We start from the raw sequence: 115,343 nt of genomic DNA on the forward strand, positions 1-115,343 counted from the left end.
AAAAGTTATCCTTGTTGGAAACCAAGAAGTTGTAATGGAAAGTGCAAGGGCTTACGAAGTTTCACTAAGTGGTGCAAAAATTGTTGATCCATATAATTTTGAAAGAATGGAAGATTATATTAGTAAACTTGTGGAATTAAGATCTAAAAAAGGTATGACTCGTGAAGAAGCTAAAAAATTATTACAAAATGATCCTAACTTCTTTGGAGCAATGTTAGTAAGAATGGGAGATGCTGATGGTATGGTATCAGGTTCTGCATCACCTACTGCAAATGTTTTAAGAGCAGGAATACAAGTTATAGGAACTCAACCAGGTGTAAAAACAGTTTCATCTGTATTCATAATGGAATTATCTCAATTTAAAGATTTATTTGGAAGTATATTAGTGTTTGGAGATTGTTCAGTAATACCAGTTCCAACTTCTGAGCAATTAGCTGATATAGCAACTTCAGCTGCTGAAACTGCAACAAAAATAGCTGGAATTAATCCAAGGGTTGCTTTAATGACATTCTCAACAAAAGGTTCTGCAAAACATGAATGTGTTGATAGAGTTATAGAAGCTGGACAAATTTTAAGAGATAGAAAAGTAACATTTAGATTTGATGCTGAGTTACAAGCAGATGCTTCTTTAGTAAAATCTGTTGGAGAAATAAAAGCACCTTTATCAGATGTTTCTGGAAATGCAAACGTATTAATATTCCCTACATTATCTGCAGGAAATATTGGTTATAAATTAGTTCAAAGACTTGCAGGAGCAAATGCTTATGGTCCAATAATTCAAGGATTAAACTCACCTGTAAACGATTTATCAAGAGGATGTTCAGTTGAAGATATAGTTGTTTTAACTGCTATTACTTCAGCACAAGCTTGTGTAGATTGCTAATTTATAATAAAAAAAGGGTAGATACTAAAGACTTAATACTAAAAAATATATAATACTTGGAGGAATAAATGAAAATATTAGTAATAAACTGTGGAAGTTCTTCACTTAAATATCAATTAATAAATCCGGAAACTGAAGAAGTTTTTGCAAAAGGATTATGTGAAAGAATTGGAATAGATGGATCAAAAATGGAATACGAAGTCGTTGCAAAAGACTTTGAAAAAAAATTAGAAGTTCCTATGCCAACTCACAAAGAAGCATTAGAACTTGTTATATCTCATCTTACAGATAAAGAAATAGGAGTAATAAAATCAGTTGATGAAGTTGATGCATTAGGACACAGAGTAGTACATGGTGGAGAAGAGTTTGCTCAATCTGTTTTAATAACTGAAGAAGTTTTAAAAGCTATTGAAGCAAATAATGATTTAGCACCATTACATAATCCAGCTAACTTAATGGGAATAAGAACTTGTATGCAACTTATGCCTGGAAAGAAAAATGTAGCTGTGTTTGATACAGCTTTCCATCAAACAATGAAACCAGAAGCATTTATGTATGCATTACCTTATGAAGATTACACAGAATTAAAAGTTAGAAAATATGGTTTCCATGGAACATCTCACTTATATGTATCAGGAATAATGAGAGAAATAATGGGAAATCCAGAACATTCAAAAATAATAGTATGTCACTTAGGAAACGGAGCATCAATAACTGCTGTTAAAGATGGAAAATCAGTTGACACATCTATGGGATTAACTCCATTACAAGGTTTAATGATGGGAACAAGATGTGGGGATATAGATCCAGCAGCTGTTTTATTTGTTAAAAATAAAAGAGGTTTAACTGATGCACAAATGGATGATAGAATGAATAAAAAATCTGGAATTTTAGGTTTATTCGGAAAATCTTCTGATTGTAGAGACATGGAAAATGGAGTTGTTGCAGGAGATGAAAGAGCAATACTTGCAGAAAGTGTATCAATGCATAAATTAAGATCATATATAGGAGCTTATGCTGCTATTATGGGCGGAGTTGATGCAATTTGCTTTACTGGAGGTATTGGAGAAAACTCTTCAATGACAAGAGAAAAAGCATTAGAAGGATTAGAATTCTTAGGAGTAGAATTAGATAAAGAAGTTAATTCAGTTAGAAAAAAGGGAAATGTAAAATTATCTAAAGAAACTTCAAGAGTTTTAGTATATAAAATACCTACTAATGAAGAATTAGTGATAGCTAGAGATACATTTAGACTAGCAAAATAGTTTTAAGGAAGATACGAAAAGGAAGATACAAATTAATTATATTTAGTTATATAAGGAAATAGTGAATTAGAAATTAAACAATTAAATAAGGAGGAAACAATATGGCAAAAAGAATGCAAACTATGGATGGAAACCAAGCTGCTGCATATGCATCATATGCTTTTACTGAAGTTGCTGGGATTTATCCAATAACACCATCATCACCTATGGCAGAATATACTGATGAATGGGCTTCAAGAGGAATGAAAAATATATTTGGAGTGCCTGTAAAATTAGTGGAAATGCAATCTGAAGGAGGAGCAGCTGGAACGGTTCATGGATCTTTACAAGCTGGAGCATTAACTACAACATACACAGCTTCTCAAGGATTACTTTTAAAGATACCTAATATGTATAAAATAGCTGGAGAATTATTACCAGGAGTTATACATGTGTCTGCAAGATCTTTATCAGCTCAAGCGTTATCTATTTTTGGAGACCATCAAGATATTTATGCAGCTAGACAAACTGGTTTTGCAATGCTTGCAACAAATTCTGTTCAAGAAGTTATGGATTTAGCTGGAGTAGCTCACTTAGCAGCATTAAAGTCAAGAGTTCCATTTTTACATTTCTTCGATGGTTTTAGAACTTCTCATGAAATTCAAAAAGTTGAAGTAATGGAATATGATGATTTAAAGAAATTAATAGACTGGAAAGCTTTAGAAGAATTTAGAAAAAGAGCTTTAAATCCAGAACATCCAGTAACAAGAGGTACTGCACAAAATGATGATATTTACTTCCAAGCAAGAGAAGTACAAAACAAATTTTATGATGCAGTTCCGGATATAGTTAATAACTATATGAAAGAAATTTCAAAAATAACTGGTAGAGATTATAAACCATTTAATTATTATGGTGCTCCAGATGCAGAAAGAATTATAATCGCAATGGGATCAGTTTGTGAAGCAGCACAAGAAGTTATAGATTACTTACTAGAAAAAGGAGAAAAAGTAGGTTTAATATCTGTACACTTATTTAGACCTTTCTCTGCTAAATACTTCTTTGATGTTTTACCAAAAACTGTAAAAAGAATTTCAGTTTTAGATAGAACAAAAGAACCAGGTTCATTAGGAGAACCATTATTACTTGATATTAAAGCATTGTTCTATAATAAAGAAAATGCACCACTTATAGTTGGTGGAAGATATGGATTATCTTCAAAAGATACAACTCCAGCTCAAATTTTAGCTGTATTTGAAAATTTAAAGAAAGATGAACCAAAAGATGCTTTTACAGTTGGTATAGTAGATGATGTTACTCATACATCACTTGAAGTAGGATCAGCAATAGCACTTGCTGACCCATCAACAAAAGCTTGTCTATTCTATGGATTAGGAGCAGATGGAACAGTTGGAGCTAATAAAAACTCTATTAAAATTATAGGGGATAAAACAGACTTATATGCACAAGGATACTTTGCATATGACTCTAAAAAATCAGGAGGAGTTACTAGATCTCACCTAAGATTTGGTAAAAAACCTATTAGATCAACTTATTTAGTTTCAAAACCAACATTTGTTGCTTGTTCAGTACCAGCATATCTACATCAATATGATATGACTTCTGGACTTAAAGAAGGAGGAAAATTCTTACTTAACTGTGTATGGTCTAAAGAGGAAGCGATAGAAAATATTCCTAATAATGTAAAAAGAGATTTAGCAAAAAATAAAGCAAGATTATTTATTATAAATGCTACTGCTCTTGCTCATGAAATCGGACTAGGACAAAGAACAAATACAATAATGCAAGCTGCGTTCTTTAAATTGGCAGAAATTATTCCATTTGAAGAAGCTCAACAATATATGAAAGATTATGCTAAAAAATCTTATGCTAAAAAAGGTGATGAAATAGTTCAACTTAACTATAATGCAATAGATAGAGGAGCTAATGATATAGTTGAAATAGAAGTAGATCCAGCATGGGCAAATCTTGAAGTAACACCTTTAAACGAACCAAAAGAAACTGCTGGTTGTGGTGGATGTTGTGCTACTCCAACTGATTTCGTTAAAAATATAGCAAAACCTATAAATGCAATAAAAGGATATGACTTACCTGTATCAGCATTTTTAGGTTATGAAGATGGTACTTTTGAAAATGGTACTTCTGCTTTTGAAAAAAGAGGAGTTGCTGTTGATGTACCTATATGGAATATAGATAAATGTATACAATGTAACCAATGTTCATATGTATGTCCACATGCAGTCATTAGACCTTTCTTAATAAATGAAGAAGAATTAAAAGCTGCTCCAGTTGAAATAGCAACTAAAAAACCTACTGGAAAAGGACTAGATGGATTAGGATACAGAATACAAGTTTCAACACTTGATTGTGTTGGATGTGGTTCTTGTGCTCATGTATGTCCAGCAAAAGCACTAGATATGATGCCAATAGCAGATTCTTTAAATGACAAAGAAGATGTAAAAGCTGATTATCTATTCAATAAAGTAGAATATAGAAGTGACTTAATGCCACTTGATACTGTAAAAGGTTCACAATTTTCTAAACCATTATTTGAATTCCATGGAGCATGTCCTGGATGTGGAGAAACACCTTATATTAAATTAATAACTCAATTATATGGAGATAGAATGATGGTTGCCAATGCTACTGGATGTTCATCAATTTATTCAGGTTCTGCACCTTCAACTCCATATACAACTAATAAAAATGGCGAAGGACCTTCTTGGGCATCTTCATTATTTGAAGACAATGCTGAATATGGATTTGGTATGCATGTGGGAGTTGAAGCTTTAAGATCTAGAATTCAACATACTATGGAAGAAAATATGGATAAAGTAGATGAAGATATAGCTACTCTATTTAAAGATTGGATAGCAAATAGACAATTCTCTGTAAGAACAAGAGAAATTAGAGATATTCTTGTTCCAAAACTAGAAGCATTAAATACAGATTTTGCAAAAGAAATATTAGATTTGAAACAATATCTAATTAAGAAATCTCAATGGATAATTGGTGGAGACGGTTGGGCATATGATATTGGTTATGGTGGACTTGACCATGTTCTTGCATCTAATGAAGATGTAAATATATTAGTAGTGGATACAGAAGTTTACTCTAATACAGGAGGACAAGCATCAAAATCTACACCAACTGGAGCTGTTGCAAAATTTGCTGCAGCAGGAAAACCAGTTAAGAAAAAAGACTTAGCAGCAATAGCAATGTCTTATGGACATATTTATGTTGCACAAGTTTCAATGGGGGCTAACCAACAACAAGCTTTAAAAGCTATTAAAGAAGCTGAAGCACATCAAGGACCTTCAATTATAATTGCATATTCTCCTTGTATCAACCATGGTATTAAGAAAGGTATGTCACAATCTCAAACTGAAATGAAGCTTGCAACTGAATGTGGATATTGGCCAATATTCAGATATAATCCATCAGTTGAAAAATTAGGTAAAAACCCATTACAAATAGATTGTAAAGAACCTAAATGGGAAAAATATGAAGAATATCTAACAGGAGAAGTTAGATATCAAACTCTAACTAAATCTAATCCAGAACAAGCTAAAATTTTATTTGAAGCAAATAAAAAAGAAGCTCAAAAGAGATGGAGACAATATAAGAGAATGGCTGCACTAGATTATAGTGAAGAAAAAGAAGAAGAATAAAAAATGAAATTGAAAGGGAGCTATAATTATAGCGGCTATTTGTCAAATAGTGTTGATGAAAAAGTTTAGACTATGACTTAGCATAATTAAGAGAATTTTTGAGAATAAAAACTTGAAAATTCTCTTTTTTTATTGTTACTAAAATTCATTATTGCATAAAAAAATTAGGCATTAATTGAAACAATTCCTTCTTGAATTAATATACGCTTTTTAAAATTGCTAAATTTTGAATATCCAAATGCAGTTCTTTTTATTGATTTAATTTTATTATTTAAACCTTCTATTACTCCATTAGTAATATTAGTTTCAAACATATTTTTAATATATTCCATATATTTTTTAAGAGTTTTTAAAGCAACTCTCATTTTCTCAGAAATTTTTTCTTTACTTCCAAGATATTTTTCTACTATTCCTTCAAATTTTTTAAAATTATTATGTTTAATTGCTTGGATAATATCTTGATATATATTAAAATTAATTTCTAATTCAGGTATTTTATCAAGAATATAATCTACTTTATCTTTACTACTTAATTTGTACTTAAAACTTTGACAGTAGTATTTTATTTCGCAAAGGTCAGGGTAATATTTTAATAATAACTTCCAAAATCTCTTTAATTTTCTTTTTAAAGAAGGATCTTGAATAGAGTTCATAATATATATTCTAGTTTGATTAAATGCTCTGTTAATAAGGTTAACAATATGAAATTTATCTAAAACTATTTCTCCATTAGGAAAGATAGATTTAACTAAGCTAATATATGGAGCATACATATCCATACAAATATATTTCACATTATTTTTAGATTTTAAAGAAAATCTAGAAAAATATTCTGTAAGAGAAGGAAGTCTTCTATCTTCCACTATATCGATAATGCTCTTACTTTGAAAGTCAGCAAAAACAAAAGACATAGCGCCATCAATATTTTTAACAGATTTAAATTCATCAATACAAATAGTTTCTGGTAAATGTTCTCTATTAACTTTAAAATTAGAATAGCAGGTATCCATAATTCTTTGCACAGAAGAGACGGAAATATTATATCTCTTAGCAATAGATGTAAGAGAAATATTTTTTTGAAGTTCAAGCGCGATAGTATATTTAAGATTATTAGATATACTAGAATTATTACTAACAACATTAGTGGAAGGTGAAAAAGTTTTTTTACAATCCTTACAAATATACCTTTGTATAGTAAGCTCAAGTTCAATATTGTAATTCTGGTAAGGAATATACCTAACTTTACGAATTCTTGAACCATTTTTAACAATATTTTTAGAGTTACAATGTGGACAAGCACAGTGATTAGATTTAAGAAATCCTTTAAAAACTTTAATAAAGAAATCGTTTTTTTTAATAATTTGAAAATAGTTTTCTTCTGGAAAAGAAATATTATTATCTTGAATATTTAAGATATTTTTGATAAAATCAGATGGAGACAATGAAATCACTTCCTTTATGGTTATTTTGAGCGATTTAATTTTAACAGGAAAATTTCATTGTCTCAATTTTTTTTTTATTAAAAAATGGCATTAATAGAAATTTTTTCTATCAACACCATTTAGTATACAACCCTTATTTATAAGGAAAGTATAAATTTAAAGAGATATAAATAATATATGTGGTATATATATATATACTAAATAAAAAATAGTGTTTTTTTGAAAAAAATCTTTAAAATAATTAAAAATTTGCATCACAAAAAGCTCTAATGAAAAATACTCATTAGAGAATTATTAGAAATATACCTTATGTATGGTCCGTCCATACCAATCTGAGCTAACATATATTTCTTGTATATCCATCATAATTTTACAATAAGGACACATAAATGGATGTACACCAAATGTATCAATAGATTGTTTTACATAAAAAGAATATTCAGATTTAGAAAAACTTTTTTTGTATTTCTTAACTATATTTCTTAATTTTGCTGTAATATTGTGCCCATAAAATCCAAATCTATTAATCATTTTAAAATTTTTTGGAGGTAAATGGATAAGAATTTGTTGAACAAATTTATCTATATCCATAGTTACATATTTTTTCTTTTTCTCATCAGCTAAATCATTAAAGAAGAAAGTAACTTTTTCATTATCATAATAAGTGATTTTGTATTCAGCAATGGGAGCACGAGCGAGATATCTACCTAAATATTTTACAATTCCTTTAGGTGAATTAACATCACCAGAGCCTACATTAAAGAATAATCTTTTATCTTCTTTATATAATTTAGAAACAGCTTTTTGAGCAAGATTTTTAATTTTAAGATTAGGATAATTACTATTTTGAACAATATTAAGGACAAGATACTTTCATTGCCCAGCAATAGAAGGAACATGAAAGTAGTCTAACTTTTTAAAAGTAAAATTTTTGGTAAAGCCACCAAGAGAAACAAGAGCATGTATATGTGGATTCCATTTTAGATCTCTGCCAAAAGTATGAATAACAGTGATAAGTCCATAATGAACAATATCAGAATTAGTAAAATAATTAGGAGAAGATTTAGGAACTTTAAATTTTCGAGCGATTTTTTTGTGCATATTATGAAATTGATATTTCATAACTTCATTAATAGTCTTAGCAAGTTTAGAGAGTAAAGTTCTATCATAACAAAAAAATGCTCTTAATTCTTCAGGAATAGTAAAAAGAATATGCCTATGAGGAATATTAAGAATATCATTAGTCATCTTTTGAGTCCAAGTAGCAGAGTATTTAAAACCACAAGAAGGACAAAGTCTAGATTTACAAGTAATAGGAATGGTATGGTAATGTCCACACTCAGTACAAGTATATTTAATGAAACCAGTTTTAATATCACGACAAAGTAAGAATTTGTTGATAGAAGCCTTAATATATTCAAAATGTTGTTGAGTTAAAAAAGGGTTGATAAAATTAAGAATATGTGATAAATTAACTAGGGATAGTATTTCTTTAATCATGAGATATTACTCCTTTCTGTATGTTTTAGTGCAAATAAATTTTACAGAAAAAGAGAGCCAATTGCAAAAGATTTTTTTAAAATCTGCAATTGGCTTTTTTTTTTAAAGTATATTTCTTTTTAATAAATATTTGATTTACTAATATTATAGGTATATAATATTAATGTAAAAATATAGTAAAGGAGGTTAGATTTATGAAACAAAAGAGTAATTTTACTTTTCTTCTTTCTTATGCAAAAAATGAAAAATATAAATTATATTTTTCAGCTTTTTTAAGTGTATGTAGTTCAATACTTATGGTTGTACCTTATATACTTATATATAATATTATTTTAGAGCTATTAAAAACAGATTTAGATTATAATAGAGTTAAGAAACTAGCTATCTATACTGCAATTTTAATAATTCTAAGATTAGTATTATTTATATTATCAGGAGTATTTTCACATGTGGCAGCATTTAATATACTTTATAATATTAGAATGCAGGCAGTGAAGCATTTAGGAAATATTAATTTAGGATATTTTAGAGAGAAAAATATTGGTGAAATAAAAAAAGCTATAAATGAAGATGTTGAAAAACTAGAAAATTTTTTAGCACACCAAATTCCAGATTTAGCAGCAGCAATAACAACTCCAATAGTTATATTAGTATTTTTATTTTTCTTAGAGTGGAGAATAACAATATTTTTAATTATTCCTATAATACTTGCTATTTTAACTCAATTTGCTATGTTTAAAGGTTATGGTAAGCGTTTAGATAACTATAATTCTCTACTTCAAAGATTAACTTCAACAATAACTCAGTATATAAAGGGAATGAATGTGTTTAAAGCCTTTAACTTAACAGCACATTCTTTTAAAAAATATATTGATATAAATAATGAATATACAGAAAATTGGCATGAAATGACAGATGATTACAGAGCACCTTATGGAATATTTTTAGCAGTTGTAGATTCAGCATTAATTTTTGTTATTCCAAGTGGAGGCTATTTGTATTTAACTGACAAAATTAATATTTCTACATTTTTAATATTTTTACTTTTAAGTTATACATTCCTGAGTTCATTCAAAATATTAATGCAATTTGCTGGAACTTTTTCTTTTGTTTTAGCAGGAGCAAATAATGTTAGAAGTATAATTGAATTTCCTATTCAAAATGATGGAAAAAATTTAAAAAATATTAATTTTAAAGAAAATATTTCATTTAATGATGTAACTTTTTCTTATGATAAAAATGATGTTTTAAAGAATATTAACTTAATTTTAAAAGCTAATACAATAACTGCACTTGTTGGACCATCAGGCTCTGGAAAGACAACTATTGCTTATTTATTGGGTAGATTTTGGGATATTCAAAAAGGAAGTATAAAAATTGGAGATATTGATATAAAGGATATAGATATAAATTATTTGTTATCCAATATTTCCTATGTATTTCAAGATATTTTTATATTGACAGATACAATTTTTGAAAATATCAAAATGGGACTTGATAAAACAAAAGAAGAGGTGTATAAGGCTGCAAAAGATGCTGAAATTCATGAATTTATTATGAGCTTGCCAAATGGCTATGATACTATTATTGGAGATGGATATATAAAATTAAGTGGTGGAGAAAAACAAAGAATTTCAATAGCAAGGTGTCTACTTAAAAATAGTCCAATAGTTGTTTTAGATGAAATAACAGCTTATTCTGATATAGAAAATGAAGCTAAAATACAAAGTGCTATTAGAAATTTATTAAAAGATAAAACAGCTATTATAATAGCTCACAGATTGTATACTATAAAAGATGTTGATAATATTATTGTACTAAATGAAGGAGAAATTGTAGAAAGTGGAAAACACCAAGATTTAATTATAAAAGAAAATGGCTTATATAAACATCTTTGGGAGGTGAAATAAATAATGTTAAATAATTTAAAAATATTATTAGATAAAGATTACACTCCTGTAAAAAAAGCTACTTGTTATCAGTTATTAGATATTTTATTTAATATGATAATTTATACTATTTTATTTTTAACAATATATTCACTGATAGAAAAATCTTTTACTATGAATAAAATCTATTGCTATTCTGGACTTTTGCTTATAGCTCTTATTTTTAAAAGTTATTTTGGTGGTTGGGCTATGGTTAAAATGCAAAAAACAGGAAGTACAGCTTCAAAAGATTTAAGAATAGCAATGGGAGACCATGTTAAAAAATTAAATTTAGGTTATTTTAATAGCCATAATTTAGGATATTTAATTAATATATTAACTATGGATATAACAGATTTTGAACAAGCTGTAACTCATAATATTCCTGATTTATTAAAGGTTTTAGTTTTGAGTATTTATTTGTTACTTATAACTTTCTTTATAAATTTTAAACTTGCTATAATTCAAATTATTGTTGTGTTATTGACTATACCTATTCTTAAAATTGGTGGAGAAAAATTGGAAAAGATTGGGGTAGAAAAGAAAAGTGTTTCTGCTAAATTAATTTCAACTATTATAGAATATATAAGTGGTATAGAAGTTTTTAAAAGTTTTGGGGTTATAGGAGATAAATTTGAAAGATTAGAAAAGGGATTTAGAGATTTAAAGAAATATTCTATAAAATTAGAGCTTACTGCTGTTCCTTATGTTTTACTTTTTCAAGTGATTATTGATTTGTTATTCCCTATTCTTTTATTATTAGCAGTTAGGTTTTTTATGAATGGAGAATTGGAAGCTAAAATGTTAGTAGGCTTTATAGTTTTAAGTTTAACACTTACTAATGTTATAAGAAATTTTTCAGCTAGTTATTCTGTAACAAGATATTTATTTGTTTCAGTTGCTAAAATCTCAGATACTTTAAATTACCCAACTATTTCATATAAAGATGAAGATTTTAATTTTTCAAGCTATGATATAAGTTTTGAAAATGTTGACTTCTCTTATACAAAAGATAGAAAAGTTTTAAAAGATATTAATTTTATAGCAAAGAATAATGAAATTACTGCCTTAGTTGGAAAGTCTGGTTCTGGAAAATCAACTGTTATGAGTTTGATAGCAAGATTTTGGGATACAACAAAGGGAAGTATAAAAATTGGAGGAAAAGATATAAAAGAAGTTAGTCCTGATTCACTTTTAAAAAATATAGGTATGGTGTTTCAAGATGTTTATTTAATTAATGATACTATCTATGAAAATATTAGAATAGGTAATTTAAATGCTAGTGAGGAAGAAATTATGAATGCTGCAAAAATAGCAAATTGCCATTATTTTATTTCTAAATTACCTAAGGGTTATGATACTTATATAGGTGAAGAAGGAAGTACATTATCAGGTGGAGAAAAACAAAGAATTTCAATAGCAAGAGCATTATTAAAGAATTATCCAATTATATTATTAGATGAAGCTACTGCTTCTCTTGATGCTGATAGTGAACATGAAATAAAAATGGCTATAAATGAATTAATAAAAGATAAGACTGTTATAATTATTGCTCATAGATTGAATACTATAAAAGATGCAAATAAAATAATAGTTATGGATGATGGAAAAATTATTGAAAGTGGTAATCATGAAAAATTAATGAATGATAAAGGAACTTATTATTCAATGTTTACTGCTATGGAAAAAGCAAAAGAATTTTGTATATAATATTGTAAATTAAAAGAGGGATATAAATAGAAAAAATTATTTTAACAATATCTAGCAATTCATCTCCCACTTTTATAAGTAGGAGATAAATTGCTTTTTTCTTGTTCTATAGGAAAGTATAAATTTAATATGAAAATAGTCTCCGACGTCCGTATTACTCTGGAAAGCATTTCGGTGAGCTCGGAAGAGTCATACGGCTGTCAGGTGACTTATAGGAAATGATAAAATTGAATAGCTAATATTTATATTTTATTTAAATAGAGAGGATTTATAGGGCTGTTAAACTATTTGGTTCATAAAAATATAACTGCTTGACTTTTTTAATTATAAGTTATAAGCTATTGCTATAATTTTACTTTAATGAGGAATTTTATGAAAAAAATTAAATTTTTATTGACATTTATTCCATTGAGTTTAGGAATATTAATTTATTTGTTATATAGAAGTAGAAAATTATTTTATTATAATTTTATTCATCTTTTTAATATAAATGGGTATATTGTGTTAGCTAGGGAGTCGGCACACATATATAGACCTTTATTTCCAACCTGGGTCATTTATTCTCTTCCTGATGGATTATGGCTTTTTTCTGTTGGCTCTTTAATTTTACTTTGTAGAAATAGATATTTTTTACATTTAATTTGGTTTTTATTTATATATTTATTAACTATTTTACAGGAATATCTACAAAAGTTTTTTGGAGGACATGGTACAGCTGTTGGAACATTTGACAAAACGGATATTGTTGCATTTACTTATGCTTTTGTTACAATTGTTTTAATTTCTTTAGTTTTTAGAAAAATTGATAATAAATTTAGGTATAAGGAAAATTTATATATGGAGTTATCCGAAAATATTTTGTATAGTTTAATATTTTTTATTATAGGAATTTTACCGAATATGTTATAGACTTCTCAGATATAATGTAAATAAAAATCCCTGATTTCTACGTGGCTTATAGTATACTTATAAGTCATATCAATATCAGGGTTTTTATTTTATAGGAAAGTATAAATTTAAATGCTTATTAGTCTCTTGATAGCCGTATGAGTTCTACGAGCTCAATGAACACAGGCTCTTCGAACTAATACGGAGGTCAGAGACTATTTTATATAAATAAGGCAACGGCTCCTTTAATACCAGCTTCATTACCTAAAGTTCCTATTTTTAATTCAACATCTTTTAAAGCAGTTGGAAGAGCATATTTTTCCAATTTTTCTTTTATAGGATTTAAAATTTCATCACTAGCTAAAGATATCCCACCACTTATAACAATACATTCAGGATTAATTATGTTAAGTAAATTAGCAATACCTAGAGCAAGATATTCACTTTCGTAATCAATTAACTCAATAGAAAGATGATCACCTAGTTTAGCCATATCAAAGATGTTTTTAGCTTCTAATTTATCCAAATCGTTATCGATACTTTTTAAAAGTAAACTGTTAGGAAAATCTTTTAATCTTTCTTTTGCAACACGAACAAGAGAACTAGCAGAGGCATAGGCTTCTAAACAACCATTTTGTCCACAACCACATTTTCTACCATCTCTAGCAATTTTCATATGTCCAACTTCTCCACCTACACCATTTATTCCAGATAGAAGAGTCCCATTAATATAAATTCCTGCTCCGATACCAGTTCCTATAGCAAAAGTAATAGATGATTTTTTACCTATTGCTGCACCAAAAAGAGCTTCTCCTTGAGCAATAACATTTACATCATTTTCAACTCTAGTCTCAATACCTGAAATTTTTTCCATCTTTTCTTTTAGATTCATATTCTTTTCCCAATTAAAATTAGCAAAAAAACCAACTATACTTTGTTCTTTAACAGGTCCAGGAATTCCGATACCAATACCAACAACAGAAAACAAAGGAATTTTCTTTTCTAATACCAATCTCTTTGCTTCTTCCCAAATTCTTGTTAAGGTATTATCTGCATTTTCATGAGAATTAGTTTTTATGATACTTGAATTTATAATATTTCCTTCAATATCAACTATACCTATTTTAGTGTTAGTCCCACCTAAATCAATACCAATGTAATGTTTCATAAAAAAGTGCTCCTTTTAATAAAAAATTATTTTGTAGAATTTTCTTTTTTTGATTTTAATATTTCTTTTAAAATAATTGTTGTAGCTATCACACCATCATTAGTTGCTGTTGCAATTTGTCTAACTTCTTTTTCTCTGATGTCTCCTATTGCATACATTTTATCAGTTCTAGTTTTCATTGACTCATCTGTCAAAATATAGCCACTAGGACTTAAGTTCACAAATTCTCCATATAATTCAAGATTATTTTTAGTTCCTAAATATAAAAATACAAAATCTGTAGGGAAAACTTCCTTATTTCCAGAAACTTCAAGATGAAGTTCAGTAACAAACTCTTCACCAGTAATTTCTAACAATTTTATATTTTTAGTTATTTTTACATTTTCTTTAGAAAGAATAGCTTCTTTTAACTCATCGTTACAATCTAAATTTTCAGATGTTAGGAAAATATTAACTTCTTTTGCATATCTAGTTAAAAATAATGCTTCTTCAATAATTTCATCTCCTTTTCCAACTAAAGATACAACTCTTCCTTTTGTAAAGGCTCCATCACAAGTTGCACAGTAAGATACACCAGCACCTAAGAATTTATTTTCACCTTTAACTTTTTTTGCACCTATTTTTCCAAGACCAGTTGCTATAATAATATATCTAGTTTTGAAATTTCCTGCATCTGTTTTTACAATTTTTATCTCATCATAAGGGTCAAATCCTAAAACAGTAGCTGCCTTAATTTCACAACCAAATTCAATAGCTTGTTTTTTCATTGAGGCATAAATTTCTTTTCCACTTGTTCCTGATGGGAAACCAGGGTAATTATCAACTTGATGTGTCATTATCATACTTCCAATACCTTCTTTTTCAAGTATAAGAGTATCAAGATTACCTCTACCTGCATAAATTCCAGCTGATAGTCCAGCAGGACCAGCTCCAACAATTACAATATCATAAATTTTATTTGTGTCCATAAATACATCTCCTATCTTAATTTTAAAGAATACCAATTCTTTTTAAAAACATTTTTTCATCAGCTATAGTTGTAACTTCTGTATGTCCACTATATACAAGAGTTTGATCTGGAAGTTTAATTAATTTTTCAAGACTTTTAGCTAACATATCAAAATCACCGGTAGGCAAGTCATATCTTCCATAACTTCTTCTAAACAGAGTATCACCAGATATTAAAATATTGCTTTCTTCATTATAGAAACATTTAGAACCAATAGTATGTCCCGGAGTATCTAAAACTAAGAAATCTCCAATTAAATCTCCTTCTTTTACAGTTGTATATGTACCATTAAATTTAAAATTTTCTCCAAATATCCTATCAGAAAGGCTATATTCTGAATTAAATAAGAAATCTTTTTCTTCTTCACCAATAAAGACTTTCGCATTTGGAAAATGATTAGCCAGCTCATTTAAACCTTGAATATGATCACCATGACCATGAGTTAGTATTATATATTTTAAATTTAATTTATTTTCTTCAATAAAATTATACAAACTTGATAAATTTAATCCGCCACAGTCAAAAAAGTAAGCCTCTTTATTGTTATTATATGTTAAATAACAATTTGTTCCCATGGCACCTAAATGAAAACATTTTATTTGCATAGTTAGTTTAGTACAATAAATACAAAAAGTATTTATTTATACAATCTCCTTTCATAATATACTGTCTTTAATGTCAATAAATTAATTATATCAAAATATACTAAAATAGTCTATCTTTAATCTAAAGATAAAAAGTCATATTCTATGGATTGATAAAATATATAAATATATATAATAAAAATATTTTTATAAAAAATAAAGTCTCTTGACAGCCGTATGAGTTCTACCAACTCAATGAACACAGGCTCTTCGAACTAATACGGACGTCAGAGACTAATTTTATTATTTAATTTTATACTTTCCTAATATAATCAAAAAAGTCTTTATAAATAATAAAAAACGTATGTTATTTATATTCTCTATATATGTGTATATCTATTTTTATTAAATAAAAGTATTGAACTTTTTTAAAAATTGATGATATAATAGGAGCCAATCAAAATATTGTATAATAAAAAAACAAAATATAGACTTATAAAATTCTTAATAACTATAATAATTCGTAAAAAAAAATCATATAATTCTTCTAGTTTTAAATTATACGATATTAAATTATGATATTTTTGGAGGTAATAAAAAAAATGAAGGAAAACTCTAAGAAAAGAGAAATTTCTAAACAAATTAATAAAGAGGTTATAGTAACATTAGTTCTTTATCTAATCTATTTTTTGTGGTGGTATTACTTTGCTTATGAATTTTCTACAGATAATGTTGAAGACTATAAGTATATTTTAGGACTTCCTGAATGGTTTTTTTATTCTTGTGTTGTAGGTTTAGTCCTTATCAATTTTTTAGTTTTTCTTGCTATAAAATTCTTTTTTAAAGAAATAGATCTTGATGAATTTGAAAAAAATGAAGAAACAAATCAAAATAATAAGGAGAACAAATAAAAATGAATAACTTTTTAATATTAGTACCAATAGTAATTTATTTGTTGGCTATGTTGTATATTGCATATAAAGTAAGCGAGATAAAAAATAATGCTAAAAGTTTTACGGCAGAATATTTTATTGGAAATAGATCTTTAGGTGGTTTTGTTTTAGCAATGACAATAGTTGCAACCTATATAGGAGCTAGTTCATTTATCGGAGGTCCTGGAATTGCATATAAATTAGGACTTGGTTGGGTATTACTTGCCTGCATACAAGTACCAACAGCTTTTTTTACTTTAGGAATATTAGGAAAAAAGATGTCTATCATATCTAGAAAAATAAATGCTATAACGGTTTTTGATATTTTAAAAGCTAGATATAATAGTAATTTTTTAAATATACTCTCATCAATAATACTTGTTATGTTTTTTATAGGAGCTATGGTTGCACAATTTATTGGTGGAGCAAGACTATTTGAAACAGTTACAGGGTTACCATATATTACAGGTCTTATAATTTTTTCAACAGTTGTAATAATTTATACAACATTTGGTGGATTTAGAGCAGTTACAATAACAGATGCAATTCAAGCTGTTGTAATGTTTTTAGCAACATTAGTTTTATTCATAGTAATTTTAAAAAATGGACATGGTATGCAAAATATAATGCTAAAAATAAAAGAAATTGACCCTAATTTATTAAGACCTGATTCTGGTGGAAATATAGCTAAACCTTTTATAATGTCATTTTGGGTTCTAGTAGGTATAGCTATTTTAGGTTTACCAGTTACAACCGTTAGATGCATGGCTTTTAAAGATAGTAAAGCAATGCATAATGCTATGATAATAGGTACTTCATTAGTTGGAATATTAATTTTAGGTATGCATTTGGTTGGAGTAATGGGAAGAGCAGTTATAACAGATTTAACAGATGCAGATAAAATTATACCAATATTAGCTCTAAAAAATTTACACCCATTATTAGCAGGAGTTTTTATTGGAGGTCCTTTAGCAGCAATAATGTCATCAGTTGATTCTGTTCTTATACTATCATCTTCAACTTTAATCAAGGATATGTATATAGGATATTTTGATAAAACAGCAAGTGAAAAGAAAATAAAGAAAATATCTATGATTACATCATTAGTAATAGGAATTTTAGTATTTATTTTATCAGCTAAACCACTTAGTTTAATTGTTTGGATCAATTTATTTTCATTATCTGGACAAGAAATAGTATTTTTACTTCCTTTGATATTTGGGTTATACTGGAAAAGAGCTAACTCAACAGGAGCTATAATTTCTATATTAGGAGGAATTCCAGCTTATTTATTTTTAGAAATAACAAAGATAAAAGTTTTTGGACTTCATAATATAGTTCCATCTTTAGTAGTTGCTTTTGTATTATTTGTTATAGGTTCATATCTTGGAAAAAAAGATGATGAAAAAACATTAGAAATATTTTTTGAATAATAAAAACTAATAAAAAAAATTAAAAAAAATTATTGACAAAAAAACTAGAATATTATATACTTACACAAACAATCAAAATTGATGTGTGAATAACCATCCAGAGAAACTGAGGGACTGGCCCTGTGATGTTTCAGCAACCTACTTTATGTGTGGTGCTAATTCCAGAGAGATGGAGAGGCTATATATTTTTAAATACCAATCCATACTCTCAAAAGGGTATGGATTTTTTATTTATTTATTTATAGGAAAGTATAAAATTAAATAAAGAAAATTAGTCTCTGACGTCCGTATTAGTTCGAAGAGCCTATGTTCATTGAGCTCGTAGAACTCATACGGCTGTCAAGAGACTTTAATTTATAGCAGAGGGAGGAAAAATGATAGTACTTGAAAATGTGAACAAGGTCTATCCAAATGGCTTACATGCTGTTAAAGATGTAAGTTTAAAAGTTAAAGAAGGAGATATTTTTGGAATAATCGGTCTGAGTGGTGCTGGTAAATCTTCTCTTATAAGACTTATAAACAGATTGGAAGAACCTACAAGTGGAAAAATAATTATTAATGATCAAGATATTTTGAGCCTTAATAAAAGCCAACTTTTAGAAAGAAGAAAAAAAATAGGAATGATATTTCAACATTTCAACCTTTTATCTTCAAGAACAGTTGAAGAAAATGTAGCTTTTTCTCTTGAAATTGCTAATTGGAATAAAAAAGAAATAAAAAGTAGAGTAGCAGAGTTATTAGAAATTGTTGGTTTGAGTGATAAGGCAAAATACTATCCTAGTCAATTAAGTGGAGGACAAAAACAAAGAGTTTCCATAGCAAGAGCTTTGGCAAATAATCCAGATATACTATTATCTGATGAAGCAACTTCAGCATTAGATCCAAAGACAACAAAATCTATATTGGAGCTTATAAAAGAAATACAACAAAAATTTTCTTTAACAGTGCTTATGATAACACATCAAATGGAAGTTGTTAAGGAAGTTTGTAATAAGGTAGCTATAATGTCAGATGGAAGGATTATTGAAGAAGGTAATGTTCATCATATATTTACTGAGCCAAAAACAGATGTAGCTAAAGAATTAATTTCATATGTACATCAACAATCAGATACAGAAATTAATTATATGCATAATAAGGGTAGAAATATAGTTAAAGTTAAATTTATTGGAAGTACAGCAAATGAACCTATAATTTCTAAAGTTATAAAAGAATGCGGAATAGATGTAAGTATTTTAGGAGGCTCTATAGATAAGCTTTCAACAATGAATATAGGACATTTATATCTTGAGTTAAATGGAGAACTAGAGGCACAAGAAAAAGCTATAGAGCTTATGAGAAATATGGATACAATAGTAGAGGTGATATATAATGGAGATTAGTGCTATACTTGAACCCTTGTTTGAAAATGTAGAGAATCCAATAATAAGTATGTTGGTTATATCTACTGTAGAAACATTGTATATGGTTTTATTTTCAACATTATTTTCATTGATATTAGGGTTTCCTTTAGGAGTTTTACTTTTGGTAACTAAACCTGGAAATATTTATGAAATGAAAAAATTTAATGCAATTTTAGAAGTTGTAATAAATGCTTTAAGATCTTTTCCATTTATTATCTTGATGATATTGTTATTTCCTTTATCAAGATTTGTAGTGGGAACAACTATCGGATCTACAGCAGCAATAGTGCCACTATCTATTGGAGCAGCTCCATTTGTTGCTAGAATTGTTGAAGGGGCATTATTAGAAGTTGATCCAGGTCTTGTAGAAGCAAGTCAAAGTATGGGAGCAAATAATAAAACAATAATATTTAAAGTTATGCTTCCAGAATGTTATCCTACTCTTATTCATGGAATAACAGTTACAATAATTAGCTTAATAGGTTATTCAGCTATGGCAGGAACTATAGGAGCAGGAGGACTTGGAGACTTAGCTATAAGATTTGGATATTTAAGATTTAAATTAGATATTATGGTATATTCAATAATTATTATCATAATACTTGTTCAAATCATACAATCAGTTGGTAATTTTATTGTACATAGAAGACAGAAAAAACTAGGAAAATAAAATAGGAGGTAAAAATATGTCTAAAAAATTTGTAAAATTATTCGGAAACATTGGTGCATTTTTATTATTATCTGTGGGAGCATTTGCTGGAACTTTAAAAGTTGGAGCAACACCAGTTCCACATGCAGAACTTTTAAATTTAGTGAAAGCTGATTTAAAGAAAGAAGGAGTAGATTTAAAAATAGTTGAATTTACAGATTATGTAACTCCAAACTTAGCATTATCAGATAAAGAAATTGATGTTAACTTCTTCCAACACAAACCTTATTTAGATAAGTTTGTTGAAGAAAGAAAATTAAATTTAGTTTCATTAGGTAATGTTCATGTTGAACCAATTGGGTTATATTCTAAAAAAGTTAAATCAGTTAATGAATTAAAAAATGGATCTACTATTGCTATACCAAGTGACCCATCAAATGGAGGAAGAGCTTTAATATTATTACATAATAAAGGTATTATTACTTTAAAAGATCCTAAAAATCTATTTGCAACAGAATTTGATATAGTTAAAAATCCTAAAAAATTAAAATTTAAACCAACAGAAGTTGCTCAATTACCAAGAGTTTTACCTGATGTAACTGCTGCTGTTATAAATGGAAACTATGCATTAGAAGCTGGATTAAACCCAACAAAAGATTCTATATTACTAGAAGGAAAAGAATCACCTTATGCAAATATAGTTGTTGTTAGAAAAGGTAGTGAAAAGAATCAAGATATCCAAAAATTATTTAAAGCATTACGTAGTGAAAAAGTTAAAAACTTTATAAACAAAAAATACAATGGAGCTGTTGTAGCTGCATTCTAAAGATAGTTTAATATTTTAAAAGAAAAACTACTATAATTTGATAAAATTTATCAATTATAGTAGTTTTTTAATTTGCAGGAATATATTTTGTCTCTGACGTCCGTATTAGTGCGAAGAACCTATGTTTATTGAGCTCGTAGAACTCATACGGCTGTCAAGAGACTAATCTTTGCTATTTAATTTTATACTTTTCTATAGAGTGAAAAAACTGTACACTTAATTTTAAAAATTAATATAAGTGTACAGTTTTTATTTAGAGTTATTGATTATAGTATAAATTTTCAGTTGGGAAAACTTGATCTGATGTGACATCAATTCCTAATTTTCTAAGTGATTGTTCATCATTTCTACCTAAAATGTGTGTTGAATGAGCTTGAACTCCTTCAAGTTTAGATAATTTTGATAATGCAACTTCAGCCATAGAGTTAGTTGCAGCAGTAATACTTAATGCAATTAAAATTTCTTCACAATCTAAAGGTATATTTTTATTTTTTAAAGTTGTTTCTTTTAATTTTATAATTGGTTCCAATATTGTTGGAGATATTAAAAGTAATTCATCATCAAAATTAGATAAATATTTTAATGAATTTAATATAGCAGCTGAAGGAGCATCCATAAGTGAACTTTTCTTTCCGGTAATTATTTTTCCATCTGGCATTTCAAAGGCAATCACAGATGATGTAAATTTTTTATTTTCTTCGTGTTCTTTATGAATAGATTCTAATTTTTTTCTAGCATAATCAACAACTTTTCTATCTTCTTCTCTTAAGCCAAGACTATGCATTATAAACTCTGCTCTTTTAAAAGTTTCTAAATCGGCATTTCCTTTTTTATAATCACAACCTGTTTTAAAATATCTTCTTATAATTTCTTGTTCAGAAGCTTTTCTAACTATTTCATCGTTAATAATACCAAATCCTACCCTATTAACTCCCATATCAGTTGGAGATTGATAAATTGATTTTTTTCCAGTAATCTTTTCTATAATTCTTTTTAGTAAAGGAAAAGCTTCTATATCTCTATTATAATTAATTGCAATTTCGTTATATTCTTCTAAATGAAAAGGATCAATCATATTAACATCGTTAAGGTCTACTGTTGCAGCTTCATATGCAATATTTAGAGGATGTTTTAAAGGAACATTCCATACTGGGAAAGTTTCAAACTTAGAGTAACCTACATTTCTTCCTCTTTTATATTCATGGTAAAGTTGACTTAAACAAGTAGCTAATTTACCACTTCCAGGACCCGGAGCAGTAACAACAACTATAGGTTTAGTTGTTTCAATATAAGCATTTTTTCCATATCCTTCATCACTAACAATAGTATCTACATCACTAGGGTATCCTTTTGTAGCAAAATGTTTGTATACTTTTATATTTCTTCTTTCAAGTCTAGTAATAAAAAGGTCAGTAGAAGGTCTATCTTCATATCTAGTTATAACTACACTATTAACTTTTAGATCATTTTCTCTTAAATCATCAATAAGTCTAAAAACATCCATATCATAAGTGATGCCGAAATCTCCTCTTATTTTGTTTCTTTCAATATCTCCAGCATAGACACAGATAATAACTTCTATCTTATCTTTTAATTTATTTAAGACTTTAATCTTTGCATTCTCATCAAAACCAGGTAAAACCCTTTTTGCATGAAAATCTCCTAAAAGTTTTCCCCCAAACTCAATATACAACTTATCATAGTTATTAACTCTTTCTAGTATATACTTAGTTTGTTCTTCTAAATATTTGTTGTGATCAAATCCTACTTTCATATAACCTCCAAAAAGTAAAAATAAAATAATAAATAAAGCCAAGCTGTCTGCCATTAATATTATTTAAACTTAAGTTATGGTCATCACGACAGTTAAAGTTTTTATAATTATATAATTATAAAAAACTGACTTTATATTTTAGCATGAAAAATATATTTTGTGAATAGTATTAACTTAATTTTTTGTCTTATTAAAAATGAACATACCTAGAATAATTAAAAAACCTCCGATAAAAGTAGAAAGTTTTGGAATATCATTAAGAAATAAAATTCCCATTATTGTTGCAAGTACAGGAGTAACGAACATAAATGTAGTAACTTCAGCTGTATTTTTTGCAAGTTGAAATGCTTTAGTCCATAAAAAATAAGAAACTATACTTGGGAATATTGACATATATATTATTAAAAGCAATGAAAATTTGCTAATAACAAAAATATTCTTAATTGAGCTTGGAGAGTAAAAAATTAACATTAATGAACCAAAAAGCATAGAGTACATACTTACATCAAAAGCAGAATATTTTTTTGTAAGATATCTTTGGCTTATGTTATAAAGTGAAAGCAAAAGGGCAGCTATAAGCATATAGATAACTCCTATATTTATAGTAAGGCTTCCACCAGATAAAGTTAAAAATAAAATTCCTATAAATGAAATTAAAAAAGAAAACCAACCTAACAATTTTATTTTTTCATTAAATAAAATAGAAGCAAAAGTAGCAGTAATAGCCGGACATAATGAGTTGATAACACTCAATGTAGCAGGACTTGTGTAGACTGTTGCAATATTAAATAAAACAACATAAGCTCCATAACCTGAAAAACCAGCAAATAAAAAAGTTGGTAAATCCTTAAGGGCTGGAAATTTTATTTTTTTCTTAAATAGTATAATTAAAACAATGATAGTAGCAAAAAAATATCTGAGTACACCTAAGGTATAAGGATCAATTTCTTTTAAAAGAAATTTTGTGCTAATAAAAGCTGTTGCCCAAAAAAATATTGCAATAAAAGCCGTAAACTTAGCACTTTGTTTTAAGTGGCAAAAATTCATATCTATTCCTCCATAATTTGTTTTCATAAATACATTATAATTTCTTTTGAAATAAATAGCTAGTATCAGAAAAAATAAAATTAATTTTAAGTAGATAAAGATATTCGTTTTTTTATTTTTATGATAAAATATAATAAAAATTGAAAGAGAGAAATCAAATGGAATTTATTGAAAGTAAAGATAATAAAACTATAAAATATATAAAAAAATTAAAGCAAAAGAAATATAGAGATATTGAAAATAAATTTATTGCTGAAGGCTGGAAATTTTTAGTCTATGATTATATTCCAGAATTAATTATAGTAAAGTTAGATAAAGCAGAAGACAAAAAAATAAAAGAGCTATTAGAAAAATTTCAGTGTAAAAAAATAATAGTTTTAGACAAAATTTTTGCTGATATAAGTTCTCAAGAAAATTCACAAGGAATTATAGTTATTTACAATAAGAAAGAGCAACATATAGATAGCATTAAAGGAGATGTTATTGTATTAGATGATGTGTCTGATCCAGGAAATTTAGGAACTATCATAAGAATATGTGATGCAACAAATTTTAAAAATATAATTGTAACTGAAAATACAGTAGATGCCTATAATGAAAAAGTTGTCAGAGCAACTATGGGTTCTATATTTAATGTAAATTTATATGTTTTAAAAAAAGAAAATATTATACAATTCTTAAAAGAGAAAAATTATTCAATTATTTCTACTTGTTTGAGTGAAGATTCTCAAATGTATAATAAAATAAAGTTAGAAAATAAAAACGCAATTGTTTTTGGTAATGAAGGAAATGGTATAAGTGATGATTTGATTAAAATTAGTAATAAGAAAATAATTATTCCATTATTAGGAAAAGCTGAATCCTTAAATGTTGCTGTTGCAACAGGTATAGTTCTATATAAAATGAGAGAAATAGAGGGAGTTATTTAGATGAAATTTACACATATATCCAAAAAAGAAGTATTTAAAAATGATGTTATAACAGTATATGAAGAAAAGTTAGCTTTGCCAAATAATAATATTGTTACATGGACTTTTACAGGGAAAAAGGAAGCTGTAGCTGTGGTTGCCGAGAAAGATAATAAAGTAATTTTTGTGAAACAATATAGACCAGCTATAAAAAAAGAATTATTAGAAATTCCAGCAGGTTTAGTTGAAAAAGGTGAAGATGTGGAACTGGCAGCAAAAAGAGAGTTTGAAGAAGAAACTGGTTATAAAGCAAATAAATTAGAGAAAATTGTTAGTTATTATGGTTCAGCTGGAATAAATGCAGGACAATATCATTTGTTTTATGCAAGTGAGTTAGAAAAAACAAGTCAACATTTAGATGAAAATGAATTTTTAGACATCGTTGAAATACCTTTAGATGAAATAAATCCATACTTATTTGAAGATGCTAAAACTATAATTGCTTTGACATATTTGACATATATAAAAAACAAAAAAGGTAAAAAATAAAAAATTTGCTTTATTTTAAATAATATGTTATAATTATCTTATAATAATAGAAATGAAAGGAGTGGTAAAAAAGCCACTCCTTATTTCATAAAAAGGAGGAAAAATTGTATGGAGGACAGTAGTCAAATAATACAAAAAATAGAAAAAATTGTTAATCCATTTATAAATGAAATGAATTTATCTCTTGTAGATGTTGAATATTTACAAGAAAGTGGATATTGGTATGTAAGAATTTTTATTGAAAATTTAAATGGAGATTTAACTTTGGAAGATTGTAGTAAACTGAGTTCTTTGATTGATGATAAGATCGAAGAGTTAATAGAACACAAATTTTTTCTTGAAGTTTCCTCACCAGGAATAGAAAGACCATTGAAAAAAATAGAAGATTATATAAGATTTAAAGGTCAAAAGATTTTATTGAATTTAAAAAATAAATTAAATGATAAAAAACAGATGAAAGCAACTATTTTAGATGTAAAAGAAAATAAAATATTGTTTTTAATTGACAAGAAAGAAGAAGAAATAGATTTTGATGAAATAGGAAAAGCTAATATATTGTTTGAATTTAATGATTTTTAATATAAAAATGGAGGTAGAAAAGAGTAATGAAAGCGAAAGACTCAAAAAATTTCCTTGAAGCTTTAACAGAGCTAGAAAAGGAAAAGGGAGTAAGCAAAGAAAGTGTGTTAGAAGCGATTGAAATGGCAATGCTAGCAGCATATAAGAAAAATTATGGTGAAGATGAAAATGTGGAAGTAATAATTGATAGAGAGAGTGGGGATATCAAAGTTTTTGAAACAAAAACTGTAGTTGAATCTGAAGACTTTGTAGACCCAAATATGCAAATACTACTTGAAGATGCTAAAATAATTAAGAAAAAATCTAAAGTTGGAGATGTGTTAAAGTTTGAAGTTGATTGTGAAAATTTTAGAAGAAATGCTATTCAAAATGGAAAACAAATAGTAATTCAAAAAGTTAGAGAAGCTGAGAGAGAATATATTTATGAAAGATTCAAAGAAAAAGAAGGAAATATAATAAGTGGTATCATAAGAAGAATTGACACTAAAAGAAATATATTTGTTGAAATAGATGGAATAGAATTAATTTTACCTCCAACTGAACAATCTCATTCAGATATTTATAGAGTTGGTGAAAGACTAAAAGTATATTTGATTTCTGTTGAAAAAACAAGTAAATTTCCTAAAATATTAATTTCAAGAAAGAGTGAAGGACTTTTAAGAAAACTTTTTGAAATAGAAATCCCAGAAATATCATCAGGGTTAATTGAAATAAAATCTGTTGCAAGAGAAGCTGGTTCTAGAGCAAAAGTTGCAGTACATTCTAAAGATGTAAACATGGATACAGTAGGGGCATGTATAGGGCAAAAAGGAGCAAGAATCAAAAATATAATAGATGAGTTAAATGGAGAAAAAATAGATATAGTTATTTGGAAAGAAACTCCTGAAGAATTTGTTTCAGCTGCATTAAGTCCTGCTATTGTTGAAAGTGTTGAAATGCAAGAAGATGGGACAGCAAGGGTGATGGTAGAGCAATCTCAATTATCATTGGCAATAGGAAAAAATGGACAAAATGCAAGACTTGTTGCAAGATTAACAGGAATGAGAGTAGACATAAAAGTTGTTGAAAAGACTCAAAAATGTGAAACTGAAGAAGTTGAAAATATAAATGAGTAGTCAACACATTCCTGAGAGAACATGTGCCTTATGTAGAAGTAAGAATGAAAAAAAAGAGTTATTTAGGTTGGCTAAAATAGATGAAACTCATTATACTTTTGATAAGGAACAAAAAAAGCAGTCGAGAGCTATTTATATATGTAAAAATTTAGCTTGTCTTGGAAAATTGTCAAAACATAATAAATTAAAAATAGAACCTCAAGAAATGTTGACAATGTTAAATATCGTTAACAAAGCTAATAAGAATTATTTAAATATATTAAGTACCATGAAAAATTCGGGAGAATTAGTTTTTGGAATTAATTTACTTTTTGAAAATATAAATAAAATACATTTTATCATATTAGCAGAAGATATTAGTAAAAAAAATGAAGAGAAATTATTGAAAAAAATTGAAGAGTTGGATATTCCATTCAAGAGAATTGGAACTATGGAAGACTTAGGTAAAATTTTCAATAAAATGGAAGTTAATGTAATAGGTGTAACTGATAAAAAAATGGCGAGAGGTCTTATAAATATAGTATAACTAAAGGAGGAGGTACAAAATGAAAACAAGAGTTCATGAATTAGCAAAAAAACATGGAATAAAAAATAAAGAATTCTTAGAGATATTAAAAAAAGATGTAGGGATAAACATTACATCTCACCTATCTAATTTAGAAGATGACCAAGTTAAAAAAATAGATGATTATTTTGCAAAAATGAATATGTTAAAAGTTGATACAGTAGAACCTGTAAAAAATTACAAGGAAAAGAAAGAGGAAAAAGCAATTAGAAAGATAATAGATGAGGATGAAACTGATGAAAATGAGGGGCATTCTCAAAAAAATAATAAAAAAAATAAATTTCAACAGCCTAAAAATAAAAAGGGAAATAATGTAGGTTTTGATGAGGAAAGTAGATCAGAACATAAAAATAAGAATAAAAAGAAAAAAGGGAGAAGAACAGACTTTGTAATGAAGGTTGCTGAACAAACTCCAGATGTAATAGAAGAAGATGGAATAAAAATAATAAAATTCAGAGGAGAAATAACTCTAGGAAATTTTGCTGAAAAATTAGGAGTTAATAGTGGAGAAATTATAAAAAAATTATTTTTAAAAGGACAAATGCTAACTATAAATAGCCCAATCACATTAGAAATGGCAGAAGAATTAGCAGGTGAATACGATGCTTTGGTTGAAGAGGAAGAAGAAGTAGAATTAGAATTTGGAGAAAAATTTGCTTTAGAAATTCAAGATAAAGAAACAGATTTAATCGAAAGACCAGCTGTTATAACAATAATGGGACATGTTGACCATGGAAAAACATCGTTATTAGATGCAATTAGAACAACAAATGTAGTAAGTGGAGAAGCTGGAGGAATAACTCAAAAAATAGGAGCTTACCAAATAGAAAAAGATGGAAGAAAAATAACTTTCGTAGATACACCAGGTCACGAAGCATTCACAGACATGAGAGCTAGAGGAGCTCAAGTTACAGACATAGCTATCCTAGTTGTTGCAGCAGATGATGGGGTAATGCCTCAAACAATAGAAGCTATATCACATGCAAAAGTTGCAAAAGTTCCAGTAATTGTAGCTGTAAATAAAATAGATAAGCCTGAAGCTAATCCTATGAAAGTAAAACAAGAACTTATGGAACATGGACTAGTCTCTGTTGAATGGGGTGGAGATGTTGAGTTTGTAGAAGTTTCTGCGAAACAAAAAATGAACTTAGATGTCTTATTGGATACAATCTTAATAACAGCAGATATTTTGGAGTTGAAAGCTAACTCTAAAAAAAGAGCAAAAGGTGTTGTATTAGAATCAAGACTAGACCCTAAAATAGGACCAATAGCAGATATTTTAGTACAAGAAGGAACTTTAAAAATAGGAGATGTTATTGTTGCAGGAGAAGTTCAAGGTAAAGTAAAAGCTCTTTTAGATGATAAAGGAGAAAGAGTTGAAAGTGCAACATTATCTCAACCAGTAGAAGTAATAGGATTCAATAATGTTCCAAATGCTGGAGATACAATGTATGTTATTCAAAATGAGCAACATGCTAAAAGAATAGTTGAAGAAGTTAGAAAAGAAAGAAAAATTCTTGAAACAACTAAGAAAACAATTTCACTTGAAAGTTTATCTGATCAACTAAAACATGAAAACTTGAAAGAATTAAACTTGATCTTAAGAGCTGACTCAAAGGGTTCAGTTGATGCATTGAGAGATTCTTTATTGAAATTATCAAATGATGAAGTTGCAGTAAATATAATCCAAGCTGCTTCTGGAGCAATAACAGAAAGTGATATTAAACTTGCTGAAACAGCTGGTGCAATTATAATAGGATACAATGTAAGACCTACAACGAAAGCAATAAAAGAAGCTGAAATAAGTAAAGTAGAAATAAGAACATCAAGTATCATTTATCATATAACAGAAGATATAGAAAAAGCACTTGCTGGTATGTTGGAACCTGAATTTAAAGAAAATTATTTAGGAAGAATTGAAATAAAGAAAGTATTTAAAGTTTCTAAAGTTGGAAATGTAGCAGGTTGTGTAGTTGTCGATGGAAAAGTTAGAAATGATGCTAATATAAGAATACTTAGAGATAACGTTGTTTTATATGAAGGAAAATTATCTTCGTTAAAGAGATTTAAAGACGATGCAAAAGAAGTTGTTGTTGGACAAGAATGTGGACTTGGAGTTGAAAACTTCAATGACATAAAAGAGGGAGATGTTGTAGAAGCATTTGAAATGGTAGAAGTAAAAAGAACACTAAAATAAAGTGAGGTGATTTATTTTGAAAAGACAAAGGCTTGAAGGTATTGGGAAAGAAATGATGAAAGTAATATCAAAAGTATTACTAGAAGAAATAAAAAATCCAAAAATAACAGGAATAGTTTCAGTAACTAAAGTTCATGTTACCGAAGATTTAAAATTTGCTGATACATATTTTAGTATACTACCTCCGTTGGAAGGAGAAAAGAAATATTCTGAAGAAGAAATAGTAGAAGCATTAAATCAAATAAAAGGATTTTTAAGAAGAAAAATAGCAGAAGAAATTGATATAAGATACACTCCAGAAATAAGAGTTAAAATAGATAACTCTATTGAAAATGCAATAAAAATCACTAAACTTTTAAATGATTTGAAAGTTTAGTGGTTTGTATGACGAAAGAAAAAAATACAGAAGAGTTAATAAAAGAGTTACTTGAAAAAAGAAATCATATTGATAAAGAGGATATAAAGAAATTTATCAATCCAAGTTTTTCAGATTTTAGAAATCCTTTTGATTTTGAAAATATGGAAGTCATAGTTACAAAAATACTAGAAGTGAAAAAAAGAAAGCAAAAAATATATATTTATGGTGATTATGATGTTGATGGAATCAGTGGGACTTCATTTTTAGTAAGGTTTTTTAACGAAATAGGGATAGACACAAAATATTATATTCCTAGTAGAGAAGAAACAGAGTATGGAGTATCTAAAAAGAATATAGATTTTTTCAATAAAAAAGGTGCTAAGTTAATAATAACTGTTGATACTGGATATAATACAATAGAAGATGTAAGATATGCTAAAAGTTTAGGCATTGATGTGATAGTAACAGACCATCATAAAACAGTAAAAGAAAAGTTTGACGATGAAGTTTTATATTTAAATCCTAAATTAAGTAAAAACTATAAATTTGAGTATTTATCTGGGGCAGGAGTGGCATTTAAATTAGCACAAGGAATATGTCAAGCTCTTGATATGAATATGGAGATTATCTATAAATATCTTGATATAGTGATGATAGGAACAATAGCAGATGTTGTACCTATGATAGATGAGAATAGACTTATTATAAAAAAAGGTTTAAAAATAATAAAAAATTCAAAAGTTAAGGGATTGTCTTATTTATTGAACTATTTAAGGTTAAATAAGAAAAAATTGACAACAACAGATGTTAGTTATTATATATCACCTCTTATCAATTCTTTGGGAAGAGTTGGAGTTTCAAAAATGGGAGCAGACTTTTTCGTGAAAGATGATGAATTTGATTTATATAACATAATAGAGGAAATGAAGGAACAAAATAAAAATAGAAGAAGTTTAGAAAAAATTATATATGATGATGCTATGAAAAAAATAGAAAAATTAAATCAAACAATAGGGGAATTACCTTTGATAATTTTATCCTCTTCTAGATGGCATGCAGGTGTAATTGGTGTAGTTTCTTCTAGACTATCATTAAAGTTTAATGTTCCTGTAATATTAATAGCATTTGATGGAGATGAAGGAAAAGCTTCGTGTAGAAGTGTTGGAAATATAAGTATTTTTAATTATTTAACAGAAATAAAAGACTTATTGGTTAGATATGGAGGCCATGACTTAGCTGCAGGTTTTGTTATAAAAAGAGAAAATTTAGGAAGAGTAAGAGAATTTTTATTAAATAAAATTTCTTCTAATAATATTGAAAATGAGACAACAAAAATTAAAAGAACTAACAAAACTCATGATTATGAATTAGATTTAACAAAAATAGATACTAAAGTTTTTGAATTTATGGAAAAAATGGCACCTTTTGGAATATCTAATCCTCATCCATTATTTTATGATAATGATATTCAGTTAAAAGATATAAAAAGATTTGGTGTAGATTCTAGACATTTTAATGGATATGTTTATAAAAATAATATTAAATATAATGTTGTAGGGTTCGACTTAGCCAATGAAATTAAAGAGAAGTATTTTTTGAAAAAATATAGTATAATATATTATCCAGAAAAGATATTTTTAAATGATGAAGAGGTTATTCAAATCATTTTAAAAGATATAAAAGAGAAAGAATAATAAATTTTTAGGAGGAAAATTAATGAAATACGAAGTAAAAAAATTAGAAAAATCAGCTGTTGAGGTAAAATTATTTTTAACTAAAGATGAAACTACTCCCCTAGTTGATAAGGTTGTAAAAAATGCAGGAGAAAATGCAGAAATACCTGGATTTAGAAAAGGACATGCTCCAAAAGAAGCTATACTTGCTGCATACAAAGAACAAATAACAGAAGAAGTTGGAACTGCTGCAATCAATGCAAACTTCCCAGAAGTTGTTGAAAAAGAAAAATTAGAACCAGTTAGCTATGTAAGAGTAAAAAATATTGAATTAAAAGATGATTTAGAAATAGTATTTGATATAGATGTATATCCTGAATTTGATTTACCTAACTATAAAGGTTTAGAAGTTGAAAAGAAAACATTTGAAATGACAGATGAAAGATTAAACGAAGAATTAGATAGAATGGTACAAGGAGGAGCTAAATTAGAAGAAGTTGCAGATGAAGCATATGCAGCAGCTTTAAATGATACTGTTGACTTAGCTTTTGAAGGATTTATGGATGGAGTTCCATTTGATGGAGGAAAATCAGAGTCTCATTTATTACAATTAGGAAGTAAAAGTTTTATAGATAATTTTGAAGAACAATTAGTAGGGTATAAAAAAGGGCAAGAAGGAGAAATTACTGTAAAGTTCCCTGAAGAATACCATGCAAAAGAATTAGCTGGAAAACCTGCTGTATTTAAAGTAAAAATTAATGCTATAAAGAAATTAAGTAAACCTGAATTGAATGATGAATTTGCAAAAGGATTAGGATATGAATCAGTAGCAGATTTAAAAGAAAAAACAAAAGAAGATATTATTAAAAGAGAAAACGATAGAATAGAAAATGAATATGTTTCTGCATTAGTTGACAAAGTATTAGAAAATGCAAAAATAGATGTACCAGTTTCTCTTGTAAATGCTGAAATTGAAAATAGAATGAGAGATTTAGAATATCAACTTTCTATGCAAGGTTTCAAAATGGATGACTATTTAAAAATGATGGGTGGAAGCAGAGAAGCTTTTGCAGCTCAATTAGCTCCAACTGCTGAAAAGAAAGTAAAAACAGATTTAATACTTGATAAAATAGCTAAAACTGAAAAATTTGAAGCAACAGAAGAAGAGTTGAATGAAAGAATGGCTGAAGTTGCAAAAATGTATGGAATGGACGTTCCAAAAATGGAAGAAGAACTTAAAAAACATAATAATTTAGAAAACTTTAAAGCTTCTGTAAAATATGATATAGTTATGAAAAAAGCTATTGATGAAATAGTAAAAAATGCAAAATAAAAATTTTTTATTTGAATAAATAAAGCTCTTTGATGTTTGTATAAGTTCTATAATTTTAATGAACTGTTAATACAGACGTCAGGGAGTAATTTTAAATTTTATCCGAATAAGTATTCGGATAAGCATTAAAATACTTAATTTTTTTTAAGTATTTTAATGCTTAGTATATAGGAGTAAGAATAAAAAATTGTAATATACAAAGAATATTTAATTAGATTTTTATACAACAAGGAGGTTTTTATGTATAATCCAACTGTAATTGATAACAATGGAAAATCAGAAAGAGCATACGATATATATTCAAGATTATTAAAAGATAGAATAATATTTTTAGGGAGTGCTATAGATGAGAATGTAGCTAATTCAATTGTAGCACAATTATTATATTTAGAATCGGAAGACCCTGAAAAAGATATAATAATGTATATTAATAGTCCTGGTGGAAGTGTAACAGATGGTATGGCAATATATGATACAATGAACTATATAAAACCGGATGTACAAACTATATGTGTTGGACAAGCTGCAAGTATGGGAGCTTTCTTATTGGCGGCAGGAGCAAAAGGTAAAAGATATGCATTAGAAAATGCTAGAGTAATGATTCATCAACCGCTAATATCTGGAGGTTTAAAAGGACAAGCAACAGATATATCTATACATGCTAATGAGCTTTTAAAAATAAAAGATAAGTTAGCTAGCCTATTAGCAAAGAATACAGGAAAAACTAAAGAAGAAATATTGAAGGATACGGAAAGAGATAATTATCTAAGTTCAGAAGAAGCAAAAGAATACGGACTGATAGATAATATTTTTAAAAGATAGATAAGGGGGCAATAGATAAGATGTCAAAAAAAATTGATAAATGCTCGTTTTGTGGAAGAGATGAAAGACTAGTATCACAGTTGTTTCAAGGGCCAGAAGAAGGAATTTTTATATGTGATAACTGCGTAGAAAGTTGTCACGATCTTTTAAGTGAGACAACTGGATCACATATTCATAATCACCAAATATCAAAAAATAATGGTTTAGAAGCTGATGGAAAACTTTTAACACCAGTTGAAATAAAAAATAAATTAGATGAGTATGTAGTTGGCCAAGATGAAGCGAAAAAAGTTTTAGCAGTGGCCGTATATAATCACTACAAAAGAATACTTAGCAAAAAAGATATAAATGATGAAGTTGAACTACAAAAATCTAATGTCTTATTAATAGGTCCTACAGGATCAGGGAAAACCTTATTAGCTCAAACATTAGCTAAAATATTAAAAGTACCATTTGCAATTGCAGATGCAACAACATTAACTGAAGCAGGGTATGTTGGAGATGACGTTGAGAATGTGCTAGTCAGACTTATTCAAGCTTGTGATTATGATGTTGAAAGTGCTGAAAAAGGAATTATTTACATAGATGAGTTTGATAAGATTGCAAGAAAATCTGAAAATGTATCAATAACTAGAGATGTTTCTGGAGAAGGGGTACAACAAGCTTTACTAAAAATAATAGAAGGAACAAAATCACAAGTTCCTCCAAAAGGTGGAAGAAAACACCCAAATCAAGAATTAATTGAAATAGATACTAAGAATATACTATTTATAGTTGGAGGAGCATTTGAAGGACTTGAAAAAGTAATTAAAGCAAGAACTAATAAAAAAGTTATTGGTTTTGGAGCAGAAGTTCAAAAGAAAGATAATGCTGGAAATGAAGGAGAATTTTTTAAGAAAGTTTTACCAGAAGACTTAGTTAAACAAGGAATTATTCCAGAGCTTGTAGGAAGATTACCAATAATTTCTGCTTTAGATAATCTAGATGAAAAAGCTTTAATAAACATTTTAACAGAGCCAAAAAATGCAATTATTAAACAATATAAAAAACTTTGTAAGATGGAAGGTGTGGACTTAGAATTTACACAAGAAGCTTTAAATGAAATCGCTGGAAGAGCTTTAAAAAGAAAAATGGGAGCAAGAGGACTTAGAGCAATTATAGAACACACTATGCTTGATCTAATGTTTGAAATGCCTTCGAATAAAAATATTAAAAAAATAACTATTACAAAAGAAACAATTGATAACTATAAAGAGGCAATTATAGAGTATAAGAATTAGTGAGAAAAAGAAAGGAATAGGGAATAAATATGTCAAAAACACCATTTCTAGCAATAAGAGATTTGGTAATTTTTCCAAATGTATTGACACCGATATATGTTGGAAGACCGAGTAGTGTGGCTACTCTTGAAAAAGCAATAAAAGAAGAAAATAAACTTGTGTTAGGAATACAAAAAGATCCACTTCAAGAAGAACCATCTGTGAAAGAAGATTTTTATGAAATTGGAGTTATTGCAGATGTAGTTCAAGTAATTAGAATGCCTAATAATAATATAAAAATATTGGTTGAAGGTTCTAATAGAGTAAGAATAAAAACTGTTGAAAAAGATGGTAAGGAAATGTATTCGACATTTACAACAGTTAGAGAAAATATGAAAGATGCTAAAGAAACTGAAGCAATTTATAGAAAAGTTTTTTCAAAGTTTGAAAAATATGTAAATTTAGTAGGAAAATTTTCTTCTGAGTTGATTTTAAATTTAAAAAATTCTGAAGACTATTCTAAAGCTTTTGATTTAATGGCAACTAATCTAGGAATTAGTTCTGAAAAAAAATATGAAATATTTGAAATAACAAATGTAAGAGATAGAGGATATAAGATTTTAGAAACTATCGTAAATGAAATGGAACTTGCATCTCTAGAAAAAAATATTGATGATAAAGTTAAAAAGAAAATGAGCGAAGCACAAAGATCATATTATTTAAGAGAAAAAATATCGGCTTTAAAGGAAGAATTAGGAGATTTTTCTCAGAATGATGATGTTGCAGAAATAGTTGAGAAATTAGAAAAAGCTACTATACCTACTGAAGTTAGAACTAAGCTAGAAACAGAAGTAAAAAGATTGAGTAAATTACAACCATATTCTCCAGAATCAGCAGTTATTAGAAACTATATAGAGACTGTTCTAGATTTACCATGGGAAAATTCAACTGAAGATATAGTAGATTTAAAAAAGGCTAATGAAATATTAGAAAGAGATCATTATGCATTGAAAGATGCTAAAGAAAAAGTATTAGATTTTTTAGCTGTTAAAAAATTAAAACCTACAATGAATGGACAAATATTATGTTTAGCAGGACCTCCTGGGATAGGTAAAACTTCACTTGTGAAATCTATAGCTGAATCTATGGGAAGAAAATTTGTTAGAGTATCTTTAGGTGGAGTTAGAGATGAAGCAGAAATTAGAGGTCATAGAAGAACATATATAGGTTCTATGCCTGGTAAAATTATGAAAGCTATGAAAGAAGCAGGGACAAATAATCCAGTTATTCTTTTAGATGAGATAGATAAAATGTCTAACGATTTCAAAGGAGATCCAGCTTCTGCAATGTTAGAAGTATTAGATCCAGAACAAAACAAAACTTTTGAAGATCATTTTATTGATATGCCTTTTGATTTATCTAAGGTATTCTTTGTTGCAACTGCTAATGATTTAAGAACTGTAAGTGCTCCATTGAGAGATAGAATGGATATTTTAACTCTTTCTTCTTATACAGAATATGAGAAATTGCATATAGCACAAAAATATTTATTAAAACAAGCTCAAAAAGAAAATGGGCTTGAAAATATAGAAATTAAAATTTCTGATAAGGTTATGTTTAAATTAATAGACGAATATACAAGAGAAGCAGGAGTAAGAAACTTAAAAAGAGAAATTATTGCAATTTGTAGAAAAATTGCAAGAGAAGTAGTAGAAAATAATGTAAAAAAAGTTAACTTAAAAGCAAGTGATTTAGAAAAATATTTAGGGAAAGCTAAATTTAGACCTGAAAAATCTAAGAAGGCAATAGGTAAAATAGGAGTTGTTAATGGTCTTGCTTGGACAGCTGTAGGAGGAGTAACTCTTGATGTACAGGCTGTTGATACTTCAGGAAAAGGGGAAGTTACAATGACTGGAACTCTAGGAAATGTTATGAAAGAATCAGTCTCTGTTGCCACTACTTATGTAAAAGCTAACCTACAAAAGTATAAACCAAAAGAAAAAGATTTTTTTAAAGAAAGAGCTATACATTTACATTTTCCAGAGGGAGCTACTCCAAAAGATGGACCATCTGCTGGAATTACAATTACAACTGCTTTGATATCTGTCTTGACTAATAGACCAGTTAGACAAGATATAGCAATGACAGGAGAAATTACAATAACTGGAGATGTTCTAGCAATAGGTGGAGTTAGAGAAAAAGTTATAGGGGCTCATAGAGCAGGAATTAAAGAGGTAATCTTACCTGATGATAATAGAGTGGATACTGATGAAATTCCAGATGAACTAAAAGATATAATGAAAATACACTTTGCTAAGACATATGATGATGTAAGCAAATTGGTTTTTGTTAAATAAAAGAGGTTAAATATGAAAATAAAAAAAGCAGATTTTGTTAAATCAGCAGTATATGAAAAAGATTATCCAGAACAACTAGATAAAATGGAATTTGCATTTGTTGGGAGATCAAATGTTGGAAAATCTTCTTTAATAAATAGTTTAACATCAAGATTAAAATTGGCAAGAACGAGTAAAACTCCAGGAAGAACACAATTAATAAATTATTTTTTAATAAATGATGACTTTTATATTGTGGACTTACCAGGTTATGGCTTTGCTAAAGTTCCTAAAGAAATGAAAAAACAATGGGGACAAACTATGGAAAGATATATTGCAAGTAAAAGGAAAAAATTAGTTTTTGTTTTACTTGATATTAGAAGAATTCCTAGTGATGAAGATATAGAAATGCTTGAATGGCTTGAATATAATGATATGGACTATAAAATTATATTTACAAAGATAGATAAGTTATCAAATAACGAAAGAGCTAAACAATTAAAAGCAATTAAAACTAGACTTGTTTTTGATAATGAAGATGTATTTTTTCATTCATCTTTAACAAGTAAAGGGAAAGAAGAAATTCTTAATTTTATTGAAGAAAAATTAAATAATTAAAATAAAAGTAAAAATTAATAAATCAAGAGATAAAATTCAAAATTTAAAATATAGGAACTATAGTTAAAGATTTTGAAAGGAGAGATATAAATGACTGAATTAGACAAAAATTATTCACCTAATGAGATAGAAGAAAAGTGGTATAAAATATGGGAAGACTCAAAGTATTTTGCAGCAAGCCTTTCATCAGAAAAGGAAAACTATTCAATAGTTATACCACCTCCAAATGTAACAGGAATTTTACATATGGGGCATGTTCTTAATAACTCAATTCAAGACACTTTAATAAGATACAATAGAATGACAGGAAAGAATACTCTTTGGATGCCAGGTTGTGATCATGCAGGAATAGCAACTCAAAATAAGGTTGAAAGAAAGTTAGCAGAAGATGGATTGAAAAAAGAAGATATAGGTAGAGAAAAATTTCTTGAAATGACTTGGGATTGGAAAGAAAAATATGGGGGAATAATAACTAAACAATTAAGAAAGTTAGGAGCATCATTAGATTGGGATAGAGAAAGATTTACTATGGATGAAGGACTTTCTTATGCAGTTAGAAAAATATTCAATGATTTATATCATGATGGTTTAATCTATCAAGGTGAATATATGGTAAACTGGTGTCCTTCTTGTGGAACTGCACTTGCAGATGATGAAGTTGATCACGAAGAAAAAGATGGACATTTATGGCAAATAAAATATCCAGTAAAAGATTCTAATGAATATATAATAATAGCTACATCAAGACCTGAAACTATGCTTGCTGATGTGGCAGTTGCAGTAAATCCAGATGATGAAAGATATAAGCATTTAGTAGGAAAAACTTTGATTTTACCATTAATTAATAGAGAAATTCCAATTATTGCTGATGAATATGTCGATAAAGAGTTTGGAACAGGGGGATTAAAAGTAACTCCTGCACATGATCCTAATGACTATAACTTAGGAAAAAAATATAATTTACCAATTATAAATATGTTGACTCCTGATGGTAAAATAGTTGAAGATTATCCTAAATATGCTGGATTAGATAGATTTGAAGCTAGAAAAAAAATAGTTGAAGATTTAAAAGAACAAGGTTTCTTTATAAAAACTGAACATTTACATCATGCAGTAGGTCAATGTTATAGATGTCAAACTGTTATAGAGCCAAGAGTGTCTCCACAATGGTTTGTAAAAATGCAACCTCTTGCAGAAAAAGCACTTGAAGTTGTAAGAAATGGAGAAATAAAAGTTCTTCCAAAAAGAATGGAAAAAATTTATTACAATTGGCTAGAAAATATAAGAGACTGGTGTATATCAAGACAAATTTGGTGGGGACACAGAATACCTGCTTGGTATGGACCAGATAGACATGTTTTTGTTGCTATGGACGAAGCAGAAGCAAAAGAACAAGCTAAAAAACATTATGGACACGATGTTGAATTATCTCAAGAAGAAGATGTTTTAGATACTTGGTTCTCATCTGCACTTTGGCCATTTTCAACAATGGGTTGGCCAGAAAAAACTAAGGAATTAGATTTGTTCTATCCTACAAATACATTAGTAACAGGAGCAGATATAATATTCTTCTGGGTTGCAAGAATGATAATGTTTGGTATGTATGAGCTTAAAAAGATACCATTTAAAAATGTATTCTTCCATGGAATTGTAAGAGATGAAATTGGTAGAAAAATGTCAAAATCTCTTGGAAATTCTCCTGACCCTCTTGATTTAATAAAAGAATTTGGAGTAGATGCTATAAGATTTTCTATGATATATAATACATCTCAAGGTCAAGATGTACATTTTTCAACTGACTTACTAGGAATGGGAAGAAACTTTGCTAATAAAATTTGGAATGCTGCAAGATTTGTTATTATGAACTTAGAAGGTTTTGATGTAAAATCTGTAGACAAGACAAAATTAGATTATGAACTTGTTGATAAGTGGATAATTTCAAGATTAAATGAAACTGCAAAAGAAGTAGAGGATTGTTTAGAAAAATTTGAACTTGATAATGCAGCAAAAGCAGTTTATGAATTTTTAAGAGGAGATTTCTGTGATTGGTATGTTGAAATTGCAAAAATCAGACTTTATAATAATGATGAAGATAAGAAAAATTCTAAATTAACAGCACAATATATGTTATGGACTGTCTTAGAACAAGGATTGAGATTACTTCATCCATTTATGCCATTTATCACAGAAGAAATTTGGCAAAAAATAAAAGTAGATGGAAATACTATAATGCTCCAACAATATCCAGTAGCAGATGATAGCTTAATAGATGTTAAAATTGAAAAATCTTTTGAATACATAAAAGAAATTATTTCTTCACTTAGAAATATAAGAGCAGAAAAAGGAATTTCTCCTGCTAAACCTGCAAAGGTAGTTGTGTCAACTTCTATTTCAGAAGAATTAGAAACTCTTGAAAAAAATGAGTTATTCATTAAAAAATTAGCTAACTTAGAAGAATTAACTTGTGGAACAAACATAGAAGCGCCTGCTCAAAGCTCTTTAAGAGTAGCAGGAAATTCATCAGTATATATGATATTAACAGGACTTTTAAATAATGAGGCAGAAATTAAGAAGATTAATGAACAACTTGCTAAATTAGAAAAAGAATTAGAACCTGTAAATAGAAAACTATCTGATGAAAAATTTACTTCAAAAGCTCCTCAACATATAATTGATAGAGAACTTAGAATACAAAAAGAATATTTAGATAAAATAGAAAAGTTAAAAGAAAGTTTGAAAAGTTTACAATAGACAATAAGACTTAAGTGATATTTAGAACTCTCATTTACTTTTAATGAAATAATAAGTAATTGTAGTTTTATTAAGGAGGTATTCTATGAAGAAAAATGTGGCTGTTTACTGTGGAGCAGCATTTGGAAATGATGAAACCTATAAAGATATTACAAAAAAATTAGGAAAATGGATAGGGAAAAATAATTATAATCTAGTATATGGTGGTGGAAGAGCAGGACTTATGGGCTTAATTGCTGATTCTTGCTTAGAAGCTGGAGCAGAAGTAACGGGAGTTATAACTTATTTTTTAGCTGAACGAGAATTAGCTCACGATAAAATAAATAAAGTTATAAAAGTTGATACAATGTCTGAAAGAAAAAAGAAAATGGCAGAACTTGCAGATATTTTTATAGCATTACCTGGAGGACCTGGAACTTTAGAAGAAATATCAGAAGTTGTATCTTGGGCTGTTTTATCTTTACATAAATCTCCATGTATATTTTTTAATCATGATAATTATTACAATCATATAAGAGATTTCTATGACCTTATGGTAGAAAAAGGATATTTAGAAAAAGAAACAAGAGAAAAATTATTGTTTAGTAATTCTTTTGAAGAAATAAAGGAGTTTATAAAGAATTATAAAGCTCCAGATATAAGAGAATATCATAATAAATAATAAAAAGAGCTATTGCAATTTTTTTAAAATGCAATAGCTCTTTTTTTGTTTTATAGGAAAGTATAAATTTAATATGAAAATTACTCTCCGACGTCCGTATTACTCTGGAGAGCATTTCGGTGAGCTTGGAAGAGTCATACGGCTGTCAGGAGACTTTATTTATTTTAAAAAATAATAAAATTTTATTTAAAAATTATAAAAAAAGATACAAAATTTGTGATATAATAAATAATCAAAAAAAATAGAGGTAATAGATGTCTAAAATAATTGTAAAAAAAGAGAAAGAACAAAAAATTATAAATTTTTATCCAAATATATTTAAAGATGAAATAAAAGAAATAATTGGAAATATTGAAACTGGAGATATTGTAGATGTTATAACAAGTGATATGAGATTTTTAGCAAGAGGGTATGTTACAGAAGGAACATCTGCTTTAGTCAGAGTTTTAACAACAAAAGATGAAAAGATTGATAAAAATTTTATTTTTGAAAGAATAAAAAGAGCAGTAGAAAAAAGAAAACATTTAAGAGATGAAACAAATAGTATAAGATATTTTTATTCAGAAGCAGATTATATTCCTGGCTTAGTAATAGATAAGTTTGATAAATATGTAACAGTTCAATTTAGAAATTCAGGTGTTGAAAAATTTAAATCTGATATAGTAGATGCAATTAAAAAATATTTAAAACCAAAAGGAATATATGAGAGAAGTGATGTCGAAAATAGAGTTCATGAAGGTGTTGAAACTAAAACGGGAGTTATTTATGGAGAAATACCTGATAGAATTATTATGGAAGATAATGGAATTAAATATAATATAGACATTATTGAAGGGCAAAAAACAGGATTTTTCTTAGATCAAAGAGAGTCAAGAAAATTTATAAATAAATATATTAATTCACAAACAAGATTTTTAGATGTCTTTTCAAGTAGTGGCGGTTTTTCAATGAGAGCCTTAAAAAGTGGAGCAAGAGAAGTTGTAGCTATAGATAAAGATACGCATGCTTTGGAGTTATGCCATGAAAATTATAAGTTAAATGAATTTAGTGGAGAGTTTTCAACAATAGAAGGAGATGCTTTTTTAATGCTTGAAAGCTTAGCAACTAGAAATAAAAAATTTGATATAATAAGTCTTGACCCACCATCACTAATAAAAAAGAAAACTGAAATTTATAGAGGAAGAGATTTCTTCTTAGATCTATGTGATAAAAGTTTTAAGTTGTTAGAAAATAATGGTATTCTTGGGATAATAACTTGTGCTTATCATATTAGTTTACAAGATTTAATAGAAGTAACAAGAATGGCGGCTTCAAAAAATAATAAGCTTCTTAGTGTCATAGGTATAAATTATCAGCCTGAAGATCACCCTTGGATTTTACATATTCCAGAAACATTGTATTTAAAGGCTTTATGGGTAAGAGTGGAAGAGAGGTAATGAGGTGCAGGTAGATATTTTAATTTTTATAATTCTATTAATAGGAATTTTAAGTGGAATGAAAAATGGAATATTTGTAGAAATTATATCAGTTTTTGGATTTGCAATAAATATAATGATGACAAAAATTTATACTCCTGTAGTTCTAAGATTTTTGAAAAGATCGGAGATAACTTTTACAAATAACTATGTAATAACTTATGTTGTAACATTTATAACAGTTTATTTGGTAATGTCTATGGTTTTATTATTTGTAAAAAAGGCATTTAAAGGATTAAATGCAGGTCTTTTTAGTAGACTTATGGGTGCCGTTGCAGGTTTTGTAAAGGGATTGATTATATCCTTAGTAATATTGTTAGTTTATACTTATGCAATAAAATTAGTACCTTCATTTGAAAAATATTCTCGTAATAGTATAGCAATAACTATCTTTTATGAAATATTACCTAATTTTGAAAATTTTATTCCAGATATTTTATTAGAAGATTTTAATAGAAATGCAACAACAAAAATTATTGAAAAGAATATAAATACTTTGTTATAAGATAAGGTGAATTATGAAAATATTAAATAAATATATATTAGAAGAATTAAAAGGACCAATAATTTTATCAATTTTTATTTTTACTTTTATTTTTTTATTGGATATTATAGTAACAATGATGGAACATATTATTGTAAAAGGAATATCGATTTTAAATGTATTAAGACTTTTATCATTTTATGTACCTCCTATACTAACTCAAACAATTCCAATAGGAATATTTTTAGGGATAATGATATGTTTTACAAAATTTAGTAGAAATAGTGAATCAGTAGCTATGGTTTCTATTGGGACATCGATAAGAAGTATATTAAAGCCAATACTAGCTATTGCATTAGTTTCATCAATTTTTATTTTATTTTTACAAGAGAGTATAATCCCAAGATCATTTATAAAGTTAAAATACGTCGGTGCAAAAATAGCTTATGAAAATCCGGTTTTTCAACTGAAAGAAAAAACTTTTATAGACAATTTAGATCAGTACAGTTTATATGTTGATGAAGTAAAATCTGATGGGAAAGCTAAAAATATAATAGCATTTGAAAAAGCAGAAAAAGGGAAATTTCCAATGTTATTAGTAGGAAAAGAAGCTTTTTGGAAAGATAATGCTATTGTTTTAAAAGATTCAGAGTTTATAAGTTTTGATGAAACTGGGAAGAAAAATTTATTTGGAACATTTGATGAGAAAAGAGTTGTTTTAGCTGCATACTTTCAAGATATAAATTTAAAAATAAAAGATGTTGAAGCTTTAAGTATAACTCAGTTAATAAAAGATTTAAAAGATGTGAGTGAAGAAGATAAATTACAGTATAGAATAGAGATTTTTAGAAAATTAGCTCTAATTTTTTCAACAATTCCTTTAGCTGTTATAGGGTTTTCTCTTTCATTAGGACATCATAGAATATCAAAAAAATATTCATTTTTAATAGCAATGTTAATAATTTTTACATATATTATATTTTTAAATGTAGGAATAGTTATGGCAAGTTCTGGTAGAATAGCACCTTTTATTGCAACATGGACACCAAATATACTTTTATATATACTAGCTTATATATTATATAGAGTAAAGGAAAAGAGAGGTATATAATGAAAAAATTAGATATATATATAAGTAAATATTTTATAAAATATTTTTTAATGAATATAGTTGCATTTATGGGAATTTTTTTACTAGCCCAGATGTTTAGAATAATAAAGTATATAAATCAAGGTAAATTGGTAGGAATTTCACAAATATTTGACTATGTAGTTAATTTATTACCAAAAATGTTTGTTGAAACAACTCCTTTAGCAATTTTACTTGCTGGTCTTATTACCATAAGTATAATGGCAAGTAACTTAGAAATAGTATCTTTAAAAACAGCAGGGATAAAATTTTCAAGAATAGTTAGAGCCCCCTTAATAATAGCTTTTGTTATATCTTTGTTTGTATTTTTTGTAAACAATTCTATATATACAAAGTCTTTAGCTAAAATTAATTTTTATAGAAAAGGAGAAGAAGGAGTTTCTTTAAAATTGCCTGTGACTAAAGATAATGCATTTTTAATTAATTCAACAGATAAACATATTTATTTAATGCAAAATATAAATAGAGAAAGTGGTATAGCAACAGATGTTGAAGTAATAACTTATGAAACAGAGATATCTGAACCAACTGAAGTTATAACTGCAAAAGAAGCAAAATATGATAATGAAAAAAAATCTTGGCTATTTAAAGATGTAAATATTTACAATGTATCAACAAAAGAAACGGTTACAAAAAAAGAATATCAATCTGAAAGGTATAGTGATGCCCCTGATAATTTTATAAGAATGTCAGCAGAAGACCCGAGAATGCTTACTATTAAAGAGCTAAAGAAAACTATAAAAGAGCAGGCTAATATAGGAGAAGATACAAGAATTTATCTAGCAGAGCTAGCTAAAAGATATGCTTTTCCCTTTGCAAGTTTTATAGTAGCTTTTATAGGACTTTCAGTTAGTAGTAGATATGTTAGAGGAGGAAGAACAACTCTAAATTTAGTAATATGTGTTGTTGCAGGTTATGGATATTATATTGTATCAGGAGCTTTTGAAGCTATGAGCTTAAATGGAATATTGAATCCTTTTATAGCAACATGGATACCTAATATAATATACCTTATAATAGGCTTGTATTTTATGAATAAAGCTGAATACTGATGCATAGTTAAAAAACTCTCTGATGTCCGTATTAGTTCGAAGAACCTATGTTCATTGAGTTCGTAGAACTCATACGGCTGTCAAGAGACTAATAACTATTTTAAATTATACTTTCCTATAGAATAAATGAAAGAAGAAAGGAATAAAATGGAAGAGATAAAATTAAGAAAACTTGAGAATGGAATCACATTAATAACTGAAAATATATCAGCTTTAAATACTTTTAGTATGGGTTTTTTTATAAAGACTGGTGCAATAAACGAAGATAAAAATTTAAATGAAACAGGTATATCTCATTTTATTGAACATCTAATGTTTAAGGGGACAAAAAAAAGAACGGCAAAAGAAATTTCAGAATATGTTGATTTTGAAGGTGGAGCAATAAATGCTTATACTGCAAGAGATAAAACTTGCTACTATATAAAAATGATGTCATCAAAGATTGATATAGCTATAGATGTTTTAACAGATATGTTGCTAAACTCAACTTTTGAAGAAGAAAATATCGAAAAAGAAAGAAATGTAATTATAGAAGAAATAAAAATGTATGATGATATTCCTGAGGAAGTTGTGCATGATAAAGCTATGGAGTTTGCAATAAAAGGAATTTTTTCAAACTCAATTTCAGGAACTGCTGAAGATTTAAAAAAGATAACAAGAGAAGATATTATAAGATATTTAGAAAAAAATTATGTAGCAGAAAAAATGGTAATTGTTGTTTCTGGAAATATTGATGAAGAATATTTATACAACGAACTAAATGAAAAATTAAAGGATTTTAGAAGAATAAACGAGGACAGGGACTTAGATTTAAGTTATGAAATAATGTCAGGAGAAAATATTGTAAAAAATCCATCAAATCAAATACATTTATGTCTTACAACAAGAGGAGTTTCAGTAGATTCTGAGATGAGATATCCTGCTGCAATTATTTCAAATATTTTAGGTCAAGGAATGAGCTCTAGATTATTTCAAAATATTAGAGAAGAAAGAGGCCTAGCTTATTCAGTATACACATATTTGAGCAGATTTATAAATTGTGGTTTAATGACAGTTTATGTTGGAACTACAAAAGAAGATTATAAAGAAGTTATTGAGCTAATAAAAAAAGAATTTTCTGAAATCAAAGAACATGGAATTTCAGAAAGAGAATTGGAAAAAGCTAAGAACAAATATGAAAGTGCTTTTACTTTTAGTTTAGAAAGTACAACTTCAAGAATGAATAGCATAGCAAGTTCATATTTAACTTATGGGAAAATTATAACTATTGATGAAGTAAAAGAAGAAATAAAAGCCGTAACACTTGAAGATGTGAAAAAGGCAGCTCAATTCTTATTTGATGAAAATTATTATTCAACAACAATAGTTGGGAATTTATAGAATAGGAGAATTTAAAAATGAAAAAAATTCAAGTAAAAGTTGTTAGAGAAGAAGGAGTAACTTTACCTAAGTATGAAACAGAAGGTTCAGCCGGTTTAGATGTTAGAGCTAATATAAAAGAACCAATAGTCTTAAAAAGTTTAGAAAAAGTCTTAATTCCCACAGGATTAAAAGTTGCAATTCCTGAAGGATATGAAATACAAGTTAGACCTAGAAGTGGATTAGCAATAAAACATGGAATAACTATGCTTAATTCTCCAGGTACTGTTGACAGTGATTATAGAGGAGAATTAAAAGTGATTGCTGTGAATTTAAGTAATGAAAGCTATACAATAGAACCTAACGAAAGAATAGCACAATTAGTTTTGAATAAGGTTGAACAAATTGATTTTATTGAAGTTGCTGAGTTGGACGAAACAGAAAGAGGAGAAGGTGGCTTCGGACATACTGGAAAATAAAATAATAGTGGAGAACAAATAATGTTTAATAATAACACGCATTTAGAAAAAATTTTAAAATTTAATATATTTTTTATACTAAATATAATTTTAATATTTATAATGAGCTTATCAACTATTTATAGTGCTACTTTAGAAAAAACAGGAAATTTTTTCTTCAAAGAATTATTATGGTTTGTCATAGCAAGTTTAGTATTTATAATGGTTTCATTGGTAGATTATAGAAAATATATGAAGTATTCTAATCAAATTTATATTTTTAATTTACTTATTTTAGCTTCTGTCTTAGTAATAGGAACTAAAAAATTAGGAGCAAGAAGATGGATAGATTTAGGAGGTATAGCTCTCCAACCATCTGAATTTGCAAAAATATTATTAATTTTTACATTTTCAAGTTTTTTGGTAAAAAATTATTCGGATAGATATACAGGTTTTAGAGCTATGTTCTACAGTTTTTTACATATATTTCCAATATTTTTTTTGATAGCAGTAGAGCCTGATTTAGGTACATCTCTTGTTATTATATTAATCTATGGAGTTTTACTTTTTGTAAATAGATTGGAATGGAAATGTATAGCAACGGTTTTTTTATCAATATTATTTATAGTGCCATTAGCCTATAAATTTTTATTGAAAGATTACCAAAAAGATAGAATAGATACATTTTTATCTCCAGAAGCAGACGCATTAGGAACTGGTTGGAATATAAGCCAATCTAAAATTGCAATAGGTTCAGGAGAGATATTTGGAAAAGGATTTTTAAACAATACTCAAGGAAAACTAAGATTTTTACCGGAATCACATACAGACTTTATAGGTTCAGTATTTTTAGAAGAAAGAGGATTTATTGGAGGAACTATATTAATATTACTTTATATAGCTCTAATAGGACAAATACTATATATTGCAGATAAAACTGATGATAAATTTGGGAAGTATGTTTGTTATGGAATTGCAACAATTTTCTTTTTTCATATTTTTGTAAATATGGGAATGATAATGGGAATTATGCCAGTAACTGGGTTGCCTTTGTTACTTATGAGTTATGGAGGAAGCTCCTTAGTATTTTCCTTTTTTATGTTAGGAATAGTTCAGAGTATAAAAATATACAGAAATAATGGTGGAAGCAGATGATAGAATTCATTATTGATGAAGAGTATGAGAATGTTAGAATAGATAGATTTTTAAGAAAAAATTTGAATATTTCACTTTCAGAAGTATATAAGTTGTTAAGAAAAGCTAAAATAAAAGTTAATAATAAAAAGGTTTCTCAAGATTATAGAATACAGTTAAATGATATAATAGCAATTTATCTTCCTAATTCTTGTATTCAAACTAAAGAGATTAATTTTGTAGACTTAACATTAGATAGAAAAAATAGTTTAGAAAAAATGATTGTATATGAAGATGAAAATTTATTTATTGTAAATAAGCCATTTGGAGAAATAGTTCATAGGGGTAGTGGACATGATATTTCCTTATTAGAAGAATATAGAGCATATTTTCAAAATATAAATGTAAATTTTGTAAACAGAATAGATAAATTAACTTCCGGACTTGTTATAGCAACAAAAAATATTAGAACAGCTAGAGAAATAGCAACTGAAATTCAAAATGGGAATATTATAAAAAAATATTATATTTTAGTTCACGGAGATATAACAGAGGAAGAATTTACAATTACTAATTTTTTAAAAAAAGAAGATGAAAAAGTCGTTGTATCAGATGTTGAATTAGAGGGTTACAAAATAGCAATAACTTATTATAAAAAAATAGAAAACATAAAAAATAAATATAGTTTATTGGAAGCTACTTTAGAAACTGGAAGAACTCATCAGTTGAGAGTGCAGTTGTCAAACAAAGGACATTCAATAGTTGGTGATACTAAGTATGGAATAAATGATAATGAAGAAAAAATGTATTTATTTTCATACTATTTAAAAATAAATATTTATAATATTGAAATAAACTTAGAAATACCAAAATTTTTCATGGATAAATAAAATTAAATGAAGGAGGGAAAAATGGAATTTTTGGCAAAATTTTTTAAAGTATCTGAAAGAAACAGTACAATTTCTCGTGAGGTGATGGGAGGAATTACAACATTTTTAGCAATGTCGTATATTATAATTGTTAACCCTTCGATACTTGCACTTTCTGGAATGGAAAAGGGAGCTTTGATAACAATAACTTGTTTAGCATCATTTTTAGGAACATTTATAGCTGGAGTATGGGCTAATTCACCTATAGCTCTTGCACCTGGAATGGGGCTTAATGCTTTCTTTACTTATACGCTTGTAATGGAAAGAGGAGTACCTTGGGAGACAGGTTTAGGAATTGTATTTTTATCAGGAGTTTTCTTTTTGATTTTATCTATAGGTGGAATAAGAGAAAGAATAGCTAATTCAATTCCAGTACCATTAAGACTAGCAGTTGGTGGAGGAATTGGTCTATTTATAGCTTTTATAGGTTTAAAATCTATGGGTATTATAGTTGCAAACCAAGCAACATTTGTTGGTATAGGAGAATTTACTAAAACAACTTGTATTTCACTTATAGGTTTATTTATTATAGCTGTAATGGAAATAAAACAAATGAAAGGTGGAATATTGATAGGAATAATAGTAACCACTGTTTTAGCAGTAGTTATAGGAGATGTAACTTTACCTACTCAAATGATATCATTACCTCCAAGTCCATTACCAATAATGTTTAAATTAGATATTTTATCAGCTATGAAATTAACATTAGTTGGACCTATATTTTCATTTATGTTTGTTGATTTATTTGACTCACTAGGAACTTTAATTAGTTGCTCAAAAGAAATGGGACTTGTAAATGAAAAAGGAGAAGTTAAAAATTTGGGAAGAATGCTATATGTCGATGCAACTTCAACAATTTTTGGTTCTGTAATGGGAACATCAACTGTAACAGCTTTTGTTGAATCAGCAGCTGGAATTATGGTTGGAGCTAGAACAGGTCTTGCAGCACTAATAACTTCTTTAGGTTTCTTGCTTGCATTATTTTTCACTCCTTTAATAAGTATAGTTCCTGGGTATGCAACAGCTCCAGCACTTATCATTGTAGGAATTTTTATGTTTAGACAAATGGCTTCTTTAGATTTTAAAGACTTTAGAATATTATTGCCAGCGTTCATTACAACATTTACTATGCCACTAACTTATAGTATTAGTACAGGTTTAGCTTTAGGATTCCTATCATATATAATTATACATTTTTTAATAGGAGATTTTAAAAAGTTAAATATTCCTTTATTATTTATTGGATTAGTGTCATTATTACATCTACTTGTTTAATTTTAGATTAAAATAATATAAAAAGTTTAAAAAAAATTATTTTTGCTTGACTTTAATAGATATTTATAGTAAAATTCGAAAGAAAACTAAGGTTATCATAGTTTTAAAAACATTTAATAACTAATTAATATAATGGAGGGATTTTAAATGACAAAAAAAGAATTTATCAATGTATTTGCTGAAAAAGGTGGATTGAAAAAAAATGAAGCTGAAAGATTAGTAGGAGCTTTCTTAGAAACTGTTGAAGAAGCTCTAGTAAAAGGAGAATTAGTAAGATTCATAGGATTTGGTTCTTGGGAAGTAAAAGAAAGAGCTGCAAGAGAAGTAATGAATCCACAAACTCAAAAGAAAATTAAAGTAGGAGCTAAAAAAGTAGTTAAATTTAAAGTTGGACAAACTTTAGCTGATAAAGTTGCTGCAAATGCAACTGCTAAAAAAGCAACTAAGAAAAAATAATAACTTAAAATAAAAAAAGCACTGTGTTTCACAGTGCTTTTTTTATTCTATAAGAAAGTATAAAAATAAATAGCAAAATTAGTCTCTGATGTCCGTATTACTCTGGAGAGCATTTCGGTGAGCTCGGAAGAGTCATACGGCTGTCAGGAGACTATATTTATATAAAGAAAATCTAAAACTTTTAATATATTTCATAAATTAAAATATTTTATAAAAAAAAATTATCTCTATTAAATAATTTACTTGAAAAATATTCAATAATTATGTATGATACATTTAAAATATTATTATGGAGGTGTGTTGATGTTAAAATTTTATATCGATGTGGTAAATTATCTTACTATATTTGCATTTTTAATTGGAATTTTAACTGCACTATTAATAAAAAATAAAAATACTTTTATAAGTATAAGTGTAGGGATACTTTCAATAATTGGACTGGGAAGTTCAATAGCAATGACAGTATTTAAACAATTATACCCACAGAAAATGGTAAAGATTTCATTATTATATAATAGAAGGTCTTTGGCTATTGGAATGATTTTTATATTAATAGTTTTATTGGTTGAGATAATAGGAGTGCTTTTTAAAGAAGAAAAAGGAAGAAAAATGATAAAATCCTTATCCTATGTATCCATAGTTTTTATGACGATTGCTATATGGTTGTTAGCTTTTACAATTTTTCCACAAGTTTATGCTATGACAAAAGAATTTGTAGCTTTTGGAGAAGATTCTTTTGGAACACAATCATTATTGAGGTTAGGAGGATATTTACTAGGTTTAATAACAGTATTTTTAATTAGTCTTTCTGTTCAAAAAATATATTTTAAATTGAGTGAAATGAAAGGAAAACTATTTTCGTTATTTATAATATTGATAGCAAGTTTTGACTTTTTTTTGAGAGGAATAGCTGCACTTGCAAGGCTTAGAATATTAAGAGCAAACAATGAATTTGTTTTTAATGTAATGATACTTGAAGATAAAGGTGGAACATATATAATATCTTTATTTGTTATATTAGCAGTAGTATTTTCTTTCTATCTATTTAGAAGTAGTTTAAAGGTAATAGGAACATTCAAAAATAATGCTATGCTTAGAAAAGAAAAAGCAAGATTGAAAAATAATAGAAGCTGGGCTATGACTTTAATATTTTTCTCGGTTATTACAGTGTTTTCTGTAACTGTAGTACATGCCCATATAAATAAACCTGTGGAACTTACTCCAGCTCAACCATATCGAGAAGAAGGAAATACTATTATAATTCCTTTAACTGATGTTGAAGATGGACATTTACACAGATTTTCATATATTTCAGAAGGACATAATGTAAGATTTATTGTTGTAAAGAAACCTAAAGGTGGAAGTTATGGAGTAGGACTAGATGCCTGTGATATTTGTGGACTTGCTGGATATTACGAAAGAAATGATGAAGTTGTTTGTAAGCGTTGTGATGTGGTAATGAATAAATCTACCATTGGTTTTAAAGGTGGATGTAACCCAGTGCCATTTGAGTATGAAATAAGAGATAAAAAAATTATGATAGATAAATCGGTTCTTGATAAAGAAAAGGATCGTTTTCCAGTAGGTGATTAATATGTTTTGGAGAATGGTAAGAGGAACATTATTTAGGCAAAGAAGTAAAATGCTTATGATAGCATTTACAGTTGCACTTGGAGTATCTTTAGCAACGGCGATGATGAATGTTATGCTTGGAGTTGGAGATAAAGTAAATAAAGAATTAAAAACATATGGTGCTAATATAACAGTAATGCATAAAGACGCATCAATATTAGATGACTTATATGGTATTAGTGGTGAAACAGTTTCAAATAAATTTTTAATAGAATCTGAAATACCTAAAATAAAACAAATATTTTGGGGATTTGCAATTTTAGATTTTGCTCCTTATTTAGAAAGAACAGGAGAAATAGAAGGAATTAGTAATAAAATAAAAATCTATGGTACTTGGTTTGATAAACACATGGTTATGCCGACAGGAGAAGAAGTAGATGCCGGTATAAAAAATCTTAAAACTTGGTGGGAAGTTAAAGGAGAATGGCTAAGTGAAGATGATTTAGATAAAGTTATGCTAGGTAGTCTTATAGCAGGTAAATATAATATAAATATTGGGGATAAAATAAAAGTTAAAGGCTCAAAGAGTGAAAAAGAACTTATTGTAAAAGGAATTATAAATTCTGGTGGAGATGATGACCAAACAATTTATATGAATTTAAAAAATGTTCAAGATTTATATGGCTTAGAAGATAAGGTATCTATGCTTGAAGTTTCGGCTCTAACAACTCCTGATAATGATTTAGCAAAAAAAGCCGCTCAAGATCCGAATAGTTTAACTATATCTGAGTATGAAACTTGGTATTGTACAGCTTATGTAAGTACAATAAGTTATCAAATCCAAGAAGTTTTATCAGATAGTGTAGCAAAACCAAATAGACAAGTTGCAGAGTCTGAAGGGACTATACTTAACAAAACAGAATTATTGATGTTATTGATTTGTATATTGAGTTCATTTGCTTCTGCACTAGGAATTTCAAATTTAATCACAGCTTCAGTTATAGAAAGAAGTCAAGAAATTGGACTTATAAAGGCTATCGGTGGAACAAGTAGAAGAATAATAATACTTATTCTTACAGAGGTTGTATTAACGGGGATATTAGGAGGAATTTTTGGATATATTGCAGGAATAGGGTTTACACAAATAATTGGTAAAACTGTATTTTCATCATATATAAGTCCAGCAGTTATAGTTATACCAATAGATATTGCTCTTGTATTTGCAGTTACAATACTTGGAAGTATTCCAGCTATTAAGTATTTGTTAACTTTAAAACCAACAGAAGTTTTACATGGAAGATAAGAATAGGAGGAAAAATGACTAAGAAAAAGATGTATATGAAACTTGTTGTAAATTCTCTTATTAGAAGAAAGGCAAGAATGATAGTAGCATTACTTGCTATTGCTATTGGAGCTACAATAATGTCTGGTCTTGTTACCATATACTATGATATACCAAGACAGCTTGGAAAAGAATTTAGGTCATACGGAGCAAACTTTGTTGTGTTGCCATCTGGAAATGAAAAAATAACAGAAGATGAATTTACAAATATAAAAAATGAGATGTCTCAACAAAAAATTGTGGGTATGGCACCTTATAGATATGAAACTACTAAAATTAATCAACAACCGTATATATTAACTGGAACAGATATGCTAGAAGTTAAGAAAAATAGTCCGTTTTGGTATATAGAAGGGGAATGGTCAACAAATGAAGATAAAAATAATGTTATGATAGGAAAAGAAATATCAAAGAAATTAAATTTAAAAATAGGAGAAACTTTTGTAATAGAAGGACCAAAAGCAGGTACAGAAGTTGTTGCATCAAAACAATCTGATTCTGCTGAAGAAAGTAAGAAAAAAGATTTAAATTCAAATTTTTATTCAAAAAAATTAAAAGTTAAAGGAATTATTACAACTGGTGGAGCTGAAGAATCATTTATATTTTTACCTTTAAGTGTATTGAATGAAATTTTGGAAGATTCTACTAAAATAGATAGTATAGAATGTTCAATTGAAGCAGATTCAAAACAATTAGAAAGTTTAGCTACAAAATTAAAAGGAGAAAATTCAAATATTGAAGCTAGACCTATAAAGAGAGTTACACAATCACAAGATATAGTTTTAGGTAAATTACAAGCTTTAGTTTTACTTGTTAATATAGTTGTCTTAATACTTACTATGATTTCAGTAACTACTACAATGATGGCTGTTGTTGCCGAAAGAAGAAAAGAAATTGGACTAAAAAAAGCTTTAGGTGCTTATGATTCAGAAATAAAAAAAGAATTTTTAGGAGAAGGTTCTGCATTAGGTTTTATCGGTGGAACTTTAGGAGTAGGTTTAGGATTTGTTTTTGCACAAGAAGTGAGTTTAAGTGTGTTTGGTAGAGCAATAGAATTTCAATGGTTATTTGCTCCTATAACAATTATTGTTTCTATGATTATAACTACTTTGGCCTGTTTGTATCCAGTTAAGAAAGCAATGGAAATTGAGCCAGCAATAGTACTGAAAGGAGAATAAGTAAAATGGATAATCGTGAAATTTTATTAGAAGTAAAAAATGTTTCAAAAATATATGGAGATCTTCATGCATTAAAAGATGTAAGCTTAACTGTTAGAAAGGGAGAATGGGTTGCTATAATGGGTTCATCAGGTTCGGGAAAATCTACTATGATGAATATTATTGGCTGTATGGATAAGCCTACGATTGGAGAAGTTATACTTGATGGTCAAGATATAACTAAAAAAAGTCAGAGAGCATTAACAGAAGTAAGAAGAGAAAAAATAGGATTAATATTTCAACAATTCCATTTGATTCCTTATCTAACTGCACTAGAAAATGTTATGGTAGCACAATATTACCATAGTATTCCAGATGAAGAAGAAGCATTGAGAGCATTGGAAAGAGTGGGATTGAAAGAAAGAGCAAAACATTTACCTAGCCAATTATCTGGTGGAGAACAACAAAGAGTTTGTATTGCAAGAGCTTTGATAAATAGTCCAGAAATAATTTTAGCAGATGAGCCAACTGGAAACCTAGATGAAACGAATGAAAAGATAGTAATTGAAATTTTGAGACAGCTTCATGAAGAAGGAACTACAATTATAGTTGTAACTCATGATTTAGAAGTTGGAGATGTTGCAGAAAGAAAAATAATATTAGAATACGGTAAAATTGTTGATGTCGTAGATCAAAAAGAATTCGGGAAAAGAAAATAATAATATTTTAATACAGAAAAATAGGAGGAAAAAATGAAAAAGAAATTATTAACTGGAACTTTGTTATTAGCTATACTTATAGTTGGTTGTGGAAAAAAAGATTTTTCAAAAATGACTTTTAATGATGGAGTTTATCAAGGAATTTTTAAAAATGAAGATAAAGATCACCCAAGTAGTGCAGAAGTAAGTTTAGAAATTAAAGAAAACAAAATAGTTAATTGTGAAGCAGTTTTTAAAGATGGAAAAGGTAATGTAAAAGGGGAAGAATACGGTAAAGAAGCAGGAGAAGAAAAATATAAGAAAGCTCAAATAGCAGTTCAAGGTTTTTCTCAATATGCAGAGAAATTAGTTGAAGTTCAAGATCCAGATATGGTTGATGCTATTTCTGGAGCAACTGTTTCTAACAAAGAATTTAAAGAAGCAGTATGGAATGCATTAGAACAAGCAAAAAAATAAGAATTACTATTGAATGAGAAAAGGTAGGTAATTATATCAATGAAAAGAAATATTTTAGAAAAAATATCATTAATATTGGCAATAATTTTACTTTTAGTTCCTAAATATATAGCACCAGTTTGTCAACCAAAAGAAGATGGCTCACATATGTCATGTTTTTATAGTGGAAATATGGTAATGAAGTTGGCTGTTTTTATTATTATAATTCTTGTAATTATGAATTTGGTAAAGAAATTAAAAGTTATAAAAATTCTAGGAAGTATTGCAACAATAGTCTTGTCTGCATTAGTGTATATGATACCTCATGGATTAACTGGTCTTGAAAATGAAATAGGACACTCTTATGGTGTTTGTAGAATGGATACTATGCTTTGTAGAGTTCACCATACCTTTGAAATAGCAACAGGAATAGCAGTTGTAATAGCAATTTTAATGATATTCAATATAATATATATTATTTTAAATAAGGAAGAATAAATATGAATAAAGCAATAGATTCAAAAACTTTAGCAATGGAGAATATTAGACAAAGAAAAACAAGAAGTACATATATGATATTGTTAGTAGCTTTATTTAGTGTAATTGTATATATGGGCTCTATATTCTCATTTAGTTTAAAAAAAGGATTAGAAAGTTTATCAGATAGACTGGGAGCTGATGTGATAGTTGTTCCGGCGGGTTATAAGGCAGAGATAGAAAGTGTTTTATTAAAAGGAGAGCCCTCAACTTTTTATTTACCTGAAGATACTTTAGAAAAATTGAAAGAATTTGATGGCATTGAAAAAATGTCACCCCAAATATATGTAGCAACATTATCTGCCTCATGTTGTTCTTATCCAGTTCAAATAATGGGAATAGATATAGATACGGATTTTTTAATTTATCCTTGGATTTCACATAGTTTTGATAAAGAATTAAAAGATGGAGAAGCAATAGTTGGAAATCATGTCGTTGGTGAAAAGGGAGAAACTATTCATTTTTTTAATCAAGAATTAAAAATTGTTGGAAGATTAAATCAAACTGGAATAGGATTTGATGCAACAGTCTTTGTAAATAGAAATACTGCAAAAGAAATTGCAAAAGCTTCAGAAAGGATAACAGCTAACAGAGTTGCTGAGGAAAATGTAATTTCATCAGTGATGATAAAAGCTAAACCTGGAGTAGATTCTGTAAAACTTGCTTCTAATATTTCAAGAAGTTTAGGAAAAGATGGAATATTTGCTATGTTTAGCAAGAAATTTGTAAATTCTATTTCTGGTAATTTACAAGTTTTATCAACAAGCATAATGATACTTGTAATAGTAATTTGGATATTATCTATAATAATTTTAAGTGTAAGTTTTTCAGCAATATTTAATGAGAGAAAAAAAGAAATGGCAGTACTTAGAGTATTAGGAGCTTCGAAAAAGATGTTAAGAGAAATTATAATGAAAGAAGCTATAATACTATCATTTATAGGAGCTGGAATAGGAGGTTTTATAGGAATGATTTTATCTATTATTCAGTTACCTATAATAGCATCAAAGTTTGGAATGCCATTTTTATCTCCTAGCTTTTTAGAATATATTTTAATATTTATTTTAAGTTTTGTTTTAGGACTTTTAATTGGACCATTATCTACAATAAAAATCGTTAAAAAACTAACTGATAAAGATAGTTATTTAAGTCTAAGAGAAGAAATATAGGTGAAAAAAATGTTAGAAATAAAAAATATATCAAAAAAATATAATAGATCAGGAAAAGATTTTTTTGCTGTAAAATCTGTAAGCTTAAATATACAAGAAGGAGATTTTGTTCATATTGTTGGTAGAAGTGGAAGTGGGAAATCTACATTTTTAAATATAGTAGCAGGGCTTTTATCAGCTGATGAAGGAAGTTTAAATTTAGATGGTATAGAATACTTAAAATTAAAAGATGAAGAAAAATCAAAGTTCAGAAATAAAAATATTGGTTTTATACCTCAATCACCAGCCTTATTATCATACTTGAATGTTTTGGAAAATATTAGATTACCTTATGACATGTATGAAAAAGATGGAGATTCAGAAGGAAAAGCTATATATCATTTAAATGAACTAGGTTTAGAAAAATTAGCTAAATCTTATCCAAAAGAATTATCAGGGGGAGAGTTAAGAAAAGTTATAATAGCAAGAGCCTTAATGACAGAACCTAAAATTTTAATAGCAGATGAACCTACTTCTGATTTAGATGTAGAGGCTACAAAAGAAGTTATGGAATTATTAAAAAAAATAAATGATAAAGGAACTACTGTTTTAATGGTAACTCATGAGCTTGAAACTTTGAAGTATGGTAAAAAAGTTTTTACTATGTCAGAAGGAGAGTTTTTAGAGGGGAATAAGTTTAAAAATGAGAGTGAAAATTAGCTATTAAAAAATGTTGTATTTTATAAAAAATCTTCCATAATAAACATACTAGATAATAAAAGAGCGGTGATTCCCCACCATAAAGAGTGGAAGTTAAAAGGATTAGACTGGAGAATTTCCAGTCTTTTTTTCTATAGGAAAGTATAAAATTAAATAATAAAAGTTGGTCTCTGACGTCCGTATTAGTTGGAAGAGCCTATGTTCATTGAGCTCGTAGAACTCATACGGCTGTCAAGAGACTTGTTATTTTACTGTATTTTTATTAGAATATAAGTAAGAATTTTTTTAATTTATACTTAATATAAAATATGGTATACTTAATATAAAAATTTTAAAAATAAATATTTAGGAGGAATTATGCAGTTTCATTTTATACACGAAAATTTTAATGTTTTAGATTTGGATAAGAGTATAAAGTTTTATGAGGAAGCTTTAGGATTAAAGGTTGTTAGAGAGAAGAATGCAGAAGATGGTAGCTATAAGATAGTATATTTGGAGGACGGAATAACAAACTTTCAATTAGAACTTACTTGGCTTGCAGATAGAACAGAAAAATATGATTTAGGTGATGAAGAATTTCATCTTGCTTTTAGAGTAGATAACTATGAAGAAGCATTTAAAAAGCACAAAGAAATGGATTGTGTTGTATATGTAAATGAAAAAATGGGTATTTACTTTATTACGGATCCAGATGGATATTGGTTAGAAATTATTCCGTCTAGAGATAAATAAATATTTTATTAATGTGACACTTACTATTGCAATTTAGGAGGGGAGTTTAGGATTTATATTTTTCTTGAAATAATATATATTTTATGTTACTATACATACAATACACTAATAATGTTCTTAAAAAATACAAAAAAAAACGGAATAATAAAAGGAGAAAAATATGAAAAAACAAAAGATATCAATTTACCTTTTGCTAATTTTAGGATTGTATTCTCAAACTTTTGCAGATGTAACAGATTATGTAAAAGTAAATTCAACAAGTGGTAATGCTAATGCAGCATTGAAAGATTCCGTAGCTATAGGAAATGGAGCTTCAGTAACACCTGAAGGTGGAGCTGGAACAAATGGTATAGCAATAGGAACAAATGCTAGATCACATGTAATGACTAATGGTAATCATGAAAAAATAATAGTATTCGGAAGAACTCAAAATGAATTACCTGGTGGAATAGCAATAGGGAAAGATACACATGCTCGTATCGGAAATGTTGAGCTTGGAAATAGAGATTATAGAGGAAAAATTGGAGATTTTGATTTAGCTGGAAAAGATAATTTGAATGTAACTACAGGGATAGGTTCAACAGCAGTAGGAGACAATTCTTATGCTATGGGAAATTTTCAAAGTATTAATGGTGCATATAATGTCATTACAAAATCAGAAGATGTTTCAACAGCAGCTTGGGCAGGTAATATAATTAATAGAGGAATAAATGCTCTTCGTAATGCAGGAGGAGCCGTTCAGGGAATGGCTTCTACCATAAATGGAACTTTTAATAGCATAGAAGCTAATGAGGAGTTAAATGGAAATACTTTTGCACTTTTTGGAGATGGTCAACCAGCTAGTGGTCTTATGTATTCAGGTTTTTCTTCAACAATAGTGGGTTCGGCTAATAGAATCAATAAGAGTAATGGTTCATTGATTGTAGGAAGTGGAAATGAAATTACTAATTCATATATTACACCTACTTCAAGAGTAGTAATAGATTCTTTATCAACAAGTGTTCCGTTTTTGGGACGACTAACATTAGACCCAACTGTAAAAACAGGTTCAGTTAAAGAATTGGCAGATTCTTTTAGAAAATATGCACAAGAAAATAAACTGGCTTCTGTTGGAGTAGTAGGGGGTGCAAATAAAGCTGATTATTCTCTGTTTACAAATATCACAGGAGTTGGAAATACAGTAGTAGGAAAAGGTGGAAGTAACGGTAATAGATTAGCTTTAGATGACTCAAATACAAGATATAATTCCAGAGAAGAATATACTAATTTTTCAGCTTTTAATAATTTAACAGGATATGAAAATACAGGAGAAAATATCTATCATTCATATATAGCAGGTGCACATAATACAATAAAAAATGCAGAAAAAAATATTATTATGGGAAATAATCATAATATAAAAGGAATAGATGAAAATAATGTTAAAACAAAAGGAAATATATTAATAGGTTTTAATGATAAAGCAACAGAAATTGCTGCAACATCTACAGAAGCCTTAGAAAATACTATTGGGCTAGGGAATAATAACTTAGTTAAGGCTAGTAACTCAATAGCACTAGGGAATAATATAAATATAGATAGTAAAAATACTCAAGTATTAGGAAACAATATAGGAACTAAAGCAGATGGGACAACTTTTTCTACAGTAGAAAATTCAGTTTATTTAGGAACAAATTCAAATGTTACTTTAGGAGCTGCTGTTGGAACTAAAAATAAAGATAAAGAAAATGAAGATGGTTCAACAACAACAGCTGGGGCAACTGGGAAAGTAGAAAACGTAACAGTAAACGGAGTAACTTATGGAAATTTTGCTGGTGCAGAAGCTAAGGGGGCTGTATCAGTAGGTTCGGCTGGAGAAGAAAGAAGACTTCAAAACTTAGCTGCTGGAGAAATTTCTAAAACATCAACAGATGCAATAAATGGTTCTCAATTATATAGTGTTATTGATAAAGTAAAAACAGATCTTTCAAATATAAATGCTGGAACAATAAAAATAGAAAGTGGAAGTGATAATGTTATTATTAATTCTACTGAAAATGCAGGCAAAGGAAAAGATTATGTAATAGATATTAATAAGAACTTAAATGTTGAAACAGTAAAAGCAGGAGATGTTACACTATCAACAAATGGTATAGATGCAGGAAATAAAAAAATTACAAATGTTGCTAAGGGTACAGATGATACTGATGCAGTTAATGTTAGTCAACTAAGAGAAATTAAAAATAATATTAATGAAGAAGTTGTGAGAGTTAAAAATGAAAGTAGAGGAATAGGAGCTGGAGCTGCAGCTCTTGCAGCTTTACACCCAATGCAATATGATAGAAATAAGCCTAATCAAATAATGGCAGGTTTTGGTAATTATAAAAATAAACATGCAGTAGCAGTTGGAGTGGCTCATTATTTCACAGAAAATTTAATGGGAACAGCAGCTATATCATTAACAGAAGAAAATAGAACTAATTCAATGATAAATTTCGGTTTAACTTGGAAGTTTGGGAAAAAAGATGATAGAGATAATATGCCAGATGAATATAAACAAGGACCATTAAATGCAATTTATAAAATGCAAGAAGATTTAGTGGCATTGAAGTCAGATGATACTAATTTTAGAGAAGAAAATATTGAATTGAAAAAAGAAATATCTGTTTTAAAAGAAGAATTAAAAATTCAAAAATCTAAAATGGAAATTTTAGAAAAACAAATGAAACAACTATTAAAAAAATAATTTTTTAACTTAAAATAAAAATGTAGGAAGATAATTCCTACATTTTTTTCTATAGGAAAATATAAAATTAAATAGCAAAAATCAGTCTCTTGACAGCCGTATGAGTTCTACGAGCTTAGTAAACACAAGCTCTTCGAACTAATACGGACGTCAGAGACTTTTTTATATGCTTAAATATTTTATTAGAGTGGTACTTATTATTTCAATTTAAGAGGAAATTAAAAAGATTAAATATTTATAGCATTTTTTAATAAATTATGCTATTATGAACTGTTAATATTATGTTATTTAGGAGAAAAATATGTATCTAAAAGCTGTTGAAATAAATGGATTTAAATCTTTTGGAGAAAAAGTATATATAGAATTTAATAGAGGTATAACAGCAATAGTTGGTCCAAATGGTAGTGGTAAATCCAATATTTTAGATGCTGTTTTATGGGTGTTGGGGGAACAGTCATACAAAAACATAAGAGCAAAAGAAAGCCAAGATGTTATTTTCTCAGGGGGAAAAGATAAAAAACCTGCTAATAAAGCAGAAGTATCTTTGATTATAGAAAATAGTGACAGATATTTAGATTTTGATGAAGATATTGTTAAAATTACAAGAAGAATACATATAACAGGAGAAAACGAGTATTTAATAAATGATAGTAGAAGCAAACTAAAAGATATAGGTGCTTTATTTTTAGATACTGGAATAGGAAAAACAGCTTATTCTGTTATAGGGCAAGGAAAGGTTGAGAGAATAATAAATTCATCTCCCAAAGAAATTAAGAATATAATAGAAGAAGCAGCAGGGATAAAAAAATTACAATTTAATAGAATAGAAACTCAAAAAAATCTAGCTAATATTGAAATAAATTTAGATAAAGTTGAGTTTATTCTGAATGAAACAAGAGAAAACAAAAATAAGATTGAAAAACAAGCAGAAATTGCAGAGCAATATTTAAATTTAAAAAGCGAGTTAAACTCTTTATCAAAAGGAATAGCTACAACTGAACTTTTTGTTAAGGAAAATACTTTTTCTGAACTTGAAATAAAAATTAGTGATAAAAATAAAGAGTTGACAGAAAATCAAAATGATTTAAATAAAACATTAGATAGATTAGAAAATATTTACACTGAAAAGGAAGATATAAAACAAGAAAAAGAAAGAATTGATGCTAAGAATAGAGAGCTTAAAGATTTTATTTCTGGCTTAGAAAAAGAACAAGCAGTTGCAAAAACAGAAATATCTAATTATGAAAAGTCAAAAAATATAAAAGAACAAGAAAAAATTTCTTTAAATGAAAAAATTAAAAAATTAAATGAAGAAAAAGAAGAGCATATTCTTAATAAAGAGAAAATTCAAAAAATTATTAAAGATTTAGAAGAGGAAAATACTCTGTACGACACAGAAATTTCTAAATTAGAGAAAGAGGAACAAGAGAAAAAAGACTTAAATGAAAATAGAAACTCTAAGATTAGAGATTTGGAGCTTGACAAACAAAGAGCAAGTCAAGATATTGAAAATAATGAGAAAAATTTAAAAAACTATCAAAGTCAAATAGAAAATTCTGATATCGAATTAGAAGAATTAAATAAGAAAAAAGAAGAATTAAACAAAAAGCTAGAAAATAAGAACAAAGACTTGGAAGTAAAAATATCCGAAGTAGCTAAAATTGAAGAAAGAAGTGATTTTTTAGCAGAACAATTGAGTGAATTAGGAAGAAATATAAATAAAATTTCAAGTGTATGTCAAGAATTCTCATATCAAGAAAAAAATGCAAGTGGTAAGCTGGAAGCATTGAAGAGACTAGATGAAAACAATGAAGGTTTATTTAAAGGAGTTAAAGAAGTTTTAGCAGCTAATATTTCTGGAGTTTATGGGGTACTTGTTTCACTTATTGATTTTGACAGTAAATTTGAAAAAGCAATAGAAGCAGCAGCAAGTGGAAATTTACAAGATATAGTTGTTGAAAATAAAGAAGTTGCTAAAAAAGGTATAGCTATACTTAATGAAAAAAAAGTTGGTAGAGCTTCATTCTTAGCATTAGATACTATAAAAGTAAATAAGAAAAATTTTAATAATACAGGTATATCTGGAGTGTATGGACTAGCTAGTAGTATAGTCAGGGCTGATAATAAATATGCTGATGTTATTGATTTTGTTTTTGGAAATATACTAATTGTTGAAAATATAGATGTAGCAACAGAAATTTTATCAAAAAATCAATTTTGGGGAAATATTGTGACCTTAACAGGAGAGCTTTTGAGTTCAAGAGGTAGAATTACTGGAGGAGAAAATCAAAAATCTACAATTAATCTTATATTTGAAAGAAAAAAAGAAATAAGAGAGCTTGAAGAAAAAGTATTGAATTTAAAAAAAGAGATAGAAAAAAATACTCAGAAAAGAGAAGAACTTGCTATAAAATTAGAAAAATATGAAAATGAGTATGATGAAAGTGATACATTAAAAGAAAATTGTGAAAATCAGAGAGATATTTTAAAGTCTGAAATAAAAGACTTAGAACTTGAGTTTAAAAATATTGAAAAAGATATTCATAGAACAGAATTTAATAAAACAGAAGCTGAGAGATACAAAACAGATTATACAAATAAAATATCATCTTATAGCACGAGTATAGAAATGTTTCAAAGTCATATTGATACTCTTATAAAAGAAAGAGATGAAGATGATAAATCCTTGAAAGATATTATAGCAAAAAAAGAAGAATTTCATAAGTTATATTCTGAGAAAAGAATTATCTATCTAAATAATAAAGATAAATTAGACCAATGGGATATCCAAAATAATAGATTATTAGAGAGAGAAAATGAGTATTACGAAGAAAATAAAAAGAATGAAAGAGAGCTTTCAGACTGTGTTAATTCTATTTTGGAGTTAGAAGATAGGGAAACTGAACTTGCTAGTCAAATAGAAGAGATGAATCAAAAATATAATAATGAAAATAAAGATATTGAGATACTAACACATAAAGCAAAAGACTTAGATGATGAAGAAAGAGATTTAAGCAGAAAAAAATCTTCATTGGAAACAAAAGTTTTACACTTAGATAATGAGTACAAGCAACTTATTGAAGCTAAAAGAAAAGTTGATGAAGAAATAGAAAATTTAAAACTTAAATTAGAAGAGCTTATTGATATTATTGAAGAGAAAGTTGAAGTTGAAAATTTAAAACAAAAAAAGGATAAGCTAAAAAATCTTGAAGGAAAGTATAATAATTTTGGCTCTGTAAACATTGATGCTATACAAGAATTTAAAGAATTAAATGAAAGATATGATTTTCTTGCTACTGAAAGAGATGATATTATGAAGTCTAAAAAACAAGTTCTTGATTTAATTCAAGAAATTGATGAGAGAATTCATAATGATTTTTATGCTACTTATGAGCAAATAAGTGAAAATTTCTATAAAATGTGTGATGAAACTTTAAGAAATACTGAGGGTAGATTAAATATTATTAACGCAGAAGATTTTGAAAATTGTGGTATAGAAATTTTTGTAAAGTTTAAAAATAAGAAAAAGCAACCTTTATCATTGTTATCTGGTGGAGAAAAATCTATGGTTGCAATAGCTTTTATAATGGCGATATTTATGTATAAGCCTAGTCCATTTACATTTTTAGATGAAATAGAAGCTGCTCTTGATGAAAAAAATACAAGAAATTTACTAGCTAAACTTAGAGATTTTACAGATAAATCTCAATTTATACTTATAACACATAATAAAGAAACAATGAAAGAATCTGATAGTATGTTTGGTGTAACAATGAATAAAGAGATTGGGATTTCTAAGATTGTATCTCCAGATAGAATAAGAAAGATTATGAATGAAATTAAGACTGAATAGGAGGGGAAAATGAGAATATTATCATATATATATTTTTTAGTAACTTTGATGAGAAATTTTTTATATGATAAAAAAATTCTGCCAATTAGAAGACTTTCAAATGTTAAAATCATTTGTATTGGAAATATAAGTGTTGGTGGAACAGGTAAAACTCCTGCTGTTCATTTTTTTGTAAAAAAATTATTAGCTGAAGGAAAAAAAGTAGCTGTTATTTCAAGGGGTTACAAAGGAAAAAGAAAAAGAGAGCCACTACTTGTGAGTGATGGAATGATTATTTTTGCAACATCACAAGAGAGTGGAGATGAACCATATATACACGCTTTAAATTTGAAAGTTCCTGTTATTGTGGGAGCAAATAGATATAAGGCTTGTAGTTTTGCAAAAAAACATTTTGATATCGATACCATAGTTTTAGATGATGGTTTTCAACATAGAAAACTTTATAGAGATATTGATGTTGTTTTAATAGATGCAACTAATCCGTTTGGTGGTGGATATCTTCTACCACTTGGTTTACTTAGAGAGGATTTTAAAAATGCTGTAAAAAGAGCATCAGAATTTATAATAACAAAAGCAGACTTAATTAATGAAAGAGAGCTAAAAAGAATTAAAAATTATTTTAAGAAAAAATTTAAAAAAGAAGTATCAATAGCTAAACATGGGGTTAGCAAACTTTGTGATTTAAAAGGGAATATGAAGCCATTATTTTGGGTTAAAGGAAAAAGAGTTTTAATATTTTCTGGCTTAGCAAATCCTTTAAATTTTGAAAAAACTGTAATTTCTTTAGCACCAAGCTATATAGAAAGAATAGATTTTAAAGACCATCATAATTTTAAAGCAAAAGATATTTCTTTGATAAAGAAAAAGGCTGAAAAAATGGAAGCTGATTACGTAATAACAACAGAAAAAGATTTGGTGAAATTGCCAGAAAATTTGAATATGAATAATTTGTATGTTTTAAAAATAGAGTTCTCAATGTTGGAAGATAACACTTTAAAGGAAATGAAAGGATAAAAGACTTATGAAAAAAGATAGTAAAGTTGTATTTTTAAATAATAAAAATATAGAATTATTGAAAAATAAGATATCTAAAGAGGGAAAATACAAAATTCTTTCTGAATTTGCTACTTTTTTTGAAAGAAGAACTTATTTTAAAGTAAATGAGTATGGAGATGTAGCTCAGAAAGAGTATAATCCTATTTGTATCTTATTTTCTTTAACTGATAATGTAGAAAAATTAGCAGAATATATTTTTAAATACTCGTACACTTATGAAAAGCAAAATATTAAAAAAATTGATAGAATGAGTAATTTGGAAATAAACGATTTAAAAAAAGGTCTTATGAAAACTCTTGTTGCATCTAATTTAGATTTTTCTAAAAGATATGCAAAAGAGTTATTTTTAAGAGATAAAAAAACTTTTTTTGAAGTAGTTTATACTTTTGCAATGATGGGAAATCCACAAAATATAAAGCTAATATATGCCTATACTATTGAAAAGATATTTGAGAATTTAGAATATGATGAAAATATATTTTATGTGTTAATAGCATACCTAACTAATTATAAAGATGAGTTTTCAAAATACATCCAATCTTCTTCTAAACCATTGGAGATAAATGAAAATGAAATAAAAGAATATTCAATTGATAAAAAGCTATATTTAGATATTTTTAATAAAGTTTCTACAAAGTATGAATTAAAAAATATAAATAAATTTAAAAATTCTCTATACGAATATTTTAAAAAAGAATTTTTTTTAAATTCAGATTTAAAAGAGCTTCTAATTGGATAATGGGAGAATAATATGAGAATAGCAATCTATGGTGGAAGTTTTAATCCCATACACAAGGGACACGAGCAAATTGTAGAATATATATGCAATGATAAAGAACTAAATATTGATAAAGTTATTGTTATTCCCGTGGGTATACCTTCACATAAAGAAAATACTCTCAAAGCTTCTAATGTAAGACTAGAAATGTGTAGAGAAATCTTTAAGGATAATCAGAAAGTTTTTGTTTCTGACATAGAAATAAAAGAAAGTAAGACTTCCTATACCTATGACACTTTAATAAAAATAATAGAAATATATGGTAAAGAAAATGAATATTATGAAGTAATAGGTATGGATTCACTTAAAAATTTAAAAACTTGGAAAAATTATAAAGAACTTTTAAAGCTTGTAAAATTTATTGTATTTAAAAGAAAAGACTATCTTTTAGATGAAATGGATAAAGATCTATTAGAAAATGACAGAGTAATAATATTGGAGAATGAATATTATGATTTTTCTTCGACTGAAATTAGAGAAAGAATAAAAAATAAAAAAGATATATCTGATTTTATAAATCCAAAAATAAAAAAATTTATTTATTAGTATTTAAAATTTAAAATAAAGTCTCTTGACAGCCGGTATGAGTTCTACAAGCTCAATAAACACATGTTCTTGGAACTAATACGGACGTCAGAGACTATTTTTTATTTAATTTTATATTTTCTTATAGAATAAAAAAGATTAACCTCTCATTTGAGAAGTTAATCTTTTTTTATTTTAGAATATAATTTTATTTTAGATTAAATTGATATGTAGCAGATGCTCCTATTGAGTTGTAATGAGGTTCTCCAGCTAATCCTGTCCATTTCATATTCATGAAGAAGTTATCAGTTGGTCTGTAAGCTACCCCTACAGCAATTCCTGTTTCATTACTATATTGTGCAATACTTGCTCCAACTCCTACATTTCCAACAGAAATTTGACCCCAGTCAAGAGAGGCAGTTGCTTGAGATATTGCAGCAACTTTATTAATTTTAGCATCAACTCTTTTAATTTCTTTAGCATTTGCTTTTATAGCTTCTTTATTAGCTTGAATTTCTGCAGAGTTTGAAATTATAACTTTGTCTCTAATTTCCATATCATTTTTGTGAACATAATTTTCTTTTAGGTGTTTATCAATAACTTTTCCTTTTACACCTTTTTCTTCATTTTCTTTAACTTCACCATCTAAATTTGTTTCAGTAGAAATATTAGAGATTTTTGAATCAATTTCATTTTTACTGTAAACATCTATATTATTTCTAAAATCTTCCTTATCTTTTTTATTAACTATATTGTTTCCATTAATATTTGCTTTGTTATCAATATTTTTTGTTAATTCATCTGATAATTTTTCTTTAGTTACTGACTTGTCTTTAAGTTCTATTTTTACATCTTCTTTTCCAATAAGTCTATCTTTTCCATTAGTTATTTCTAAAGTATCAGATAGAATATCTCCTTCTGCTTTTGGAGCAACAGTATTTTTTAATTTAGCATCTAATTCGTTTTTAGTGTAAACATCACTGGCATTAGCTTTTTTATCTAATTTATTATCTAAATCAGTTTTTAAGTTATCTAGTTTGGTTTTAACTATTGTATCTGTTACTAAAGTATTAGTTGGAGTATCTAAATTAGCAGCTTCAGATAATTTTTCAGTTAACTTATCTTTAGCAGTTTTATCTATATTACTTCCATCTAATTTTACATATTTAGTTAAATCAGATTTATCAGCTTTTTCATTTAACTTATTATCAGTTTCAGATTTAGAATATACATCTAAATTAGTTCTAGCTTTACCTTTATCTTCATTAGTTAAGTTAGATAAATCTTTATTAGCTTTATTATCAAGTTTACTTCCTAAGTCTGTATTCATAGAATCTAATTTATCCTTAACCATTTTATCAGTTACAACAGTATTAGTTGGAGTGTCTATATTTGCACCTTTTGTTAGATTAGTAGTAAATGCTTCTTTTTCTAAGTTATCTCCATTTTTGTTCAACTTGTTATCTAAATTAGCAACTGTTGGAATATTATCAAGTCCTAGATTTTTTAACAATGCTATTTTTTCATCATTAGTTAAATTATCACCTTTTTTATTTAATTTATCATCAACAGAATTAATTTTATTTTTAAGCGCTTCAGATAAATTTAAAGTAACATCTTTGAATGTAGAATTATCACCACCAGTTACAGTAATATCAGTAGAAGTTATATTACCTTTAGCTAATTTTTCATTTAATTTAGAAGCATCAAGATTAGATAAATCTTTATCTAATTTTCCATCAAGCCCTTGCTTAACTAATGTATCAGTAACAAGTATTCCTTTAGGATCAGTTAAACTAGAGTTTTCACTCAATTTAGAAGCAAGCGCAATTCTCTTATCATCAGAGTCAGCATTTGTTCCATCAAGTTTTAAATATGAACCTAAATCACTAGCATTAGCTTTATTATTTAATTTAGTATCAATATCATTTTTTAAATTATCTAATTTAGCTTTTACAACTTCATCTTTAACAAGTCCACCATTAGTAGTGTCTAAATTTCCATCTCCAACTTTTGTGATAATAGTATTTTTATCAACATTAGATAAATCTTTATTAGCTTTATCATCAAGCCCTTGCTTAACTAATGTATCAGTTACTAATGCATCAGTAGGAGAAGTTAAGCTAGCACCTTCAGATAATTTTGTAGTATATTTATCTTTTTGAATATTACTAGCATCAGTCTTAGCAAATCCAGATAAATCGATAGCATTAATTTTCTCATCAATTTTAGTATTTGTTTGATCTTTAGTATATACTTCATCTTTATTAGCTTTATTGTCAACAGAATTAATTTTATTTTTAAGCGCTTCAGATAAATTTAAAGTAACATCTTTGAATGTAGAATTATCACCACCAGTTACAGTAATATCAGTAGAAGTTATATTACCTTTAGCTAATTTTTCATTTATTTTAGTTTCATCTAAATTTGATAAATCTTTATCTAATTTTCCATCAAGCCCTTGTTTAACTAATGTATCAGTAACAAGTATTCCTTTAGGATCAGTTAAACTAGAGTTTTCACTCAATTTAGAAGCAAGCGCAACTCTCTTATCATCAGAGTCAGCATTTGTTCCATCAAGTTTTAAATATGAACCTAAATCACTAGCATTAGCTTTATTATTTAATTTAGTATCAATATCATTTTTTAAATTATCTAACTTTTCTTTAACAACTGTATCTTTAACAAGTCCACCATTAGTAGTATCTAAATTTCCATCTCCAACTTTATTTATGATAGTAGACTTTTCTACATTAGATAAATCTTTATTAGCTTTATCATCTAACTTATCTTTTAATTGTTTATATGTTACAGCATCTTGATCATCAGTTGCATCTTTTACATTTTTTATTTGTCTTTCATTGTTTGCACTTCCGACTGATATAGCATTACTTATAGGTGTTGCCCCATCTCCTAATGTTATAGAATTAGTGATATCTTTACTTACAGTAATTCCATTACCTAATACTATATTTCCATTAGATTTATTAGTATCTCCTAAAGCACCTACATTATTATTTCTACCAAATACAATATTATTTTCTCCATTAATAACATTTGTATTTCCTATTGATATATTATTATTACCATTAGTTACTAAATCTTGTCCTAATGCAGTTATTGCTTCACCGGTAGATTGATTTCTTGCTCCAATAGATACAGTATCTTTTCCAACTGAAATTGCTTTATATCCCATAGCTATTGTGTTATTACCAACGGCTAATGTATCAGTACCAATAGCTATTTGATTTTCTCCTTTATTTTTAAGGTCATTCAATGTAAGAGCATTTTTTAGATTTGTAAGTCTAGTATTAGCGTCGTTTAAATCTGCAGTTAATTTTTCTATTTCTGCTTTAACTTCTTCATATTTTTTAGCAACCACAACATCACTTTCATTAGGATTAATACTGTTATAATTTATTTCTGCTTGATTTGACTCTTTAAGTAAAGTTTCTAATTCTTTTTCTTTTTTTATAACTTCTTCTTTATTAATATTCAATTCACGTTCCAACTCAGTTGTTAAAGTACTAATTGATATTTTATTTTTTTCTTTTGGATCGTCTATATTTTCTTTTTTCCAGTCTCCATAGTATTTTTTACCTATCATATAATCTATACCATTTAGAACTGTATTACTATCATATTCACCTGTATAAAAACCTAATTCTTTACCTTTTTCAAATAGCCTTTTACTATTATTATCAATTCTATCTTTTCTTATTTTTAGTGCCTCATTTTTTTTATCAAGCCATTCGTTAGCTTTTATAGGATTCTTATCTTTTTCTTGTTCATATTCCCATTGATAATATGTTATTTGTTTATCTAAGTCAACTAATTCAAATTTTAAATCTGTTACCATATTATAGTATTCTGTACTTTTACCACCTGTTAAAGTATCTACTTTTCCTAAAAATTGATCTCCTAACCTCGCATTATATTCATGTATTTTATTCTTCCATTTATCTTTTACACTTACCCAGTTATCATAATTTTCTTTACTAGTTAGATCTACATCTATATTTACATAAGTATTTATTTTAATTCCATCAATATCATAAACAGTATCGTTTACCCATTCATTATCATCTTTACCTTTAGAATATAATCCTTCTAATCCAGTATCACCAATTTTTTGTAATGTGTATCCACCTAAAACATTATATTCCCAGCCTCCAGGAAGACTAGAAGCAGAGGAATATGAAGTAGAATAATATGAAGAAGAAGAGCTACCTGATTTGTATGTATAAGGATGTGAATAAGAGGAAGCAGTATCTGAAGATGCGGCATATGAACTAGTTTTAGGAGATGAATTTGGTATAATTAAATCAGTTAAGTCTTTTTTTAGTGCGTCATTAGCTTTTAAAAGTTTATAATTTTCAAAAGTTAATCCATCTGAATTACCTCTTGATTTTGACCATATAAGTTCATTAACTCTTAAATCTCCTAGCACTTTATAGTGATTTACTACATAATCTTTATAAAAACTAGTTTCTAGTCTTAAATTTGTCCCTTCTTCAACTTTTTCTTTTAATTTTACTGCAGCTGCTTCCAAACCTTGATCACTCTTAATATCAAATGAACCTAAATCTTTCACAGCATTTAATCTACTATTTAAGTCATTAATTTTGTTGTTATAATCTTCTAACAAGGTTTTACTATTTTCTTTTTCTGTATTGTAAGTATTTAACTTATTCTGCCACTCTGTTTTAGCTTTTTCTTTTGCTTTATTTATTTCTTCTACCCTAATTCCAGCTTCTATTGTTTCACTTTCTCTTAATTTTTTTAATCTTAATTCTTCTGTTTTGTTGATAACTTCTTTTTCAGTGCTTCTTATTTCTTCCAATTTTTGTCTATTTTCTTCTAATTTTCTCTCGATTGATTCTTTTGTCTCGTTTTCTCCAGTTGCAACAGCATTTGTACCAATAGCTATTCCTTTTCTACCAGTACTTATACTTCCGATACCTCTTGCTCTAGAATCATCTCCAAGTTCTAAACCAAATTTTTCATTCTTGATATTAACATTTTCTTCACCATATCCAATAGAGTTTGTGATCAAAAAAATAACTAGTAAAGCTTGTGTTAATTTCACCTTTCTTTTAATTTGGCTTTTTAAAATTTTACTAATATGTTCCATAAGTTCTCCTTTTGTCTTAAAAAATCTCTACTAACACTTAAAAAACACTTATTTTGTAGAGGTGTTTTATTAATTTTTGTTAATATTACATATTCCGTCGGATATTTTACTCCTTATATCATAAAAATGCAAGACTTTTTATAAATAAAATAACAAAATATAGTAAGAAAATAAAAAAATAAAATTAAATAAAAATTTTAAAAATTAATTTCTAATAATATGGAATAAATTTGAAATATTTATAATATTATAGAATGTTATTCTTGACAATTTAATATAAAAAAAATATAATCTAGCTAAGTGTAAAATTTATTTCATTTTTTTTTGAAATAAAAAAAAGCTAGAAAAAATAGTAAAAAAATAGTATTATTAAGAAAATAAATATTTATATAAATGATATGTATAATTTAAAAAAAATATTTTTTTCTTTCATAGTGTGTATAAAAAAAACACAATATTTTTAAAAATAAAATGGAGGAAAAATGTTAAAAAAACAACATTTTGAGTTACTAAACCTTATGGAAGAAGAAAAAAGTCTCTCAAAATTATCTGAAATTTTATCTCTTTCTGAAAGAAGTATTAGGTACAAGATAGATGAAATAAATGAAAAATTAGATAATGAAGCTAAAATTAGGATAAAAAAAAGAGAAATAATTTCGACTTTATCCAGTATAGATGTTCTAAAAGTTTTTAATGAAGTTGAAAGTACGAACTATATCTATAGCCAAAATGAAAGAGAAGAATTAATAATATTATATACTTTATTAAAAAAAGATACATTTCTTTTAAAAGAGATTGCCGATAAGTTAAATACAAGTAAGTCGACAATAAGAAGTGATATAAAAAATATTAAAAGGAAGTTAGAAGAATACAATATTAGAATACTTCAAGATAATCAGTTAAAATATTACTATGACTACTTGGAAGAAGATTATAGATACTTTATAACTACTTATTTATATAAATATATTGATTTTGATGGTGAATACTCTAAATTTCTTTTTACGGAGCTTAGTTATTTTAAAAAACTTATATATAATGAAATTAGAGAAGAATATATAGTAGATATAGAAAAAGTTGCTAAAAGAATAAGAGATATCAAACTATCTTTTATGGAAGAAACTATAAATATTTTGGCAACATTAATGGTTGTTTCTCATAACAGAGAGCAAAAAGGAAGAAGTATAGTTGTTAAAAATAGCAATATCTTAGAAAAAAGATACGAATATAAAAAAATGAAGGATCTTTTTCTTGAGTTTTCGGAAGAAAATATATTGTTTTTTGTGGATTACTTGTTTAGAATAGGTAGAGATGAAAGAGATATATTTATAAAATTTGAAAATTGGATAGATATTATAGTGGCAGTCAACAAAATTGTAAGAAATTTTGAAATAGAAAATAAACTTGAATTAAAAAATGTAGATTTATTACTAAATCAAGTATTTTATTATATAAAACCTTTGATTTTTAGAAGTTTGAAAAAAATAGAATTAAAAAATTCGATTTTACGTGATATTGAAGATTTATACCCTGAAATTTTTAGCTTTTTAAAAAATAACTTTTCTATCTTAGAAAGAGTTATAGGAGTTAAAATATCTGAAAGCGAAATAGCTTATATTACACCACTTTTCTATAAGGCACTTCAAGAAGATAATAAAAGTAATAAAAAAGCCTTATTGGTAACAAACTATAAAGAAAATATTGCTTTGTTTCTAAAAGAAGAAATAGAAAGTGAGTTTTTATTAGATATAGATAAAATTATTAGTTTGAAAAATTTTGAAGATACAAAAAAAGAACAAAAAAAATATGACTACATATTAGTAACTTTTAAGGTTGATGAAAAACTTGAAAAAGAATTTGAGAGAAGTAGAATAATAGAGATAAACCCTATTTTAACAGAAAATGATAGGAAAAAGTTTGAAAATGAAAATTTATTAAGAAATAAAAAACTAAAACTCTCTAAACTTTTGAAAGTTATTTTAAGCAATACTGATAGTGTAAATATGAAAAATTTGATTAGTGATTTAAATAAAAATTTTTCAGACGAAATATATAATGATGTAGAGAAAGGAAAATTTACTTTAGGGAATTTTGTAGAAAAAAAGAACATATATAGAGTAAATTTTCAAAATATGAAAGAGCTATTAAATAACTTTTATAGCTTATCTTTCTTGAAAAAAAACGATATTAATGATATTATAAATAAGATAAATAATAATATTTTTTATTCGTATATTGGAAATAAGGTGGGAATAGTTTTTCATAAAATGAATAGTGAAGATAATGTGTTAGTTATTATTAATGAAAAAGATTTTTGTATAAATAATGAGAAAGTAAATATTCTTGTGTTAGTTAATTCTAATTGTGGAATAAAATATAAAGGAATAATATATAATTTTGTAAAATTATTCTTTAAAAACTATGATCTAAATGTTAATCACGATAGACTAAAAGTCTATGATTATTTAATAAGTAACATCTAAAATTAAAAGGAGGGAGCCATGGGATTAACAGAAAATATGTCTTTTATGCAAAGTATAATAACCTTTTTAATAGGTTTTGCAATAGTGTTTATATGTTTGATAGCTATAGCATTATTTATTATAATTTCATCAAAGATAATAGGAGTACTGGTAAAAGAAAAAGTACCAGAAGTTAAACCAGCTACGACTGCTGCAAGTCCTGCAAGTAGTCCAAAAGTGGTTGTTCAAGACAACCAAGAAGAAGTTGAAAGATTGGCAGTTATTATTTCTGCAATAAGTGAAGAAATGAGAGAACCTGTTGAAAATTTCAGCATTGTTAGTGTAAAAGAAATATAATAATTTAGTTAATTTGAAAGGAGAAAAAATGAAATACGTAGTAACAGTAAATGGAAAAAAATTTGAGGTTGAAGTTGAAAAAGTAGGAGGAGCAAGCAGAACATTATCTCGTCAACCTGCTGAAAGAACTGTAAGACAAGAAGCAGTAGTTGAAACAAAGGCAGCTCCAGTAGTTGAAACTCCAGTATCAGCTCCAGCAGCAACTTCTTCAGTAGCAGGTGGAACTACTATAACAAGTCCAATGCCAGGATCAATTTTAGATGTAAAAGTAAATGTAGGAGATAAAGTAAAATATGGACAAACTCTTGCAATATTAGAAGCAATGAAAATGGAAAATGATATTCCAGCTACAGTTGATGGTGAAGTAGCAGAAATAAAAGTTAAAAAAGGAGATATCGTAGAATCTGACGCTGTTCTAATAGTTATAAAATAATAAGGAGAGGATTATTAATGAATTTTTTTGAAGTTATTGAACAACTATTAGCTGAATCAGGTTTTGCAGCATTAACTTGGCAAAATGGAGTAATGATATTAGTATCATTTGTATTGTTTTATTTGGCAATAGTTAAAAAGTTTGAACCATTACTACTACTTCCAATATCATTCGGTATGTTCTTAGTAAACTTACCTTTAACAGGATTAATGGAAGACGGTGGGGTAATATATTTAATGTCTTATGGAGTAAAAAGTAATTTATTCCCTTGTTTAGTGTTTATGGGAGTTGGAGCAATGACAGATTTCTCTCCTTTAATAGCTAACCCAATAAGTTTGTTACTAGGAGCTGCAGCTCAATTAGGTATTTATATAGCTTTTATAATTGCTATTCAATTAGGATTCTTACCTCAAGAAGCAGCAGCAATAGGAATAATAGGTGGAGCTGATGGACCTACATCTATATATGTGGCTAACAACCTAGCACCACATTTGATGGCACCAATAGCAGTTGCTGCTTATTCATATATGGCGTTGATACCATTAATTCAACCACCAATTATGAGAGCATTAACAACAAAGAAAGAACGTTCTGTAAAAATGACTAACTTAAGAAAAGTATCAAAAGTTGAAAAAGTTGTATTCCCAATAGCAGTTGTACTTTTCTGTTCATTATTGTTACCTTCAGTAGCACCATTATTAGGAATGTTAATGCTAGGTAACTTATTTAGAGAATCAGGAGTAGTTCAAAGACTTTCTGACACAGCACAAAATGCAATGATTAATATTATAACTATAATGTTAGGAGTAAGTGTTGGAGCAAAAGCAGACGGAGTTACTTTCTTAGATGTTAAAACTTTAGGTATCATAGCTTTAGGACTTACTGCATTCTGTTTCTCAACTGTTGGAGGAGTTCTATTAGGAAAATTGTTATATTATGTAACAGGTGGAAAAATAAATCCGTTAATAGGTTCAGCTGGGGTATCAGCAGTTCCTATGGCAGCTCGTGTTTCTCAAACTGAAGGAGCTAAAGAAAATCCAACAAACTTCCTATTAATGCATGCAATGGGGCCAAATGTTGCAGGAGTTATAGGATCAGCAGTTGCAGCTGGATTCTTCTTGATGGTATTTAAAGGATAATAGAAGTTACAAAATTAGTTTTTAATAATTTTTACAATAAAATATGTAAGCTGGTATAAGATTGAGATTTCTCAATCTTATAGTAGTTTATAAAGATTAGGAGGGATTTTTGTGAGCAAAGTAATGTCATTACACGATGCAATAGCAAAATATGTTGAATCGGGAGATAGTTTATGTTTTGGAGGTTTTACAACAAATAGAAAACCTTATGCTGCTGTTTATGAAATTATAAGACAAGGTCAAAAAGATTTCATAGGATACTCAGGACCAGCTGGTGGAGACTGGGATATGTTAATAGGGTGTGGAAGAATTAAAGCATTCATTAACTGTTATATAGCAAACTCTGGTTATACAAATGTATGTAGAAGATTTAGAGATGCTATTGAAAAGAAACATAACTTATTACTAGAAGATTATTCACAAGACGTAATAATGTTAATGTTACACGCTTCTTCATTAGGTTTACCATATTTACCAGTAAAATTAATGGAAGGTAGTGACTTAGAATATAAATGGGGAATAAGTGCAGAAATCAGAAAGACAATTCCTAAATTACCTGATAAAAAATTAGAGAGAATACCTAATCCATTCAAAGAAGGAGATGAAGTTATAGCAGTTCCAGTTCCAAGACTAGACACAGCTATAATTTCTGTTCAAAAGGCTTCTATTAATGGAACTTGTTCAATTGAAGGAGATGAATTCCACGATATAGATATAGCTATTGCTGCTAGAAAAGTAATAGTTATAGCTGAAGAAATTGTAACTGAAGAAGAAATTAGAAGAGATCCTTCTAAAAACTCTATACCAGAATTTTGTGTTGATGCAGTAGTACATGCTCCATACGGTGCACACCCATCTCAATTATATAACTATTATGATTATGACCCAGCATTCTATAAAATGTATGACTCTGTAACTAAAACAGATGAAGATTTTGATAAATTTATACAAGAATGGGTAATAGATGTTAAAGATCATGATGGATATCTTGCAAAATTAGGATTACCTAGAGTATCTAAATTAAGAGTTGTTCCAGGATTCCAATATGCTGCAAAATTAGTTAAGGAGGGGGAATAATAATGGCAAAGAATTATAAAAACTACACTAACAAAGAAATGCAAGCTATTACTATTGCTAAAGAAATAAAAGATGGACAAATCGTTATAGTAGGAACAGGATTACCTTTAATAGGTGCAACAGTTGCTAAAAATAAATTTGCCCCAAATTGTAAACTAATAGTTGAAAGTGGACTTATGGATTGTAGTCCAATAGAAGTTCCAAGAAGTGTTGGAGATTTAAGACTTATGGGACATTGTGCTGTACAATGGCCAAACGTAAGATTTATTGGTTTTGAAACTAATGAATACTTAAACGGAAATGACAGAATGATAGCTTTTATAGGTGGAGCACAAATCAACCCTTATGGAGATTTAAACTCAACAATAATCGGTGAAGATTATGTAAAACCAAAAACAAGATTTACTGGTAGTGGAGGAGCTAATGGAATAGCTACTTATTCTAATACAGTAATAATGATGCAACACGAAAAAAGAAGATTCATAGATAAAATTGACTATGTAACAAGCGTTGGTTGGGCTGGAGGACCAGGAGGAAGAGAAAAATTAGGACTTCCTGGAAACAGAGGACCATTAGCAGTAGTTACTGACAAAGGAATTTTAAGATTTGATGAAAAAACTAAGAGAATGTATTTAGCTGGATACTATCCAGGAGTTACAATAGAAGATATTGTTGAAAACACTGGATTTGAACTTGATACTTCAAGAGCAGTTCAACTTGAAGCTCCAAGTGAAGAAATAATCAAAATGATAAGAGAAGACATTGATCCAGGTCAAGCATTTATAAAAGTTCCAGTGGAAGAATAATAGTTTAGATAAAAGGAAAAGTTTATAATTTATAGACTTTTCCTTATTCAAAATATAGTAAAAGAAAAGGAGAAAATAGATGAATTATTCAATGCCTAAATATTTTCAAAATATGCCACAAGTTGGTAATACATTAGCAAACATTGATGAAGCTAATGAAACAGCAGTAAGAGAAGTTGAAGCAGCTATAGCTGAAAGCATAGAAGCAATGCAACAAGCAGGAACACCTGATGAAAAAATTCATGATAAAAATCAAATGACTGCATTAGAAAGAATAGCAGAATTAGTTGATGAAGGAACTTGGTTTCCTTTAAATACATTATACAATCCAGAAGATTTTGAAACTGGAACAGGTATAGTAAAAGGATTGGGAAGAATCGAAGGAAAATGGGCTGTAATCGTTGCATCAGACAATAAAAAAATAGTTGGAGCATGGGTACCAGGACAAGCAGATAACTTATTAAGAGCTTCTGATACAGCTAAATGCTTAGGAATTCCACTAGTTTATGTATTAAATTGTAGTGGAGTTAAATTAGACGAACAAGAAAAAGTTTATGCAAATAGAAGAGGTGGAGGAACTCCATTTTATCGTAATGCTGAATTACAACAATTAGGAATACCTGTAATTGTTGGAATTTATGGAACTAATCCAGCAGGTGGAGGATACCATAGTATCAGTCCTACTATCTTAATAGCTCATAAAGATGCTAATATGGCAGTTGGAGGAGCAGGAATAGTTGGTGGAATGAATCCAAAAGGATTTATAGATATGGAAGGTGCTATTCAAATTGCTGAAGCAACTGCAGCAGCTAAAAAAGTTGAAGTACCAGGAACTATTCATGTACATTATGACAAAACTGGATTCTTTAGAGAAGTATATGATGATGAAGTTGGAGTATTAGAAGGAATAAAAGAATACATGAGCTATTTACCAGCTTATAACTTAGATTTCTTTAGAGTTGATGAACCAACTGAACCAGTATTAGATCCTCAAGATTTATACTCTATAATACCAATGAACCAAAAGAAAATTTATAACATTTACGATGTAATTGGTCGTTTATTTGATAACAGTGAATTTTCTGAATACAAAAAAGGATATGGACCAGAAGTTGTAACTGGACTTGCAAAAGTTGACGGATTATTAGTAGGAGTTGTTGCAAATGCACAAGGTTTATTAATGAACTATCCTGAATACAGAGAAAAAGCAGTAGGTATTGGTGGTAAATTATATCGTCAAGGACTTATAAAAATGAGTGAATTTGTAAATCTATGTTCAAGAGATAGATTACCAATAGTATGGTTACAAGATACAACAGGTATAGATGTAGGAAACCCAGCAGAAGAAGCTGAATTATTAGGATTAGGACAATCATTAATATATTCAATAGAAAACTCTGGAGTACCTCAAATAGAAGTTACATTAAGAAAAGGATCTGCAGCAGCTCACTATGTATTAGGAGGACCACAAGGTAATAATACAAACGCTTTTTCTTTAGGAACTGCAGCAACTGAAGTATATGTAATGAACGGAGAAACAGCAGCTTCTGCAATGTTCTCAAGAAGACTTGCAAAAGATCATAAAGATGGAAAAGATTTACAACCTACAATCGATAAAATGAATAAACTTATCAATGAATATACAGCTAAATCTAGACCAGCTTATTGTGCTAAAACTGGTATGGTTGATGAAATAGTACCTTTATATGATATTAGAGGATATATAACAGCTTTTGCTAACTCTGTATATCAAAATCCTAGATCAATTTGTGCTTTCCATCAAATGATTTTACCAAGAGCAATAAGAGAATTTGAAACTTACACTAAAAGATAAGAATACTTAAAGTAGAAATAAAAAGAAAAGAGGAAATATGGGAGAAATAAACGTAATAAAAGTAAGCATGTTTGAAACGCTAATGTTAGCAGTATTAGCAATATATTTTGGGGAATTTTTAAGAAAAAGAATACCAGTACTTGTAAAATATTGTTTACCAGCATCAGTTGTTGGGGGAACTATATTTTCAATAGTAACTTATGGACTATATGCAGCAGGAATTGTTGAGCTAGAATTTGATTATAAAACAGTAAATACATTATTCTACTGTATATTCTTTGCAGCGAGTGGTGCAGCAGCAAGTATGGCACTTTTAAAACAAGGTGGGAAACTAGTTGTAATATTTGCAATATTAGCAGCAGTTTTAGCAGCATTACAAAATACAGTTGCATTAGGTGTAGGATATTTTATGCATGTTGATCCATTAATATCAATGATGACTGGAAGTATACCAATGACTGGTGGACATGGAAATGCAGCTTCATTTGCTCCAATAGCAGTTGAAGCAGGAGCCTCTGCAGCAATGGAAGTTGCTATTGCATCAGCTACATTTGGATTAATTTCAGGTTGTATAATAGGTGGACCATTAGGAAACTTTATAATTAAAAGACACAAACTTACAAATCCTGAACTAGATGGTGCAGGAGAAAAAGCTGAAATGACTGGAGAACAATCTACTGGTATATTAATGAATGGTTCTCAAGTAGTTAATGCCGTTTTCCTAATGTGTATAGCTATCGGTATAGGACAAATTATAACAAATGGTTTAGCAGCTATTAATGTAAAATTCCCTATACATGTAAGTTGTATGTTTGGTGGAATTTTAATTAGACTATTTTATGATAGAAAAAAAGGTAATCATGATGCCCTATATGAAGCTATAGATACTGTTGGAGAATTTTCATTGGGATTATTTGTGTCAATGTCAATTATAACAATGAAATTATGGCAATTATCAGGATTAGGAATGGCATTAATGGTATTATTACTAGCACAAGTAATATTTATTATTTTATTCTGTTATCTATTAACATTCAAATTATTGGGTGGAAATTACGATGCAGCAGTAATGGCAGTAGGACATACTGGTTTTGGACTAGGAGCTGTTCCAGTTGCAATGACAACTATGCAAACTGTTTGTAAAAAATATAGATATTCAAAATTGGCATTCTTTGTTGTACCTGTAATTGGAGGCTTTATAAGCAATATATCGAATGCAATAATCATTACTAAGTTTTTAGATTATGCAAAAATATTACATGCTGGATGGATTGGATAATTTTATTTATTTTTAAGGAAAGGATAGTATAACAATGAGTAATGTATTTACTATGGGAATAGATGTTGGTTCGACTGCATCTAAGGCTGTTATATTAAAAGATGGAAAGGAAATAGTTGCAAAAGCAGTTATCTCTGTTGGAACAGGTACAACTGGACCATCAAGAGCAATTAAATCTGTTTTAGAGCAAGTTGGATTAGACTCAATAAGTCAACTTCAAGGAGCTGTTGCAACTGGTTATGGAAGAAATTCGTTGGAGGAAGTTCCAGCTCAAATGTCCGAATTATCTTGTCATGCAAAAGGGGCATATTTTCTTTTTCCTAATGTTCATTCAATAATAGACATCGGAGGACAAGACTCAAAAGCATTAAAAGTTGGTGACAACGGAATGCTTGAGAACTTTGTTATGAATGATAAATGTGCTGCAGGAACTGGAAGATTTCTTGATGTTATAGCAAAAGTACTAGAAGTAGAACTAGGAGATTTAGAAAAATTAGATGAACAATCTAAAGTAGATGTTCCAATAAGCTCAACTTGTACAGTATTTGCTGAATCAGAAGTTATTTCACAACTTGCAAAAGGAACAAAGATTGAAGATATAGTAAAAGGAATACACACAGCTATAGCTAGTCGTGTTGGAAGTTTAGCAAAAAGAATAGGTATAAAAGATGATGTTGTTATGACTGGTGGAGTTGCTCTAAACAGAGGAATGGTTAGAGCTTTAGAAAAAAACTTAGGTTTTAAAATTCATACTAGTGAATATTGTCAATTAAATGGAGCAATAGGAGCAGCGCTTTTTGCTTATCATAAATATACTATGGAACATGGGAATTAATTTTACTTAGATTTTAATTAAAACTATTATAAAAACTAAAAACAGTTTAGAGTCAAAATATAACCTTTCCTTGTTTTTAGTTTTTATAACTAATATAAGATAAAAATAGTAATTTTAAAATATGTAAATTATGCATTAAAAGAAATAGGAGGAAACAAAATGGCTAAAATGGAAAAATTACCTAATAAGACACCTAGACCAATAGAAGGACATAAACCGGCAGCAGCAATCTTAAGAGGAGTTGTTGATAAAGTTTATGATAATGCTTGGCAAGCTAAAAAGAGAGGAGAATTAGTAGGGTGGAGTTCTTCAAAATTCCCTATCGAACTTGCAAAAGCATTTGATTTAAATGTTGTATACCCAGAAAACCATGCAGCTTCTGCAGCAGCTAAAAAAGATGGATTAAGACTTTGTCAAGCAGCAGAAGATATGGGATATGACAATGATATTTGTGGATATGCAAGAATAAGTTTGGCATATGCAGCTGGAGAACCAACTGATGCAAGAAGAATGCCTCAACCAGACTTTTTATTGTGTTGTAATAATATCTGTAATATGATGACTAAATGGTATGAAAATATTGCAAGAATGCATAACATTCCATTAATAATGATAGATATACCTTTTTCAAATACTGTTGATACTCCAGAAGAAAAAGTTGATTATTTAGTAGGACAATTTGATCATGCTATAAAACAATTAGAAGAATTAACAGGAAAGAAATTTGATGAAAAGAAATTTGAAGCAGCTTGTGATAGAGCAAACAGAACTGCTTCAGCTTGGTTAAAAGCTTGTAAATATATGGGATATAAACCATCTCCATTAAGTGGATTCGATTTATTTAACCATATGGCTGATATAGTTGCAGCAAGATGTGATGAAGAAGCAGCTATGGGATTTGAATTACTTGCTGATGAATTTGAACAATCTATAAAAGATGGAACATCTACTTGGGAATATCCAGAAGAACATAGAATACTATTTGAAGGAATTCCTTGTTGGCCAGGATTGAAACCATTATTCGAGCCATTAAAAGATAATGGTGTAAACGTAACTGCAGTTGTTTATGCTCCAGCATTTGGATTTAGATATCACAATGTAAGAGAAATGGCAGCAGCTTACTGTAAAGCTCCTTGTTCTGTATGTATTGAAACAGGAGTTGAATGGAGAGAAACTATGGCTAAAGAAAATGGTATAAGTGGAGCACTTGTAAACTATAACCGTAGTTGTAAACCTTGGAGTGGTGCAATGCCAGAAATAGAAAGAAGATGGAAAGAAGATTTAGGAATTCCAGTTGTTCACTTTGATGGAGACCAAGCTGATGAAAGAAACTTCTCAACAGAACAATATAATACAAGAGTTCAAGGGCTTGTTGAAATAATGCAAGAAAGAAAAGAAGAAAAGTTAGCTAAAGGTGAAGAAGTATACACTAACTTTGAAAATACTAAAGAAACAGATTGGTCAAAACCAACTTTAAAAGATTAATATAGGAGGAGAATGAGAAAGATGGCTGAAATTAAGGAATTGTTGGAACAATTTAAGTACTATGCAGAAAACCCAAGAAAGCAATTAGATAAATATCTTGCTGAAGGTAAGAAAGCAGTAGGAATATTCCCTTACTATGCACCAGAAGAAATTGTTTACGCAGGTGGAATGGTTCCGTTCGGTGTATGGGGAGGACAAGGACCTATTGAAAAAGCAAAGGATTATTTCCCTACTTTCTATTACTCACTAGCACTAAGATGTTTAGAAATGGCTTTAGATGGAACTTTAGATGGATTATCTGCATCAATGATTACTACATTAGACGATACATTAAGACCATTTTCACAAAACTATAAAGTAAGTGCTGGAAGAAAAATACCTATGGTTTTCTTAAATCATGGTCAACATAGAAAAGAAGAATTTGGTAAAAAATATAATGCTAAAATATTCAATAAAGCTAAAGAAGAATTAGAAAAGATTTGTGATGTAAAAATTACAGATGAAAACTTAAAGAAAGCATTCGTTGTTTATAATGAAAATAGAGCAGAAAAAAGAAAATTCATAAAATTAGCAGCTTCTCACCCACAATCAATAAAAGCTTCTGATAGATCTAATGTTTTAAAAAGTTCATATTTTATGCTTAAAGATGAACATACAGCTCTATTAAAACAATTAAATGAAAAATTAGAAGCATTAGCTGAAGAAAAATGGGACGGAGTAAGAGTAGTAACTAGTGGAGTTATTACTGATAACCCAGGACTTTTAGAAGTATTTGATAACTATAAAGTATGTGTAGTAGCTGATGATGTGGCTCATGAATCAAGAGCATTAAAAATAGATATAGATTTATCTATTGAAGATCCTATGTTAGCTCTTGCAGATCAATTTGCTCGTATGGACGAAGATCCAATACTTTATGACCCAGATATATATAAGAGACCTAAGTATGTGTTAGACTTAGTTAAAGACAATAAAGCAGATGGTTGCTTACTATTTATGATGAACTTCAATGATACGGAAGAAATGGAATACCCATCATTGAAACAAGCATTTGATGCTGCTAAAGTTCCATTAATCAAAATGGGATATGATCAACAAATGGTAGACTTTGGACAAGTAAAAACACAACTTGAAACATTTAATGAATTAGTACAATTAAGCAGATGGTAGGAGGGAGAAAATGGACCAAAATTTATGGGAATATGATGATTTCATATTTAAAGGTGACGAACTAAAAGGAATGACAGCAAAAGGTAAGGATAAAGTAAAAACTGGAGGTCAAACTGATTTAGTAATACCTGCAACTACTCCTGACGGATTACCTGTTAAAAAAATAGCTGATAATGCTTTTTATAGAAGAGGGTTAACTTCTGTTGTAATACCTGAAACTGTTGAAAGTATAGGATATGATGCTTTTGGTGTATGTAAATTAAAAGAAGTAAAATTACCTGAAGCATTAGTTAATATAGAAGGTTTTGCTTTCTATAGAAATAAATTAACTAAAGTTGAATTTGGAAGCAAAGTAAAAAAATTAGAACCAAGCTCATTTGCACTAAATGAACTTTCAGAAATTTCTTTACCAGAAGGCTTAGAATACATTGGAGCATCTGCATTTTTCAAAAATGCTTTTTCTTCAATAACTATACCAGCTTCAGTTCAAAAAATAGATATGTATGCTTTCAAAAAAAATAATATAGGAAAAGTTGTTGTACCAAGTACAGTAAACTTACATATTAATGCCTTTGAAGCTAACACAACTGTTGAAAGAGCTTAGTTAAAATAAAAATATAAATTTTAGAATGTACCATTGTTGATGAAACTTTGGTACATTTTTTATTGTATTCTATAGGAAAGTATAAAAAATAAAATACTTATTAGTCTCTGACGTCCGTATTAGTTCGAAGAGCCTGTGTTCATTCAGCTCGTAGAACTCATACGGCTGTCAAGAGACTTTTTAAAGTATAAAATTAATATAAAAATTATTCTTCGACGTTCCTTATTACTCTGGAGAACATTTCAGTGAGTTTAGAAGAGTTGTATGGTTATTAGGAGTCTTTGTTTATCACTTTTTTATTTTTTTAAAATATGCTAAAATAAAAATAAAAAGGAAATAATATGATAAATAAAATAAAAATAAAAACATTTTTTTTAAACTCACTACTTTTTATATTTCTTTATAAAATCTCAGAAATTTATTCAAAAGGATTAAATAATATTCCTTCCGTATATATGGAGTGGGAAAAATCTATACCTTTCATCCCTATATTTATTATTCCTTACATGACATCAGGAATATTATTTGCAATATCATTTTTTATTTTTAATGATGAAAAAAAATTGATAACTTATTCAAAAAAAACAGCAACTTTAACAATATTATCTGTTATTTTATTTTTTATTTTTCCATTACAATTCAGTTTTGAAAAACCAGTAGTAAACAATTTTTTTTATAAAATATTATTTAAAAGTTTAGCAATGTTTGATAGTAATTTTAATCAATGTCCTTCATTACATGTTAGTTATTCATTTATGTATATCTATGTTTTTTTTAAAGAATTAAAAACAAAAATTAAGTATTTTATTTGTATTTGGAGCTTTTTGATATCAATATCAGTATTATTTGTTTATCAACATCATTTTATTGATTATATTGGAGGCTTAATAATGTTTATAATAGTTACTATTATTTATAGGAAATAAAATCTAATGCTATAACTCATAAAGATATATGTTATAATGTAATAAAATAAAAATCAGGAGTATATATGCAAAAGATATTAATAACAGGAGCAAGTTCAGGAATTGGTAGAGAATTAGCTAAAATTTTAGCTAAAGATATGAAAAAAATCTTTTTATTAGCTCGTTCTATTGAAAAATTAAAAGAATTAAAAGAAGAATTAGAAAATATATATCCAAATTTAGAATGTGAGACATTAAAATTCGATTTATCAGATATAGAGTACATAGATAATATTGTAGAGAAATGTGATGTTGATACAGTAATAAACTGTGCTGGATTTGGTAGATTAGATAAATTTTTAAATATATCATTGGAAGAAGAAATTAAAACTATAAATGTAAATTATGTAGCTCCGATAGTTTTAACAAGAAAATATATAGATAAATTTTTAAAAGAAAATAAAGGATTAATAGTAAATATCTGTTCAACAGCAGCACTTTATTATCATCCTTATATGAATATTTATTCTTCAACTAAAGCAGGGCTACTTCATTATTCTTTAGGAATAGATGAGGAATTAAAAAGTATGAAATCTAATGTGAGAGTTTTATCAATTTGCCCAGGTCCGACTGAAACAAATTTTTTTGATAAAAATATTCAAAAAAAATTTGGAAGTTCACAAAAATTAATGATGTCAGCTCAAGATGTTGCTAAGGAAATTATAAAATCTATAGATAAGAAAAAAACTTTTTCTATAATAGGTTTTAGAAATAAAATTTCTATGTTTTTATTAGATATATTACCTATTTCAATGCAACTTAAATTGTTATCTATAATATTAGGAAAGGTATTAAAATGAAAATATTATTTTATATTATACTAATACTTACAATAATTTTATTTGTTTTAAAATTATTATTTTCTGTTTTTTATTATTATAAAATAAATAAAAAAACAAAAGATGAAATAGATGAAAGTAAGTATACAGTTTTACAGCCTATTTTATCAGGAGATTCGAGACTCGAAGAAACTTTAGAAGAAAATTTAAGAAATACTTCAAATATGTTATTTATTTGGTTAGTAGATAAATCAGACAGTGAGGCAATTAGGATAGTTAAAGAAATTTCAGAAAAAGAAAAATATTTAGAAAGAATAGTAAATATATACTTAGATGATGTTCCTCAAAATATTAATCCTAAGATTTTTAAATTAGCTCAAGGCTTAAAATATATAAAAACTGAGTATACGATTGTTTTAGATGATGATTCTGTATTAGATATAAAAAAAATGAATGAGATGAGCCTATATGAAAATACTCAAGAAGAATTGATAGTAACAGGGATTCCTTATAACTATAATATAAGTGGTTTTTTCTCAAAAATGATATCAGCTTTCATTAATAGTAATTCTATTTTTACATATTTTTCTATGTCATTTTTAAATGAAAATAAAACAATAAATGGTATGTTTTATATAATAAAAACTGAAATTTTAAAAAAATATAATGCTTTTGAAGAAATAAAATATTGGCTATGTGATGATTTAGCACTTGCAACTTATTTATTATCAATGGGAGTAAAGATAAAACAAAGTACAATTTTTTGTAATGTAAGAAATACTGTGCCAAATCTTAGAAAATATATTTTACTAATAAAAAGATGGTTATTATTTGGAAAAATATATATGAAAAATGCCTTTTCAATAAAGTTTTTATTTATAATATTTCTTCCAATTTCACTACCAGCTATATTATTGTTTTATAGTTTTTATTTAGGGATAGATTATATAATACTAATTTTTAATTTATTTGTTGGAAAAGTTGTACTTTATTACATCACAAGAAGAATAATATATAATGATAGAGGTAGTAAGAATAAATTAGAAGAGATAGAAGAAATATCCTTGGAGTTAGTTAGTGAACTATTACTTCCTTTTTTAATAATATATACATTTTCAACCAAGCCTACAATAGTATGGAGAAATAAGAAAATAAAAGTTATAGATGGGAAAATACATTATGAAATTTAATGAATATTTAGAAAAACTAGAAAGTTTAGATACAGCTAAAACTTTGCTAAAAGAAGATAAAATTGTTTTGGTAATAAGTGGAAGTAGTGATTTGAGTTCAGCAAGTCTAGAACCCGATAGATATGAGCTTTTAAATATTTTCAAAAAATATGGCTATACTATAGTAGATTCTAATTTTCCTTATAACGAAGATTTTCCATATAAAGATTATAAGGAAATAAATATTTTAAAAGCTAGTTGGTCAAATATTTTCTATTACCCTCAAACCTTATATAATAAAAGGTTTAAAAAACAAATATTGAGACATCTAGAACCAATTAGGGAACTTAAAGAAGTAGTCATAATTTCACAGAGTTCAGGACTTAATATTTGGAAAAAATTTATGAAAATATCAAATTTTCAGAATGAAAATATAAAAATATTTGCTTTAGGAGCATTTGCTAAAGGATATGGAAGCATAAAAAATACTCTCGTATTTAAAGGTTCTTTTGATATCTATTCTTGGCTTTTAGATTTTCATAAGACAGATGTTATTGTAAAATGTGGACATATGGGCTATTTTAAAAGTAAAGATGTACAAGAAAAAATAGAAGAGTATTTGAAAAATAACAACAGTAAAATAAGTTGGGAGGAATTTTGAAAGTATTATTAACAGGTGCTACTGGTTTTTTAGGGAAATATATAGTAGAAGAATTAAAAAATAATTCTTATGAAGTTATTGGATTTGGTAGAAACGAAAAAATTGGAAAAGAATTAGAAGATAAGAATGTTAAATTTTTTAAAGGAGATATAAGAAATAAAGAAGAACTATATGAAGCTCTTAAAGGTTGTAAAGCCGTTATACATTCAGCAGCACTTTCTACAGTTTGGGGAAAATGGGAAAATTTTTATAATATAAATGTTGTTGGTACAAAAAATATTGTAGAAATATGTGAAGAGAAAAAAATAAAATTAGTCTATATATCTTCACCAAGTATTTATGCTGGAGCCAAAAACCAGCTAGATGTAAAAGAAGAGGAAGCTCCTAAAAAAAATGATTTAAACTACTATATAAAAACTAAAATTCTGGCTGAAAAAATAATCAAAGAATCTTCCTTAGACTATATTATTATTCGTCCAAGAGGACTTTTTGGGATAGGAGATACAAGTATAATCCCAAGACTTTTAAAATTAAATTCAAAAATAGGTATACCTCTTTTTAATGATGGAAAACAAAAAGTAGATGTAAGTTGTATTGAGAATGTTGCCTATGCAGTAAGGTTAGCTTTGGAATGTAAAAAATATACTAGAACAGTATATAATATAACTAATGATGAGCCTATGGAATTTAAAGAAATTTTAAATTTATTCTTTAATGAATTAGGAGAAAAAGCAAAATATTTAAAATGGAATTATAATTTAGTTTTACCATTTGTAATTTTATTAGAAAAAATTTATAAAATTTTTAAAATTGAAAAAGAACCAGCACTTACAAAATATACTCTATATTTAATGAGATATAGTCAAACTTTAAATATAGATAAGGCAAAACGAGAACTTAATTATAAGCCTAAAATTTCAGTATATGAGGGAGTAAAAAAATATGTCAAGTATACAAAAAATAGAGAAAATTAAATATTTCTCTTGTGGTTATTGTACAAATAATCTAAAAAAAGTTTTTAAAGGACAGCCTTCAAAAATTTTAGATTTTTATGCTGGTGTATTTTTAATTAAACATAAAGAACAAGGCTATATTTTATATGACACAGGCTATTCTATGGAAATTTTAAGGAATAAGCTAAAATATCTTCTTTATAGATTTGCTAATCCTATCACATTAAAAAGAGAAGATATTATAGACTATCAATTAGAAAGAAATGGAATAAAAAAAGAAGAAATAAAGTATATTATAATATCTCATTTACATCCTGACCATATAGGTGGATTGAAATTGTTTCCAGATTCTAAAATTATAATTACAAAAAAATGTTATCTTGATTACAAGAAGAAAAAAAATAGTATATTGATATTTGATGAGTTATTGCCAAAAAATTTTGAGAAAAGGTTGATTGTAATAGATAGTTTTAAAAATAATGAATGTTTTAAATATAAAGAGAGCTCAGACTTGTTTAATGATGGTTCAATGATGATAGTTGAGATAGATGGACATACAAAAGGCCAAGCTTGCTTATATTTTCCAGAAAGTAAATTATTGATAGCTGCTGATGTTTCTTGGGGGACAAATTTTTTATCATTAACTGAAAAAATGACTTGGATAGCTAGAAAAATACAAAATAATTTTTATGAATATAAAAAAGGAAATGAACTTTTAAGAGAAGTAATAGAAAATGGAATATCTGTAATTGTAAGCCATGATGAAAGAGAAAAAGTGATAGAAATTTTAAAAAAATGTATGGAGAGATATAATGCAAAAAATTTTTAATATTATAGTTACTTTTATAAAAGTAAGATATTTTAGAAAATGGACTTCAAGAGAAAAATTATTAAAATATCAAGAGAAAGAAATAAAAAAACATTTAAAATTTTTAAAAGAAAAATCACCTTACTTCAAGGAGCATGAAATAGATAATAATTTTTCTATGGATAAAGAATTTATGATGAAAAATTTTAATAACTTAAATACACTGGGAGTAATAAAAGAAGATGCAATGACTGTGGCTATAAATAGTGAAAAAACAAGGGATTTTTCTCAAAAATATAAAAATATTTCTGTTGGCTTGTCATCAGGAACTTCGGGACATAGAGGAATATTTATTACAACTCAAAAAGAACAGGGAATTTGGGCAGGAACTATACTTGCAAAAGCACTTCCTAAAAATGATATTTTTGGGCATAGAATAGCTTTCTTTTTAAGAGCCGATAACGACTTATATAAAAGTATAAATTCATTTTTTATAAGTCTTAAATATTTTGATACTTTTAAAGGTATTGAGGAACATATTGAAAATTTAATTAAATATAAGCCAACAATTATTGTAGCTCCTCCATCGATTTTACTTTTACTTTCAAAAAAAATAGAAAATGAGAAACTTGAAATTAAAGTGAAAAAAGTAATATCAGTTGCAGAAATATTGGAAGAAAAAGATAAGGAATATATAAAAAAACAATTTAAACTTGAAGTAATTCATCAAATTTATCAAGCAACAGAAGGTTTTTTAGCTTGTACTTGTGAATTTGGGAATCTTCACTTAAATGAAGATTTAATAAAATTTGAAAAAAAATATATAGATAAAAAAAGATTTTACCCAATAATAACTGATTTTAAAAGAACAAGTCAACCATTTATAAATTATTATTTAAATGATATCTTGATTGAAGATAGAGAAAGTTGTCCTTGTGGCTCTTGTTTACAAAAAATTGAAAAGATTGAAGGAAGAGCAGATGATATTTTTGTTTTCATTACTAAAAATAACAAGAAAATAACTGTGTTTCCTGATTTTATAAGAAGGACAATACTATTTGTTGAAAATATAACAGAATATCAAGTATTTCAAATAAGTCATAAAACTTTGGAAGTTGCTGTTTTAAATTTAGACGAGAAACAAGAAAAAAATATAAGAGAAGAATTTTTTAAACTATTTAAAAAATTAGATATAGTTGATGTAGAAATAAATTTTATAGAATATAAACTAGACAACACAAAAAAGATGAAAAGAATTTGTCAAAAAATGAAGAAAGAGGATTTGAGATGAGAAAAATTAAAATAAGAGCTTATGGTTGTGCATTGCCAGAAAAAATTATATATTTTAAAAATCAAAAAAGATATAAGATAGGAGCTAAGGAAACTCAACTTTCTCTAATAGAAAAAGCAGTAAATAATGCTTTAAAAAATGCCGAGTTAAGTATAGATGACATAGACTGTATTGTCTCTGCTTGTGCAGTTGGCTTACAACCTATACCTTGTACAGCAGCCTTAATTCATGAGAGAGTAGCTAAAGGAAAAGATATTCCTGCTTTAGATATAAATACTACTTGTACTAGTTTTATGACAACTTTAGACACTATGTCTTATCTATTGGAAGCTAGTAGATATAAAAGAATTTTAATTGTATCGGCAGATGTTCCATCAAAAGCTTTAAATCCAAATCAAAAAGAAAGTTATGAACTTTTCAGTGATGGAGCAGTAGCATATTTAATTGAAAAAACAGATGAAGAAATAGGTATAATAGATAGTGTGCAAAAAACTTGGTCAGAGGGAGCACATTCAACAGAAATAAGAGGTGGTCTAAGTTTGTATCACCCCGAAAATTATACAGAAAAAACAAAAGAAGAATATATGTTTGATATGAATGGGAAAAAAATATTATCTCTTTCAATAAAAGAAATTCCAGAACTATTGAATAATTTTTTAAGAAAAAATGATTTGAAAATTGAAGATATAGATATGGTTATTCCACATCAAGCCAGTATTGCTATGCCATTAGTCATGGAAAAAATGGGAATAAAAAAAGGAAAATATATTGATGAAGTAGAAGAATATGGAAATATGGTATCTGCTTCAGTACCTATGGTATTAGCTCATGCTTTAGAAAAGAATATTATAAAAAAAGGAAACACTCTACTTTTAATTGGCACAGCAGCTGGACTGACTACAAATATGATTATTATAAAAATATAGTATTTTAGAGTGATTTTTTAGTAAAAATAATTAAAAAAGGCAAACCAAAATTTTAAAAGGTTTGCCTTTTTATTTCTATATACAACTATAAATTTAGAAAAAATGTGATAAAATAGAAATAAAATATTTATTTTTTTAGGAGAATATCATGAGAAAGAAATTTTTTTATTTATTTACTTTATTATTTTTAATTTTTAACTTCACACTTAATGCTTCTGAAGCAAAAGAAGAATATATTTCTGGAAAAATTATAAATCTAATTTCTGTAGAAAAACCGACTACAGAAGATGAAAGTGTAAAAGAAATTCAAAAATATAATGTTAAGTTACTTGAGGGAAATGACAAGAATGAAATTATAGAGGTAGATTTACCCATCTATAAAAATACTGAGTACAATATTGGAGCTGAAGTTGGTGATAAGGTTGTAATATACAAATCTTTTCAAAATTATGAAAACAATGAAAGTAAAATAGAATACTATATTTCTGATATAGATAAAAGGACAGATATCTATATAATGCTAGGAATATTTGGAGTTTTAATATTAGTAATTGCAAAAAAGAATGGAATTAAAGCTATGGTAGCTCTTGTTACTACTATATTTTTTATAGTCTTTATTTTTATACCAGCAATACAAAAAGGAAATTCTCCTATATTTTTTGCTGTTTTAACTTGCATATTCTCATCACTTATTACAATCTCATTTACAATGGGAATAAATAAAAAGTTCTTAGTTGCTCTTTTAGGAACTATTTCTGGAGTAGTCATTTCTGGATTACTTTCATATATTTTTACATATAAAATGAGAATTAATGGATATTTAGATTCTGATATTTTAGCATCTGCTTATCTTTTTAAAAATATAAATCTTAAAGAATTAATTCCAGCAGGAGTAATAATAGGAAGTTTAGGAGCTGTTATGGACGTAGCAGTATCTATAACATCTGCCATTAATGAACTATATGAAACTAATGAAAAGTTGACAAAAAAATCTATATTTAAATCAGCATTAAATATAGGAAATGACATAATTGGAACGATGATAAATACACTTATCTTAGCATATATTGCTAGTTCATTATTTACCTTGCTTTTAATATATATTCAAGCAAATGATTACCCAGCAATTAGAATTTTGAATTACCAAGATATTGCAGTTGAAATTATGAGATCTGTTTGTGGAAGTATAGGAATATTAATTGCTATACCTATAACAGCTTTTATAGGTTCGAATCTATTTTCTTATAAAAAAAGTATAAGTTCTCCGAACTCAAAATAAAAAAACTTTCTTGACTGTACTGATACCAAAAAGTTGGACAAATTAATTTAACTTACTAATAAGGATTGACTTCTGTAAGAAGCAGGAGTTAATCCTTTTAATTTTTATATAGGAAAATATAAAATTAAATAGCAAAATTAGTCTCTGATGTCCGTATTAGTTCAAATAGCCTATGTTTATTGAGCTCGTAGAACTCATACAGCTATCAAGAGACTTTATTTATACACTTTTATATAGAATAAAAAAATCATATAGAATAATGAAAAGATTTTTATTTACTAGATTTTTTATGTCATTTATGGTATTATAAAATGAATTTTAAATATAAAGAGAGGTATGAAAATGTTTGATAAATTAGAAGAAGTTGTTGCAAGATATGATGAGCTAAATAAGTTATTAGTTAGTCCAGAGGTTCTTGCTGATTCTAAAAAAATGATAGAATATAATAAAGCTCTTAATGATATCACAGGAATTGTTGAAAAATATAAAGAGTATAAAAAGTATGTAAACGATATAGATTTTATTAAAGAAAGTTTTAAAACTGAAAAAGATCCTGATATGAAAGAAATGCTTAATGAAGAATTGAAAGAAGCTGAAGAAAAATTACCAGAACTTGAGAATGAATTAAAGGTATTACTTCTACCAAAAGATAAAAATGATGACAAAAACGTTATAGTGGAAATTAGAGGTGGAGCTGGTGGAGATGAAGCTGCTCTATTTGCAGCTGATTTATTTAGAATGTATTCTAGATATGCTGAAAGAAGAAAATGGAAAATAGAAATTATTGAAAAGCAAGATGGAGAACTTGGAGGATTAAAAGAAGTTGCCTTTACAATTATCGGTCTAGGAGCTTATTCAAGATTAAAATTTGAATCGGGAGTTCATAGAGTACAAAGAGTGCCTAAGACAGAAGCTTCTGGAAGAATTCATACTTCTACTGCAACAGTTGCTGTTCTTCCAGAAATAGAAGATATTCAAGAAGTTAAAATAGATCCAAAGGAATTAAAAATTGATACATACAGATCTGGTGGAGCTGGAGGTCAACACGTAAATATGACAGATTCAGCTGTTAGAATTACTCACTTACCAACAGGAATAGTTGTTCAATGTCAAGATGAAAGATCTCAATTAAAAAATAGAGAAAAAGCAATGAAACACTTGATTACTAAACTTTATGAAATGGAACAAGAAAAACAAAGAAGTGAAGTTGAATCTGAAAGAAGACTACAAGTTGGAACAGGGGATAGAGCTGAAAAAATTAGAACATACAATTTTCCAGATGGAAGAATAACTGATCATAGAATAAAACTTACTGTACATCAATTAGAAGCATTTTTAGACGGGGATATTGATGAAATGATTGATGCACTTATAACATTCCATCAAGCTGAATTACTTTCTGCTTCTGAGGCATAATTGAATTTACTTGAAATATTAAAATTTTCTGAAGAGTATTTGAAAAAATACTCTTTTTCAAAACCCCGTTTAGAAGCTGAAAATTTAGTTTCATATGTATTAAATCTCAATGATAGGCTTACTTTATATATTTATCATGAAAGAACTTTAACAGAAAACGAAAAAAATCAAATAAAATATTATTTAAAAAAAATGATAGAAGAAAATAAGAGTTTCAATGAAATTAAAGAGTATAGAAAAAACTTTTCAGAAGAAAATAAGGAAATCTTAAATAAGTCTATTGATTTTTTAAAGAAAAATGGAGTAAGTTCTGCAAAATTAGATGCTGAATATATATTTGCTCATGTCTTAAAAATAGATAAAAATATTTTGACTATGGAGCTTTCAAAAGAAATTTCAGAAGAAGATAAAAATAAAATAAGAGAGCTTATTATATTAAGAGGGAAAAATAGAAAACCTCTTCAATACATTCTAGGTGAGTGGGAGTTTTATGGATTACCTTTTAAAACAGATGAAAGAGCTTTAATTCCAAGACCTGACACAGAAATATTAGTTGAGAATTGTATAATTAAATTAAAAGAAAAAAATAAACCATTAGTTTTAGATATAGGGACAGGAAGTGGTGCTATTGCAATAAGTATAGCTCATGAAGTACCAGAAGCATTAGTATTAGCAGTTGATATTTCCGATAAAGCCCTTGAACTTGCAAATGAGAATAAGCAATTTAATCAAATTTCTAATTTAAAAATTATGAAATCTGATTTATTTCAAAATATTAAAGAAGATGTAAAGTTTGATATGATTATATCTAATCCACCTTATATTAGCTTAAATGAATTTCAAACATTAATGCCAGAAGTAAAAAACTATGAACCGAAGAATGCACTTACTGATGAAAAAAATGGTTTGTTTTTTTATGAAGAAATTTCTAAAAAAGCTAAGAATTATTTAAAAGATGATGGAATATTAGCATTTGAGATTGGATACAACCAAGCTAATGATATTAGTAAAATTTTAAAAGACAATAAATATTTCATAGACTCTCTTATAAAAGATTACGGGGGTAATGATAGAGTAATTATAGCAACTCCTATGTTAGAAATAGAAGGAGATGAAGAAGATGTCGACTTATCTGAATGACTATGACTACTATTTACCTGATGAACTTATAGGTCAAAAACCAAGAGAACCTAGAGATTCTGCTAAACTTATGTTAATAAATAGAGCAAATGGAAACATTGAACATAAAAATTTTCATAATATATTAGATTATTTGAAAAAAGGAGATGTTTTAGTTAGGAATGCCACTAAAGTTATTCCAGCTAGAATATACGGACATAAAGAAACTGGTGGAGTATTAGAAATATTACTTATAAAAAGAGTGGAATTAGATACATGGGAATGTCTATTAAAACCAGCTAAAAAATTAAAATTAAATCAAAAACTATATATTGGTGAGAATAAAGAATTAGTTGCAGAACTTATAGAAGTAAAAGATGATGGCAATAGAATTTTAAAGTTTTCTTATAAAGGGAATTTTGAAAGCATATTAGATAAGTTAGGCTCTATGCCTTTGCCACCATATATTACTAAAAAATTAGAAAATAAAGACAGATATCAAACTGTCTATGCAAGTAGAGGAGAGTCAGTTGCTGCCCCAACTGCAGGATTACACTTTACAGAAGAGCTTTTAAGAAAAATTTCAGAAAAAGGTGTAGAGATAGTTGATGTGTTTTTGGAAGTTGGTTTAGGAACTTTTAGACCTGTTCAAGTAGAAAATGTTTTAGAACATAAAATGCATGAAGAATTTTTTGAAATTCCAGAAGTAGCAGCTCAGTTAATAAATAAAGCTAAGAAAGAAGGAAGAAGAGTAATATCTGTTGGCACAACAGCAACTAGAGCATTAGAATCTTCTGTAAATGAAAATGGTGAACTTATAGCTCAGAAAAAAAATACTGGAATTTTTATTTATCCTGGCTATAAGTTTAAAATAGTAGATGCATTGATAACTAATTTTCACTTACCAAAATCTACTTTACTTATGTTAGTTTCAGCATTTTATAACAGAGAAAAGATGTTAGATATATATAATTTAGCAGTAGAAGAACAGTATCATTTTTTTAGTTTTGGTGATAGTATGTTTATCTATTAATTAGAAGTGAGGTAAAAGATGAGAATAATAGCTGGAGAAGCTAAGAATAGGAAGATTAGCACTAGAAAAGGTTTTGATACAAGACCTACTCTTGAAAGTGTTAAAGAATCTTTATTTTCAATAATTGCACCATACATTGAAGATTCAAATTTTCTTGATTTATTCAGTGGAAGTGGGAGTATATCTCTTGAAGCTTTAAGTAGAGGAGCAAAAAGAGCTGTTATGATAGAGAAAGATTCAGAAGCTTTAAAATATATTATAGAAAATATAAACAATTTAAATTTTAGTGATAGATGTAGAGCCTATAAAAATGATGTAATAAGAGCAATAGAAATTTTAGGAAGAAAAAAAGAAAAATTTGATATAATTTTTATGGATCCACCTTATCAAGATAATGTTACAAAAAAAGTTCTTAAAGCAATTGAAAAAGCAGAGATATTAGCAGATGATGGACTTATTATTTGTGAGCATCATTTATTGGAGGAATTGGAAGATAAGGTTTATTGTTTTACAAAGACTGATGAGAGAAAATATAATAAAAAAGTAATAACTTTTTTTACTTATTCTAATTAAAGTCTCTTGACAGCCGTACTAGTTCTACGAGCTCAATATAAAATTTTAAAAAAAGGAGAACACCATGTCAAAAAATACTTTTGAAAATAACTTAGAAGAATTAGATAAAATTATTAAAAAGTTAGAAAGTGGAGAACTTAATCTAGATGAATCAATAAAAGAATATGAAGTAGCTATGAAACTTATAAAAGAAGCATCTAAGGTTTTGAATGAAGCAGAAGGAAAAATTTTAAAAGTAATTGAAGCAAATGGAGAAATTGATATAGAGGAGATTTAAAATGTCAAATGAATTCTATGATTATTTAAAAGAAAAAATTGAAATTTTTGAATTGGAATTAAAAAAAGAATTAGATGATTTAAGCTATCCAAGAACTATTTCAGAAGGTATGTCGTATGCAACTTTAAATGGTGGAAAGAGATTAAGACCTTTTCTTTTACTTGCAACATTAGAATTACTAAACAAAGATATAAAATTAGGAATGAAATCAGCTGTTGCATTGGAAATGATACATTCTTATTCACTTGTTCACGATGATTTGCCTGCCTTAGATAACGATGATTATAGAAGGGGAAAATTAACAACACATAAAATGTTTGGAGAAGCTGAAGGAATACTTATAGGTGATTCTTTATTGACACATGCATTTTATATTTTGTCAGAAAAGAATAAAGAGTTTTTAAGTTCGGACAAAATAGTTGATATAATTTCCAAGACAGCATTATATTCAGGTATAGATGGCATGATAGGTGGTCAAATGATTGATATTGAAAGTGAAAATAAAAATATCGATTTACAAACTTTAAAATATATACATAGTCATAAGACAGGAAAATTGATTAAATTACCAATTGAAATTGCTTGTATTATAGCTGATATAAAGGGAAATGTTGCAAGCAAATTGCAGGAATATGCTGATTTAATAGGTTTGGCATTTCAAATAAAAGATGATATTTTAGATGTTGAAGGTAGCTTTGAACAATTAGGAAAATATGTTGGTAGTGATGAGAATTTACATAAGGCCACATATCCTAGTATAATTGGAATGGAAAAAACTAAAGAGATTTTAGATACAACTGTAGAAAATGCTAAAAATATAATAATAGAAAATTTTGGATTTGAACAAGGTAAAAATTTTATTTTATTGGCAGATTTTATAAAAAATAGAAATTCTTAAAATATATCTATAAATTATAGCTAAAATTTTATTAAGATATAATTTATAAAAATAGAAGGACGTAAAAATGAATTATAGAGTAGCTCTTATACATGGATTTTTTAGAAATTATAAAGATATGGACGAACTTGAAGATAATTTAATGAATATGGGATATAATGTCGATAATTTAAATTTTCCTTTAACATTTCCAAAAATTGAAATCTCAATAGACATATTAAAAAAATATCTATTAACATTAAAAGAAGAAGGTTTGACTAAAAAAAATGAAATAGTCTTAATTGGATTTGGTTTTGGTGGTGTTCTTATAAAAGAAACATTAAAAGATAATGAATTAAAAGGAGTGGTAGATAAAATTATATTAATATCATCTCCTATAAATGATTCAACATTGCACAGAAGATTAAAGAGAGCTTTTCCTTTCATAGATTTAATTTTTAAACCATTAGCAACTTATTCAAAAATGAAAAAAGATAAAAGGAATTTTCCTAAAAATATAGAGATAGGACTTATAATAGGAAGAGAGAGTACAGGTTTCTTTGGTAAATGGTTAGGTGAATTTAATGATGGATATATCGAAATGAAAGATGTCGATATAAAGGAAGCTAAAGATAAGGTACTGATTCCAATTACACATAACGAATTGAACAAAAAAATTGGAACAGCTAGATATATTCATAATTTTATAACAAAAGGAAAATTTAAGACAGAATAATTATAAATAAAGTCTCTTGACAGTATATGAGTTCTACGGACGGAATAAACACAGCCTCTTCGAACTAATACGAACGTCAGAGACTAATTTTATTATTTAAATTTATACTTTCAGAATAAAAAATACAAAAATTAATAATTTTATCTTAAATTAAGATAGAAAAAAATATAAAAATATGCTATGATTAAAGAAAAGTTAAAAGGAAGTTTTTTATGAATAGAGAAGCTGGAGTTTTACTTGCAATAAGTTCTCTCCCTAGTCCTTACGGTATAGGTGATTTAGGAGAGGAAGCATATAGATTTGTAGATTTTTTAAAAGCTAGTGGACAAAAATTGTGGCAGATTCTTCCATTATGTCCTATTGAATATGGAAATTCACCTTATCAATCTCCATCAACTTTTGCATGGAATTTTTTGTACATTGATTTGGAAGAATTAGTTAAAGAAGGATATTTAAACTTTGAAGATATAAATGAATTGAAACAGGAGGTAGCTCCTGTCAATTATGATGTTATAAAAAGCCGTAAGGAGTTTTTATTAAAAAAAGCTTCTATGGCTTTTTTTTGCAAAAATAAAGAAATAAAAGAATTGCAAGAATTTCAAGAGAAAAATAAATTTTGGCTTGAAGATTACTCTATCTTTTTATATCTGAATAAAATATATAGAGGAAAAATTTGGAATCAATGGGATAGAAAAGATAAAGTAAGGGACACTAATAGGTTATTAGAATTAAAAATAGAAGCTAAGGAAGAATATAAATATCAAAGTTTTATTCAATATTATTTTTATAAGCAATGGAAAAAACTAAAAGAATATGCAAATGAGAATAGTATAAAAATTGTTGGGGATTTGCCTATTTATGTTGCTACTCATAGTTCTGATACTTGGAAAAATCCAGAACTTTTTATGTTTGATAAACATCTAAAAATAGAAAGTGTTGCAGGTTGTCCACCTGATTATTTTTCAAAAGATGGTCAGCTATGGGGGAATGTTCTGTATAATTGGAAAGAACATGAAAAAACACAGTATGAATGGTGGACAGCAAGAATAAAACATTGTTCTTTATTGTATGATGTTTTAAGACTTGACCATTTTAGAGGTTTTGCATCGTATTGGTCTGTAAAATATGGAGATAAAACTGCAGCTAAGGGAAAATGGAAAATAGGTCCTAGATATATCTTTTTTAAGAAAATTGAAAATAAAGTTAAAAATATAGAGTTTATAGCTGAAGATTTGGGAACACTAACTCCAGATGTATTCAAATTATTGAAACAGACTCAATATGCAAATATAAAAGTATTACAATTTGGAATGGCTGAGTGGGATAATATGTACCAACCAAAAAATTATCCAGAAAATTGTGTTGCTTACACAGGAACTCATGATAATATGACAATAGTTGAATGGTATGAAAATCTATCAAAAAATGAAAAGTTTATATGTGATGAGAGTTTAAAAGATATACTTGAAAAAAATGGAGCTAATATTTGGGAGCCAATTCAATGGAGAGCTTTAGAAGTATTGTATTCATCTAAGGCAAACAAAGTTATAATTCCTCTTCAAGATATATTAGGATTAGGAAAAGATAGTAGAATGAATACTCCATCAACTGTTGGAAAAAATTGGGAGTGGAGAGTATACAAGAATTATAGGCACCCAGATTTAGAAAATAAATTAAATTTTTTAGTTAATAAATACAATAGGAATAAAGATTAGGAGAAAAAGATGAAATTTGAAAAAGAATTATGGAAAGAAAAATTAGAAGAAAAATTGTTAGAAAAGTTTAGTGTTACATTAAAAGATGCAAGTAATTTCGAAGTATATCAAGCTTTAGGTGAAACAGTTATTAGTTTCATAGCTAGGGATTGGTATGATACTAAACAAAAATATTCACAAGAGAAACAAGTATTTTATTTATCTTCTGAATTTTTAATGGGGAGAGCTTTAGGGAACAACCTAATTAATCTTGGAATCGAAAAAGAAATTAGAGAGTTTCTAGAAGAAATTGGTATAGATTATAATAAGGTTGAAGATGAAGAAGAAGATGCAGCTTTGGGAAATGGTGGTCTTGGAAGACTAGCAGCTTGTTTTATGGATTCATTGGCAACTTTGAATTTACCGGGTCAAGGATATAGCATAAGATACAGAAATGGTATATTTAATCAATTTATGAGAGATGGGTATCAAGTTGAAAAACCTGAAACTTGGCTTAATTATGGAGATGTTTGGTCTATTGAAAGACCTGAAGATGAAGTAATTGTAACTTTTGGTAATGGTTCTGTTAAAGCATTGCCATATGATATGCCAATTATTGGTTATGATACAAAAAATATAAATACTCTTCGTTTATGGGAAGCACATTCTATAGTGGACTTAAATTTAGAAGTTTTTAATCAACAAAATTATTTATATGCAACTCAAGATAAGACTTTAGCAGAAGATATATCAAGAGTCTTATATCCAAATGATTCTACGGATGAGGGTAAAAAATTAAGATTAAAGCAACAATATTTCTTTGTTTCAGCTTCGTTACAAGATATAGTTAAAAAATTTAAGAAAGTACATGGAAGAGAATTTGAAAAATTTTCAGATTATGTTGCAATCCAATTAAATGATACTCACCCTGTTATAGGAATACCTGAACTTATGAGAATACTTGTTGATATTGAATCTATAAAATGGGAAGATGCTTGGGAAATTGTTAAAAAAACTTTCTCTTATACGAATCATACAATACTTGCAGAAGCAATGGAAAAATGGTGGGTTGGACTATATCAAGAAGTTGTACCTAGAATTTTCCAAATAACTGAAGGAATACATAATCAACTTAGAGCAGAACTTGCCAATTTATACCCTAATGATATTGCAAAGCAAGAAAGAATGTCTATTATAAACGGAAATATGATACATATGGCTTGGCTTGCTATTTATGGAAGTCATAAAATAAATGGAGTTGCAGAATTACATACAGAAATTTTAAAAAATCGTGAGTTAAAAGATTGGTATGAATTATATCCAGAAAAATTTTTAAATAAAACTAATGGAATAACTCCTAGAAGATGGTTATTAAAATCTAATCCTCAACTTTCTAATTTAATAACAGATTTAATTGGAAATAAATGGATAACTGACCTATCAGAATTAAAAAAAATAGAGAAATATATTGATAATGAGGAAGTATTAAATAAGATTTTGGATATAAAAACTGAAAAGAAAAAAGAACTTGTTGATTATCTAAGAGAAGTCCAAGGTGTAGAAGTTAATCCAAATTCTATATTTGATGTACAAGTAAAAAGATTACATGAATACAAAAGACAATTATTGAATATATTCCAAGTATATGACCTATATAATCAATTAAAACAAAATCCAAATATGGACTTTACTCCGGTTACTTATATATTTGGAGCTAAAGCAGCACCAGGATATAGAATTGCAAAAGGAATAATTCGTTTAATAAATGATGTTGCTCAAGTAATAAATTCAGATGCAGATGTAAAAGATAAATTAAAGGTTGTATTCATAGAAAATTATAGAGTTACAGTTGCAGAAAAAATATTTCCTGCAGCTGATATATCAGAACAAATTTCAACAGCAGGTAAGGAAGCATCTGGAACAGGAAATATGAAGTTTATGCTAAATGGAGCATTAACAATAGGGACTCTAGATGGTGCAAATGTTGAGATAGCTAAAGAAGCCGGAGAAGAAAATGAATATATTTTTGGTATGAAAGTAGAGGATATAGATGCATTAAAACATAAAGGTTATGATCCTAGATATCCATACAATAATACTACTGGTCTTAAAAAAGTTGTAGATGCACTAATAGATGGAAGTTTAAGTGATTTAGGTAGTGGAATTTATAGAGAAATTTATTCTTCACTTATGGAATATGGAGATCAATATTTTGTTTTAGAAGATTTTGAAAATTATAGAAAAACTCAAAGAGATATTAATAGAGATTACAAAGATAGAATTACTTGGGCAAAAAAGATGCTAATAAATATTGCTAATGCTGGTAAATTTTCATCTGATAGAACAATATTAGAATATGCCAATGAAATTTGGGGAATCAAGGAAAGTAAAATATAAGTATTCACAATAAAATATAAGAGGTGACAATATGAATGCAAGTTTTGAACAATATTTATTTCATCGTGGAGAATTAACGGAAACATATAAATATCTAGGGGCTCATCCTAGTAGAACTTCTACAATATTTCGTGTTTGGGCACCAAATGCAAAATCAGCAGCTATTGTTGGAGATTTTAATAATTGGATACCAAGAGATATTGATTTTTGTAAGAGAATAACAGAAGCTGGAGTTTGGGAAGTTGAAATTTTAAAATTAAAAAAGGGAAATATCTATAAATTTAGAATAGAGAAAGAAAATGGAGAAATGGTTTTAAAATCTGATCCCTATGCCTTTTATTCTGAAATTAGACCAAATACAGCTTCCATAGTATATGGTCTTCCTAAATTTCGTTGGGGAGATAAAAGATGGCTTAATAAAAGAAAATTAGATTTTACAGCTCCTATAAATATATATGAAGTACACTTAGGATCATGGCTTTTAAAAGATGACGGTACTTTTTATAATTATAGAGAACTGGCTGAAAAATTAGTTGAATATCTAAATGAAATGAATTATACACATATTGAAATTATGCCTATAACAGAATATCCTTTTGATGCTTCTTGGGGCTATCAAGGGACAGGATATTTTTCAGCTACAAGCAGATATGGAAGTCCTGAAGATTTTATGTATTTTATAAATTATTTGCATCAACATAAAATTGGAGTCATTCTTGATTTAGTCCCAGGGCATTTTTGTAAAGATGCTCATGGCTTATATAGGTTTGATGGCTCAGCTTGTTATGAGTTTGAAAATGCTGAATTAGGTGAAAATGAATGGGGAACAGCTAATTTTAATATTAGTAGAAATGAAGTAAAATCATTTTTACTTTCAGCTTTTAATTTTTGGTTAACAGAATTTCATATAGATGGAATTAGAATGGATGCTATATCCAATATGTTGTATTTCAAAGATAACAGTGAAAATCTTTTATCAATAGAGTTTTTGAAATATTTAAATCAAACTTTACATCAAAAATTTCATGATATTATGTTAATTGCAGAAGATTCATCGGCTTATCCACTTGTAACAAAATATCCGAGTGATAATGGACTAGGTTTTGATTTTAAATGGAATATGGGCTGGATGAATGATACTTTAAAATATATGAGTATAGATCCATTTTTTAGAAAAGATCATCATGGAAAACTAACTTTTTCATTTATGTATGCTTTTTCTGAAAACTTTTTACTTCCTCTTTCACATGATGAGGTTGTACATGGTAAAAATTCTATATTAAATAAAATGCCTGGATATTATGAAGATAAGTTGTCTCATGTTAAAAATTTATATTCATATCAAATGGCTCACCCTGGGAAAAAATTGAATTTTATGGGGAATGAATTTTCTCAAGGTTTGGAATGGAGATACTATGAAGAACTTGAATGGAAGCTATTAAATGAAAACCAAGGAAGTAAAGATATTCAAGAATATACTAAAGCTTTAAATAAAATGTATTTAGAGGAGAAAGCTTTATGGTATGATGGTCAAGATGGTTTTGAATGGATAGAGCATGAGAATATACAAGAAAATATGATAGTATTTTTAAGAAAAATTCCGGATATGAGTGAATTTATAATTGCAGTATTCAACTTTTCTGGAAAGGAGCAAAAAAAATATAAAATAGGAGTTCCTTTTAATGGAGAGTATGAAATTATTTTAAATAGTAATGATAAAAAATTTGGTGGAGATTCAAAAAATAAAAAGAAAAACTTTAAAACTATAAATGAAGAATGGAATTATCGTAAATATCATATAGAAATTGATGTTTCAAAAAATTCTTCTTTGTTCATCAAAATTAAAAATGAAAATTAGTCTCTGACGTCCGTATTAGTTTGAAGAGCCTGTGTTCATTGAGCTCGTAGAACTCATATGGCTGTCAAGAGATTTTATTTATTAAAGTATGAAAAAGAATAAAGTTAGAGAAAAAAAAGATAAAATTAGTTTCTTGAGAGACTACTTTCAATATTTAATTTAAAACTTTTAAAATATACAGATTTAAGGAGGCTCAACTATGAAGAAAAAGATTATTGCTATGATTTTAGCTGGTGGACAAGGTAGTAGACTGAAAGAATTAACAGAAGATACTGCAAAACCAGCAGTATTATTTGGGGGAAAATATAGAATCATCGATTTTACTTTAACTAATTGCTCTTATTCAGGAATTGATACAGTAGGAGTATTAACTCAATATGAACCTCATCTTTTAAATAAACATATAGGTAGAGGATCATCATGGGATTTAGATAGATTGAATAGTGGAGTTACTGTATTACAACCACATACTAAAAAAAATGATGAAAAAGGTTGGTATAAAGGAACAGCTAATGCTATTTATAGAAATATAAAATTTGTTGAAGAGTATGACCCAGAGTATATTTTAATTTTATCTGGTGATCATATTTATAAAATGGATTATGATAAAATGCTAGATTTTCATATTAAAAAAAATGCTGATGCTACTATTGGAGTATTTAGAGTTCCTATTGAAGAAGCACCAAGTTTTGGAATAATGAATACTAATGAAGATATGTCTATATATGAATTTGAAGAAAAACCTAAAAAACCAAAAAGTGATTTAGCTTCTATGGGTATATATATATTCAATTGGAAGTTATTAAAAGAGTATCTAATATCAGATGAAAAAGATAGTAAGTCTGATAATGACTTTGGTAAAAATATAATTCCTAATATGTTAAATGACGGTAAAAAAATGTTTGCTTACCCGTTTGAAGGATATTGGAAAGATGTAGGTACAATTCAAAGCTTCTGGGAAGCCCATATGGATTTATTAAAAGAGGATAATGAGTTAGATCTCTTTGATAAATCTTGGAGAATTAATACAAGACAAAAAGTATATGTACCATCATACTTTTCTCCCGAAGCAAAAATTAAAAATACATTGATAGACAAAGGTTGTTTTATAGATGGAGAAATCCAAAATTCTGTAATTTTTCCTGGAGTTAGGGTTGGAAAAGGTAGTAAAATTATTGATTCTATAATTATGTCTGATACTGTTATTGGAGAAAATGTTATTATAAAAAAATCTATTATTGCTAATGATGTAAATATTTTAGATAATATTGAAATTGGAAATGGAAAAAGTATTATGGTCATTGGAGAAAATAAAACTATAAATAAGGAGATGAAATAATTATGATTAAAAATTATATGAGTGTTATTTACTTAGGTGAAGATAAAAAAAATATAAGCTCATTGACAAAATCAAGACCTTTATCTTCTATTCTTATTGCAGGGTCATATCGTATTATTGACTTTGCTTTATCTAATTCCGTTAATGCAGGTATTAGGAATGTAGGATTATTTTCTGGAGAGGAAGATATTAGCTCTCTAACTGATCATATAGGTATAGGTAGTGAATGGGATTTAGCCAGAAAAAAAGATGGAATTTTTATTTTTAGACAAATGTCAGATAATAACCTTTCTATGAATAGAGATAGAATTGAAAAAAATATGGAATATTTGATGAGAAGTTCACAAGAAAATATAGTTATTTTAAGTGCTCATGTATTGTGTAACTTAGATCTTAATGATATAATCAAAAAGCATGAAGAATCTGGAAAGGAAATAACTATGGTTTATAAAAAGATTAATAAATCAAGTGATTATCCTGAACATTGTAATGCAATTAAATTAGATAAAAATAAAAGAGTTATTAGCATAGGCCAAAATATTATTTCACAAGCTAGAGGAAATATCTCATTAGAGACTTTTGTTATAAGTAAAAAATTAGCTATGAAACTTTTAATAGATAGTATAAAAAATAATAAATATGCTACTTTACCTGAATTAATAGCTAGAGATTTAGATAATTTGGAAGTAAACTCTTATGAATTTAAAGGATATTCTAAACATATAAGCTCAACAAAGGAATATTTTGAGTTTAATATGGATATTTTAAATAAAGAAATAAGAGAAGATTTATTTGGAGAAAATAACGATAGAAAAATTTTTACAAGAATGAAAGATACTCCACCAGCATTATTTAAAAAGACTGCTGAAGTAGAAAACTCTCTTGTTTCAAACGGTTGTATAATAGAAGGTAGATTAAAAAATAGTGTACTATCTCGTGGAACAATAGTAGAAAAAGGAGCAGTTTTAGAAAATTGTATAGTTCTTCAAGATTGTACTATAAAATCTAATGCTATTTTAAAAAATATCATAATAGATAAGAATAATATAATAGCTTCTGAAGAAAAATTAAATGCTTCTCCAGAACATCCACTAGTAATTGAAAAGCAAATCAGATGGGATATTAATAAATATAAAGATTTAATAGATTATATAAATAATGATTAGAAAGAAGAAATAGAATGAAAGTATTATTATTAAGTGGTTTTCTTGGTGCTGGGAAAACCACATTTATAAAAGAAATGGCAAAGCATATTAATTTAGAGTTCGTTATTTTAGAAAATGAATATGCTGACGTAGGTGTAGATAAAGATTTTTTAAATAGTAAGGAAAATTTAAAAGTTTGGGAAATGGCAGAGGGGTGTATCTGTTGTTCTATGAAAGGGGATTTTAAAAATTCTATAAAAAGAATATATCAAGAAATAGAACCAGAATATCTAATAATTGAACCGACTGGTGTTGGAATGTTAAGCTCTATTCTTGAAAACATTAAAGAAATCAAAGATATAGATATACAATTTCTAAATCCACTTACATTTATAGATGTTACTTCCTTTGAAGAATATATAGAAAGTTTTAAAAATTTTTTTATCGATAATTTGAAAAATACAGGAAAAATAATTTTAACTAAACTTCAAAATATTAATTTTAATAAAAAACAAGATATTATTAAAAAAATTTTAGAAATTAATAATAATATAGAAATTATTAGTGAAGATTATAGATATTTTTCTAAAGAATGGTATGAAGAAATATTAAATAGAGATTTCGAAAATAAAGTTATTGATAAAAATTTTTCAATAGGGACACATATTAATTTAAGAACATTTTCTAAAGAAAATCTAAATTTAAATAATATGGATAAATTAGGGAAGTTTTTAGAAGAGTTAATTGAAGGGAAATATGGAAAAGTATATAGGGCTAAAGGAATTGTGGATATAGGTGGTTATTGGGGACAATTTAATTTAGTTCATAAAAATTTTGAGATGGAAGCAATTGAAAAAGCTACAAACTCAAAGATAGTTATAATTGGAAATAACTTAGATATTAAGAAATTAGAAGATATATAAAAGGAATAAAGATGGATTTTCAAAAACTAATAAATGAAATATTAAATGAAATAAAAATAGATAAGTCTTATAGAAAAATAATATTTTCTAATACTAAGAATGCTGAGTTTGAAAAAATTATTATAAAACCAATTCAATTGAAAAATGGAGAAGCAATCCAAATTGAAAGTTTTAAAAATAATAAGGCCTTTCATAAAAATATAGATATTAAAGATAATGATATCTTACTAACTATTATAGATAAATATGTGAGTACATATTCTCAAATATTAGTTCAAAAACTAGGACTAGATTTAACTTATTTAAAGAAAAAAAATAAAAATGATTTTTCTAAAAAAGAAAATAAAAATAATTTTAAAGAAGTCAATTTAGAACATAATAAAAAGAAAAAATATATTTTAAATGAAGGCGAAAAAATAGATTTCCTTATTGAGTTAGATGTTATGACAGAAGATGGAAAAGTATTAAAAGCTAATTATAATAAATTTAGACAAATTAATAAATATCTCGAATTTATTGATGATTCCATTAAAGAAATGAAAGAAAAAAAACTTATTGAGAATAAAATTAAAATATTGGATTTTGGCTGTGGGAAATCATATTTAACTTTTGCTCTTTATTATTATCTACAAAAATACAGAGATGATTTAAGTTTTTCAATAGTTGGTCTAGATTTAAAAAAAGATGTAATTGAATTTTGTAATAAAACTGCAAAAAAATTAGGCTATGAAAATTTAGAATTTCTTAATGGAAATATAAAAGACTATGAAAATGTAGAGGAAGTTGATTTAGTTTTTTCACTTCATGCTTGCAATAATGCTACTGATTATTCACTAGAAAAAGCATTAAGTCTAAATGCTAAAGCTATACTTGCTGTCCCTTGTTGTCATCATGAATTTTTTGATAAAATTTTAAAAAACAAAAACTCTGAAATTTTTAATAATTTAAAAATTATGACTGAAAATGGAGTTGTTCTTGATAAATTTGCTACTTTAGCAACTGATAGTTTTCGTTCATTAGGATTAGAACTTTGTGGGTACAAAACTAAAATGTTAGAATTTATAGATGTTGAACATACTCCAAAAAATATTTTAATAAGAGCAATAAAATCAAACAATATAAATTATGATGAGAAATTAGAAGAGTATAATAAATTAAAAAAATTTTTAGGAATTGAACCCATGTTAGAGGAGTTAATTAAAAAATATTTTAAAAAGATTAATTAAATTATTTAAATAAATAATATTTTATAAGAAAAAATTCTTTTTTTAATTGACAAGATAATAATTATATGTTAATATAAATAAGATTAACGCATAATAAAGGTGTTCAGCAACCTTATATTAGCGAATTACATATGGAGGTGTTGATATGTACGCAGTAATTAAAACTGGAGGAAAACAGTATAAAGTTACAGAAGGTGATGTATTAAGAGTAGAAAAATTAAATGCTGAAGTTAATACAACTGTTGAATTAACAGAAGTTCTTTTAGTAGCTGGAGATAACACAGTTAAAGTGGGATCACCATTAGTTGAAGGAGCAAAAGTAGTTGTAGAAGTTTTATCACATGGAAAAGGTGCTAAAGTAATTAACTTCAAATACAAGCCTAAAAAAGCAAGTCATAGAAAAAAAGGTCACAGACAATTATTTACTGAAGTAAAAGTTACTTCAATAAATGCTTAATTATGACAAAAATTGAAATTTTTAGGAAAAATCAAAGTATAGTCGGATATAAAGCAAGTGGTCATTCTGGTTATGCTGAAGAGGGAAGTGATATAATATGTGCTTCTATCTCAACAGCTTTACAAATGGTTTTAGCAGGTATTCAAGAAAAATTAAATTTAAATCCTATTGTAAAAATAGATGATGGATTTTTAGATGTTTCTTTAAGAAATATTGAAAAATCAAAGTTTAATGAAATTGATATTTTAACTGAAACTATGTTTATATTTTTAAAAGAATTGACAAAGCAATATCCAAAATACATTAAACTTGTAGAAAAGGAGGATAAGTAAATGCAATTTTTATTAAATATACAATTATTTGCACATAAAAAAGGGCAAGGTTCTGTTAAGAACGGAAGAGACTCTAATCCTAAATATCTTGGAGTTAAAAAATACGATGGAGAAGTTGTTAAAGCTGGTAATATCATAGTTAGACAAAGAGGAACTCAATATCATGCTGGAAACAATATGGGAATCGGTAAAGATCACACTCTTTTCGCTTTAATTGATGGATATGTTAAATTTGAAAGATTAGGAAAGAACAAAAAACAAGTTTCTATCTATTCTGAAAAATAATAAAAAAAATTAAAACTTCTATATGCTGATATAGAAGTTTTTTTATTCTATAGAAAAGTATAAAATTAAATAGCAAAATTAGTCTCTGATGTCCGTATTAGTTCGAAGAGCCTGTGTTCATTGAGTTCGTAGAACTTATACGGCTATCAAGAGACTTTATTTATATGCAAAACTCTTTTTTTGTGATAGAATATCTATATAAATGAGGTGATAATGTTGGACTTAAAAGTAATTGATAATAATGAGATAGTCATAAGTCAAAGAAAAAAAAGAAATAGAGACAATAAAAAAACTGTCTTTGAAATATATAAATCTGAAAAAACTGTAAAAGACTATATGTTCTACCTTAAAGATTTTTTACATTTTATATACGATGGGGACAAAGATTTCTCATTAAATGAAGTTATCCCTCTTATGCAAGATATTACAAAAGATGATATAGATGAATATATTGTTCATTTATTCGAAGATAGGAAATTGAAAAATACTTCTGTTAATAAGATTTTATCTGCATTAAAATCATTATATAAAGAATTGGAAGCTAAAGGCTTAGAAAATCCAATTAAATATACAAAGTTATTTCCTGTTACTAGGAATATAGAAAATGTATTAAAAGTTTCTATTTCAGATATAAAAAAAATTATAGGACTTTATAAGGTTGATACAGAAAAACAATATAGAAATATTACAATATTATATACATTATTCTATACTGGAATGAGAAGCAAGGAGTTATTAACATTAAAATTTAAGCATTTTTTAAAAAGAGAAGATAACTATTTTTTTAAATTAGAAAATACAAAAAGTAAAAAAGATGTTTATAAGCCAATACATCCTGCTCTTGTTAACAAATTAGCTGATTATAAAAATTACTTAAAAAAAATTTATAACTTAGATGAAAATGAACTTGAAGAGCATTTTATTTTTTCTGTATCTGTAGAAGAAAACACTCCTATTTCATATAGAGCATTGAATTTGTTGGTTAAAGAAATGGGAAAATTAATCCAAAAGGATATAAGCCCACACAATATTAGACACGCTATTGCAACGGAGCTATCTCTAAATGGTGCTGATATTTTGGAAATAAGAGATTTTTTAGGACATTCTGATACTAAGGTTACAGAAGTATATATAAATGCTAAATCTGTTTTAGAGAAAAAGGTTCTTGATAAATTGCCAGATATAAATTTAGATGATTAAAACTTTAAAAGTAAAGATAGTCCTATATTTTTTATTACAATATAATAATTTTATTAATTATTATCAAAAAAATATTCTGTTTTATATAAAAGTCCTATATTTA

Annotated in this window: 96 protein-coding genes, 1 pseudogene and 1 riboswitch (1 of these 98 cut by a window edge); of the genes and pseudogenes, 89 read left to right on the forward strand and 8 right to left on the reverse strand. The window is 27.4% G+C overall.

All coding sequences use genetic code 11. The annotated features are described in order from the left end of the window. The 3 genes from pta to nifJ form a co-directional block, all read left to right on the forward strand. A protein-coding gene (gene pta, locus BQ2505_RS05555) for a phosphate acetyltransferase (RefSeq protein ID WP_074016783.1) crosses the window boundary here: on the forward strand, positions 1–883 show its 3' portion. Its footprint begins 122 nt before the window's first position; 883 of the gene's 1,005 nt are visible here — the last part of the coding sequence; its start codon lies beyond the left edge, outside the window; it ends in the stop codon at positions 881–883. Positions 884–951: 68 nt separating this feature from the next. Next, positions 952–2,148: an acetate/propionate family kinase gene (locus BQ2505_RS05560; RefSeq protein ID WP_074016784.1), complete on the forward strand. Its 1,197-nt coding sequence runs from the start codon at positions 952–954 to the stop codon at positions 2,146–2,148. A 101-nt stretch (positions 2,149–2,249) separates the two neighbouring features. Then, positions 2,250–5,819, forward strand: a complete 3,570-nt coding sequence (gene nifJ, locus BQ2505_RS05565) for a pyruvate:ferredoxin (flavodoxin) oxidoreductase (RefSeq protein WP_074016785.1) — start codon at positions 2,250–2,252, stop codon at positions 5,817–5,819. Between the two features lie 164 nt (positions 5,820–5,983). Here nifJ and BQ2505_RS05570 read toward each other — a convergent pair whose 3' ends face one another. Further along, positions 5,984–7,270: an ISL3 family transposase gene (locus BQ2505_RS05570; RefSeq protein WP_083232296.1), complete on the reverse strand. Its 1,287-nt coding sequence runs from the start codon at positions 7,268–7,270 to the stop codon at positions 5,984–5,986. A gap of 285 nt (positions 7,271–7,555) precedes the next feature. Next, positions 7,556–8,761, reverse strand: a pseudogene (locus BQ2505_RS05575) (IS91 family transposase). Positions 8,762–8,955: 194 nt separating this feature from the next. Between BQ2505_RS05575 and BQ2505_RS05580 the strand changes: the two are divergent. From BQ2505_RS05580 to BQ2505_RS05590, 3 genes are all read left to right on the forward strand, one after another. After that, complete coding sequence (locus tag BQ2505_RS05580) at positions 8,956–10,671, forward strand: ABC transporter ATP-binding protein (RefSeq protein WP_074016786.1); 1,716 nt, start codon at positions 8,956–8,958, stop codon at positions 10,669–10,671. A 3-nt stretch (positions 10,672–10,674) separates the two neighbouring features. Next, entirely contained in the window at positions 10,675–12,399 is a 1,725-nt protein-coding gene (locus BQ2505_RS05585; RefSeq protein WP_074016787.1) for an ABC transporter ATP-binding protein, read from the forward strand. Positions 12,400–12,771: 372 nt separating this feature from the next. After that, positions 12,772–13,308: a hypothetical protein gene (locus BQ2505_RS05590; protein ID WP_074016788.1), complete on the forward strand. Its 537-nt coding sequence runs from the start codon at positions 12,772–12,774 to the stop codon at positions 13,306–13,308. Between the two features lie 199 nt (positions 13,309–13,507). Here BQ2505_RS05590 and BQ2505_RS05595 read toward each other — a convergent pair whose 3' ends face one another. Genes BQ2505_RS05595 through BQ2505_RS05605 form a run of 3 tightly spaced genes read right to left on the reverse strand, consistent with a single transcriptional unit; the run spans position 13,508 to position 16,069 of the window. Next, positions 13,508–14,455, reverse strand: a complete 948-nt coding sequence (locus tag BQ2505_RS05595; protein WP_074016789.1) for an ROK family protein — start codon at positions 14,453–14,455, stop codon at positions 13,508–13,510. Between the two features lie 26 nt (positions 14,456–14,481). After that, complete coding sequence (locus BQ2505_RS05600) at positions 14,482–15,423, reverse strand: NAD(P)/FAD-dependent oxidoreductase (protein ID WP_074016790.1); 942 nt, start codon at positions 15,421–15,423, stop codon at positions 14,482–14,484. Between the two features lie 22 nt (positions 15,424–15,445). Then, the gene (locus BQ2505_RS05605; protein ID WP_074016791.1) at positions 15,446–16,069 is read right to left on the reverse strand and encodes an MBL fold metallo-hydrolase; all 624 of its coding nucleotides are present in this window, start codon (positions 16,067–16,069) and stop codon (positions 15,446–15,448) included. A 581-nt stretch (positions 16,070–16,650) separates the two neighbouring features. On the opposite strand from BQ2505_RS05605, the gene BQ2505_RS05610 reads away from it, so the two are divergent. The 5 genes from BQ2505_RS05610 (at position 16,651) to BQ2505_RS05630 (ending at position 21,291) form a co-directional block, all read left to right on the forward strand. Next, the gene (locus BQ2505_RS05610; protein ID WP_074016792.1) at positions 16,651–16,959 is read left to right on the forward strand and encodes a YhdT family protein; all 309 of its coding nucleotides are present in this window, start codon (positions 16,651–16,653) and stop codon (positions 16,957–16,959) included. Positions 16,960–16,961: 2 nt separating this feature from the next. Next, positions 16,962–18,413: a sodium/pantothenate symporter gene (panF, locus tag BQ2505_RS05615; protein WP_074016793.1), complete on the forward strand. Its 1,452-nt coding sequence runs from the start codon at positions 16,962–16,964 to the stop codon at positions 18,411–18,413. Between the two features lie 90 nt (positions 18,414–18,503). Further along, positions 18,504–18,589, forward strand: a riboswitch (SAM riboswitch). 198 nt (positions 18,590–18,787) lie between these two features. Beyond that, a complete protein-coding gene (locus BQ2505_RS05620; RefSeq protein ID WP_074016794.1) occupies positions 18,788–19,795 on the forward strand; it encodes a methionine ABC transporter ATP-binding protein in 1,008 nt (335 codons plus the stop codon). Then, positions 19,785–20,486, forward strand: a complete 702-nt coding sequence (locus tag BQ2505_RS05625) for a methionine ABC transporter permease (RefSeq protein WP_074016795.1) — start codon at positions 19,785–19,787, stop codon at positions 20,484–20,486. Before BQ2505_RS05620 ends, BQ2505_RS05625 begins: the two co-directional genes overlap by 11 nt. A gap of 16 nt (positions 20,487–20,502) precedes the next feature. Beyond that, complete coding sequence (locus tag BQ2505_RS05630) at positions 20,503–21,291, forward strand: MetQ/NlpA family ABC transporter substrate-binding protein (RefSeq protein WP_074016796.1); 789 nt, start codon at positions 20,503–20,505, stop codon at positions 21,289–21,291. A gap of 259 nt (positions 21,292–21,550) precedes the next feature. Here the strand turns inward: BQ2505_RS05630 and BQ2505_RS05635 are convergent, their stop codons facing one another. Together BQ2505_RS05635 and BQ2505_RS05640 are read right to left on the reverse strand one after the other, a co-directional pair. Beyond that, positions 21,551–23,065, reverse strand: a complete 1,515-nt coding sequence (locus BQ2505_RS05635) for a DUF1846 domain-containing protein (protein WP_074016797.1) — start codon at positions 23,063–23,065, stop codon at positions 21,551–21,553. Positions 23,066–23,239: 174 nt separating this feature from the next. Continuing rightward, on the reverse strand, positions 23,240–24,112 hold the full coding sequence (locus tag BQ2505_RS05640) for a DMT family transporter (protein ID WP_074016798.1): 873 nt from the start codon (positions 24,110–24,112) through the stop codon (positions 23,240–23,242). A gap of 158 nt (positions 24,113–24,270) precedes the next feature. Here BQ2505_RS05640 and BQ2505_RS05645 point away from each other — a divergent pair, with 158 nt between their 5' ends. From BQ2505_RS05645 to nadD, 39 genes are all read left to right on the forward strand, one after another. Continuing rightward, positions 24,271–25,041 (forward strand): TrmH family RNA methyltransferase, encoded by a 771-nt coding sequence (locus BQ2505_RS05645; RefSeq protein ID WP_074016799.1) that lies wholly within the window; start codon positions 24,271–24,273, stop codon positions 25,039–25,041. Beyond that, positions 25,042–25,569 (forward strand): NUDIX hydrolase, encoded by a 528-nt coding sequence (locus BQ2505_RS05650; RefSeq protein WP_074016800.1) that lies wholly within the window; start codon positions 25,042–25,044, stop codon positions 25,567–25,569. Positions 25,570–25,677: 108 nt separating this feature from the next. Continuing rightward, complete coding sequence (locus tag BQ2505_RS05655) at positions 25,678–26,148, forward strand: ribosome maturation factor RimP (RefSeq protein ID WP_074016801.1); 471 nt, start codon at positions 25,678–25,680, stop codon at positions 26,146–26,148. A gap of 26 nt (positions 26,149–26,174) precedes the next feature. After that, positions 26,175–27,263, forward strand: a complete 1,089-nt coding sequence (gene nusA / locus BQ2505_RS05660; protein ID WP_074016802.1) for a transcription termination factor NusA — start codon at positions 26,175–26,177, stop codon at positions 27,261–27,263. After that, positions 27,256–27,789: a DUF448 domain-containing protein gene (locus BQ2505_RS05665; protein ID WP_074016803.1), complete on the forward strand. Its 534-nt coding sequence runs from the start codon at positions 27,256–27,258 to the stop codon at positions 27,787–27,789. The genes nusA and BQ2505_RS05665 overlap by 8 nt, the downstream gene beginning before the upstream one ends. 19 nt (positions 27,790–27,808) lie before the next feature. Then, positions 27,809–30,025, forward strand: coding sequence for a translation initiation factor IF-2 (gene infB, locus BQ2505_RS05670; protein ID WP_074016804.1), 2,217 nt, complete (start codon positions 27,809–27,811; stop codon positions 30,023–30,025). 16 nt (positions 30,026–30,041) lie between these two features. After that, complete coding sequence (gene rbfA / locus BQ2505_RS05675) at positions 30,042–30,401, forward strand: 30S ribosome-binding factor RbfA (RefSeq protein ID WP_074016805.1); 360 nt, start codon at positions 30,042–30,044, stop codon at positions 30,399–30,401. Positions 30,402–30,409: 8 nt separating this feature from the next. Then, on the forward strand, positions 30,410–32,077 hold the full coding sequence (recJ, locus tag BQ2505_RS05680) for a single-stranded-DNA-specific exonuclease RecJ (protein ID WP_074016806.1): 1,668 nt from the start codon (positions 30,410–30,412) through the stop codon (positions 32,075–32,077). Between the two features lie 22 nt (positions 32,078–32,099). Next, on the forward strand, positions 32,100–33,389 hold the full coding sequence (gene tig / locus BQ2505_RS05685) for a trigger factor (protein ID WP_074016807.1): 1,290 nt from the start codon (positions 32,100–32,102) through the stop codon (positions 33,387–33,389). A gap of 240 nt (positions 33,390–33,629) precedes the next feature. Next, positions 33,630–34,211: an ATP-dependent Clp endopeptidase proteolytic subunit ClpP gene (clpP, locus tag BQ2505_RS05690; RefSeq protein WP_074016808.1), complete on the forward strand. Its 582-nt coding sequence runs from the start codon at positions 33,630–33,632 to the stop codon at positions 34,209–34,211. A 20-nt stretch (positions 34,212–34,231) separates the two neighbouring features. Next, a complete protein-coding gene (gene clpX, locus BQ2505_RS05695) occupies positions 34,232–35,491 on the forward strand; it encodes an ATP-dependent Clp protease ATP-binding subunit ClpX (RefSeq protein WP_074016809.1) in 1,260 nt (419 codons plus the stop codon). 29 nt (positions 35,492–35,520) lie between these two features. Then, a complete protein-coding gene (gene lon, locus BQ2505_RS05700) occupies positions 35,521–37,827 on the forward strand; it encodes an endopeptidase La (RefSeq protein ID WP_074016810.1) in 2,307 nt (768 codons plus the stop codon). Between the two features lie 12 nt (positions 37,828–37,839). Then, on the forward strand, positions 37,840–38,424 hold the full coding sequence (yihA, locus tag BQ2505_RS05705; protein ID WP_074016811.1) for a ribosome biogenesis GTP-binding protein YihA/YsxC: 585 nt from the start codon (positions 37,840–37,842) through the stop codon (positions 38,422–38,424). A gap of 90 nt (positions 38,425–38,514) precedes the next feature. Beyond that, the gene (locus BQ2505_RS05710) at positions 38,515–41,175 is read left to right on the forward strand and encodes a valine--tRNA ligase (RefSeq protein WP_074016812.1); all 2,661 of its coding nucleotides are present in this window, start codon (positions 38,515–38,517) and stop codon (positions 41,173–41,175) included. Positions 41,176–41,260: 85 nt separating this feature from the next. Beyond that, positions 41,261–41,836 (forward strand): LOG family protein, encoded by a 576-nt coding sequence (locus tag BQ2505_RS05715; protein WP_074016813.1) that lies wholly within the window; start codon positions 41,261–41,263, stop codon positions 41,834–41,836. A gap of 254 nt (positions 41,837–42,090) precedes the next feature. Then, positions 42,091–43,272 carry a class I SAM-dependent rRNA methyltransferase gene (locus BQ2505_RS05720; protein ID WP_074016814.1) on the forward strand — a complete coding sequence of 394 codons (1,182 nt, stop codon included), beginning with the start codon at positions 42,091–42,093 and terminating at the stop codon, positions 43,270–43,272. A gap of 4 nt (positions 43,273–43,276) precedes the next feature. Beyond that, a complete protein-coding gene (locus tag BQ2505_RS05725; RefSeq protein WP_074016815.1) occupies positions 43,277–43,816 on the forward strand; it encodes a CvpA family protein in 540 nt (179 codons plus the stop codon). Positions 43,817–43,829: 13 nt separating this feature from the next. Continuing rightward, positions 43,830–44,906, forward strand: a complete 1,077-nt coding sequence (locus BQ2505_RS05730) for an LptF/LptG family permease (RefSeq protein WP_074016816.1) — start codon at positions 43,830–43,832, stop codon at positions 44,904–44,906. Next, positions 44,903–45,997: an LptF/LptG family permease gene (locus BQ2505_RS05735; RefSeq protein WP_074016817.1), complete on the forward strand. Its 1,095-nt coding sequence runs from the start codon at positions 44,903–44,905 to the stop codon at positions 45,995–45,997. Before BQ2505_RS05730 ends, BQ2505_RS05735 begins: the two co-directional genes overlap by 4 nt. A 147-nt stretch (positions 45,998–46,144) precedes the next feature. Further along, positions 46,145–47,377, forward strand: coding sequence for a M16 family metallopeptidase (locus BQ2505_RS05740; protein ID WP_074016818.1), 1,233 nt, complete (start codon positions 46,145–46,147; stop codon positions 47,375–47,377). Between the two features lie 17 nt (positions 47,378–47,394). Further along, positions 47,395–47,835 carry a dUTP diphosphatase gene (dut, locus tag BQ2505_RS05745; RefSeq protein ID WP_074016819.1) on the forward strand — a complete coding sequence of 147 codons (441 nt, stop codon included), beginning with the start codon at positions 47,395–47,397 and terminating at the stop codon, positions 47,833–47,835. 21 nt (positions 47,836–47,856) lie between these two features. After that, positions 47,857–48,969, forward strand: a complete 1,113-nt coding sequence (gene rodA / locus BQ2505_RS05750; protein ID WP_074016820.1) for a rod shape-determining protein RodA — start codon at positions 47,857–47,859, stop codon at positions 48,967–48,969. Next, on the forward strand, positions 48,966–49,838 hold the full coding sequence (locus tag BQ2505_RS05755) for an RluA family pseudouridine synthase (RefSeq protein ID WP_074016821.1): 873 nt from the start codon (positions 48,966–48,968) through the stop codon (positions 49,836–49,838). Before rodA ends, BQ2505_RS05755 begins: the two co-directional genes overlap by 4 nt. A gap of 21 nt (positions 49,839–49,859) precedes the next feature. After that, positions 49,860–51,152 carry an NCS2 family permease gene (locus tag BQ2505_RS05760; RefSeq protein ID WP_074016822.1) on the forward strand — a complete coding sequence of 431 codons (1,293 nt, stop codon included), beginning with the start codon at positions 49,860–49,862 and terminating at the stop codon, positions 51,150–51,152. Positions 51,153–51,299: 147 nt separating this feature from the next. Next, positions 51,300–51,608 carry an HU family DNA-binding protein gene (locus BQ2505_RS05765; RefSeq protein ID WP_074016823.1) on the forward strand — a complete coding sequence of 103 codons (309 nt, stop codon included), beginning with the start codon at positions 51,300–51,302 and terminating at the stop codon, positions 51,606–51,608. Between the two features lie 303 nt (positions 51,609–51,911). Beyond that, on the forward strand, positions 51,912–53,201 hold the full coding sequence (locus tag BQ2505_RS05770) for a Fe-S-containing protein (protein WP_074016824.1): 1,290 nt from the start codon (positions 51,912–51,914) through the stop codon (positions 53,199–53,201). Between the two features lies 1 nt (position 53,202). After that, positions 53,203–54,483 (forward strand): ABC transporter permease, encoded by a 1,281-nt coding sequence (locus tag BQ2505_RS05775; RefSeq protein WP_074016825.1) that lies wholly within the window; start codon positions 53,203–53,205, stop codon positions 54,481–54,483. Between the two features lie 14 nt (positions 54,484–54,497). After that, positions 54,498–55,700: an ABC transporter permease gene (locus BQ2505_RS05780; RefSeq protein WP_074016826.1), complete on the forward strand. Its 1,203-nt coding sequence runs from the start codon at positions 54,498–54,500 to the stop codon at positions 55,698–55,700. Between the two features lie 5 nt (positions 55,701–55,705). After that, positions 55,706–56,398, forward strand: coding sequence for an ABC transporter ATP-binding protein (locus tag BQ2505_RS05785; protein WP_074016827.1), 693 nt, complete (start codon positions 55,706–55,708; stop codon positions 56,396–56,398). Between the two features lie 33 nt (positions 56,399–56,431). Then, a complete protein-coding gene (locus tag BQ2505_RS05790; protein WP_074016828.1) occupies positions 56,432–56,854 on the forward strand; it encodes an FMN-binding protein in 423 nt (140 codons plus the stop codon). 39 nt (positions 56,855–56,893) lie between these two features. Further along, the gene (locus BQ2505_RS05795) at positions 56,894–57,331 is read left to right on the forward strand and encodes a DUF4418 family protein (protein ID WP_074016829.1); all 438 of its coding nucleotides are present in this window, start codon (positions 56,894–56,896) and stop codon (positions 57,329–57,331) included. A 2-nt stretch (positions 57,332–57,333) separates the two neighbouring features. After that, positions 57,334–58,539, forward strand: coding sequence for an ABC transporter permease (locus tag BQ2505_RS05800; protein ID WP_074016830.1), 1,206 nt, complete (start codon positions 57,334–57,336; stop codon positions 58,537–58,539). A gap of 9 nt (positions 58,540–58,548) precedes the next feature. Beyond that, positions 58,549–59,238 (forward strand): ABC transporter ATP-binding protein, encoded by a 690-nt coding sequence (locus BQ2505_RS05805; RefSeq protein ID WP_074017334.1) that lies wholly within the window; start codon positions 58,549–58,551, stop codon positions 59,236–59,238. Positions 59,239–59,595: 357 nt separating this feature from the next. Further along, the gene (locus tag BQ2505_RS05810) at positions 59,596–59,970 is read left to right on the forward strand and encodes a VOC family protein (RefSeq protein ID WP_074016831.1); all 375 of its coding nucleotides are present in this window, start codon (positions 59,596–59,598) and stop codon (positions 59,968–59,970) included. A gap of 160 nt (positions 59,971–60,130) precedes the next feature. Next, positions 60,131–62,695: a YadA-like family protein gene (locus tag BQ2505_RS05815; RefSeq protein ID WP_074016832.1), complete on the forward strand. Its 2,565-nt coding sequence runs from the start codon at positions 60,131–60,133 to the stop codon at positions 62,693–62,695. Positions 62,696–62,996: 301 nt separating this feature from the next. Next, on the forward strand, positions 62,997–66,548 hold the full coding sequence (gene smc / locus BQ2505_RS05820) for a chromosome segregation protein SMC (RefSeq protein ID WP_074016833.1): 3,552 nt from the start codon (positions 62,997–62,999) through the stop codon (positions 66,546–66,548). 9 nt (positions 66,549–66,557) lie between these two features. Then, positions 66,558–67,562, forward strand: a complete 1,005-nt coding sequence (gene lpxK, locus BQ2505_RS05825) for a tetraacyldisaccharide 4'-kinase (protein ID WP_074016834.1) — start codon at positions 66,558–66,560, stop codon at positions 67,560–67,562. 7 nt (positions 67,563–67,569) lie between these two features. Next, complete coding sequence (locus BQ2505_RS05830; RefSeq protein ID WP_074016835.1) at positions 67,570–68,343, forward strand: hypothetical protein; 774 nt, start codon at positions 67,570–67,572, stop codon at positions 68,341–68,343. A gap of 12 nt (positions 68,344–68,355) precedes the next feature. Continuing rightward, positions 68,356–68,928, forward strand: coding sequence for a nicotinate (nicotinamide) nucleotide adenylyltransferase (nadD, locus tag BQ2505_RS05835; RefSeq protein ID WP_074016836.1), 573 nt, complete (start codon positions 68,356–68,358; stop codon positions 68,926–68,928). A gap of 187 nt (positions 68,929–69,115) precedes the next feature. Here nadD and BQ2505_RS05840 read toward each other — a convergent pair whose 3' ends face one another. Next, positions 69,116–74,041 carry a YadA-like family protein gene (locus BQ2505_RS05840; RefSeq protein WP_074016837.1) on the reverse strand — a complete coding sequence of 1,642 codons (4,926 nt, stop codon included), beginning with the start codon at positions 74,039–74,041 and terminating at the stop codon, positions 69,116–69,118. Between the two features lie 482 nt (positions 74,042–74,523). Between BQ2505_RS05840 and BQ2505_RS05845 the strand changes: the two genes are divergently transcribed. The 39 genes from BQ2505_RS05845 (at position 74,524) to BQ2505_RS06035 (ending at position 115,240) form a co-directional block, all read left to right on the forward strand. Continuing rightward, positions 74,524–76,524 (forward strand): BglG family transcription antiterminator, encoded by a 2,001-nt coding sequence (locus BQ2505_RS05845; protein ID WP_074016838.1) that lies wholly within the window; start codon positions 74,524–74,526, stop codon positions 76,522–76,524. Between the two features lie 18 nt (positions 76,525–76,542). Next, positions 76,543–76,860 carry an OadG family protein gene (locus BQ2505_RS05850; RefSeq protein WP_074016839.1) on the forward strand — a complete coding sequence of 106 codons (318 nt, stop codon included), beginning with the start codon at positions 76,543–76,545 and terminating at the stop codon, positions 76,858–76,860. Positions 76,861–76,888: 28 nt separating this feature from the next. Beyond that, positions 76,889–77,293, forward strand: a complete 405-nt coding sequence (locus BQ2505_RS05855; protein WP_074016840.1) for a biotin/lipoyl-containing protein — start codon at positions 76,889–76,891, stop codon at positions 77,291–77,293. 17 nt (positions 77,294–77,310) lie between these two features. Then, positions 77,311–78,432, forward strand: a complete 1,122-nt coding sequence (locus BQ2505_RS05860; RefSeq protein WP_074016841.1) for a sodium ion-translocating decarboxylase subunit beta — start codon at positions 77,311–77,313, stop codon at positions 78,430–78,432. Between the two features lie 111 nt (positions 78,433–78,543). After that, entirely contained in the window at positions 78,544–79,509 is a 966-nt protein-coding gene (gene gctA, locus BQ2505_RS05865) for a glutaconate CoA-transferase subunit A (RefSeq protein WP_074016842.1), read from the forward strand. 2 nt (positions 79,510–79,511) lie between these two features. Further along, complete coding sequence (gene gctB, locus BQ2505_RS05870) at positions 79,512–80,315, forward strand: glutaconate CoA-transferase subunit B (RefSeq protein ID WP_074016843.1); 804 nt, start codon at positions 79,512–79,514, stop codon at positions 80,313–80,315. A 79-nt stretch (positions 80,316–80,394) separates the two neighbouring features. Continuing rightward, entirely contained in the window at positions 80,395–82,149 is a 1,755-nt protein-coding gene (locus BQ2505_RS05875) for an acyl-CoA carboxylase subunit beta (RefSeq protein WP_074016844.1), read from the forward strand. A gap of 37 nt (positions 82,150–82,186) precedes the next feature. After that, positions 82,187–83,428, forward strand: coding sequence for a sodium/glutamate symporter (locus BQ2505_RS05880; protein WP_074016845.1), 1,242 nt, complete (start codon positions 82,187–82,189; stop codon positions 83,426–83,428). Between the two features lie 34 nt (positions 83,429–83,462). Beyond that, a complete protein-coding gene (locus BQ2505_RS05885; RefSeq protein ID WP_074016846.1) occupies positions 83,463–84,263 on the forward strand; it encodes an acyl-CoA dehydratase activase in 801 nt (266 codons plus the stop codon). Between the two features lie 159 nt (positions 84,264–84,422). Beyond that, positions 84,423–85,748 carry a 2-hydroxyacyl-CoA dehydratase subunit D gene (locus tag BQ2505_RS05890; RefSeq protein WP_074016847.1) on the forward strand — a complete coding sequence of 442 codons (1,326 nt, stop codon included), beginning with the start codon at positions 84,423–84,425 and terminating at the stop codon, positions 85,746–85,748. A 21-nt stretch (positions 85,749–85,769) separates the two neighbouring features. Then, on the forward strand, positions 85,770–86,918 hold the full coding sequence (locus BQ2505_RS05895; RefSeq protein ID WP_074017335.1) for a 2-hydroxyacyl-CoA dehydratase subunit D: 1,149 nt from the start codon (positions 85,770–85,772) through the stop codon (positions 86,916–86,918). 10 nt (positions 86,919–86,928) lie between these two features. Continuing rightward, a complete protein-coding gene (locus BQ2505_RS05900; RefSeq protein WP_074016848.1) occupies positions 86,929–87,522 on the forward strand; it encodes a leucine-rich repeat domain-containing protein in 594 nt (197 codons plus the stop codon). A 341-nt stretch (positions 87,523–87,863) separates the two neighbouring features. Beyond that, positions 87,864–88,448 carry a phosphatase PAP2 family protein gene (locus BQ2505_RS05905; protein ID WP_074016849.1) on the forward strand — a complete coding sequence of 195 codons (585 nt, stop codon included), beginning with the start codon at positions 87,864–87,866 and terminating at the stop codon, positions 88,446–88,448. A gap of 65 nt (positions 88,449–88,513) precedes the next feature. Then, positions 88,514–89,287, forward strand: a complete 774-nt coding sequence (locus BQ2505_RS05910) for an SDR family NAD(P)-dependent oxidoreductase (RefSeq protein WP_074016850.1) — start codon at positions 88,514–88,516, stop codon at positions 89,285–89,287. Continuing rightward, the gene (locus tag BQ2505_RS05915) at positions 89,284–90,456 is read left to right on the forward strand and encodes a glycosyltransferase (RefSeq protein WP_074016851.1); all 1,173 of its coding nucleotides are present in this window, start codon (positions 89,284–89,286) and stop codon (positions 90,454–90,456) included. Before BQ2505_RS05910 ends, BQ2505_RS05915 begins: the two co-directional genes overlap by 4 nt. Beyond that, positions 90,446–91,096, forward strand: coding sequence for a hypothetical protein (locus tag BQ2505_RS05920; RefSeq protein ID WP_074017336.1), 651 nt, complete (start codon positions 90,446–90,448; stop codon positions 91,094–91,096). The genes BQ2505_RS05915 and BQ2505_RS05920 overlap by 11 nt, the downstream gene beginning before the upstream one ends. Next, a complete protein-coding gene (locus BQ2505_RS05925) occupies positions 91,093–92,070 on the forward strand; it encodes an NAD-dependent epimerase/dehydratase family protein (protein ID WP_074016852.1) in 978 nt (325 codons plus the stop codon). Before BQ2505_RS05920 ends, BQ2505_RS05925 begins: the two co-directional genes overlap by 4 nt. After that, positions 92,039–92,878: an MBL fold metallo-hydrolase gene (locus BQ2505_RS05930; protein ID WP_074016853.1), complete on the forward strand. Its 840-nt coding sequence runs from the start codon at positions 92,039–92,041 to the stop codon at positions 92,876–92,878. Before BQ2505_RS05925 ends, BQ2505_RS05930 begins: the two co-directional genes overlap by 32 nt. Then, positions 92,862–94,148, forward strand: a complete 1,287-nt coding sequence (locus BQ2505_RS05935) for a F390 synthetase-related protein (RefSeq protein ID WP_074016854.1) — start codon at positions 92,862–92,864, stop codon at positions 94,146–94,148. The genes BQ2505_RS05930 and BQ2505_RS05935 overlap by 17 nt, the downstream gene beginning before the upstream one ends. Continuing rightward, a complete protein-coding gene (locus BQ2505_RS05940; RefSeq protein ID WP_074016855.1) occupies positions 94,145–95,074 on the forward strand; it encodes a 3-oxoacyl-[acyl-carrier-protein] synthase III C-terminal domain-containing protein in 930 nt (309 codons plus the stop codon). Before BQ2505_RS05935 ends, BQ2505_RS05940 begins: the two co-directional genes overlap by 4 nt. 148 nt (positions 95,075–95,222) lie before the next feature. Continuing rightward, on the forward strand, positions 95,223–96,353 hold the full coding sequence (locus BQ2505_RS05945; RefSeq protein WP_074016856.1) for a YibE/F family protein: 1,131 nt from the start codon (positions 95,223–95,225) through the stop codon (positions 96,351–96,353). A gap of 342 nt (positions 96,354–96,695) precedes the next feature. Further along, entirely contained in the window at positions 96,696–97,769 is a 1,074-nt protein-coding gene (gene prfA / locus BQ2505_RS05950) for a peptide chain release factor 1 (RefSeq protein ID WP_074016857.1), read from the forward strand. Further along, positions 97,770–98,909, forward strand: a complete 1,140-nt coding sequence (gene prmC / locus BQ2505_RS05955; RefSeq protein ID WP_074016858.1) for a peptide chain release factor N(5)-glutamine methyltransferase — start codon at positions 97,770–97,772, stop codon at positions 98,907–98,909. It abuts the gene before it with no gap. Then, positions 98,890–99,921, forward strand: a complete 1,032-nt coding sequence (gene queA / locus BQ2505_RS05960; RefSeq protein ID WP_074016859.1) for a tRNA preQ1(34) S-adenosylmethionine ribosyltransferase-isomerase QueA — start codon at positions 98,890–98,892, stop codon at positions 99,919–99,921. The genes prmC and queA overlap by 20 nt, the downstream gene beginning before the upstream one ends. 18 nt (positions 99,922–99,939) lie before the next feature. After that, complete coding sequence (gene rsmD / locus BQ2505_RS05965) at positions 99,940–100,494, forward strand: 16S rRNA (guanine(966)-N(2))-methyltransferase RsmD (RefSeq protein WP_074016860.1); 555 nt, start codon at positions 99,940–99,942, stop codon at positions 100,492–100,494. Positions 100,495–100,558: 64 nt separating this feature from the next. Next, positions 100,559–100,771 (forward strand): exodeoxyribonuclease VII small subunit, encoded by a 213-nt coding sequence (xseB, locus tag BQ2505_RS05970; protein WP_074016861.1) that lies wholly within the window; start codon positions 100,559–100,561, stop codon positions 100,769–100,771. A gap of 1 nt (position 100,772) precedes the next feature. After that, complete coding sequence (locus tag BQ2505_RS05975) at positions 100,773–101,669, forward strand: polyprenyl synthetase family protein (RefSeq protein ID WP_074016862.1); 897 nt, start codon at positions 100,773–100,775, stop codon at positions 101,667–101,669. Positions 101,670–101,736: 67 nt separating this feature from the next. Then, the gene (locus tag BQ2505_RS05980; protein ID WP_074016863.1) at positions 101,737–102,384 is read left to right on the forward strand and encodes an esterase/lipase family protein; all 648 of its coding nucleotides are present in this window, start codon (positions 101,737–101,739) and stop codon (positions 102,382–102,384) included. 212 nt (positions 102,385–102,596) lie between these two features. Then, positions 102,597–104,099: a 4-alpha-glucanotransferase gene (gene malQ / locus BQ2505_RS05985; protein WP_074016864.1), complete on the forward strand. Its 1,503-nt coding sequence runs from the start codon at positions 102,597–102,599 to the stop codon at positions 104,097–104,099. Positions 104,100–104,108: 9 nt separating this feature from the next. Further along, positions 104,109–106,475, forward strand: coding sequence for a glycogen/starch/alpha-glucan phosphorylase (locus tag BQ2505_RS05990; protein WP_074016865.1), 2,367 nt, complete (start codon positions 104,109–104,111; stop codon positions 106,473–106,475). A 31-nt stretch (positions 106,476–106,506) separates the two neighbouring features. Continuing rightward, the gene (glgB, locus tag BQ2505_RS05995; RefSeq protein WP_074016866.1) at positions 106,507–108,333 is read left to right on the forward strand and encodes a 1,4-alpha-glucan branching protein GlgB; all 1,827 of its coding nucleotides are present in this window, start codon (positions 106,507–106,509) and stop codon (positions 108,331–108,333) included. Positions 108,334–108,532: 199 nt separating this feature from the next. Continuing rightward, positions 108,533–109,672, forward strand: a complete 1,140-nt coding sequence (locus BQ2505_RS06000) for a glucose-1-phosphate adenylyltransferase (RefSeq protein ID WP_074016867.1) — start codon at positions 108,533–108,535, stop codon at positions 109,670–109,672. A gap of 2 nt (positions 109,673–109,674) precedes the next feature. Further along, entirely contained in the window at positions 109,675–110,838 is a 1,164-nt protein-coding gene (glgD, locus tag BQ2505_RS06005; protein ID WP_074016868.1) for a glucose-1-phosphate adenylyltransferase subunit GlgD, read from the forward strand. A gap of 14 nt (positions 110,839–110,852) precedes the next feature. Further along, entirely contained in the window at positions 110,853–111,740 is an 888-nt protein-coding gene (locus BQ2505_RS06010; RefSeq protein WP_074016869.1) for a CobW family GTP-binding protein, read from the forward strand. Between the two features lie 11 nt (positions 111,741–111,751). Then, a complete protein-coding gene (locus BQ2505_RS06015) occupies positions 111,752–112,966 on the forward strand; it encodes a class I SAM-dependent methyltransferase (RefSeq protein WP_074016870.1) in 1,215 nt (404 codons plus the stop codon). A gap of 145 nt (positions 112,967–113,111) precedes the next feature. After that, positions 113,112–113,423, forward strand: a complete 312-nt coding sequence (gene rplU, locus BQ2505_RS06020; protein WP_074016871.1) for a 50S ribosomal protein L21 — start codon at positions 113,112–113,114, stop codon at positions 113,421–113,423. A 2-nt stretch (positions 113,424–113,425) separates the two neighbouring features. Further along, the gene (locus BQ2505_RS06025) at positions 113,426–113,755 is read left to right on the forward strand and encodes a ribosomal-processing cysteine protease Prp (RefSeq protein ID WP_074016872.1); all 330 of its coding nucleotides are present in this window, start codon (positions 113,426–113,428) and stop codon (positions 113,753–113,755) included. Further along, positions 113,756–114,040 (forward strand): 50S ribosomal protein L27, encoded by a 285-nt coding sequence (gene rpmA / locus BQ2505_RS06030; protein ID WP_074016873.1) that lies wholly within the window; start codon positions 113,756–113,758, stop codon positions 114,038–114,040. A gap of 216 nt (positions 114,041–114,256) precedes the next feature. Then, positions 114,257–115,240: a tyrosine-type recombinase/integrase gene (locus tag BQ2505_RS06035; protein ID WP_074017337.1), complete on the forward strand. Its 984-nt coding sequence runs from the start codon at positions 114,257–114,259 to the stop codon at positions 115,238–115,240. The last annotated feature ends 103 nt before the right edge of the window (positions 115,241–115,343 follow it).

The sequence above is a fragment of the Fusobacterium massiliense genome (assembly GCF_900095705.1).
Lineage (GTDB): Bacteria > Fusobacteriota > Fusobacteriia > Fusobacteriales > Fusobacteriaceae > Fusobacterium > Fusobacterium massiliense.

Bases quoted from the DNA above. Each gene is read 5' to 3' on its own strand.
- BQ2505_RS06010 (WP_074016869.1), top strand. From the start codon at position 110,853: ATGAAAGTATTATTATTAAGTGGTTTTCTTGGTGCTGGGAAAACCACA.
- BQ2505_RS05765 (WP_074016823.1), top strand. From the start codon at position 51,300: ATGACAAAAAAAGAATTTATCAATGTATTTGCTGAAAAAGGTGGATTG.
- gctB (WP_074016843.1), top strand. From the start codon at position 79,512: ATGGCAAAGAATTATAAAAACTACACTAACAAAGAAATGCAAGCTATT.
- BQ2505_RS05630 (WP_074016796.1), top strand. From the start codon at position 20,503: ATGTCTAAAAAATTTGTAAAATTATTCGGAAACATTGGTGCATTTTTA.
- BQ2505_RS05905 (WP_074016849.1), top strand. From the start codon at position 87,864: ATGATAAATAAAATAAAAATAAAAACATTTTTTTTAAACTCACTACTT.
- BQ2505_RS05860 (WP_074016841.1), top strand. From the start codon at position 77,311: ATGAATTTTTTTGAAGTTATTGAACAACTATTAGCTGAATCAGGTTTT.
- lon (WP_074016810.1), top strand. From the start codon at position 35,521: ATGTCAAAAACACCATTTCTAGCAATAAGAGATTTGGTAATTTTTCCA.
- BQ2505_RS05665 (WP_074016803.1), top strand. From the start codon at position 27,256: ATGAGTAGTCAACACATTCCTGAGAGAACATGTGCCTTATGTAGAAGT.
- BQ2505_RS05585 (WP_074016787.1), top strand. From the start codon at position 10,675: ATGTTAAATAATTTAAAAATATTATTAGATAAAGATTACACTCCTGTA.
- lpxK (WP_074016834.1), top strand. From the start codon at position 66,558: ATGAGAATATTATCATATATATATTTTTTAGTAACTTTGATGAGAAAT.
- BQ2505_RS05590 (WP_074016788.1), top strand. From the start codon at position 12,772: ATGAAAAAAATTAAATTTTTATTGACATTTATTCCATTGAGTTTAGGA.
- BQ2505_RS05855 (WP_074016840.1), top strand. From the start codon at position 76,889: ATGAAATACGTAGTAACAGTAAATGGAAAAAAATTTGAGGTTGAAGTT.
- BQ2505_RS05720 (WP_074016814.1), top strand. From the start codon at position 42,091: ATGTCTAAAATAATTGTAAAAAAAGAGAAAGAACAAAAAATTATAAAT.
- clpX (WP_074016809.1), top strand. From the start codon at position 34,232: ATGTCAAAAAAAATTGATAAATGCTCGTTTTGTGGAAGAGATGAAAGA.
- BQ2505_RS05840 (WP_074016837.1), bottom strand. From the start codon at position 74,041: ATGGAACATATTAGTAAAATTTTAAAAAGCCAAATTAAAAGAAAGGTG.
- BQ2505_RS05920 (WP_074017336.1), top strand. From the start codon at position 90,446: ATGAAATTTAATGAATATTTAGAAAAACTAGAAAGTTTAGATACAGCT.
- BQ2505_RS05785 (WP_074016827.1), top strand. From the start codon at position 55,706: ATGGATAATCGTGAAATTTTATTAGAAGTAAAAAATGTTTCAAAAATA.
- BQ2505_RS05900 (WP_074016848.1), top strand. From the start codon at position 86,929: ATGGACCAAAATTTATGGGAATATGATGATTTCATATTTAAAGGTGAC.
- BQ2505_RS05600 (WP_074016790.1), bottom strand. From the start codon at position 15,423: ATGGACACAAATAAAATTTATGATATTGTAATTGTTGGAGCTGGTCCT.
- BQ2505_RS05930 (WP_074016853.1), top strand. From the start codon at position 92,039: ATGTCAAGTATACAAAAAATAGAGAAAATTAAATATTTCTCTTGTGGT.
- rplU (WP_074016871.1), top strand. From the start codon at position 113,112: ATGTACGCAGTAATTAAAACTGGAGGAAAACAGTATAAAGTTACAGAA.
- rsmD (WP_074016860.1), top strand. From the start codon at position 99,940: ATGAGAATAATAGCTGGAGAAGCTAAGAATAGGAAGATTAGCACTAGA.
- infB (WP_074016804.1), top strand. From the start codon at position 27,809: ATGAAAACAAGAGTTCATGAATTAGCAAAAAAACATGGAATAAAAAAT.
- BQ2505_RS05790 (WP_074016828.1), top strand. From the start codon at position 56,432: ATGAAAAAGAAATTATTAACTGGAACTTTGTTATTAGCTATACTTATA.
- clpP (WP_074016808.1), top strand. From the start codon at position 33,630: ATGTATAATCCAACTGTAATTGATAACAATGGAAAATCAGAAAGAGCA.
- dut (WP_074016819.1), top strand. From the start codon at position 47,395: ATGAAAAAAATTCAAGTAAAAGTTGTTAGAGAAGAAGGAGTAACTTTA.
- BQ2505_RS05805 (WP_074017334.1), top strand. From the start codon at position 58,549: ATGTTAGAAATAAAAAATATATCAAAAAAATATAATAGATCAGGAAAA.
- xseB (WP_074016861.1), top strand. From the start codon at position 100,559: ATGTCAAAAAATACTTTTGAAAATAACTTAGAAGAATTAGATAAAATT.
- BQ2505_RS05655 (WP_074016801.1), top strand. From the start codon at position 25,678: ATGGAGGACAGTAGTCAAATAATACAAAAAATAGAAAAAATTGTTAAT.
- panF (WP_074016793.1), top strand. From the start codon at position 16,962: ATGAATAACTTTTTAATATTAGTACCAATAGTAATTTATTTGTTGGCT.
- yihA (WP_074016811.1), top strand. From the start codon at position 37,840: ATGAAAATAAAAAAAGCAGATTTTGTTAAATCAGCAGTATATGAAAAA.
- BQ2505_RS05650 (WP_074016800.1), top strand. From the start codon at position 25,042: ATGAAATTTACACATATATCCAAAAAAGAAGTATTTAAAAATGATGTT.
- BQ2505_RS05990 (WP_074016865.1), top strand. From the start codon at position 104,109: ATGAAATTTGAAAAAGAATTATGGAAAGAAAAATTAGAAGAAAAATTG.
- BQ2505_RS05605 (WP_074016791.1), bottom strand. From the start codon at position 16,069: ATGCAAATAAAATGTTTTCATTTAGGTGCCATGGGAACAAATTGTTAT.
- BQ2505_RS05935 (WP_074016854.1), top strand. From the start codon at position 92,862: ATGCAAAAAATTTTTAATATTATAGTTACTTTTATAAAAGTAAGATAT.
- BQ2505_RS05780 (WP_074016826.1), top strand. From the start codon at position 54,498: ATGACTAAGAAAAAGATGTATATGAAACTTGTTGTAAATTCTCTTATT.
- BQ2505_RS05620 (WP_074016794.1), top strand. From the start codon at position 18,788: ATGATAGTACTTGAAAATGTGAACAAGGTCTATCCAAATGGCTTACAT.
- BQ2505_RS05915 (WP_074016851.1), top strand. From the start codon at position 89,284: ATGAAAATATTATTTTATATTATACTAATACTTACAATAATTTTATTT.
- rpmA (WP_074016873.1), top strand. From the start codon at position 113,756: ATGCAATTTTTATTAAATATACAATTATTTGCACATAAAAAAGGGCAA.
- BQ2505_RS05610 (WP_074016792.1), top strand. From the start codon at position 16,651: ATGAAGGAAAACTCTAAGAAAAGAGAAATTTCTAAACAAATTAATAAA.
- BQ2505_RS05560 (WP_074016784.1), top strand. From the start codon at position 952: ATGAAAATATTAGTAATAAACTGTGGAAGTTCTTCACTTAAATATCAA.
- BQ2505_RS05895 (WP_074017335.1), top strand. From the start codon at position 85,770: ATGGCTGAAATTAAGGAATTGTTGGAACAATTTAAGTACTATGCAGAA.
- BQ2505_RS05775 (WP_074016825.1), top strand. From the start codon at position 53,203: ATGTTTTGGAGAATGGTAAGAGGAACATTATTTAGGCAAAGAAGTAAA.
- nusA (WP_074016802.1), top strand. From the start codon at position 26,175: ATGAAAGCGAAAGACTCAAAAAATTTCCTTGAAGCTTTAACAGAGCTA.
- BQ2505_RS05845 (WP_074016838.1), top strand. From the start codon at position 74,524: ATGTTAAAAAAACAACATTTTGAGTTACTAAACCTTATGGAAGAAGAA.
- BQ2505_RS05645 (WP_074016799.1), top strand. From the start codon at position 24,271: ATGGAATTTATTGAAAGTAAAGATAATAAAACTATAAAATATATAAAA.
- tig (WP_074016807.1), top strand. From the start codon at position 32,100: ATGAAATACGAAGTAAAAAAATTAGAAAAATCAGCTGTTGAGGTAAAA.
- BQ2505_RS05715 (WP_074016813.1), top strand. From the start codon at position 41,261: ATGAAGAAAAATGTGGCTGTTTACTGTGGAGCAGCATTTGGAAATGAT.
- BQ2505_RS05580 (WP_074016786.1), top strand. From the start codon at position 8,956: ATGAAACAAAAGAGTAATTTTACTTTTCTTCTTTCTTATGCAAAAAAT.
- BQ2505_RS05760 (WP_074016822.1), top strand. From the start codon at position 49,860: ATGGAATTTTTGGCAAAATTTTTTAAAGTATCTGAAAGAAACAGTACA.
- BQ2505_RS06025 (WP_074016872.1), top strand. From the start codon at position 113,426: ATGACAAAAATTGAAATTTTTAGGAAAAATCAAAGTATAGTCGGATAT.
- BQ2505_RS05910 (WP_074016850.1), top strand. From the start codon at position 88,514: ATGCAAAAGATATTAATAACAGGAGCAAGTTCAGGAATTGGTAGAGAA.
- BQ2505_RS05755 (WP_074016821.1), top strand. From the start codon at position 48,966: ATGATAGAATTCATTATTGATGAAGAGTATGAGAATGTTAGAATAGAT.
- nifJ (WP_074016785.1), top strand. From the start codon at position 2,250: ATGGCAAAAAGAATGCAAACTATGGATGGAAACCAAGCTGCTGCATAT.
- BQ2505_RS05595 (WP_074016789.1), bottom strand. From the start codon at position 14,455: ATGAAACATTACATTGGTATTGATTTAGGTGGGACTAACACTAAAATA.
- BQ2505_RS05940 (WP_074016855.1), top strand. From the start codon at position 94,145: ATGAGAAAAATTAAAATAAGAGCTTATGGTTGTGCATTGCCAGAAAAA.
- BQ2505_RS05625 (WP_074016795.1), top strand. From the start codon at position 19,785: ATGGAGATTAGTGCTATACTTGAACCCTTGTTTGAAAATGTAGAGAAT.
- BQ2505_RS05795 (WP_074016829.1), top strand. From the start codon at position 56,894: ATGAAAAGAAATATTTTAGAAAAAATATCATTAATATTGGCAATAATT.
- nadD (WP_074016836.1), top strand. From the start codon at position 68,356: ATGAGAATAGCAATCTATGGTGGAAGTTTTAATCCCATACACAAGGGA.
- BQ2505_RS05885 (WP_074016846.1), top strand. From the start codon at position 83,463: ATGAGTAATGTATTTACTATGGGAATAGATGTTGGTTCGACTGCATCT.
- BQ2505_RS05730 (WP_074016816.1), top strand. From the start codon at position 43,830: ATGAAAATATTAAATAAATATATATTAGAAGAATTAAAAGGACCAATA.
- rodA (WP_074016820.1), top strand. From the start codon at position 47,857: ATGTTTAATAATAACACGCATTTAGAAAAAATTTTAAAATTTAATATA.
- BQ2505_RS06015 (WP_074016870.1), top strand. From the start codon at position 111,752: ATGGATTTTCAAAAACTAATAAATGAAATATTAAATGAAATAAAAATA.
- BQ2505_RS05880 (WP_074016845.1), top strand. From the start codon at position 82,187: ATGGGAGAAATAAACGTAATAAAAGTAAGCATGTTTGAAACGCTAATG.
- BQ2505_RS05890 (WP_074016847.1), top strand. From the start codon at position 84,423: ATGGCTAAAATGGAAAAATTACCTAATAAGACACCTAGACCAATAGAA.
- glgB (WP_074016866.1), top strand. From the start codon at position 106,507: ATGAATGCAAGTTTTGAACAATATTTATTTCATCGTGGAGAATTAACG.
- BQ2505_RS05740 (WP_074016818.1), top strand. From the start codon at position 46,145: ATGGAAGAGATAAAATTAAGAAAACTTGAGAATGGAATCACATTAATA.
- BQ2505_RS05850 (WP_074016839.1), top strand. From the start codon at position 76,543: ATGGGATTAACAGAAAATATGTCTTTTATGCAAAGTATAATAACCTTT.
- BQ2505_RS06000 (WP_074016867.1), top strand. From the start codon at position 108,533: ATGAAGAAAAAGATTATTGCTATGATTTTAGCTGGTGGACAAGGTAGT.
- glgD (WP_074016868.1), top strand. From the start codon at position 109,675: ATGATTAAAAATTATATGAGTGTTATTTACTTAGGTGAAGATAAAAAA.
- BQ2505_RS05875 (WP_074016844.1), top strand. From the start codon at position 80,395: ATGAATTATTCAATGCCTAAATATTTTCAAAATATGCCACAAGTTGGT.
- BQ2505_RS05640 (WP_074016798.1), bottom strand. From the start codon at position 24,112: ATGAATTTTTGCCACTTAAAACAAAGTGCTAAGTTTACGGCTTTTATT.
- BQ2505_RS05800 (WP_074016830.1), top strand. From the start codon at position 57,334: ATGAATAAAGCAATAGATTCAAAAACTTTAGCAATGGAGAATATTAGA.
- BQ2505_RS05945 (WP_074016856.1), top strand. From the start codon at position 95,223: ATGAGAAAGAAATTTTTTTATTTATTTACTTTATTATTTTTAATTTTT.
- BQ2505_RS05810 (WP_074016831.1), top strand. From the start codon at position 59,596: ATGCAGTTTCATTTTATACACGAAAATTTTAATGTTTTAGATTTGGAT.
- BQ2505_RS05975 (WP_074016862.1), top strand. From the start codon at position 100,773: ATGTCAAATGAATTCTATGATTATTTAAAAGAAAAAATTGAAATTTTT.
- BQ2505_RS05770 (WP_074016824.1), top strand. From the start codon at position 51,912: ATGTTAAAATTTTATATCGATGTGGTAAATTATCTTACTATATTTGCA.
- prfA (WP_074016857.1), top strand. From the start codon at position 96,696: ATGTTTGATAAATTAGAAGAAGTTGTTGCAAGATATGATGAGCTAAAT.
- queA (WP_074016859.1), top strand. From the start codon at position 98,890: ATGTCGACTTATCTGAATGACTATGACTACTATTTACCTGATGAACTT.
- BQ2505_RS05635 (WP_074016797.1), bottom strand. From the start codon at position 23,065: ATGAAAGTAGGATTTGATCACAACAAATATTTAGAAGAACAAACTAAG.
- BQ2505_RS05980 (WP_074016863.1), top strand. From the start codon at position 101,737: ATGAATTATAGAGTAGCTCTTATACATGGATTTTTTAGAAATTATAAA.
- recJ (WP_074016806.1), top strand. From the start codon at position 30,410: ATGACGAAAGAAAAAAATACAGAAGAGTTAATAAAAGAGTTACTTGAA.
- smc (WP_074016833.1), top strand. From the start codon at position 62,997: ATGTATCTAAAAGCTGTTGAAATAAATGGATTTAAATCTTTTGGAGAA.
- BQ2505_RS05815 (WP_074016832.1), top strand. From the start codon at position 60,131: ATGAAAAAACAAAAGATATCAATTTACCTTTTGCTAATTTTAGGATTG.
- BQ2505_RS05710 (WP_074016812.1), top strand. From the start codon at position 38,515: ATGACTGAATTAGACAAAAATTATTCACCTAATGAGATAGAAGAAAAG.
- malQ (WP_074016864.1), top strand. From the start codon at position 102,597: ATGAATAGAGAAGCTGGAGTTTTACTTGCAATAAGTTCTCTCCCTAGT.
- BQ2505_RS05830 (WP_074016835.1), top strand. From the start codon at position 67,570: ATGAAAAAAGATAGTAAAGTTGTATTTTTAAATAATAAAAATATAGAA.